General features: G+C 38.5%; 98 protein-coding genes, 1 pseudogene and 1 riboswitch. Of the genes and pseudogenes, 78 read left to right on the top strand and 21 right to left on the bottom strand.

Going from position 1 to position 111,434, the window contains the following annotated elements; genetic code table 11:
* Window positions 1-104: 104 nt before the first annotated feature.
* Both AC1DCY_RS08800 and AC1DCY_RS08795 read right to left on the bottom strand, forming a co-directional pair.
* Complete coding sequence (locus AC1DCY_RS08800; RefSeq protein WP_477349271.1) at window positions 105-416, bottom strand: hypothetical protein; 312 nt, start codon at window positions 414-416, stop codon at window positions 105-107.
* The gene (locus AC1DCY_RS08795) at window positions 328-579 is read right to left on the bottom strand and encodes a hypothetical protein (RefSeq protein WP_477349269.1); all 252 of its coding nucleotides are present in this window, start codon (window positions 577-579) and stop codon (window positions 328-330) included. Before AC1DCY_RS08795 ends, AC1DCY_RS08800 begins: the two co-directional genes overlap by 89 nt.
* A gap of 155 nt (window positions 580-734) precedes the next feature.
* Between AC1DCY_RS08795 and AC1DCY_RS08790 the strand changes: the two genes are divergently transcribed.
* Complete coding sequence (locus AC1DCY_RS08790) at window positions 735-2,096, top strand: HD domain-containing protein (RefSeq protein ID WP_477349267.1); 1,362 nt, start codon at window positions 735-737, stop codon at window positions 2,094-2,096.
* Window positions 2,097-2,602: 506 nt separating this feature from the next.
* Window positions 2,603-7,792 carry a collagen binding domain-containing protein gene (locus tag AC1DCY_RS08785; RefSeq protein WP_477349265.1) on the top strand — a complete coding sequence of 1,730 codons (5,190 nt, stop codon included), beginning with the start codon at window positions 2,603-2,605 and terminating at the stop codon, window positions 7,790-7,792.
* Window positions 7,793-7,842: 50 nt separating this feature from the next.
* On the opposite strand, the gene AC1DCY_RS08780 is transcribed toward AC1DCY_RS08785, so the two are convergent.
* Together AC1DCY_RS08780 and AC1DCY_RS08775 are read right to left on the bottom strand one after the other, a co-directional pair.
* Window positions 7,843-8,511, bottom strand: a complete 669-nt coding sequence (locus tag AC1DCY_RS08780; RefSeq protein WP_477349263.1) for a class A sortase — start codon at window positions 8,509-8,511, stop codon at window positions 7,843-7,845.
* Window positions 8,512-8,691: 180 nt separating this feature from the next.
* A complete protein-coding gene (locus AC1DCY_RS08775; protein WP_053484500.1) occupies window positions 8,692-8,877 on the bottom strand; it encodes a 2-hydroxymuconate tautomerase in 186 nt (61 codons plus the stop codon).
* Between the two features lie 342 nt (window positions 8,878-9,219).
* Between AC1DCY_RS08775 and AC1DCY_RS08770 the strand changes: the two genes are divergently transcribed.
* Window positions 9,220-9,735, top strand: a complete 516-nt coding sequence (locus AC1DCY_RS08770) for a YwhD family protein (RefSeq protein ID WP_477349260.1) — start codon at window positions 9,220-9,222, stop codon at window positions 9,733-9,735.
* Between the two features lie 345 nt (window positions 9,736-10,080).
* On the opposite strand, the gene AC1DCY_RS08765 is transcribed toward AC1DCY_RS08770, so the two are convergent.
* The gene (locus AC1DCY_RS08765; RefSeq protein ID WP_477349259.1) at window positions 10,081-12,135 is read right to left on the bottom strand and encodes a transglycosylase domain-containing protein; all 2,055 of its coding nucleotides are present in this window, start codon (window positions 12,133-12,135) and stop codon (window positions 10,081-10,083) included.
* Window positions 12,136-12,521: 386 nt separating this feature from the next.
* Between AC1DCY_RS08765 and speB the strand changes: the two genes are divergently transcribed.
* The gene (speB, locus tag AC1DCY_RS08760) at window positions 12,522-13,394 is read left to right on the top strand and encodes an agmatinase (protein WP_477349257.1); all 873 of its coding nucleotides are present in this window, start codon (window positions 12,522-12,524) and stop codon (window positions 13,392-13,394) included.
* 183 nt (window positions 13,395-13,577) lie between these two features.
* Here speB and AC1DCY_RS08755 read toward each other — a convergent pair whose 3' ends face one another.
* Entirely contained in the window at window positions 13,578-14,696 is a 1,119-nt protein-coding gene (locus AC1DCY_RS08755; protein WP_477349255.1) for a hypothetical protein, read from the bottom strand.
* 473 nt (window positions 14,697-15,169) lie between these two features.
* Entirely contained in the window at window positions 15,170-15,886 is a 717-nt protein-coding gene (locus AC1DCY_RS08750) for a 3-ketoacyl-ACP reductase (protein ID WP_477349253.1), read from the bottom strand.
* A gap of 164 nt (window positions 15,887-16,050) precedes the next feature.
* On the opposite strand from AC1DCY_RS08750, the gene AC1DCY_RS08745 reads away from it, so the two are divergent.
* The 4 genes from AC1DCY_RS08745 to AC1DCY_RS08730 all read left to right on the top strand — a co-directional run bounded on the left by AC1DCY_RS08745 (window position 16,051) and on the right by AC1DCY_RS08730 (window position 19,337).
* Window positions 16,051-16,434, top strand: a complete 384-nt coding sequence (locus tag AC1DCY_RS08745; RefSeq protein ID WP_477349251.1) for a winged helix-turn-helix transcriptional regulator — start codon at window positions 16,051-16,053, stop codon at window positions 16,432-16,434.
* A 562-nt stretch (window positions 16,435-16,996) separates the two neighbouring features.
* Entirely contained in the window at window positions 16,997-17,767 is a 771-nt protein-coding gene (locus AC1DCY_RS08740; protein ID WP_477349249.1) for a lysostaphin resistance A-like protein, read from the top strand.
* 245 nt (window positions 17,768-18,012) lie between these two features.
* On the top strand, window positions 18,013-18,582 hold the full coding sequence (locus AC1DCY_RS08735; protein WP_477349248.1) for a TetR/AcrR family transcriptional regulator: 570 nt from the start codon (window positions 18,013-18,015) through the stop codon (window positions 18,580-18,582).
* Window positions 18,579-19,337 carry a lysostaphin resistance A-like protein gene (locus AC1DCY_RS08730; RefSeq protein ID WP_477349246.1) on the top strand — a complete coding sequence of 253 codons (759 nt, stop codon included), beginning with the start codon at window positions 18,579-18,581 and terminating at the stop codon, window positions 19,335-19,337. Before AC1DCY_RS08735 ends, AC1DCY_RS08730 begins: the two co-directional genes overlap by 4 nt.
* A gap of 54 nt (window positions 19,338-19,391) precedes the next feature.
* On the opposite strand, the gene AC1DCY_RS08725 is transcribed toward AC1DCY_RS08730, so the two are convergent.
* Complete coding sequence (locus AC1DCY_RS08725; RefSeq protein ID WP_477349244.1) at window positions 19,392-20,330, bottom strand: threonine ammonia-lyase; 939 nt, start codon at window positions 20,328-20,330, stop codon at window positions 19,392-19,394.
* Between the two features lie 205 nt (window positions 20,331-20,535).
* On the opposite strand from AC1DCY_RS08725, the gene AC1DCY_RS08720 reads away from it, so the two are divergent.
* Complete coding sequence (locus AC1DCY_RS08720) at window positions 20,536-20,967, top strand: YwiB family protein (protein ID WP_477349243.1); 432 nt, start codon at window positions 20,536-20,538, stop codon at window positions 20,965-20,967.
* A complete protein-coding gene (gene argS / locus AC1DCY_RS08715) occupies window positions 20,967-22,634 on the top strand; it encodes an arginine--tRNA ligase (protein WP_477349241.1) in 1,668 nt (555 codons plus the stop codon). Before AC1DCY_RS08720 ends, argS begins: the two co-directional genes overlap by 1 nt.
* An 11-nt stretch (window positions 22,635-22,645) precedes the next feature.
* Here argS and AC1DCY_RS08710 read toward each other — a convergent pair whose 3' ends face one another.
* On the bottom strand, window positions 22,646-23,608 hold the full coding sequence (locus AC1DCY_RS08710) for a hypothetical protein (protein WP_477349240.1): 963 nt from the start codon (window positions 23,606-23,608) through the stop codon (window positions 22,646-22,648).
* Window positions 23,609-23,714: 106 nt separating this feature from the next.
* Between AC1DCY_RS08710 and AC1DCY_RS08705 the strand changes: the two genes are divergently transcribed.
* The 18 genes from AC1DCY_RS08705 to AC1DCY_RS08620 all read left to right on the top strand — a co-directional run bounded on the left by AC1DCY_RS08705 (window position 23,715) and on the right by AC1DCY_RS08620 (window position 47,026).
* A complete protein-coding gene (locus AC1DCY_RS08705) occupies window positions 23,715-24,104 on the top strand; it encodes a MerR family transcriptional regulator (RefSeq protein WP_477349238.1) in 390 nt (129 codons plus the stop codon).
* Window positions 24,097-25,599, top strand: a complete 1,503-nt coding sequence (locus AC1DCY_RS08700) for a class I adenylate-forming enzyme family protein (RefSeq protein WP_477349237.1) — start codon at window positions 24,097-24,099, stop codon at window positions 25,597-25,599. The genes AC1DCY_RS08705 and AC1DCY_RS08700 overlap by 8 nt, the downstream gene beginning before the upstream one ends.
* Window position 25,600: 1 nt before the next feature.
* The gene (locus tag AC1DCY_RS08695; protein ID WP_477349235.1) at window positions 25,601-27,268 is read left to right on the top strand and encodes an acyl-CoA dehydrogenase family protein; all 1,668 of its coding nucleotides are present in this window, start codon (window positions 25,601-25,603) and stop codon (window positions 27,266-27,268) included.
* Between the two features lie 86 nt (window positions 27,269-27,354).
* Window positions 27,355-27,537, top strand: a riboswitch (cobalamin riboswitch).
* A gap of 28 nt (window positions 27,538-27,565) precedes the next feature.
* Window positions 27,566-27,796 carry a hypothetical protein gene (locus AC1DCY_RS08690; RefSeq protein WP_477349233.1) on the top strand — a complete coding sequence of 77 codons (231 nt, stop codon included), beginning with the start codon at window positions 27,566-27,568 and terminating at the stop codon, window positions 27,794-27,796.
* Between the two features lie 133 nt (window positions 27,797-27,929).
* Window positions 27,930-28,895: an ABC transporter substrate-binding protein gene (locus AC1DCY_RS08685; RefSeq protein ID WP_477349231.1), complete on the top strand. Its 966-nt coding sequence runs from the start codon at window positions 27,930-27,932 to the stop codon at window positions 28,893-28,895.
* Window positions 28,892-29,893, top strand: coding sequence for a FecCD family ABC transporter permease (locus tag AC1DCY_RS08680; protein WP_477349230.1), 1,002 nt, complete (start codon window positions 28,892-28,894; stop codon window positions 29,891-29,893). The genes AC1DCY_RS08685 and AC1DCY_RS08680 overlap by 4 nt, the downstream gene beginning before the upstream one ends.
* Window positions 29,890-31,356: an adenosylcobinamide amidohydrolase gene (locus tag AC1DCY_RS08675; protein ID WP_477349228.1), complete on the top strand. Its 1,467-nt coding sequence runs from the start codon at window positions 29,890-29,892 to the stop codon at window positions 31,354-31,356. Before AC1DCY_RS08680 ends, AC1DCY_RS08675 begins: the two co-directional genes overlap by 4 nt.
* Before the next feature lie 5 nt (window positions 31,357-31,361).
* Entirely contained in the window at window positions 31,362-31,925 is a 564-nt protein-coding gene (locus AC1DCY_RS08670; protein WP_477349226.1) for a cob(I)yrinic acid a,c-diamide adenosyltransferase, read from the top strand.
* A 552-nt stretch (window positions 31,926-32,477) separates the two neighbouring features.
* Window positions 32,478-34,700 carry a heterodisulfide reductase-related iron-sulfur binding cluster gene (locus tag AC1DCY_RS08665; protein ID WP_477349224.1) on the top strand — a complete coding sequence of 741 codons (2,223 nt, stop codon included), beginning with the start codon at window positions 32,478-32,480 and terminating at the stop codon, window positions 34,698-34,700.
* Window positions 34,701-35,033: 333 nt separating this feature from the next.
* Window positions 35,034-36,239 (top strand): acetyl-CoA C-acetyltransferase, encoded by a 1,206-nt coding sequence (locus tag AC1DCY_RS08660; protein ID WP_477349222.1) that lies wholly within the window; start codon window positions 35,034-35,036, stop codon window positions 36,237-36,239.
* Complete coding sequence (locus AC1DCY_RS08655; protein WP_477349220.1) at window positions 36,239-37,090, top strand: 3-hydroxybutyryl-CoA dehydrogenase; 852 nt, start codon at window positions 36,239-36,241, stop codon at window positions 37,088-37,090. The genes AC1DCY_RS08660 and AC1DCY_RS08655 overlap by 1 nt, the downstream gene beginning before the upstream one ends.
* Before the next feature lie 69 nt (window positions 37,091-37,159).
* The gene (locus AC1DCY_RS08650) at window positions 37,160-38,296 is read left to right on the top strand and encodes an acyl-CoA dehydrogenase (RefSeq protein WP_477349218.1); all 1,137 of its coding nucleotides are present in this window, start codon (window positions 37,160-37,162) and stop codon (window positions 38,294-38,296) included.
* A gap of 227 nt (window positions 38,297-38,523) precedes the next feature.
* The gene (locus tag AC1DCY_RS08645; protein WP_477349216.1) at window positions 38,524-39,660 is read left to right on the top strand and encodes an acyl-CoA dehydrogenase; all 1,137 of its coding nucleotides are present in this window, start codon (window positions 38,524-38,526) and stop codon (window positions 39,658-39,660) included.
* Between the two features lie 3 nt (window positions 39,661-39,663).
* Window positions 39,664-40,296 carry a TetR/AcrR family transcriptional regulator gene (locus AC1DCY_RS08640; protein WP_477349214.1) on the top strand — a complete coding sequence of 211 codons (633 nt, stop codon included), beginning with the start codon at window positions 39,664-39,666 and terminating at the stop codon, window positions 40,294-40,296.
* 330 nt (window positions 40,297-40,626) lie between these two features.
* Window positions 40,627-43,875, top strand: a complete 3,249-nt coding sequence (icmF, locus tag AC1DCY_RS08635) for a fused isobutyryl-CoA mutase/GTPase IcmF (protein WP_477349276.1) — start codon at window positions 40,627-40,629, stop codon at window positions 43,873-43,875.
* A 149-nt stretch (window positions 43,876-44,024) separates the two neighbouring features.
* A complete protein-coding gene (locus tag AC1DCY_RS08630; RefSeq protein ID WP_460012803.1) occupies window positions 44,025-44,186 on the top strand; it encodes a hypothetical protein in 162 nt (53 codons plus the stop codon).
* 151 nt (window positions 44,187-44,337) lie between these two features.
* A complete protein-coding gene (rpoE, locus tag AC1DCY_RS08625; protein WP_477349212.1) occupies window positions 44,338-44,889 on the top strand; it encodes a DNA-directed RNA polymerase subunit delta in 552 nt (183 codons plus the stop codon).
* A 544-nt stretch (window positions 44,890-45,433) separates the two neighbouring features.
* Entirely contained in the window at window positions 45,434-47,026 is a 1,593-nt protein-coding gene (locus AC1DCY_RS08620) for a CTP synthase (protein WP_477349210.1), read from the top strand.
* Between the two features lie 40 nt (window positions 47,027-47,066).
* Here the strand turns inward: AC1DCY_RS08620 and AC1DCY_RS08615 are convergent, their stop codons facing one another.
* The gene (locus AC1DCY_RS08615) at window positions 47,067-47,597 is read right to left on the bottom strand and encodes a DUF2529 family protein (RefSeq protein ID WP_477349208.1); all 531 of its coding nucleotides are present in this window, start codon (window positions 47,595-47,597) and stop codon (window positions 47,067-47,069) included.
* Between the two features lie 155 nt (window positions 47,598-47,752).
* Between AC1DCY_RS08615 and AC1DCY_RS08610 the strand changes: the two genes are divergently transcribed.
* The 17 genes from AC1DCY_RS08610 (at window position 47,753) to AC1DCY_RS08530 (ending at window position 63,214) form a co-directional block, all read left to right on the top strand.
* Window positions 47,753-48,109: a response regulator gene (locus AC1DCY_RS08610; protein WP_477349206.1), complete on the top strand. Its 357-nt coding sequence runs from the start codon at window positions 47,753-47,755 to the stop codon at window positions 48,107-48,109.
* 715 nt (window positions 48,110-48,824) lie between these two features.
* Window positions 48,825-49,679 (top strand): class II fructose-bisphosphate aldolase, encoded by an 855-nt coding sequence (locus AC1DCY_RS08605; protein WP_477349204.1) that lies wholly within the window; start codon window positions 48,825-48,827, stop codon window positions 49,677-49,679.
* Window positions 49,680-49,963: 284 nt separating this feature from the next.
* Complete coding sequence (fsa, locus tag AC1DCY_RS08600) at window positions 49,964-50,614, top strand: fructose-6-phosphate aldolase (RefSeq protein WP_477349202.1); 651 nt, start codon at window positions 49,964-49,966, stop codon at window positions 50,612-50,614.
* A 63-nt stretch (window positions 50,615-50,677) separates the two neighbouring features.
* Window positions 50,678-51,964: a UDP-N-acetylglucosamine 1-carboxyvinyltransferase gene (locus AC1DCY_RS08595; protein WP_477349199.1), complete on the top strand. Its 1,287-nt coding sequence runs from the start codon at window positions 50,678-50,680 to the stop codon at window positions 51,962-51,964.
* Between the two features lie 95 nt (window positions 51,965-52,059).
* On the top strand, window positions 52,060-53,016 hold the full coding sequence (gene glpX, locus AC1DCY_RS08590) for a class II fructose-bisphosphatase (protein WP_053484461.1): 957 nt from the start codon (window positions 52,060-52,062) through the stop codon (window positions 53,014-53,016).
* A 279-nt stretch (window positions 53,017-53,295) separates the two neighbouring features.
* Entirely contained in the window at window positions 53,296-54,579 is a 1,284-nt protein-coding gene (rho, locus tag AC1DCY_RS08585) for a transcription termination factor Rho (protein ID WP_477349197.1), read from the top strand.
* A gap of 374 nt (window positions 54,580-54,953) precedes the next feature.
* Window positions 54,954-55,157 (top strand): 50S ribosomal protein L31, encoded by a 204-nt coding sequence (gene rpmE / locus AC1DCY_RS08580; protein WP_010857976.1) that lies wholly within the window; start codon window positions 54,954-54,956, stop codon window positions 55,155-55,157.
* A gap of 165 nt (window positions 55,158-55,322) precedes the next feature.
* The gene (locus AC1DCY_RS08575) at window positions 55,323-55,895 is read left to right on the top strand and encodes a thymidine kinase (protein ID WP_197139666.1); all 573 of its coding nucleotides are present in this window, start codon (window positions 55,323-55,325) and stop codon (window positions 55,893-55,895) included.
* A gap of 224 nt (window positions 55,896-56,119) precedes the next feature.
* Window positions 56,120-56,269 (top strand): hypothetical protein, encoded by a 150-nt coding sequence (locus AC1DCY_RS08570; RefSeq protein WP_477349194.1) that lies wholly within the window; start codon window positions 56,120-56,122, stop codon window positions 56,267-56,269.
* A gap of 22 nt (window positions 56,270-56,291) precedes the next feature.
* Window positions 56,292-57,368, top strand: coding sequence for a peptide chain release factor 1 (gene prfA / locus AC1DCY_RS08565; protein ID WP_477349192.1), 1,077 nt, complete (start codon window positions 56,292-56,294; stop codon window positions 57,366-57,368).
* Complete coding sequence (prmC, locus tag AC1DCY_RS08560) at window positions 57,355-58,215, top strand: peptide chain release factor N(5)-glutamine methyltransferase (RefSeq protein WP_477349191.1); 861 nt, start codon at window positions 57,355-57,357, stop codon at window positions 58,213-58,215. The genes prfA and prmC overlap by 14 nt, the downstream gene beginning before the upstream one ends.
* A gap of 44 nt (window positions 58,216-58,259) precedes the next feature.
* Window positions 58,260-58,859 (top strand): stage II sporulation protein R, encoded by a 600-nt coding sequence (locus AC1DCY_RS08555; RefSeq protein WP_477349190.1) that lies wholly within the window; start codon window positions 58,260-58,262, stop codon window positions 58,857-58,859.
* 101 nt (window positions 58,860-58,960) lie between these two features.
* Window positions 58,961-59,995, top strand: a complete 1,035-nt coding sequence (locus AC1DCY_RS08550) for an L-threonylcarbamoyladenylate synthase (RefSeq protein WP_477349189.1) — start codon at window positions 58,961-58,963, stop codon at window positions 59,993-59,995.
* 402 nt (window positions 59,996-60,397) lie between these two features.
* Window positions 60,398-60,895, top strand: coding sequence for a manganese efflux pump MntP (locus tag AC1DCY_RS08545; protein ID WP_477349188.1), 498 nt, complete (start codon window positions 60,398-60,400; stop codon window positions 60,893-60,895).
* A gap of 19 nt (window positions 60,896-60,914) precedes the next feature.
* Window positions 60,915-61,355, top strand: a complete 441-nt coding sequence (locus AC1DCY_RS08540) for a low molecular weight protein arginine phosphatase (RefSeq protein WP_477349186.1) — start codon at window positions 60,915-60,917, stop codon at window positions 61,353-61,355.
* 8 nt (window positions 61,356-61,363) lie between these two features.
* A complete protein-coding gene (locus tag AC1DCY_RS08535; RefSeq protein WP_477349185.1) occupies window positions 61,364-62,647 on the top strand; it encodes a methyl-accepting chemotaxis protein in 1,284 nt (427 codons plus the stop codon).
* Window positions 62,648-62,893: 246 nt separating this feature from the next.
* Window positions 62,894-63,214, top strand: a complete 321-nt coding sequence (locus AC1DCY_RS08530) for a hypothetical protein (protein WP_477349184.1) — start codon at window positions 62,894-62,896, stop codon at window positions 63,212-63,214.
* Window positions 63,215-63,342: 128 nt separating this feature from the next.
* On the opposite strand, the gene AC1DCY_RS08525 is transcribed toward AC1DCY_RS08530, so the two are convergent.
* Entirely contained in the window at window positions 63,343-63,816 is a 474-nt protein-coding gene (locus AC1DCY_RS08525; protein ID WP_477349183.1) for a hypothetical protein, read from the bottom strand.
* Window positions 63,817-64,137: 321 nt separating this feature from the next.
* Here AC1DCY_RS08525 and rpiB point away from each other — a divergent pair, with 321 nt between their 5' ends.
* The 29 genes from rpiB to AC1DCY_RS08380 all read left to right on the top strand — a co-directional run bounded on the left by rpiB (window position 64,138) and on the right by AC1DCY_RS08380 (window position 89,683).
* Complete coding sequence (rpiB, locus tag AC1DCY_RS08520; protein WP_477349181.1) at window positions 64,138-64,575, top strand: ribose 5-phosphate isomerase B; 438 nt, start codon at window positions 64,138-64,140, stop codon at window positions 64,573-64,575.
* A 105-nt stretch (window positions 64,576-64,680) separates the two neighbouring features.
* On the top strand, window positions 64,681-65,223 hold the full coding sequence (locus tag AC1DCY_RS08515) for a TIGR01440 family protein (RefSeq protein WP_477349179.1): 543 nt from the start codon (window positions 64,681-64,683) through the stop codon (window positions 65,221-65,223).
* 60 nt (window positions 65,224-65,283) lie between these two features.
* A complete protein-coding gene (gene glyA / locus AC1DCY_RS08510) occupies window positions 65,284-66,525 on the top strand; it encodes a serine hydroxymethyltransferase (protein ID WP_477349177.1) in 1,242 nt (413 codons plus the stop codon).
* 586 nt (window positions 66,526-67,111) lie between these two features.
* On the top strand, window positions 67,112-69,262 hold the full coding sequence (locus AC1DCY_RS08505; protein ID WP_477349175.1) for an EAL domain-containing protein: 2,151 nt from the start codon (window positions 67,112-67,114) through the stop codon (window positions 69,260-69,262).
* A 126-nt stretch (window positions 69,263-69,388) separates the two neighbouring features.
* Entirely contained in the window at window positions 69,389-70,018 is a 630-nt protein-coding gene (gene upp, locus AC1DCY_RS08500) for a uracil phosphoribosyltransferase (protein WP_197139680.1), read from the top strand.
* A gap of 252 nt (window positions 70,019-70,270) precedes the next feature.
* Window positions 70,271-71,392, top strand: coding sequence for a non-hydrolyzing UDP-N-acetylglucosamine 2-epimerase (gene wecB / locus AC1DCY_RS08495; protein ID WP_477349275.1), 1,122 nt, complete (start codon window positions 70,271-70,273; stop codon window positions 71,390-71,392).
* Window positions 71,393-71,910: 518 nt separating this feature from the next.
* On the top strand, window positions 71,911-72,282 hold the full coding sequence (locus AC1DCY_RS08490; RefSeq protein WP_053484445.1) for an ATP synthase subunit I: 372 nt from the start codon (window positions 71,911-71,913) through the stop codon (window positions 72,280-72,282).
* 36 nt (window positions 72,283-72,318) lie between these two features.
* Complete coding sequence (atpB, locus tag AC1DCY_RS08485) at window positions 72,319-73,041, top strand: F0F1 ATP synthase subunit A (protein ID WP_477349173.1); 723 nt, start codon at window positions 72,319-72,321, stop codon at window positions 73,039-73,041.
* A 66-nt stretch (window positions 73,042-73,107) separates the two neighbouring features.
* On the top strand, window positions 73,108-73,320 hold the full coding sequence (gene atpE / locus AC1DCY_RS08480; RefSeq protein ID WP_049668022.1) for a F0F1 ATP synthase subunit C: 213 nt from the start codon (window positions 73,108-73,110) through the stop codon (window positions 73,318-73,320).
* Between the two features lie 173 nt (window positions 73,321-73,493).
* Window positions 73,494-74,015, top strand: coding sequence for a F0F1 ATP synthase subunit B (atpF, locus tag AC1DCY_RS08475; RefSeq protein ID WP_400725758.1), 522 nt, complete (start codon window positions 73,494-73,496; stop codon window positions 74,013-74,015).
* Window positions 74,012-74,548, top strand: a complete 537-nt coding sequence (locus tag AC1DCY_RS08470; protein WP_477349171.1) for a F0F1 ATP synthase subunit delta — start codon at window positions 74,012-74,014, stop codon at window positions 74,546-74,548. Before atpF ends, AC1DCY_RS08470 begins: the two co-directional genes overlap by 4 nt.
* A gap of 28 nt (window positions 74,549-74,576) precedes the next feature.
* Window positions 74,577-76,085 (top strand): F0F1 ATP synthase subunit alpha, encoded by a 1,509-nt coding sequence (gene atpA, locus AC1DCY_RS08465; protein ID WP_477349170.1) that lies wholly within the window; start codon window positions 74,577-74,579, stop codon window positions 76,083-76,085.
* A gap of 47 nt (window positions 76,086-76,132) precedes the next feature.
* Window positions 76,133-76,990, top strand: a complete 858-nt coding sequence (gene atpG / locus AC1DCY_RS08460; protein ID WP_477349168.1) for an ATP synthase F1 subunit gamma — start codon at window positions 76,133-76,135, stop codon at window positions 76,988-76,990.
* Window positions 76,991-77,039: 49 nt separating this feature from the next.
* Window positions 77,040-78,455, top strand: a complete 1,416-nt coding sequence (gene atpD / locus AC1DCY_RS08455) for a F0F1 ATP synthase subunit beta (protein ID WP_079559414.1) — start codon at window positions 77,040-77,042, stop codon at window positions 78,453-78,455.
* Window positions 78,456-78,479: 24 nt separating this feature from the next.
* Window positions 78,480-78,887, top strand: a complete 408-nt coding sequence (locus AC1DCY_RS08450) for a F0F1 ATP synthase subunit epsilon (protein WP_268636088.1) — start codon at window positions 78,480-78,482, stop codon at window positions 78,885-78,887.
* Between the two features lie 96 nt (window positions 78,888-78,983).
* Window positions 78,984-79,223, top strand: coding sequence for a DUF1146 family protein (locus tag AC1DCY_RS08445; protein WP_049668029.1), 240 nt, complete (start codon window positions 78,984-78,986; stop codon window positions 79,221-79,223).
* A 777-nt stretch (window positions 79,224-80,000) separates the two neighbouring features.
* On the top strand, window positions 80,001-81,314 hold the full coding sequence (gene murA / locus AC1DCY_RS08440; RefSeq protein ID WP_477349165.1) for a UDP-N-acetylglucosamine 1-carboxyvinyltransferase: 1,314 nt from the start codon (window positions 80,001-80,003) through the stop codon (window positions 81,312-81,314).
* A 267-nt stretch (window positions 81,315-81,581) separates the two neighbouring features.
* Complete coding sequence (spoIID, locus tag AC1DCY_RS08435; RefSeq protein WP_477349164.1) at window positions 81,582-82,490, top strand: stage II sporulation protein D; 909 nt, start codon at window positions 81,582-81,584, stop codon at window positions 82,488-82,490.
* Between the two features lie 37 nt (window positions 82,491-82,527).
* A complete protein-coding gene (locus AC1DCY_RS08430; protein WP_477349163.1) occupies window positions 82,528-83,196 on the top strand; it encodes a peptidoglycan DD-metalloendopeptidase family protein in 669 nt (222 codons plus the stop codon).
* A 481-nt stretch (window positions 83,197-83,677) separates the two neighbouring features.
* Complete coding sequence (locus AC1DCY_RS08425) at window positions 83,678-83,938, top strand: sporulation transcriptional regulator SpoIIID (RefSeq protein ID WP_079559420.1); 261 nt, start codon at window positions 83,678-83,680, stop codon at window positions 83,936-83,938.
* Window positions 83,939-84,161: 223 nt separating this feature from the next.
* On the top strand, window positions 84,162-85,157 hold the full coding sequence (mreB, locus tag AC1DCY_RS08420) for a rod shape-determining protein MreB (protein ID WP_477349160.1): 996 nt from the start codon (window positions 84,162-84,164) through the stop codon (window positions 85,155-85,157).
* A 21-nt stretch (window positions 85,158-85,178) separates the two neighbouring features.
* On the top strand, window positions 85,179-86,012 hold the full coding sequence (locus tag AC1DCY_RS08415) for a flagellar hook-basal body protein (protein WP_477349158.1): 834 nt from the start codon (window positions 85,179-85,181) through the stop codon (window positions 86,010-86,012).
* A 24-nt stretch (window positions 86,013-86,036) separates the two neighbouring features.
* Entirely contained in the window at window positions 86,037-86,876 is an 840-nt protein-coding gene (locus AC1DCY_RS08410; protein ID WP_477349156.1) for a flagellar hook-basal body protein, read from the top strand.
* A 47-nt stretch (window positions 86,877-86,923) separates the two neighbouring features.
* Window positions 86,924-87,208: a DNA-directed RNA polymerase subunit beta gene (locus AC1DCY_RS08405; protein ID WP_477349154.1), complete on the top strand. Its 285-nt coding sequence runs from the start codon at window positions 86,924-86,926 to the stop codon at window positions 87,206-87,208.
* Between the two features lie 213 nt (window positions 87,209-87,421).
* On the top strand, window positions 87,422-87,865 hold the full coding sequence (gene fabZ / locus AC1DCY_RS08400) for a 3-hydroxyacyl-ACP dehydratase FabZ (RefSeq protein WP_323648661.1): 444 nt from the start codon (window positions 87,422-87,424) through the stop codon (window positions 87,863-87,865).
* Between the two features lie 193 nt (window positions 87,866-88,058).
* Window positions 88,059-88,442 carry a hypothetical protein gene (locus AC1DCY_RS08395; RefSeq protein WP_477349152.1) on the top strand — a complete coding sequence of 128 codons (384 nt, stop codon included), beginning with the start codon at window positions 88,059-88,061 and terminating at the stop codon, window positions 88,440-88,442.
* 107 nt (window positions 88,443-88,549) lie between these two features.
* Window positions 88,550-88,963, top strand: coding sequence for a hypothetical protein (locus tag AC1DCY_RS08390; protein WP_477349150.1), 414 nt, complete (start codon window positions 88,550-88,552; stop codon window positions 88,961-88,963).
* A 22-nt stretch (window positions 88,964-88,985) separates the two neighbouring features.
* Window positions 88,986-89,420 carry a hypothetical protein gene (locus AC1DCY_RS08385; RefSeq protein ID WP_477349279.1) on the top strand — a complete coding sequence of 145 codons (435 nt, stop codon included), beginning with the start codon at window positions 88,986-88,988 and terminating at the stop codon, window positions 89,418-89,420.
* Window positions 89,417-89,683 (top strand): hypothetical protein, encoded by a 267-nt coding sequence (locus AC1DCY_RS08380; protein WP_477349277.1) that lies wholly within the window; start codon window positions 89,417-89,419, stop codon window positions 89,681-89,683. Before AC1DCY_RS08385 ends, AC1DCY_RS08380 begins: the two co-directional genes overlap by 4 nt.
* A gap of 152 nt (window positions 89,684-89,835) precedes the next feature.
* Here the strand turns inward: AC1DCY_RS08380 and AC1DCY_RS08375 are convergent.
* The 3 genes and pseudogenes from AC1DCY_RS08375 to AC1DCY_RS08365 all read right to left on the bottom strand — a co-directional run.
* Window positions 89,836-90,222: pseudogene (locus AC1DCY_RS08375) on the bottom strand (nuclease-related domain-containing protein); the annotation flags it as partial.
* A 165-nt stretch (window positions 90,223-90,387) separates the two neighbouring features.
* Window positions 90,388-90,813 carry a YwpF family protein gene (locus AC1DCY_RS08370; RefSeq protein WP_477349148.1) on the bottom strand — a complete coding sequence of 142 codons (426 nt, stop codon included), beginning with the start codon at window positions 90,811-90,813 and terminating at the stop codon, window positions 90,388-90,390.
* Between the two features lie 205 nt (window positions 90,814-91,018).
* Window positions 91,019-91,300, bottom strand: a complete 282-nt coding sequence (locus tag AC1DCY_RS08365; protein WP_477349146.1) for a hypothetical protein — start codon at window positions 91,298-91,300, stop codon at window positions 91,019-91,021.
* 271 nt (window positions 91,301-91,571) lie between these two features.
* Here AC1DCY_RS08365 and AC1DCY_RS08360 point away from each other — a divergent pair, with 271 nt between their 5' ends.
* Window positions 91,572-91,994: a single-stranded DNA-binding protein gene (locus AC1DCY_RS08360; RefSeq protein WP_477349144.1), complete on the top strand. Its 423-nt coding sequence runs from the start codon at window positions 91,572-91,574 to the stop codon at window positions 91,992-91,994.
* Window positions 91,995-92,254: 260 nt separating this feature from the next.
* Here the strand turns inward: AC1DCY_RS08360 and AC1DCY_RS08355 are convergent, their stop codons facing one another.
* Complete coding sequence (locus AC1DCY_RS08355; protein ID WP_477349142.1) at window positions 92,255-95,017, bottom strand: DEAD/DEAH box helicase; 2,763 nt, start codon at window positions 95,015-95,017, stop codon at window positions 92,255-92,257.
* Window positions 95,014-96,588 (bottom strand): hypothetical protein, encoded by a 1,575-nt coding sequence (locus tag AC1DCY_RS08350; RefSeq protein ID WP_477349141.1) that lies wholly within the window; start codon window positions 96,586-96,588, stop codon window positions 95,014-95,016. The genes AC1DCY_RS08355 and AC1DCY_RS08350 overlap by 4 nt, the downstream gene beginning before the upstream one ends.
* A 199-nt stretch (window positions 96,589-96,787) precedes the next feature.
* Between AC1DCY_RS08350 and AC1DCY_RS08345 the strand changes: the two genes are divergently transcribed.
* Together AC1DCY_RS08345 and AC1DCY_RS08340 are read left to right on the top strand one after the other, a co-directional pair.
* A complete protein-coding gene (locus AC1DCY_RS08345; RefSeq protein ID WP_268636099.1) occupies window positions 96,788-97,261 on the top strand; it encodes a transcriptional regulator in 474 nt (157 codons plus the stop codon).
* 205 nt (window positions 97,262-97,466) lie between these two features.
* Window positions 97,467-98,300 carry a flagellin N-terminal helical domain-containing protein gene (locus AC1DCY_RS08340; RefSeq protein WP_477349273.1) on the top strand — a complete coding sequence of 278 codons (834 nt, stop codon included), beginning with the start codon at window positions 97,467-97,469 and terminating at the stop codon, window positions 98,298-98,300.
* Between the two features lie 122 nt (window positions 98,301-98,422).
* Here AC1DCY_RS08340 and csaB read toward each other — a convergent pair whose 3' ends face one another.
* From csaB to AC1DCY_RS08315, 5 genes are all read right to left on the bottom strand, one after another.
* A complete protein-coding gene (gene csaB / locus AC1DCY_RS08335) occupies window positions 98,423-99,505 on the bottom strand; it encodes a polysaccharide pyruvyl transferase CsaB (protein ID WP_477349139.1) in 1,083 nt (360 codons plus the stop codon).
* On the bottom strand, window positions 99,505-101,418 hold the full coding sequence (locus AC1DCY_RS08330; RefSeq protein ID WP_477349137.1) for a DUF5693 family protein: 1,914 nt from the start codon (window positions 101,416-101,418) through the stop codon (window positions 99,505-99,507). The genes csaB and AC1DCY_RS08330 overlap by 1 nt, the downstream gene beginning before the upstream one ends.
* A gap of 20 nt (window positions 101,419-101,438) precedes the next feature.
* Entirely contained in the window at window positions 101,439-102,995 is a 1,557-nt protein-coding gene (locus AC1DCY_RS08325) for a putative polysaccharide biosynthesis protein (RefSeq protein ID WP_477349136.1), read from the bottom strand.
* Window positions 102,992-103,714, bottom strand: coding sequence for a WecB/TagA/CpsF family glycosyltransferase (locus AC1DCY_RS08320; RefSeq protein ID WP_477349272.1), 723 nt, complete (start codon window positions 103,712-103,714; stop codon window positions 102,992-102,994). Before AC1DCY_RS08320 ends, AC1DCY_RS08325 begins: the two co-directional genes overlap by 4 nt.
* Before the next feature lie 527 nt (window positions 103,715-104,241).
* Window positions 104,242-106,113, bottom strand: coding sequence for an S-layer homology domain-containing protein (locus tag AC1DCY_RS08315; protein ID WP_477349134.1), 1,872 nt, complete (start codon window positions 106,111-106,113; stop codon window positions 104,242-104,244).
* Window positions 106,114-106,715: 602 nt separating this feature from the next.
* Between AC1DCY_RS08315 and AC1DCY_RS08310 the strand changes: the two genes are divergently transcribed.
* A complete protein-coding gene (locus AC1DCY_RS08310; RefSeq protein WP_477349132.1) occupies window positions 106,716-110,423 on the top strand; it encodes an S-layer homology domain-containing protein in 3,708 nt (1,235 codons plus the stop codon).
* Window positions 110,424-111,434 lie beyond the last annotated feature (1,011 nt).

The following is a 111,434-nucleotide window of genomic DNA, read 5'->3' as shown; positions in this document are numbered from 1 at the left end:
GCATATGGCTTTCGACGCTTCGATCACTTTCGAGCAAAAATCTTATTAAATTTAAAGTATAAAGATATCGGGGTTCATCTGGGTTAACGTGCTAAAAGATCACATCACCCCAACATTTGACTTAGAACCTTTATTTGTGCATTTTTAATATCGACGGATAGAATCATTGAAGTGACGGAAAGAAGAGTCAGAGCGACGGATAGAAGAGCCAGAGCGAAGGATAGATTCATTGAAGCGACGGATAGAATCCGTGGTGGCGGAAAGAAGCGTCGAAGCGACGAATAGACCCCGAGGTGACGGAAAGAAGCGCCAAAGCGACGGAAAGAATCATCGAAACGACGGAAAGAAGAGCCAGAGCGACGGAAAGAAGAGCCAGAGCGACGGATAGACCCAGAGGTGACGGAAAGAAGCGCCAAAGCGACGGATAGACCCCGAGGTGACGGAAAGAAGCGCCAAAGTGACGGAAAGAAGAGCCAGAGCGACGGAAAGAAGAACCGAAGCGACGGATAGACCCCGAGGTGACGGAAAGAAGAGCCAGAGCGACGGAAAGAAGAACCGAAGTGACGGAAAGACCCCCATGCGGCTCATCGGACGCCCCCAGGAAAGCCAGTTGGAACGGAAATCAACCCCACGTTACGGTGACAGAATTCGGAAATTAGGTCAATAGAATCCTAAATTAAGACGAGAATACAGCGAGTTAGGTTGATAGTCTCTATAATTAAAAGTAAATATGTATGCTAGTCCTATATTTATCGCATATAATAGAACAAAGAGGAAACGGGGGTGCTGTACAATTGACACATTATGCAAAAGCTAAATTACAAGAGGAAAAAGTATTCAAGGATCCTGTGCATCGCTATGTGCATGTACGGGATCAAGCAATTTGGGATCTAGTTGGCACGAAAGAATTTCAGCGATTACGTCGAATTCGCCAGCTCGGTACAACATTTTTAGTATTCCACGGAGCAGAGCATAGTCGCTTTAGTCACTCACTTGGCGTTTACGAAATTGTACGCCGTATAGTAGATGATATATTTGCAGGTCGTCCGGAATGGGATGAAGATGAACGCCTGCTTGTGCTTTGTGCAGCCCTATTACACGATTTAGGGCATGGGCCATTTTCACATGCCTTTGAAAATGTTTTTGAGCTTGATCATGAATTTTATACAAGACAAATTTTGCTCGGTGATACAGAAGTGAATGCCGTATTAAGAAAAGTATCGGCCGATTTCCCGGAGAAAGTATCACAGGTCATTGAAAAAACATATCCGAATAAGCAGGTCGTCAGTTTAATATCGAGTCAAATAGACGCTGATCGTATGGATTACCTACAGCGAGATGCTTATTTCACTGGCGTAAGCTATGGTCATTTTGATATGGAGCGTATCTTAAGAGTAATGCGTCCACGGAAAAATCAGGTCGTTATTAAGACGTCGGGCATGCATGCGGTAGAGGATTATATAATGAGCCGCTATCAAATGTACTTACAAATTTATTTCCACCCTGTATCTCGCAGCGCAGAGGTTGTTTTAAATAATATTTTAAAACGCGCTAAACAACTAAGCTTGGCAGGTTACAAATTTAAGCACGAGCCTACACATTTTTTAGCATTTTTCCGCAACTCTATTACGCTTGAGGACTATCTTGCATTAGATGAAAGTATTCTTTTTACATATTTTCAGCTTTGGATGCAAGAGGAAGATGCTATATTAAGTGACTTAAGCCGCCGTTTTGTTAATCGAAAGCTATTTCAATACATCGATTTAGACCCAGGTGTAGAGCTAGATAAATATCAAAAACTCCAAGAGCTCTTCAAGCAAGCTGATTTAAATCCAGAATATTATCTTGTCCACGATACGACAGCAGATTTACCGTATGACTTTTATCGACCAGGAGAGGAAGAAGTGCGTGTTCCTATTTTCTTAGAAATGAAAAATGGAGAACTCCGAGAGCTATCGCGTGAATCTATTATTGTTGATTCTATTTCTGGCCGCATGAAGCGAGATCATAAAGTCTATTTCCCACTAGATTTCTTAGAAGACAACAGTACCCACTCCGTTATTAAGAAGCAAATACTAACTTTGCTTCAAGGATAGGGGAAAAATTAAAAAAAATTTTTTGTATAAAAATGTGTATATATAATTATTAAATTAAATAGTAATCTAACATACCTATAGTAAAAAACAGTGAAAGTACTCTATTTGAGTTATTTTCGCTGTTTTTTGTCGTTGTATAAAGATGAAAAAAGTGGAAAATATATAGAATGTTTCAGAAATTTATGAATAGAAAGTCCGTGATTGTTTAGAAAATGTTTAGTATTATCGCTTATAATGAGTCGATAACCCTAATGTGGATAAGACCTATTATTAAAGGTGTCACTAAAGAATCATGGATATATTCGGATTGTACATAGCACATACATAAGTCATCATGAATACCTATTTGTGTTTACTTATTTGAATGTATTCAAATAGACGACAAGTGAATAGAAGGAAAGAGAGACCAAGCTATTGTTTGCGGCATGCTTTTCACATACGAAAGGATGCAACGTCGTCAGCAAACACCAACAGGTAACTCTCTGATCTTAGAAAAGGAGAGAAATATGAGGAAATTAAAAAAATTAAACATAGCAATGATCTTAATGCTACTTGTATTCCAAACAGTCCTATCGCCAATTTCGGTGTTAGCGATTGAAGACACTTCCCCAACACTGCCAGAGTCAGAGCAACAAGTAGCTAATAATCAAGAAATTGCAGATGGTGGAAAAGCTAGTGATAATACTAGTACCACAAACGAAGAAGGTAGCGCAGCTGATAAAGATCCAAGTACAGGAGGTAAAGATCCAAGTACAGAAGGTAAAGATCCAAGTACAGAAGGTAAAGATCCAAGTACAGAAGGTAAAGATCCAAGTACAGAAGGTAAAAATCCAAGTACAGTAGGTAAAAATCCAAGTACAGAAGATCTTAAGGGCGAGGGGGCTGATGCTGAAACAGTAGAAGATACACCTCAACAATCGAATGAACAAATAACACCTGGTCTACCTGTTGATAGAGAAGATCCTAATTTTAAAGAGACAATCGCTTTGAAAATTAATGGGAAAGAAGTCTCTGGAACATCGGTACAAGGAAAAGTTGGAGATAATGTAGAATTTAGAGTGGATTTAAGTTTAATCCCTGGCCACCAATATAGTGCAGGTTCTACTTTAACTTATACATTGCCGAGTCAGTTTGCAGGTCTAAGTGGAGACACTCCTTTATATTATAATGGTACGTTAATTGGTAACGTAGTGGTTTCAGGACAAACTGCTATACTTACATTCACAGATGCAATTCGTGATGAAACTAATGCAGGTACAATCGTAGAAGATGTATATTTTACTATTAAAGGTCAACTACAATCTGTAGGTGATGGTTGGTTACAAAATATTGAAGTGCCAGGATACCAGACGATTGAATTGAATTTTCAACCAGCTAATAGCGGCCAAGCAGTTTCTAAATCAGGTAAAGCAGACCGTGATGGTAAAAACAGTGAATTTATTACTTGGACAGTAGATGTCAATACGAACTTAGAAGTTAATAGTAATACTGGTAATACTACATTTACTGACAAATTAATTAATCAACATAGCTTTGAAGGCATTCCGACTGTAACAGAATTAAGTATTTCTCCAACGGGAGCTATAACAGTAGGTAAAGAATTAACACCAGCACCAACGACAACTATTAGCGATAATACAATGACAATTGACTTACCTAATAAGGAACATACAGGTTACCGTATTACTTATACAACAAAAGTTGGCGATCCGGGTAATGTTAAATATGCAGACTTTGGTAACGTTGCTACTTACAATGGAATATCAACAAAACCAATTTATGTAAATGTTGAATTTGGTACACCTTTAGAAAAGTCAAGTTCAGGTCCTAATATTGCTGATTTAACAACAGAATGGACGATTAAATACAACTTTAATAAGCGTAATATTCCAGCAAAACAGGCAATATTAACAGATACATGGGATAAGACACATATCTTAGCTGAAAAAGTGAACGTTTATGAAGAGAATGGCACGCTTGTTTCTAAAGAAAGATATAATTTAACTCTTAATGGAACAAACGGTTTCGAATTGTCATTTAATGACGATGTAACAGGAGCTTACGTTATTAAATACAAAACAAAGCCTGCAGATGATGTATATCCGACAACTGACATTACAGTAAAAAATACAGTTACTCGTGCGGATATTACTAATTATGAAGATCTAGAAAATGTTGCATATTCTTATTATGAAAAGAAAAATCTAATATTAGATAAATCTCCTGCGGGCATTGATTATCATAACAAAACAATATCGTGGCAGATTGTGGCGAACCAAGCAAAATATAAGTTGAAATCAGGTACAACATTTGAAGATACGTATAATGGTTCGTTTCTAAAATTAAAAGATGGTTTAACAGTCACTGTTGATGGTGTTGATATTACAAAATTTACCACTTTGGAGAAAACTAAAGTTGATGGTAAAGAAACAGGCTTTATTCTTACGTTGGATAAAGATGTTAGTGGTGTAATTGTAATTGAGTATACAACAGACTATGAAATTAAAAATATTGGTACAAATGAACGTGAATACACTAATACTGTGAAATTGAAAGACACTGGTATATTTACATCTGAGTCGTCTGATTCAGCAACGCAAGAAGTTAAAGTAGAACAAAAAGCAAATGGTAAGAAAGATGGTTATTACAACTATGAAACAAAAACATTCCATTGGGATGTTGAGCTAAACTTTAACTATAATAAATTCGAGAATGCTATATTTAAAGATACATTAGATCCATCTCAAGAAGTGACTAGTATTACAGTAACTGAAGGTAAATTAAATGCAGCAGGACAATTTGAACCAGTTACATCAAAAAAATACACTAATATATCACCTAACAAAAATGAAATTGTACTTGAGTTAGGACCGATTGAAGGACCTTATAAGGTGACGTATACATCAAAAGATGCTGATAACGTGTTTCCACATGGTTCAGATATTACAATTAGTAATAAAGCAGCATTGTATGAAAAAACAAGTACTAAACCTAACGCAGAATGGGAGAAAGATGTATCGGTTGCTCATACTAAGGACATCTTAGATAAAACAGGCAAACAAGTAGGTAATTCTCCGCAAGTTAACTGGAATTTCAAGTTTAACTATGCTCAGTCACAGTTAAATAACATCGTTATTACTGACACTGTAGATAAAGACAGCGAAGGTAATCCAAACCAATTGATTTTAAAAAATTCATTTAAAGTATATGAAATGAATTTTACAGATACTAATCCAACACCGACTCGTGGTAAAGAAATTAGTTTATCAGATGATAATTTTAATGTTGATATTGAAAAAGGTACGTTTACATTAAAATTACCTGATGGTGATAAAGCATATTATGTTACGTACTCTACAGTATTTATGGGAGCATCAGGTGAGAGTTTAAACAACACAGTAGATGTTGCTTATACTAGTACAGATGGTGATCATGGTAATGATGTGTTTAATAAAGACAACTTCACTTATGATGGTGGTGGTAAAGTTGGTAAAGTACCATTCGTCATTATCAAAACAGATGCAGCAACAGGTTTACCAATGGAAAAAGTTAAGTTTGACTTACAAGGACCATACACAGGAAACACCGTGTTAGCGTCAAAAACAACAGATGCAGACGGCTATTTAAACTACGGTTTAAAATTAGCTCCAAGTACTGCTGGTAAGAAATATAAAGTAATTGAAGAAACACAGCCAGGCTATGAACCATTAACAAAAGAGTTCGAACTTGATGCTAAAGAAATCGAAACTTCAGGTAAGTATGCTGGCTTCCAAGTGATTGAAATTGAAAACAAACCATTAAGTGGTTTAGCGTGTCCAAATTTTGAATTAACAATATACGATATTGACGGTAAATTGGTTAATGGAACAGTAACATTAGTAAGTAAAGTGACGGGTTTATCAGAAAATCATCCCGTTGAAAACGGTAAAGCTACTTTTACTCCGGAAAAAGTTAAAGCTGGTCAATACGATGTTTATGATTCAAAAGGTAATGAGTTAGGTAGCGTTACAGTAAAATACGATGGTAACTGTAAGGATGAACATGTAATTCAACCAGCACCTAAGTGCGAAAACTTCACAATCGTGGTTGAAGATACAGACGGAAATATCCGTACAAATATTAAAGAGTTAACATTAAAATCAGGTACTACAGAAGTAAAGGCATCAACTGACGCATCAGGTAAGTTTATTTTTGAATCAAACAAAATTAATCCTACTAATGGCGTGAAGCCAGGTGAGTATATGGTGTACGAAGGTAAACAATTCTTAGGAACAGTAAAATTAACGTATACAGAAGACTGTGGGCATGAATTTATTGTTAAACAATTACCAAAGTGCGAAGAGTTTAAATTAACTGTAAAAGATGTTGATGGTAATAATATTACGGACGATACTTCAATAATCGTTGTTAAAGATGCTGACAAAAATGAAATTATTAGCACAACAACTACGACAGGTATTATTAAATTAACTGATTTAGAACCAGGTATTTATACGGTTGAAGTAAATGGTAAAGAAATCGGTACTTTCGAAACAAATATCGAATGTGAAAAAACTGTTCAAATAGCACCGAGCTGTGACCTATTCACACTAACGGTGAAGGATGAAAATGGCAATCCACGCCCTAATGTTAGCAATATCACAATCAAAGATATAGCAACAGGAGCAATTATTGCTACAGACAAAACGACAAATGAATTAGGTCAAATTACTATTAACCCTAAAGAAATTCCTTCAGGTGATTATAGTGTGTATCAAGGTGATCTATTCATTGGTAATATAACTGTTAAATATTCAGAAAGTTGTAAAGCAGAAGTATCAGCAGCACCTGCTTGTCCTTCATTTACATTAACGGTACAAACTGAATTTGGAACGGCTAATATGAATGCGAAGATAACAATAAAAGATGCTAAAGGCAATATCGTTAAAGGTGAAGACAACAGTGAAGTTTTTACAACTAGTATTGATGGAACGGTTAAATTGCCAAGCAAAGCTATTAAACAAGGTACGTACTACGTATATGAAGGAAGTCGTTTAATTGGTTCATTTACTGTAAATGATAAATGCTCTGCAACAGTAAAACCTTCATCAACAAGTGGAGGAGGTGGCGGTGGCTGGACGCCTGATCCAGAAAAACCGGTTAATCCAGAAAAGCCAACGCCAGAACCGGAAAAACCAGTTGATCCAGAAAAGCCAAAGCCAGAACCGGAAAAACCAGTTGATCCAAACAAGCCAAAACCAGAACCAGAGAAACCGGTTGATCCAAACAAACCAAAACCAGAACCGGGGAAACCAATTAATCCAGAAAATCCAGGTAATCCAACAACAGATTCAAAAAATCCAACAAATCCTGGAAAACCTGAAACATCTAAACCATCTGTACAAGAAGTCATCGATCAAGGAAAAGAATTAAAGCCATACAATCCTTCTACGGCAAATAAAGACACTTTAGATGCATATAAGGATCTCCTCGATAAATACAACAAGTTATCTAAAGAGGAACAGGCAGAAGTAGCACAATCTCTTGATATTGACAAAATCAAAGCAGATGCTAAAGAAATGGAAGCACAGTTAAAGGCGCAAGGTAAATTGCCACAAACAAATGGAGCAAACCAAACAGCTCTTACACTAATTGGTGTAGCTCTTGTTCTAGGTGCATTATTCCTATTGCGTCGTCGCAATACAGAAGTGAAATAATTTTCAATAAGAAAACCCCAAGATAATAAAATCTTGGGGCTTTTCTTATACTAAAAAGTTTCTGATAGTTTTGCAGGTGCTTGGTCTAATGGATAGTGCTCGACAAATTCTGCTTGAACGGCAAGTCGTTTCGTACCCTCCTCAGCGCATGTCACGAGGGTTAAAACAGTTTTATCAGGGATGTCATCAATAACATAAACATCCGTTGCAGCGATGATTTCCTTGGTCGTTATTTTGTACTCATAAATATTCGTTAAATCCGTTAAATAAATCGTATCTCCTATGTTCGCTTTGTACAAGGGGCCAAATAAAATATCCTTTTCCTCAAAGTAATGACCTGCTAATGCGTAGTTGCCTTGTCCAAGTTTTTGATTAGGCTTCATTGTGCCAGCTCCAACGGCAAGAGAGGCATTACCAACGCCTTTGACGATAGGAAGTTTCATGCCAACACTAGGGACTGCAATACTACCAATGACAGGCATTTTATTTGCGGTTGTTTGGGCTTTTAAAACTTCAGCAATGGATAGAGATTGCACTGCTTCAAATTCAAAATCGGCATCCGCATTATTGTTTTTTTCAATATCCTCTGTACTATAATCAGTGGTATTTAGTTGTTTACTCAAATGCGCGATGATTGCATTTTGAATGGGATTAATAAAAATAAGTAAGAGGCCAACGATGAGCATACAAATGAGTAGTGATAGTTTAAATTTATTCATTTCATAGATCACATCCTAGTATTGAAATTCCGAGTTGCTGGAAGAAGGTCGTGTTCCGCCGCTAGAACCGAAAGCGCCGATAATAAGGCAATTACCGTATTCGAAACGTTGCAAAGCACTAGTGAGGCTATCATGCGTTAAAAATGGGTAGAGCTTTATGTGCTCTACCCGTTCTAATCTTTATTTATCGCTGAAGCGCACGCCTGCAACACCGTAATGGTTTTTAGACATTTCTTCGATGAAGACTGTTACATTTTCGGGTGGTGCATTAACTGTACGAGAAACGGCTTCTGTTACTTCTTTTACTAGTGCACGTTTTTGTTCCTCTGTACGACCTTCAAGCATTTTCACTGTTACGTATGGCATAATATTGCCTCCTTTATTGAATAATGTTGTATAGTTAGTTTATCTCCATTCAGTAGAAGACTTCAACCTCTGAAGGTGGTAAGATGGAAGCGAGCGTGATTCCTTTTCATTGGGTATCCAAACACCTACTGAATGAAGATAAAGCCTCCGGCGGATGTCACGGATTTTTTAAGGAATGAACTGTGCGGGCACAATTCAAAATCCGGACGCAATTACGCCAAGGCGAAATTGATAAGAAAGTATATACTTCTTTTTGCGCAATGCCAGTGTCGTGTTCATTACGGTGCTAATGCGCTTAACTATGCTTTACTTTTATAATAGCAGAACGGAGGTAGTTAAAGTATGGCAAATGAAGAAAAAGCAAAACAAAAAATGGGCTTTACTATTATTAAAAATGACCCAACAGACGGACATAAGGGATTTGGTATCGGTTCGCTTTCGCTTGAAAACGTATCGCCAGTCATTATCGATATAGAAGAGGGGACGGCATCAGTTGAAATTGGTGCTATGCATGCTCGTAGTGATGTAGAACGAGGTATTAAATTTACGACAGATCGTGCTGATTCAGAAGGTGGAAAACTGTATTGGTTGGTATGGGTGACAATAGACCATAAAGCGGATGGACCTTACTATGCAGGTGTAACTGCGTGTGAAATGGTAGTCAATCGGGAAAAACGCCGTGGCTATAAAGTTTTAGCTGATCATGTGAATAAAATGGATAAATCTATGAAGCGTCATATTATTGTAGAACATATGGATGCACCGTCCAAAAAGGTGTTAGCTTCTTTCTTAGAAGAGCTTAATCCGGATTTGTGGGCACGTAGCGAGGAGCAATTGCGTCAAGATTTATTTGTTTAATAGACCTATAATGATTGAACAATCTGTGACATTTTGCAATCGTTTCCGATATAAGGTTGAAAGTAGGTTTGAAACAAAGTAAACTTGATGCAGAGCTTACATTTTAGTAAGCTAGGACACTTGGTTCTGCGAATGTGATGAGCGCTATGCGGCATTTGAACAACCCAAGCCGAATGCCCCATGATTCTCATCTACTTCGCGAACCATAAATAAGAAAAGCTTTCTGTTCCCACGGACACGGCTCCGGGGAAGAGAAAGCTTTTCTTTTTTGTATATGTCTGTAACTTTGTCGAGAGCCTTCGTGGATTAAAACGTTTATAGCTAATAAAGGTTCCACATGATTAGTTAATTTTTAAAAATGGAGAATGGAAGCATGTTCCAGAAATTTCCCCACGTATCGGTATCGAGAATATCGAAGTTTGAACATTTTTCAGTTGGTACATCTTTTGCATCCATATAGATGAGGCGTTGTTTCGGGCAGGCATCTGTTGCTAACTTACCTGATTCAATATCGACGACCACACCTTTAACGTCTTTAGGCTTTGCAAAATCTTCGTTCTTTGTACCTTTATTGACGGCCTCCATAAAGTCGATCCAAATTTGCTTTGTAGATGCAGTATCTTCTCTTGCTGTTAGATTTTTTCCTTGGTCATAGCCGTTCCACACGCCAGCAGTTAGGCTAGGTGTAAATCCAATTAGCCACTGATCGCTATTTGTAGAGCCAGATTTGGCTGCATACGTATGCGTCATGCGGGAGCGAATGCTAATCCCTGTAGCGGGAGAATAATCACTAAAGACTGGATCGAAAATACCTGTCATCATTTCTGTTAAGATATACGTATTTTCTTTTGAGAGAACTGTCTCATCTTCTTTCTCAACTTCTTTATTTTCATAGATGATATCGCCATTAGCATTTTTAATAGAAACAATAGTAGTAGGCGTAGTTTTTTTACCTTGTGATGCTAAAATATTATAAGCATTCGTCATTTCATATAATGTTGTTTCAGTCGTGCCAAGCGCGATGGATAAATTGTCCTTAGTACCGATATTCACGTTGAAGCGATCAGCCATATTGTGAAATGCTTTAAATCCAATCTCCTCTAAAGTTTTCACAGCGTAAATATTATCAGAAATAGCAATGGCTTGTGCCATTGACATATCGTGATTTGCGAATTTGCCGTTAACATTTTTTGGTGAATATGTGGCCCGTCCTTTATCGTATGTGAAAGTTGTCTCACCTACATTTAAATATGTTAAAGGTGTATAACCATTCTCTAAAGCTGCTGCATATAAAATAGGTTTAATGGTTGAGCCTGGCTGACGTTTTGCCTGTGTAACTCGGTTAAATGAACTTGTAGCATAGTCACGACCTCCAACTAATGCTGTAACGGAGCCTGTTTTGGATTTCATACTAACAAAAGCAGTTTGAAGATCATCAGCAGGCATATGTTTGGCCACAGCTTCTTCTGCTGCTTTTTGGTGTTCTAGATTAAGAGTTGTCTGGATAGTCCAGCCACCTTCACTTATATCGAGATTTTTTGATTTCAAAATTTCACTAGCTTCTTGCCATGCTACGTCAAGGAAAAATGGTGCAACAGATTTTGTGGCTACCCAGCTATCACTCTTTAAGACAATCTTTTCACTTTCTGCACGTGTTTTTTCATCTTGCGTAATAGCACCTTGATCGGTCATCAGTTTTAAAATAACGTGTTGGCGATTAGTTGCCTTATCAAAATTGACAATAGGGGAGTAAATACTTGGCCCTTTTGGAACCCCAGTTAACATTGCTGCTTCTGCAAGTGTTAAATCTTTTGCAGACTTTCCGAAATAAAAACGACTTGCAGCTTCTACGCCGTACATACCATGGCCGTAGTAAACAGTATTTAAGTAACCTTCCAGTATTTCATCTTTATCATAAAAAACTTCTAATCTATAAGCATACAGTGCTTCATTTAATTTTCGTGTCCACGATTTCTCATGTGAAAGATATAGATTTCGAGCATATTGTTGTGTAATTGTACTTGCTCCTTGAACCTTACCTCCAGCCTTAAGATCCACTAATAATGCACCAGCGATACGAGAAAAATCCAAACCGCCATGCTTATAAAAATCTTTATCCTCAACAGCTACTACTGCTTGCTTTAAATAGGGGGACATCTCATCAAGACTAACCCAATAACGTCGTTCATTCGTAAAGTGATCCCCAATTTGGTTCTCATTTTCATCTAAGAAAATAGAGGCTTTAGGTACGGTTAAAGGCGGGGCACCAGCCACTTGAACATAGACGCGTAAAGCTATAAATGCTACTACAATTGCGGATGTAAAGGCGACAAAAAGGGTAAGTGCTTTACGTGTACGCTTTGAACGTTTTTGCTTACGTTGATAGCTTTTTCTCTTCATCCGACTTCACCTCGTTTTCTCACACTTGCGTATAGTATGTGTTTGAACATTCATATTTAATCGAAATTATTGGTAAAAACTATTGCACTTTATTCAAAAACATCTATACTTTTTTTGTACTGTTTGAAATGCTAGCGTTCGACAAAAGAATAGTACATTGTAGATTTTAATCGAATTCTGCTAGATGTTCCAATAAAGTATACGAGGATACAAGGATAGAGGTTTCATTACAATCCTGTAAGTCCTTAATAGAGTAATGATAAAAAGGTTCATCACTGAAAGTTTTGGATAATATTTTGCTAAAACGTATGCCATTTGGATAAGATTTATAGTGATGAAAATGAATTTAATAGGATTAATTTCTAAATAAAAGTGGAGGTCGAGTAATGAGATTTGATGAAGCTTATTCAGGAAATGTTTTTATAAAAAGTCATCCTACATATGAGGATGCTCAGGCGGTCATATATGGAATGCCAATGGACTGGACAGTGAGTTATCGTCCGGGCTCACGTTTTGGTCCACAGCGTATCCGTGAGGTATCTATTGGACTAGAAGAATATAGTCCATATTTAGACCGCGAGCTAGAAGAAGTGAAATATTTTGATGCGGGTGATATACCGTTACCATTCGGCAATGCACAGCGCTCATTAGATGAAATTGAAAAGTATATCGAGAAGCTTTTAGCAGATGGCAAGATTCCTGTAGGTATGGGTGGCGAACATTTAGTATCGTGGCCTGTTATGAAAGCTGTATATGCAAAATATGATGATCTAGCAATTATCCACTTCGATGCACATACAGACTTACGTGTAGAATATGAAGGGGAGCCACTTTCTCACTCAACTCCTATTCGTAAAATTGCTGAACATATCGGACCAAAAAATGTCTATTCATTTGGTATTCGTTCAGGTATGAAGGAAGAATTCGAATGGGCAAAGGAAAATGGCATGCACATTTCAAAATTTGAAGTGCTAGAGCCATTAAAAGAAGTATTACCGTCTTTAGCAGGACGTAATGTTTACGTTACGATTGATATAGATGTACTTGACCCAGCACATGCACCAGGTACAGGAACAGTTGATTGCGGAGGCATTACATCAAAAGAATTACTAGCGTCCATCCATGCGATTGCAGCAAGTAATGTCAATGTAGTGGGCTTTGACCTAGTTGAAGTAGCACCAATTTACGACACATCAGAAATGACAGCGAATACAGCTTCAAAGTTATTGAGAGAAATGATTTTGGGCTGGGTAAAATAAGCAATGAAGTAGGAGTGGGGTTTAGCTTTAAGCTAGCCCCATTTTTCTTTTATATTTTGACTAAATATAGATACCGTTTGTGCCTCCATCTTGAGCGTCTAGGACGGTTCTATAAGGAGAAAAAGAAAGGGGTTAATCCCTAAATCATTGTTTAATGACTTTTGGGATAACCCCGAAATATATTTATTTATGCTTTGAAATATAAACTTTACCGTTTATCGTTACTTTAGAAGCGGAGATTAGAGTTTCTTTATTTGCTTCAATATATGGATTTATAATTTTGTCGATAGCATCCCATTTTTCATTAGATTTTTCAGAGTCACCTTTTTTATCAAGAGCTGTTGCTTCTTCATAAAGCTTTTTTAATTGTTTTTGATCATTCGCCTTGATTTCGAAGTCAAAGTTAGACAAGTAATCTTCAAAGCTAAGTGGCTTAAAATAAGGATTAATCATTTCATCGAATTCACCCCATAGCTTTTCAGATAATTGATCATTATTATCTTTATCAGCTTTTTTAGCATCATTGTATAAAGTTTTTAGTTTTGGCATGGCTTCAGCCGGGATATCTAATTCCAAATCTGAGATGTATTCTTCAAATGTTAACGGTGGATTTAGAGCATCTAAGTAAGGTTGAAGAACCTTCTGGAATTCATCAAATTTTTCTTGTGCGTTTTCCTCTTTACCAGATTTCTCTAGTTTTATCCACTGTTGATAAATATCTTTCAATTGTTTTTGATCTTTTTCTTTAATAACTATATTTTTTTCACTAAATTCATACACTTCCATGAACTCTTCAAAGGATGCAGGTACCCAGCTAGCTAAAATATACGGCTTTGTGATTTTATCCATTTCAAGATTAACTTTTTCTTCTTCATCATATTTCTCTTCTTTTTCTAACTTTTTCGTTTGATTAAACAACTTTTCTAATTTTGCTAGGTCTTCCTTTGTTATTTCTTTAGGTAAGCTTTTTTTATATACGTCAAACGTATAGAAGTCTGAATAATCTTGTACTAAGCTACCTTCTACAGAGATTTCTTGATTTTCTACTAAGTTCATTTTTTCTAATTGCTTATCTGAAAATTTCTGAAGGTCGATATAATAGTTTTTGCCGTCTTTCCCTTTAATTGTGATGCTATCTCCGTAAACGCTTTTAATAGTTCCTTTAATTTGTTGCTCAGCTTTAACAGTTATTTCGTTTGTTGCTTTTGCTGTTGTTGCCTCAGCTTGATGTGGCGTGAAGACAGCCATTCCTATTGTTAGTGCTGATACAATCATCCAAGATTTTTTAATTGTTTTTTTCATAATTATTTCTCCTTTTATTTAAATGGTTAAATTACTAATTATTAGACGTCTTTCCAAATATAAAAAGTTAGTTAAAGTTGAAAAAAATTTAAAAATAGTTGGAAGGTATAGATTAATACTTAAAGTTTTCCTTTTGACTACTCGAACATTTGAGGGATGGCTGTTATATCGAAGGCGAAAAAAGAAGCTATACATTTAATGAATGATGAGGGTGCTGGAAGAAGGTGCTAGTAAAGTACTTCGATTTATTAAAAAGAAGAACCTTTATATGGTGTAGTAATCAGAATGGTAAAGTAAGTAGGGTCTTCGAAGTGAAGCGGGTGAGTGGGGTTAACTTTAATCTCTAACTACAGATACTAAATTCCTAGAGAAAGTAGCCATAACCTATATGGATCTCATTGGAGCATATTGTTAAAAAAGAAAGACGCCATCCCAAAAAATCGGATAGCGTCTTGATATTTCAAATTGTTCTATTAAGGGTTCGTTGACCAAAGTCCAGCATGTTTTAATACAACACGTGGATGAAGTTTTAGCTGTGCAACCATTAACTCTGCTAAATCTTCTGCTTGCATCACTTTTTCTGGATTGCCGTCAGTTAAGTTAAGCTCAACCGCCATGTCTGTAGCAACTGTACTTGGCGTTAATGTCGTAACACGAATGTTTTTCTTACGCACTTCAAGCATTAATGATTCGCTTAGTCCGATAACTGCAGCTTTTGAAGCCGAGTATGCACTTGTAATCGGTGCACCTTTTTGACCAGCTGTTGATGAGATATTAATGATGTCGCCTGTGTTGCGCTCTAACATTTCCGGTAATACAGCGCGTGTTGTGTAGTACACACCTTTTACGTTAACGTCGATAATATTTGTCCATTCCTCTGGCGTTAAGTCCATGAAGCTACCGAATTTTGAAATGCCGGCATTGTTTACTAAAATGTCGATAGCACCAAGCTCTCCGCGAATAGATTCAACGGCTGTAGTAATAGAGTCTAAATCCGCCACATTTGCCACGGCGATTGCTACCTTCACATCATACTGTTTAAGTTCCTCTGCTACTTGTTGTAAATTTTCAAGAGTACGTCCAACAAGACCAACGTGAATACCTTCTTGTGCAAAAGCTACTGCTGTTGCACGTCCGATTCCACGACCTGCTCCTGTAATTAACGCCACTTTTCCTGCGATTGTTTGCATGTTTTTCGCTCCTTTAGGTAAGATGTTTTATTTAGACGAAAAAATAGATTAAGATTTATCTTTAAGACTATCCTCATTTTACTACGGTTTTCTACATTGTGAAGAGTGCACTTTTTGGTGCGGAGGTTACTAAAAGTTACTTATATGAAAAGGGAGTTAGCTCTATGTCAGATAAATTAAGAGAAGAGATAAAAGAGAGAATATTAAATAACGATTATCATTGCGAAAAAGAACTCACCTTATCGATTATTAGTGGGAAATGGAAAGTAGTTATTTTGTGGCATTTAGGTGTAGAAGGGACGCACCGTTTCAGTGAGCTTCAAAGACTTTTTCCAAAAATATCACATAAGATATTAACAAATCAATTACGTGAACTGATGGAAGATGGGATTGTTCATCGAGAAGTGTTTCCAGAAGTTCCTCCAAAAGTCGAGTATTCCATGACAGAACTAGGGATGACGTTATTACCAATTGTTGAGATGATGTATGATTGGGGTAAAAAAAGAATTGATCAAATTAAACAAGAAAGCGATAACGAGGTCATTTAGGATGATTTAAAAAGTCGGTGCTGTTAGTGAAAGTTATATGCATTCTGCAGCGAAAGTGAACGTCAGTCGCAAATACAGCTTCATATGGGGCTAAAAGTGAGGGAGTAATGAGATCACTTTTAGCCCTACTTGCTTTTAAAATTTGGCTAACATAATCATTCCGGGGATACTTTTGTTCATCACAATAGCTATTGGGAAGTTCACGGACTTTCTTGGGAAAACAAGATCATTTACAAAGTGAGCTTTTTTATTTTTTTTTTGGAAACTTTTTGATTAGATTCACATATCTTATTGACATAGCCAGGAAAAAAATTTTGCATTATGGGTAACGGGTGTTACCTATTGAATGGAGGCAAATTTTTGACCAAAAGAGCGATTTACTGAGGAGATTTTATTGGATTGTGCTTTTGAAATGGTTAGGAATAATGACGTTGATAGAGTGAATGCAAGGGATTTAGCAAAAGAGTTAGGTTGCTCGACAAAGCTTAAGCTTGGAAGTTGAACGTATTTAAAAAGACAGTTTTGAAGGCCGTAAACAAAAATTATTGAATGGAGAAAATAAATGAAAAATTCACCTATTCTTTTATCATTATTATTTACTGTGCTTGCACTTGTTTTTCCTTCTATAGCTGGGGCAATTATAACAATCAAAAATATAAGTAGTTTAAGCTCCATATTTTTGATTCAATTTATCTCCACTGCAGCTGGTGTTCTAGTTATTCTTTGGATCATGAAAAAAAGTAAATTCTCTTTCCAAGATTTCGGATTCAGAAAGTTTAAAGCAGAGGCGTGGATGGCTGTTATCGTTGTTATTGAGCTGGTTCCATTCTTAAATGGTATTACAGATATTGATGGTTTTTCTGCGCAGTATGTATTTATTTTACTTCTATTTGTTATTGCAGTTGGTTTTTGTGAAGAGCTTATTTTCCGAGGTCTAATCTTCAAATATTTATCAGCAAAAGGGCTTAAAGTGGCTATTCTAGGTTCCTCAATTTTGTTTGGTATTGGACATCTTGCAAATTTAGCTTCCGGTCAGGATTTTTTAATGACATTACTACAAATTATTTTTGCATTCCTCTTTGGGCTAGTTTGTGCAGAAATTGTAGCAAAGACAAAAAGTATTATTTTACCGATTGTCTGGCATGCTACACACGATTTTATTGCTTTCATGACTGATAAAAGTGAGCCGAATGTCCTTGCGGTTTCTATTTATGTCTTTCAATGTTTATTGTTAATAGGTCTAGCAATTTATTTCTGGAAAGCTTTATTTACTAAGAAAGATAAGGCGGGAGCGGTTATCACAAACAAAGGGAAGCCTGAAAGTTACGTTTAAACACAAAAAAGTGGGGAAGCGTAATGAGCTCACTTTTAGTCCCGCTTGCTTTTAAAACTTGACTGACATAATCATTCCAAGGATACCTTTGTTTATCACAATAGCTATTGAAAAAGGGGGCTCATTTACAAAGTGAGCTTTTTTTATTTTTTTGGAATTTTTTTGAATACCTTATTGACATTAATAGGAAAATGCTGTTACATTATAGGTAACGAATGTTACCTATCGAAAGGAGGCAAATTTTTTTGGCACCAAAAGAGCGATTTACTGAGGGGATTTTATTGGATTGTGCTTTTGAAATGGTTAGGAAGAGTGGCATTGATAGTGTGAATGCAAGAGATTTAGCAAAAGAGTTAGGCTGTTCGACAAAGCCTATATTTCGATTATTCTCGAATATGGATGATTTGAAGTATGCAATATATGAAAGGGCTGGCAATCTATACAACGAAAGAATGTTTCAAGGCTTGCAAGAAAGTTCTTTTTTAGGGATGGGTTTGGCTTATATTAACTTTGCTCGCGAAGAAAAAAAGCTATTTGAGCTATTATTTCTATCCAATAAATATAAAATCTCCAGCTTTTCGGATTTATTAAATGACGTAGAAAACCAAGGGATTATAGCAATAATTTCAAAATTAACAGGATTAACACAAGCCTCCGCTAGATCTCTATTTATCAATACATGGTTAACTGCACATGGTATTGCAACAATGTGTGCGACGAATACTTGCGATTTAGATAGCTCGGAAATTGAAGATATTTTAAAAGACGTATTTGAAGGCGTTAAACAAAAATTATTGAATGGAGAAAATAAATGAAAATGAAAAATTCACCTATTCTTTTATCAATATTATTTACTGTGCTTGCACTTGTTTTTCCTGCTATAGCTGGGACAATTATAACAATCAAAAATATAAGTAGCTTAAGCTCTATATTCTTGATTCAATTTATCTCCACTGCAGGTGGTGTTCTAGTTACTCTTTGGATCATGAAAAAAAGTAAATTTTCTTTCCATGATTTTGGATTTAGAAGGTTTAAAGCTGGGGCATGGATGGCTGTAATCGTTTTTTCTGAGTTGATTGCATTCTTTAATGGTATTACAGATAAAGATGGTTTTTCTGCGCAGTATGTATTTATTTTGCTTCTATTTGTTATTGCAGTTGGTCTTTGCGAAGAGTTTATTTTCCGAGGCTTAATTTTCAAATATTTATCAGTTAAAGGGCTTAAAGTGGCTATTCTAGGCTCCTCAATTTTATTTGGTATTGGACATCTTGCAAATTTAGCTTCCGGTGCTGATTTATTAATGACATTACTACAAATAACTTATGCATTCCTCTTTGGGTTAGTTTGTGCAGAAATTGTTGCAAAGACAAAAAGTATTGTTTTTCCGATTGTTTGGCACGCTATGCACGATTTTATAGCTTTCTTGACTGATAGTGAGCCGAATGTCCTTTCTGTTTCTATTTATGTCTTTCATTGTATAGTGTTAATTGGTCTCGCAATTTATTTCTGGAGAGCTTTATTTCCTAAAAAGGCTGTTATGAATTTAAAAAATCCTGAGAGTTACGTTTAAACTCGACAAGCAAAAAAGCATCTACTCGTTAAATTTGAGTGGATGCATTTTTGTCTATTCTTCTAAAGCTTCTAATCCAACATTGCCTCCTGAAATAAGAAAGCACACTTTTTCGTTTTTACGAATAGGTAAAGCTCCTTGCAGGGCAGCGCCAATGCCGATAGAAGAGGAAGGTTCTGCGATTATTTTACCATCTGAGAGTAAGGTTTTCATCCCGCGTTGAATCATTACTTCATCTACACTTACAACCTCATCGACAAGCTGTTGAACAATTGGGAAGTTTCGTTCCCCAGGCTGTAAAGTTAGTAGAGCATCAGCTAAAGATTTTTGTTCCGCTAACAGCAATCTTTCGCCAGCTTCTAAGCTTTTGCTATAACGCGAAACGACAGCAGGCTCCACACCAATTATTTTGATATGAGGGGCCATAGATTTGACAGCAGTTGCAACGCCACTAATTAATCCACCACCACCAATAGGAACAACAATAGTATCGACATCAGGAAGCTGTGCTACTATTTCCAAACCTGCTGTTCCTTGTCCGGCCATAATATCGTAATCATCATAAGGGTGTATGTTGCAATAGCCATGATCACGACTGAGCTTTTCTGTCAGTACATGTCTTTCTGCCAGCTTACATTGTACAACTTCTGCACCTAAGGCACGTATGCCATCAACCTTAATGGTAGGAGCTGAATCTGGAAGAACAATTGTCGCCTTACTATTTAATAACTTGGCAGCATAGGCAACACCTTTGCCATGATTACCTGAGGATGCAGCGACTACGCCTTTTCGTAATTGTTCTACCGGCATGGAAAGCATTTTATTGAGAGCTCCTCGAAGCTTAAAGGAGTTTGTTTTTTGCATATTCTCGGCTTTTATATAGACGTGACATCCTAAAAGTTGATCGAGCCCATTTAAACGAATAATAGGTGTTTCATATAAATAAGATGAAATTCTTTGTTTAGCGGCATGAATTTGTTCAAGTGTTAACATATAGCAGCCCTCATTTCGATAAAATGATTGAATATTCCAACTAATTAATATAACTGTAGATTTATAGACTGTTTATGTCAATCATTTAATAATGAGCAAATTACTGCCACATCGGATAGAATACTCACTTCTACCTTGAAAAAATATAAGGATTCATCCTATAATAAAAAGGATATAGTAAAAACAATAAAAGGGAGCGTCCATAATGGCGAACGAAGCAAGATCGCAGGTGAACATTAAGCTCATTTCTAAGATTTGCCCGATTGAAGGGGAGTCTGAAGGTTATGAAATGTTGCTGACAGGGCAGCTACTTGAAAAAGCAGGAAGCATATATTTGAAATATGAAGAGGTGCAGGAGGATAAAACCATCCGCACAACTATGAAGCTAGGCAATGAACAGGCATTAATTATGCGTACTGGAGCAGTAAAAATGCGACTACCACTTAACATAATTGAACAACAAATGGGTCATTATGAAAGTGATTTCGGTTCAATGCCACTCGTCATAGACACGAAAGAAATGACGTTTACAAAGCAGGTAGTAAGCGGAGATTTCCATGTACAGTACGATTTACTAATGGGTGGGCAAACCGTTGGCAATTATACATTAGACATTACATTTACGGAGGTACAATGATGAACGCAGTAGAACAAGTACAACAAGCCATTAAAGTAGCGATTGCGCAGGCTGTTGAAAAAGCTGGCTTAGTCGAGGCTGGCACAGAGTTAAATATTCACCTTGAAACACCGAAGGATAAAGCAAATGGAGATTATGCAACAAATATTGCTATGCAATTAACGAAATTAGCAAAAAAACCACCTCGTGCGATTGCAGAAGCTATTTTAGAAAATCTTGACACAGCAGGTACAGATATTGAGAAAGTCGATATTGCTGGCCCTGGCTTCATGAATATTACTGTGCGTAAAGATTTCTTAGCAGGTGTAGTAAAAGCAGTGCTTGAGCAAGGTGCTGATTATGGTCGTTCTAATGCTGGTGCAGGAGAAAAAGTTCAAGTTGAATTCGTATCTGCGAATCCAACAGGTGATCTTCATTTAGGTCATGCGCGTGGAGCTTCTGTAGGGGATTCATTATGTAATGTGCTAGATATGGCAGGTTTCGAAGTATCTCGTGAGTACTACATTAACGATGCGGGTAACCAAATTAATAACTTAGCGTATTCACTTGAAGCGCGTTATAAGCAAGCTTTAGGAATGGATGCTGAGATGCCGGAGGATGGCTACCACGGTTCAGATATTATTGAAATCGCTGGTAAACTAGCAGGCGAGCATGGCGATACAATTTTATCTAAAACTGATGAAGAACGTTTTGCATTCTTCCGTCAACATGGTTTAGCGTTAGAATTAGACAAGTTAAAAACAGACCTTGCAAACTTCCGTGTAAACTTTAATGTGTGGTATTCAGAAACTTCACTATATGAAAACGGCAAAATCGAAGTAGCGTTAGATAAACTGAAAGCTAATGGTCATGTATTTAAAGAAGACGGTGCTACTTGGTTCCGTTCAACAACATTTGGTGACGATAAAGACCGCGTGTTAATTAAAAATGATGGCTCTTTCACATATCTGACTCCAGATATCGCCTACCATGAGGACAAAATTGTACGTGGCTTCGATAAATTAATTAACATTTGGGGAGCTGACCACCACGGCTATATCCCACGTATGAAGGCTGCTATTCAGGCGCTTGGCTACGACCGTGATACACTTGAAGTAGAAATCATCCAAATGGTTCAGCTTTATAAAAACGGTGAGAAATTCAAAATGTCTAAACGTACAGGGAACGCTGTTACAATGCGTGAGCTTGTAGAAGAAGTTGGCTTAGATGCAGTTCGTTATTTCTTCGTGAAAACTGCTGGCGATTCTCACATGGACTTTGACCTTGACCTTGCTGTATCTCAATCAAATGAAAACCCAGTGTATTATGCACAATATGCGCATGCACGTATTTCTTCAATTTTACGCTCAGCAAATGAGCAAGGCTTTGCTGCTACAACAGATCATTTAACTCTGTTAACTGCAGAAAAAGAAATTGATTTACTGAAAAAAGTGGGCGACTTCCCGAAAGTGGTAGCAGATGCTGCGAAGCACCGTACACCACACCGTATCGCCAACTATATTCAAGAAACAGCAGCTGCATTCCACAGCTTCTATAACGCTGAAAAAGTGTTAGATGCTTCAAATAAAGAGCTAACAGAAGCTCGTTTAGCCCTTATTACTGCTGTACGTACAACAATTGCCAACGCATTACGCTTAATCGGCGTATCTGCACCGGAAAAAATGTAATAATAGTCTTTCTAGCCCCCGGCACGACAATGTGCCGGGGGGTTTTTTGTGTTGAAATGGATTTGATAATTAGAGCTGAGCTGTTGAAGCGACGGAAAGAGCCGCGAGGTCAACGGGACGACCCGCCAGAGCGACGGAAAGAACCCTTGGAGCGACGGATAGTCCTGCCGAAGTGACGGAAAGAGCCCAAAGTGACGGAAAGAACCGCCAGAGCGACGGAAAGAATCATCGAAGCGACGGATAAAATCCGAAGTGACGGAAAGAACCGCCAGAGTGACGGAAAGAATTGTCGAAGCGACGGAAAGCCCCGCCAAAGTCGTGGATAGGGAGGTCAAAATGATGGATAGAACCGGCAAAGTCGTGGATAGAAAGGTCAAAATGATGGATAGAATCGTCAAAGTCGTGGATAGGGAGGTCAAAATGATGGATAGAACCGGCAAAGTCGTGGATAGAAAGGTCAAAATGATGGATAGAGTCATCAAAGTCGTGGATAGAAAGGTCAAAATGATGGATAGAGTCATCAAAGTCGTGGATAGAAAGGTCAAAATGATGGATAGAATCGTCAAAGTCGTGGATAGAAAGGCCAGAATGATGGATAGAATCGTCAAAGTCGTGGATAGAAAGGTCAAAATGATGGATAGAACAGGCAAAGTCGTGGATAGAAAGGTCAAAATGATGGATAGAACAGGCAAAGTCGTGGATAGAAAGGCCAAAGTGATGGATAGAACAGGCAAAATGACGGAAAGCCCTGCCAGAGTGACGGAAAGAATTGTCGAAGCGACGGAAAGCACCGCCAGAGCGACGGAAAGAATCGTCGAAGCGACGGAAAGAACCACCAGAGCGACGGAAAGCCCCGCCAAAGTCGTGGATAGAAAGGTCAAAATGACGGAAAGCCCCGCCAAAGTCGTGGATAGAAAGGTCAAAATGATGGATAGAGCCAGCAAACGGAAGAACAGCACCACCGTAATATTCAAATTCATCTACTTAAATCGATAATTTTCTCCAAAATTCAGAAATCTTGTTGAAGTTTACGTTAGCGTCAATGGTATACTGAATGAAAATCGGAAGGGGGAGATGATATTGAGGACGATTCAAGAAGTGGCTAAGCAGTTTAATGTTTCAACACGGACAATTCGATATTATGAGGAGCTAGGGCTGCTTAATCCTAATCGATCATCTACTAATCAGCGAACCTTTTCAAAAAAAGAATTAGCGAAGCTTAAGCTTATTTTCCGGGGGAAGCGTTACGGTTTTTCACTTGAGGAGATCAAGGAGATGGTGTTGCTGTTTGATTTTGATCGCACGGGCATTCAACAGTTGGAGCGTACGGTCGAATATGGGGAGCAAAAAATTCAAGAGATTGATAGCAAAATAGCAGAGCTTGCACAAATGAAGAGTGAATTACTGCAATTACAAGGCATATTTACAGAAAAATTAGCGACTTTAAAGGGAGAGATGGACGATGAATAGTTCGAATTTGTTAGCACGTAATGCGCGAAAGTACCCTATGAGTGAAGCTGTTGTTTGTCAGGGGAGACGATTGACTTATCGTGATTTAGATGAGCAAGTGACACGTCTTAGTCATGCTTTAGTAGAGCAGGGGGTACGGCAAGGCGATAAAGTGATTATTTTTATGCCTAATGTTGTAGAGTTTATTGTTAGCTATTTTGCTATTCAGCGCGTTGGAGCAATTGTCGTTCCAGTAAATGCGAAATTTACGTTGCAAGAGGTTGAGTATGTAGCACAGCATGCTGATGCTAAGGCTATTCTAGTACATGAGGCAATTTTTGCAGCAGTCGAAAATATCACGATAATTCCTTTGAAAATCAAAACTGGTCAAGAGCAGGCTGGTTGGCTAAACTATGAAACACTGATTCAACATGCAAGCATTCAAACAATTGATTGCCAGTTGAATGAAGATGATGTTTCAACGATTTTATATACCTCGGGTACAACAGGAAAACCAAAGGGTGTGTTGTTTAGCTATCGCAATATTTTAACTGTAGCGCAAATGATTGCAGTGGAAATGGAAGTGAAGCCAGAAAGCCGGATCCTTCTTATGATGCCGTTGACGCATTCAGCCCCATTACATTTATTTTTAATGGCAGGAGTACTTGTAGGCTCGACAAATGTGCTAACGCCAACATTTACACCTGATTTATTTATTGATTCAATTGAGCAGGAAAGAACAACGCATTTCTTTGGCGCACCGGTTGCTTATTTGTTAACTGCCCAACTGCCGAGGTTGCAAACAGCTGATTTATCATCGATGAAATGGTGGGCTTATGGTGGAGCGCCTTTATCACAAAGCGAAGTTCGCCATTTACAAAAAGCTTTCAGAACAGAAAATTTAACGTGTGTCTATGGCTTAACAGAGGCTGGTCCAAACGGTTCAATAATGTTTGGTGAAGAGCATGCAACGAAGGCGGGTAGCGTTGGTCGGCGTGCACCACTTGGAGCAGAGTTGCGTATTATTAACGACAATGGAGAGGATGTCCGTGTTGGTGAAGTAGGAGAAATTGTGATATGCGGTGAGGGCAATATGCTGGGCTATTACAAGGATGATAGTGCAACAAAGGCTGCATTTATAGATGGCTGGCTAAAAACAGGTGACTTAGCTCGCTTAGATGAAGACGGCTTTATTTGGATTGTCGATCGTAAAAAGGATGTTATTTTTTCAGGCGGTGTGAATATTTACCCGAAAGAAATTGAAGATAGTATGTTGAGCTATGAGGGGATATTTGAAGTGGCTGTAATCGGTGTGCCACATCCGGAGTGGGGAGAAACAGTGAAGGCTGTTTATGCCGCTAAAACGGAAATTGTTGTGGACGAACTTAAAGCTTATTTGGAGGAGCATCTTGCTAAATATAAAATTCCACGCATCTTTGAACGTGTGGAAGCGCTACCACGAAATGCATCGGGCAAAATACTAAAACAATCCTTGAAGGGACAAGAGGTGAGATAGCATGAAAGTTTTACAGCAGGAAGATATGAAAACAACAAACTTTTTTAAAGATAATGAGACACTTCATAAAGTTTTAGAAATGATGCTAGATAAAGAGTTTGCGGAATATGCCACACGTGAGTTAACAGATTTCGGTGAGCTTTGTGCTGGAGATATTGATGTGAGAGCCAAACATACGGATAGAGAGGGTGAACCTCGATTACAAAGGTATAATGCCTATGGTGAAGAAGTGTCAGAGATTTGGGTCAATGATGGCTATAAAAAAACAATTGAAGAGACGTACAATACTGGCATTGTCGGCTATGTGCATAAAGATATTCCACAATTAGGTAAAAAGGGTAATTATGTGTATAGCTTTGCTCAAGGCTATATACTATCACATGCTGAACCAGGCTTTTACTGTCCTGTTACTTTAACAATGGCAACGGCTTATTTACTTGATCATTATGCGAGTGATGAGGTGAAGGAGCGCTTTTTACCACATGTTTGTGCAACAGGAGATACAGAGCTATATGAGGGGGCTACATTTTTAACGGAGCGCCAAGGTGGCTCTGATGTTGGGGCGAATGTTGTGGAGGCCAGACAGGATGGCAAGCAGTATCGTTTATATGGGGAAAAATATTTTGCATCTAACGCTGGAATGTGTGGAGTAACCATGGTATTGGCGCGTATGAAAGGGGCTCAGGCAGGCTCAAAGGGCTTAACATTGTTCGCCGTTCCATGGCGAAATGAGGATGGCACAGTTAATAACCTGCGCATTCGGCGTTTAAAGGATAAACTTGGCGTTAGAGCAGTACCTTCTGGTGAGGTGGAATTTGATGGTGCACTAGCATATGTTGTCGGTGACCCGAATAAAGGGATTTACTATATGCTGGAGGCGCTTAATTTATCAAGAATTTGCAATGCGGTTGCTTCTATCGGCATTATGCGCCGCGGTTATTTAGAGGCGAAGCATTATGTGACAAATCGTCATGCCTTTGGTAAACCTTTAACGCAATATCCTATGATTCAGGATTCACTAGGGAAATTCGCTGCCAAGCTTCATGTAGAAGTTGCCGCAGTTTTTGATCTTATTCAGCTGTACGATAAAGTAACTAGTGGGCAGGGGAATAAAGAGGACATCATTTTGAATCGCTTGTATATTGCTATTATGAAAAAAGAAACGGCAGAGCAAGCTGTACATTATGCAAGTGAAGCCATTGAATTACATGGCGGAAACGGCTATATTGAAGATTTTGTTACACCTCGGTTATTACGAGATGCACAGGTACTTACTGTGTGGGAGGGGACTGCGAATATTTTAGCTTTAGAGCTCATTCGTTTAGTTGATAAGTTTCGTGTGCACGAAATGTTTGTTCGTGTCATGGAAGAACGTCTAGAAAAACTAGCTACCAGTCCATTAGTCGAAATTGTCGTGGAGCAATTAGCAACACTAGATTCAACTTTGCAAACATTTAGCCGTTTAGATGATGCAACAAAAACTTTTGAGGCAAAAAAGGTCGCAGAGAAAATGGCGCACTTATATGAAAGTGTTGTAGCAGTCGAATGGGCACAAAGATTCGGTGGCAAATATGAGAAGCTAGCAGATATTTATTTAGAGAACACATGGGCATTACGAGAAATGGGTGCACCAATGAAAACGGTACAGTATTTTTCAGATATCGTCTAATTTCTTTAAGTATGCCGGGCATAATTGATTTGTTTAGAAGTCGTCTCGAATGGAGGCGACTTCTTTCATTTTCATGTATAATACAATCAACTGAATATTATAAAGGTTCTTTACTTAAGTAAAGTGAAAAGGGAAATCGGTGTAATTCCGATGCGGTCCCGCCACTGTATGTGTGAGTTTTTTCAATCTGCGCCACTGAAAATTTCGGGAAGGCTTGAAAAAGCGTATGGAGCACGAGCCAGGAGACCTGCCTTTATAGAAAACACGTTGTAGCCTACGAGGATAGGATGGTGGATTTTGTATATGTATTTTTGTGCAAATTTGACCCCCTCATTGTTTTATGATGAGGGGTATTTGTTTTGGAAGATGAATGTCGATAAATTTGAAAACATGGGCGATAAATTCACAATGTTAGGTGATAAACTCAAAAAGTTAGGCGATAAATTCACAATGTTGGGTGATAAACTCAAAAAGTTGGGCGATAAATTCACAATGTTAGGTGATAAACTCAAAAACTTGGGGAGATAAACTCAACATGTTGGCTGGAAGTTCGCAATGCTGATGATAACCCCGAAATGTTAGGCGATAAAAAACTAAAATGTATCGATCAATCAGAAAAACAATCAAAACTATACGCGCAAATAGACTAAGGAGGATTCACATGAAGAAAATTTGGAAAATAGGGTTATCAGCATTTTTAGCTATTGGCTTACTTGCTGCATGTAATACAAAAGAGGCGACAAATGAAAAGCCGTCATCTTCTGAGCAACAAGAGACATCAAAAGTAGATCAAGCAACATTCCCAATGACGATAACGGATGCTACTGGCAAGGAAATTACGCTTGAAGCACCGCCTGAAAAAATTGTCTCACTCATTCCGAGTAACACAGAAATTTTATTTGGCCTTGGCTTAAATAATGAAATAGTTGGCGTGACAGATAATGATGATTATCCACCAGAGGCTACTAAAAAAGATAAGGTTGGCGGTATAGATTATAATATTGAACAAATTATTGCGTTAACGCCAGATATCGTTTTTGCACATGTATCGGGTATGAGTTATTCAAAAGGAGCAATTGAACAGCTTGAGGCTGCCGGTGTGAAAGTATTTGTTGTAGCGGATGCAAAAAACTTTAATGAAACTTACACAACGATTGAACAGCTTGGTCGTGCAACGGGGAAACTAGAAGAGGCTAAAAAAATAGTCGCAAATATGAAGGCAAAAGTTGAAGAAGTTGAAACAAAACTTAAGGGTGTTGAGCCAAAGAAAGTCTTTGTAGAATCGTCTGATGAGCCACAGGTTTATACAGCTGGTAAAGGTACATTTATGAATGAAATGCTAGAAATGATTCATGCTGAAAATGTAGCAGCAGATGTAAATGGCTGGTATCCAATTGAAGCTGAACAAATTATTGCGAAAAATCCAGATGTCATTGTTGTGGCATATAATTATGTACCGAATATTTTAACGAAAATTCCACAACGTCCAGGCTTTGAGACAATAACTGCCGTAAAAAATAAGGCTATTGTACAAGTGGATGAAAGTACGACAAGTCGTCAAGGTCCTCGGTTAGCAGATGGTTTTGAGGAATTAGCAAAGGCCGTTTACCCAGAGGCGTTTAAATGAGTAAAACAATTGCAGCCTATGTAACAGCAATTACGCTTTTAATCATTAGCATCTGGTGTGGTGTAGCGATAGGCTCAGTTCATATTCCATTAGAAGTATTGTGGAATAGGGCGGCTGATGAAACAGCTGCCAATATTTTATGGAAGATTCGTTTACCTCGAGTGATGCTAGCAGGGCTTGTAGGGGCATCACTTGCAATTGCAGGGGCAGCTTTTCAAGGCCTATTAAAAAATCCTTTGGCTGATCCTTATACGTTAGGTGTTTCCTCTGGTGCATCAGTGGGCGCAGTGATGACGATTTTCTTTAGTGTGTCAATACCTGTAATCGGTCATTTTACATTGCCAACCTTTAGTATGATAGGTGCCATATTAACGATGTTTGCTGTTATGGGCTTTGCTAGAATAGTAGACCGTTCACTAAAAATGGAAACTCTTATTTTAACAGGAGTTATATTTAGTTCATTTTTAGGTTCTTTGATTTCATTAATGATCGCATTATCTGGTGAGGAGCTACGCCAAGTGATTGGTTGGCTGCTCGGCTCAGTATCGATGCGTGGTTGGCCATACGTTCAGATGATTATCCCGTTTGTCATAATTGGCTCCATTATGCTTTGGACACAAAGACGTGAATTAAATGTTCTGTTATATGGTGAAGAACGCGCAAAGCATTTAGGTGTCAATGTTAAGCGCAGTAAATATATTATTTTAGTGGGTGGGTCCATGTTGACAGGAGCTGCGGTAGCTGTTTCTGGAACGATAGGCTTTGTTGGTTTAGTCGTGCCTCATATGACGAGAATGGTTTGGGGTTCCGATCACCGTCATTTATTGCCATTATCATTTTTTAATGGGGCAACTTTGCTGATTATTTGTGATTTAATAGCACGAACAATTATTATGCCAAGAGAGCTACCGATTGGTGTCATTACTGCATTTATTGGAGCGCCCGTTTTTTCTTATATTTTTTATAAGCAACGTAGAAGCAAGGGGGTACGGGCATGATTGTTGTTGAACATCTTTCCGGCGGCTATGAAGACGTACCTATCGTCCAAGATATAAGTTTTTCCGTTGAAAAAGGCAAAATATTAGGGATTTTAGGCCCGAATGGTAGCGGGAAATCCACACTGTTAAAAGTAATAAGTGGCATACTACCAGCAACCGCAGGCACTATATTAGTAGATGGTAAAAATATTAGCTCTTACAATGCGCGTGCATTAGCAAAAAAAATGGCGGTGCTACCACAATTACATGCAAATGCCTTTTCAAACAGTGTTCGAGAGGCAGTATCACTTGGACGTTATCCACATCAAACAGGCTTCTTTTCGAGCTGGACTGATCGTGATGAACAGGCAGTCCAACATGCGATGATGCAAACGGGTGTGAAACGCTATGAACAGACACCGATGGAATTTTTATCGGGCGGTGAACAGCAAAGAGTTTTTGTTGCCCAAGCGCTTGCACAAACAGCGGAAATATTGCTGTTAGATGAACCAACGAACCATCTAGATATTGCCCATCAACGTCAAATTTTAGATATGGTGCGAAAGGAAGCAATTGAAAGTGGTTTGACCGTTATTATGGTACTGCATGATATGAATTTAGCCTCCCTCTATTGTGATGAATTATTACTTATGGAGGAAGGTCGGATGCGGGCATTGGGGGCGCCACACGAAGTATTAATCGCTTCGCAAATCGAAGAGGTCTATCATGCCCGAGTTGCAACTTATGCACATCCAGAAATTCCAAAGCCACAAATTACAATGATGCCAGCATCAGTTGAACATCAGCAGCGTGCAGTCATTACAAAAGAAAATTTCGCTGTTACAGAACGTTATATTAAGCTTCAATCAGAGTTTCCTTTAAAAACAGTGTCCTCAGCTGTCCATAATCCTGGTATCGGTTGGTATGATTGTCTATTAAATCGTTCTGTACCAATAGATTATGTCATTAGTGATGTAAAGAAAGAGGTCGCTGAATTTTTGCTAAAAGAGCATTTTTCATCTACAGGTACAGTCGTCATGTTAACAGCTGTCCCAACAAATCTTGTAGCTATTAATGAATTTAAAGCTTCCTTTGGCAGCGTCCTTGTAGCTGTTACGGCTGGAGTTGGCAATGCTGTTGATGTGTCTCGTACACATGAAAGACAAGATGAACCACATATTGGTACTATAAATACGTGGGTTATTGTTAATGGTTGTTTATCAGAAGAAGCATTCTTCCAAGCAATGATGACGGCTACCGAGGCGAAAACAAAGGCATTGCAATCGGAAAATATTCGTGATGAACTTAGTGGTACAATTGCGACAAGTACTGCTACAGATAGTTTATTAATTGCAGCTACACAAAAAGGGGAAGAAATGCTGTACGGAGGTCCCATTACTGATGTAGGTAAGATTATCGGTAAAGGTGTTTTTGAAACAACTGTGCAGGCCATAAAAAATTATAAAAATAACTTTAGGAGATGAGAGAAATGAAACTTTACACGAAAACAGGGGATACAGGGAAAACAAGTCTTATCGGTGGACGCGTTGATAAAGATAGCTTACGCGTTGAAACATATGGGGCCATCGATGAATTAAATTCTTTTATTGGTAAGGCTGTCAGTGAACTAGATCGTGAGCTATTCAAAGATGTTCTGATTGATTTAGAAACGATTCAGCATGAGCTTTTCGATGCAGGCGGAGACCTCGCTAACGTTATGAAGGAGCGTCATTATAAGCTGACAGAGCAGCCAATTGAAGTGTTAGAAACACGAATTGATGCATTGTCAGATGAAGCTCCTCCGTTACAGCGCTTTATTTTACCAGGTGGTGCACCAGCAGCTGCAACCTTACACATTGCTCGCACAGTAGCACGACGAGCAGAGCGTCAAATGGTAACGCTTATGAAGGAAATCGAAGACGTACCGACGATTGTACAAAAATATTTAAACCGTCTATCTGACTATTTATTTGCAGCAGCACGGGTTGTAAATCATCGATTGAATGTCGCGGATGTTGAATATATTCGAAGCGGCAATGTCTTTAAAAAATAGTCTATAATTTTTCGTCATTTAGTAAATGTTTATTTTAGCTAAAGAAATGCAGCAGCAACAAATGTTTTTTATAGAGAATTAATTTATGGACAGATGGCGCATTTTTTCAAAAATTACGGATGATATTTGATATAGGTTGATTGGAGTGGAGGTTGTGCGACTCCTAGGAGATCAGCGTCACAGATGAGACCCTGGAGCGAGCATCGCGAGTGAAGCGGCTCATCGGACGCCCCCAGGAAGCTCTGCTCTGCGCGAAAGCGAAGCGTCAGCGGCAAAGCGCCCAACCGGAACGGAAATCAACCCCACGTTATGGTGAGAATTAGTATTATAAAGAATGTAAAAAATAGTCACTTTGAAAAATTCAGGGTGGCTTTTTTTCTTGTAAAATGTAAGAATATAAAATTATCAGAAATATTTCCGTTTTATGTTGACTGAATGCTCACTCATTTATTAGAATAGGAATATAATGATAGAATGACGTACATTTACGTATGAGCTAGCAAATTTATCACAAAGAGAGAAACTTACGACAAATTAAAGGGGGGACCAACCATGAGTCCATTAGTAATTGCAAACATTGTTCTAACAGTCGTGGTTGTGCTTTATGCAGTAGGATTGTTCTTCTATCTGTTAAAAACACGCTATAAATTTGTGCAATTGGGGAAAAAGGTTGAGTTTGATGAAAGTGTTAAAGAACGAGTTGGTTATCTTATGGTCAATGTACTTGGCCAAAACAAGCTATTAAAAGATCCAAAGAGTGGTTTAATTCACGTCATGTTCTTCTATGGGTTTTTGATGGTGCAGCTAGGTGCCATTGATTTAATTTGGAAGGGGTTAGCACCTGGATCACATTTACCGCTTGGCGTTTTTTACAGTGTGTTTACATTCTTCCAAGAGCTTGTGGTATTAATGATTTTAGTGGCGGTAGTGTGGGCATTTTACCGACGCTATGTAGAAAAGCTAGTACGTCTAAAACGTGGCTGGAAAAATGGTCTTGTCTTAATTTTCATTGGCGGGTTAATGGTATCCACATTACTTGCAAATGGTATGGGAATAATTTGGCATGGTGAAGAACTAACTTATACAGAGCCAGTTGCTTCTGGCATTGCAGCTATTTTTAGCTTCTTACCAGCATCAGCAGCGGCTGTTGTTTTCTACGTAATGTGGTGGGTACACTTATTAACTCTTTTAACATTCTTAGTGTATGTACCACAATCGAAGCACTTCCACTTGATTGTAAGCCCGATTAATGTGTACATGAACCGTTTAGATCGTACAGGTACTTTAACACCAATCGACTTTGAAGCATTAGAAAATGCTGAAGATGAAGAGGATATTCCAGCCATTGGTGTTGGACGAATTCAAGACTTTACACAAAAACAAATGTTAGATTTATATTCTTGTGTAGAGTGTGGACGCTGTACAAATATGTGTCCAGCATCAGGAACAGGGAAAATGCTATCACCGATGGATTTAATCGTGAAGCTTCGTGATCATTTAACATTTACAGGTGCTGTTGTGACAAAGCAAAAGCCATGGGTTCCTTATCAATTCTTTGCTAAGACAAAGGGGAATCAGCTAGCGATGGCAGCTGGTGCTGAGGGGGCAGTCATTGAAGATATCTACAACCCTTCTTTAATTGGCGATGTTATTACAGAATCAGAGATTTGGGCATGTACAACTTGCCGTAACTGTGAAGATCAATGTCCTGTTATGAACGAGCATGTCGATAAAATTATTGATTTACGTCGTTACTTAACAATGACTGAAGGAAAAGTAAACCCTGATGCACAACGCGCGATGACAAATATCGAGCGTCAAGGCAATCCTTGGGGCTTAAACCGTAAAGAAAAAGAAAATTGGCGTGACATAGATCCAACAATTCATATTCCAACAGTGAAAGAGCTGAAAAAATCAGGCGAAGAAATGGAATATTTATTCTGGGTCGGTTCAATGGGTGCATTTGATAACCGTTCGCAAAAAATTGCATTAGCTTTCTGTCGTTTATTAAACGAGGCGGGCGTGAAGTTTGCGATTTTAGGAAATAAAGAGAAAAACTCAGGGGATACTCCTCGTCGTTTAGGAAACGAATTCTTATTCCAAGAGCTGGCAACAGCAAATATCGATGAATTTGAGAAAAACGACGTGAAGAAAATCGTTACGATTGACCCGCACGCTTATAATATCTTTAAAAATGAATATCAAGACTTTGGCTGGAAGGGCGAGGTCTACCACCATACTGAACTATTGAATCAATTGATTGATGAAAATCGTCTAGCGTTAAATTACGAAGTTCATGAAACGATTGTTTTCCACGATTCTTGTTATTTAGGTCGTTATAACGATGTTTATGATGCACCACGCGAGATATTACGTGGCATCCCAGGTGTTAAGCTTGTGGAAATGGAGCGTAATCGTGAAACGGCAATGTGCTGTGGTGCAGGTGGCGGTTTAATGTGGATGGAAGAGCATGTCGGCAACCGTATTAACGTAGCACGAACAGAACAAGCTTTAGCAACGGATGCATCTGTTATCTCTTCTGGATGTCCTTACTGCTTAACAATGCTTGAGGATGGAACAAAGGCAAAAGAGGTTGAGGATTCAATCGGTACATTCGATGTTGCAGAACTATTAGAGCGTTCTGTATTTGGTGAAAAAGTGAAAGCTGTCGAAGAATCTGTTGAAGAAGCAGCAGATGTAATGGTTGAAGAAGTGGTAGCTTCAGTGGACAGTGTCGAACAAGACAAGAATACAGAAGTTAACGCAGAAAAATGATGGTTATTGCAGAAATATTTTTGTTATCTGAAAAATATAAATTGCACAATAAATAATTGTTTTGTAGAATAAGATTAAATGGAGATGGGAGTTGATCTAACTTCTTTTAGCGGGTATCCAAACACCCGCTGAAAGAAGTTGAAGCCTCCGGCGGATGTCACGGAATCGAAAAGGAGTGCTTTGTGCTTGCACAAAGCCGATTCCAGACGCAATTATGCCGAGGTATAATTGATACTAACTCCCATTTTTCATCGCAAGAGGTCGAGCGAGCGTTCAGTCAACGCAGATGCTCTAATACTTCTTCTAGAACGTAAAACAAAAGGGGTGTTTTACTTGAATAGAGCTGTAATTTTAGCAGGAGCAAGAACTGCATTTGGTAAGTTTGGAGGTTCACTATCAGCATTAAGTGCAAGTGACTTAGGGGCAATCGCCATAAAAGGGGCACTTGAGAAAGCGAATATTTCACCTGATGAAGTGGATGAAGTAATTTTAGGCTCCGTTTTACAAGGGGGACAGGGCCAAATTCCTTCAAGGCAGGCTGCAATCAAAGCAAATTTACCAATAGCGGTAAAAACAGAAACGATTAACAAAGTTTGTGCGTCAGGGATGCGTGCAGTAACACTAGCAGATCAGCTAATTCGATTAGGGGACGAAGAAGTAATTATCGCTGGTGGTATGGAGTCCATGTCCAATGCACCGTATTATCTACAAAATGGTCGAACTGGCTTACGCATGGGCGACTCAACAATGGTGGATGGCATGCTATATGATGGTTTAACATGTGCCTTTAATAAGGCAAGGCCGCATATGGGAAGCTACGGTAATACAACGGCCAAAGAATATTCGTTAAGCCGTGAAGAGCAGGATGCTTGGTCTGTTCGCAGTCATGAACGTGCACTTGCAGCAATTGAAAAAGGTTACTTTGCTGAAGAAATCGTGCCTGTGGAAATTCCGCAACGTAAGGGAGAACCACTTCAAGTCGATACAGACGAGGCACCAAGAGCTGGTACATCAATGGAGGTACTTGCAAAACTCAAACCAGCCTTTGACAAGGATGGAACAATTACAGCAGGTAATGCACCTGGCGTTAACGATGGTGCATGTGCCCTAGTAGTAATGAGTGAGGAACGTGCAACTCGAGAAGGCAGAGAACCACTTGCGGTTATTATCGGTCGTGAAGAGATCGCTATTGAGCCAGAGAACTTCCCGCAAACACCAGGGCTTGTCATTAACAAATTACTGAAAAAGACGGGTAAATCATTAGCTGACATTGATTTGATCGAAATCAATGAAGCATTTGCAGCAGTAGCTCTTGTCAGCAAGCAATTGGCGGATTTAGATGCTGAAAAGGTCAATGTTAACGGTGGTGCAGTTGCACTAGGTCATCCAATCGGAGCATCTGGAGCACGCATTATTTTAACACTTGCTCATGAATTAAAGCGCCGTGGCGGTGGTATCGGAATTGCTGCTATCTGCTCAGGTGGAGGGCAAGGCGATGCGATTATGATTGAAGTACCGAAAACAGGGGGACATGAATGATGGGAATTCAAAAAGTAATGGTCATTGGTGCTGGGCAAATGGGCTCCGGCATTGCACAAGTTTGTGCACAAGCTGGTTATGACGTCAAACTGAACGACATGAAGCAAGAATTCTTCGAACGTGGTTTAGGAGTCATTACGAAAAACCTAACACGTGATGTCGAAAAGGGGCGTAAAACTGAGGATGAGAAGGCGGCCATTCTAGGTCGTATTAATATGTCACTAGATTTACAGGATGCTAGTGACGTAGATATTATCATCGAGGCAGCAGTGGAAAATATGGAAATAAAGCAATCCATCTTTAAGCAAATTGATCAGATTGCACCGGCACATGCCATTTTAGCTACGAATACATCATCTTTACCAATTACGGAAATTGCAGCTGTAACAAATCGTCCAGAGCAAGTAATTGGTATGCACTTTATGAATCCGGTACCTGTTATGAAGCTAGTAGAAATTATTAGAGGGTTAGCTACAAGTGATGAAGTCTACAAAGCAGTTGATGACATGACAGTAAAATTATCGAAAACGCCAGTGGAAGTAAATGACTTCCCAGGTTTTATTTCGAATCGTATTTTATTGCCAATGATTAATGAAGCGATCTACGCACTGTATGAGGGTGTAGCATCGAAAGAAGCTATTGATGATGTGATGAAGCTCGGAATGAATCATCCGATGGGGCCATTAACATTAGCAGACTTTATTGGTCTTGATACATGTCTATCCATCATGGAGATTTTACATGAGGGCTTAGGTGATAGTAAATATAGACCTTGTCCATTGCTTCGTAAATATGTGGCAGCAGGATGGCTAGGTAAAAAATCTGGAAGAGGCTTTTACGTTTATGAATAATCCTATGGGGATGGGATGAATTAAACGAAGTGTAATGCTACGGGACAACATACAGGGGTGACATAATAGATGCATTTACAATTTACAGATGAACAAATAATGATGCGTGATATGGTTCGTAATTTCGCTCAGGATAAAATCGAACCGTGGGTAGAACGTATGGAGGCAGGAGAGTTTCCACGTGAGCTTCTTGCCCAAATGGGAGAATTAGGTTTAATGGGGATCACGACGCCTGAGGAATTAGGCGGCTCAGCGATGGATTTTACATCGTACATAATTGCTATCAATGAACTATCGAAGGTTAGCGCGGTAATGGGAGTTATTTTATCAGTGCATACTTCGGTTGGAACAAATCCCATTATTTATTTCGGCAATGATGAACAGAAGAAACGTTATGTTCCAAAGCTTGCTGCAGGTGAATATTTAGGGGCATTTTGTTTAACAGAGCCTAGCGCTGGTTCTGATGCTGGCTCTTTACAATCCAAAGCGGTGCGAGATGGAGATGAATATGTCATCAACGGCTCCAAAGTGTTTATTACAAACGGTGGAGAAGCGGATGTTTATATTGTCTTTGCCTCAACGAATTCTACTGAAAAAACACGTGGTATTTCAGCATTTATTGTTGAAAAAGGAACACCGGGTTTAATCATAGGTAAAGATGAACATAAAATGGGCTTACACGGCTCACGTACAGTTCAACTAACATTCGACAACTGTCGCATTCCAGCCACAAACCTTCTTGGGGAGGAAGGGGAAGGCTTTAAAATTGCAATGGCCAACTTAGATGTTGGACGTATTGGAATCGCAGCACAAGCTCTAGGCATTGCTGAAGCGGCACTAGAGGCAGCTACTGCCTATGCAAAAGAACGTGTTCAATTTGGAAAGCCTATTGCAGCGCAACAAGGAGTTGGCTTCAAGCTTGCTGATATGGCGACTGCTGTAGAAGCAGCAAAATTATTAGTCTATCGGGCAGCGGATTTACGCACAAAAGGGTTACCGTGTGGAGCTGAGGCCTCGATGGCGAAACTTTTTGCTTCTCGTACGGCAGTGCAAGCAGCGATAGACGCTATACAAATTTTTGGTGGCTATGGCTATACAGAAGACTATCCAGTAGAGCGTTATTTCCGAGATGCAAAAGTGACAGAAATATACGAGGGTACAAGTGAAATTCAAAAGCTAGTCATTAGTAAACATTTACTTAAATAAAGTCTGATGTTATGTTGCAATGTTGATTTTTCAAGGATGATGTTGATTGCTCGAGGAAATCGTTCGGGTTATCTGAAGAAATGATCAGTTCGAGCAATAAAACGCTCGGGTACCTCGAAGAACTGCTCAAGTAACCAAGAGATTTGCTTAGTTTCCGAAGTAATAATCGAAAATTGAAATCAACAATATAGCACTAACAAAGTCTAACAAAAAAGGGGAAATGGACAATGAACTTTCAATTATCAGAAGAGCATGAGCAATTACGCGAAATGATTCGTGATTTTGCTATTAATGAAGTAGCACCAACAGCAGCTGAACGTGACGAGAACGAAGAGTTTGATCGTGCAATTTTCGATAAAATGGCGGAACTAGGCTTAACAGGTATTCCATGGCCAGAAGAATACGGTGGTGCAGGCTTTGATTATCTTGCATATGTCATTGCTGTAGAGGAATTATCACGTGTATGTGCTTCAACAGGGGTAACTTTATCAGCACATACTTCGCTTGCTGGTTGGCCGATCTATAAATTCGGTAATGAAGAACAAAAACAAAAATATCTTCGTCCAATGGCAGAAGGTAAACATATCGGTGCATATGGCTTAACAGAGCCAGGATCAGGATCTGATGCTGGTGGCATGAGAACATATGCAAAACTTGATGGCGATGATTATATTTTAAACGGCTCGAAAATTTTCATTACCAATGGTGGAGTAGCAGATACATATGTTGTATTTGCAGTAACAGATCCAGAGGCTAAGCATGGCACAACTGCTTTTATCGTTGAAGCTGGCTTTGAAGGTTTCTCGGTAGGGAAGAAGGAGAAAAAACTAGGAATTCGTTCATCTCCTACAACTGAAATTATTTTTGATAACTGTCGTGTTCCGAAAGAAAACATGCTTGGAGCTGAGGGAGAAGGCTTCAAAATTGCGATGACAACACTTGATGGAGGACGTAATGGTATTGCGGCACAAGCTGTAGGGATTGCACAAGGCGCATTGGATGCAGCGGTTGAATACGGTAAAGAACGTGTGCAATTTGGCAAACCGATTACTGCCAACCAAGGTGTATCCTTTAAACTAGCGGATATGGCAACTCAAATTGAAGCATCTCGACTGCTTACATACCAAGCAGCTTGGTTGGAATCAAATGGTCTACCTTATGGTAAGGCATCTGCAATGGCAAAATTAATGGCTGGCGATACTGCGATGAATGTAACGACTGAGGCGGTCCAAGTCTTTGGTGGATATGGATATACGAAAGATTATCCAGTTGAGCGCTTCATGCGTGATGCGAAAATCACACAAATTTATGAAGGTACACAAGAGATTCAACGACTTGTTATCTCTCGTATGTTGACAAAATAACGTATGACAGAAAGAGATAAAAGACCCCAAGTACAGTCAACGGTAAAAGATGAAAATCTCATCGCCATTCGTCGAGAACAAATGATAGAGGGAGCCATTAAATTATTTAAAGAAAAAGGTTTTCATCGTGCTACCACGAGAGAAATCGCAAAAGCTGCAGGCTTTAGTATCGGAACATTATATGAGTATATTCGTACTAAGGAAGACGTCCTTTACCTTGTATGTGATAGCATTTATCACCATGCGATGGAGCGACTTTCAAGTTATGAGATTAAGGCAGGAACTATAGAAGAGTTACAGGCAATGATTCGAGAGTATTTCTTGCAAATTGATAGTATGGTTGATGAGCTGACAATCATGTATCAGGAAACTAAATCATTGTCAAAAGAAGCACAGCGCTATGTATTTAGTAAAGAGTTTGAAATGGTTGGTACTTTTGAGCGATTACTACAACGCTGTGTGCAGTCGGGTGAAATAACGATGACGGATAAACAAATTCATTTGGCAGCAAATAACTTAGTCGTTTCTGGACAAAGCTGGGCATTCCGTAAATGGGCGCTCCATCGTCAGCACTCTATTGACGAATTTATTGAAATGCAAATAACATTGTTTATTTCAGGCATAAAGGGGTTCTAATAAGTTCCGTAAAGGGGTTGTCGGTAATTGCATAGAGCGACATTGCAATTACCGACTTTTTTTTTGTATGAAAAGACTCATCTCATAAAGTTTGGGATGATATTTGTTTGATTGAAGTGGAGACTGGGCGACTCCTTGGGGATCAGCGTCACAGATGAGACCCTGGAGCGAGCGGCGCGAGTGAAGCGGCTCATCGGACACCCCCAGGAAGCTCTGCTCTGCGCGAAAGCGAAGCGTCAGCGGCAAAGCGCCCAGTCGGAACGGAAATCAACCACACGTTATGATGATGAGTCGATAAAGAACATTAAGGGGAGAAAGTGGGGATTTCATATGACAAAGGTAGAAGTATATCGTCCAAAAAATCACGTACGTTTTGTAACAGCATCGAGTCTTTTTGATGGACATGATGCTTCGGTTAACATTATGCGACGTATTTTACAATCAAGCGGTGTAGAAGTAATCCATTTAGGACATAACCGCTCCGTGGAAGAAGTCGTAAATGCTGCGATTCAAGAGGATGCACAAGGCATTGCAGTATCTTCTTATCAAGGCGGACATATGGAATACTTTAAATATATGTATGATTTGCTGCGTGAAAAAGGAGCGCCACATATTAAAATTTATGGTGGCGGCGGTGGTGTTATTTTACCACGTGAAATAAAAGAGCTACATGCTTATGGGATTGCAGGGATTTTCTCGCCTGAGGATGGTCGTGTCTTAGGATTACAAGGGATGATTAATGAGAAAATTAAAGGAACTGATTTCCCAACGGCTACAGGTAGCTATCAAGAAAAGTTGGATGCCATAACGACAGAAACACCAGAAATTTTAGCAAATTTAATAACTGCTGCTGAGTCGAATGATGATGAAGAAACGAAAAAGATGCTAGAAGAAGCTCGCAAACGCTCAAAAGGGACACCTGTATTAGGTATTACAGGAACAGGTGGTGCGGGTAAATCTTCCTTAACGGATGAATTAATTCGTCGTTTCCTAAAGGAGTTTCCGGATAAACGCGTAGCTATTCTTTCTGTCGATCCGACGAAGCAAAAAACAGGTGGCGCTTTACTTGGTGACCGAATTCGTATGAATGCGATTTTCAATAATCGAGTATATATGCGTAGTTTAGCAACCCGTGGATCTCGTACAGAGCTTACTGCTTCTATTGGGGACGTGCTAGATGTAGTGCGTGTAGCGGACTATGATTTAATCATTGTAGAAACAAGTGGTATTGGTCAAGGTGATGCGGAAATTACAAAATACACTGATCTATCCATGTACGTGATGACAAGTGAGTTTGGTGCTCCAACACAACTTGAAAAAATTGACATGATTGATTTTGCGGATGTAATCGCCATCAATAAATTTGAACGCAAAGGCTCTGAGGATGCGTTACGTCAAGTGCAGAAGCAATATCAACGTTCACGAGAACTGTGGGATGAATCACTTGATAATATGCCTGTGTACGGTACGATTGCCAGTCAATTTAATGATAAAGGAACGAATGCTTTATTTGCTGTATTAGTAAATATCATTAATACGAAGACGGGAAGTAATTGGGAAACAGGCTATGAGCAATTTTCGAAAACTCAAAAGCAAGATGTTATCATTCCAAACGATCGTCGTTATTATTTACGAGAACTGACAGATACTGTGCGTGGCTATCATAAAAAATCAGAGCAGCAGGTGGAATTTGCTCGTCGTCTATTCCAATTAGAGGGAGCTATTGTAGCGGTTAAGGAAAAAGCGCCAAATGATGCACTTATCGCATCTCTCACTTCTTTAGCGGAAGGTGTTAGAGATGAATTAACGGCTGAGTCTAAACGTATATTAGACAATTGGCATGCTTTAAAAGAAGCGTATGCAGGAGACGAATTTGTCACGAAAGTTCGTGATAAAGAAATTCGAACAATTTTAAAGACAACAAGCCTTTCTGGTACAAAAATTCCTAAAGTTGCTTTGCCGAAATTCGTAGATTATGGTGAAATTTTACGCTGGGTTTATAGAGAAAATGTACCTGGTGAATTCCCATATACAGCGGGGGTATTCCAATTTAAACGTGAAGGGGAAGATCCGAAGCGACAATTCGCTGGTGAAGGAACGCCTGAACGTACGAATAAACGATTCCATTATTTATCGAAGGATGATGATGCAAAACGTTTATCAACAGCATTTGATTCGGTAACGTTATACGGTGAGGATCCAGATTACCGACCAGATATTTATGGGAAAGTTGGAGAATCGGGTGTATCTATTTGTACGCTAGAGGATATGAAGAAGCTTTATGCAGGCTTTGATTTATGTGCACCATCAACTTCAGTATCGATGACAATTAACGGTCCAGCACCGGTTATTTTGGCGATGTTCATGAATACGGCTATTGATCAGCAAGTGAAACTACGTGAGGAAGAACTTGGTAGACCTTTAACAGTTGAAGAATTTACGGAGACACGAGAGAAAACATTACAGGTTGTACGTGGAACTGTGCAAGCAGATATTTTAAAAGAAGACCAAGGGCAAAATACATGTATTTTCTCAACAGAGTTTGCGTTACGAATGATGGGAGATATTCAGCAATACTTTATCGATCATAAAGTTCGTAATTATTACTCAGTATCTATTTCTGGTTACCATATTGCCGAAGCTGGTGCGAACCCAATATCACAATTGGCCTTCACATTAGCAAATGGCTTCACGTATGTGGAATATTATTTAAGTCGAGGAATGAATATTGACGACTTTGCGCCAAATCTATCATTCTTCTTCTCTAACGGACTTGATCCAGAGTACACAGTTATTGGACGTGTAGCCCGTCGTATTTGGGCAGTTGTCATGCGTGATAAGTACGGCGCCAATGAACGAGCACAAAAATTAAAATATCATATCCAAACATCTGGACGCAGTTTGCATGCACAGGAGATTGATTTTAATGATATCCGCACAACGTTACAGGCGTTAATGGCATTACAGGATAACTGTAATTCATTGCATACAAATGCATATGACGAGGCAATCACAACGCCTACGGAAGAATCTGTACGTCGTGCAATGGCTATTCAAATGATTATTACGAAGGAACATGGCTTAGCGAAAAACGAAAATCCATTACAAGGAGCATTTATCGTAGAAGAGTTAACAGATCTTGTAGAAGAGGCGGTACTAGAAGAATTTGATCGTATCAATGATCGTGGTGGCGTGCTAGGTGCAATGGAAACACAATATCAACGTGGTAAGATTCAAGAGGAATCCATGTACTACGAGATGCTAAAGCATTCAGGTGAGTTACCAATCATTGGTGTGAACACATACTTAAATCCGAATCCACCTTCAGAAGATGAAATTAACAATATGGAAATTGCGCGTGCATCGACGGAAGAAAAAGAGACGCAAATTCATAATTTACAAGTCTTCTGGAAGCAACATGAAGGTGAGAACGAAGCGGCCCTTGCTCGTTTACAACAAGTAGCTGTAAACAATGGTAATATTTTCGCGGAGCTTATGGAAACCGTAAAGGTTGCTAGCTTAGGGCAGATCACAAATGCTTTATATGAGGTTGGCGGACAATATCGTCGTAATATGTAATTTGTAAACATGTAAATTTTCTTGTTGTATAACATTTATTCTATTTTGTGCAAAATGTTTGTGAAGTTTTAAGTGTCTAGTCTTAGGATTAGGCACTTCTTTTTATTTCCGTTATAATAGAAATGTAAAAAAAGGGGAGGCGCAGTAGAATGATGAAATCAGCTATTAACTACATCATTATCCTAGCTTTGGTGGTAGGAGTTATTTTCCTGTATGATAAGCAATTTGGCGCTGTTCCTTTACTAATATTATCTGTCTATTTGTTTTACTTAGGGATAAAAAAAATGCGTGATATAAAAAACAGTAATTGAAGCTAGCAAAGAGGATAAAACTTTGTATATAATGGGTATTATGCTTATGATATGGAAAGTTACTTTTGTGCGGCCTTTTTTGCTGCGCTCCGATAATAAAGCTATATGAATTTTAAAACGTCCATTGTGATGAGGGAAAGGAAGTGCACGAATGAATTTTCGTGAAATGACAAAAGAACAATTAACGGAAGAGTCGTTAATTAACTTAGCGTATGCAATTTTAACTGAAAAACGTGCCTCAGTGTCTTATAATGACTTATTAACAATTATTCAAGAGCTTGTGGGTTATAGTGATGAAGAAATGAAAGCTCGCCTACTACAATTTTACACAGATTTAAATGTAGATGGCCGCTTCTTATTTAATCAGGAAACTGGCTGGGGCTTACGTGAATGGTATAAAGTTGAACAGATTGAGGAAGAAACAGCACCTTCTGTTAAAACTCATAAGAAAAAATCTAAAGCTGCCGCTGAAGATGAAGATGATTTAGAGGAAGATCTAGAGGAAGAAGATATTGACTTCGATGAAGATTATGAAGAATTCGTTGAAGATGAAGATGAAGATGAAGAAGATGTAGATGAAGAAGAGGATGAAAAAGAAGATATCGATTTTGATGAAGAAGATATCGAGGACATCGATGAAGAAATCGATGAGGAATTTATTGATGAGGAAGAAGATGAATTTGAAGAAGAGGAAGAAGTTTAACTTATTTCAGCAAACATCGATTATGCCGAGGTATAATCGATGATAATTACTCTTTGAAATTTTCTTTCTTTTATCCTTATAGTAAAAAATCTTGACTTCTATCACGGTTACGTTTAATCTTTTACTTGGGCTCCTTAATTAAAGGAGAAAGACCGTGTATGTAATACGCTTCCCCTGCAAACCTATGCAGGAGGAGCGTTTTTTTATTTTTTTTAACTATATTCAGTCAAGTTCTCCCATGTTTATAGCTACGGAATGAATATAAATGCTCTAAATTATTCATGATGTATAATAATCGGTGACTGAGTATATGTTAGATGAATTTTTTTAAATGAAAGTAGAAAAGAGATAGAAACGATTACAGCTTCGAATCGACTACAATTTTTTGTAGGCATTCTCGGCTTTTCTTATTTTAAGGATAAGAAATATCAATTTTCTTAGGCCGTAGAGACATTTGCACCAATGCTCAAGATTACTTAGCTTAGGACGTGAATGCACTTTTCTTACTAGTAATTTCTAGAACAACATAAGGAGGAATTTTTTCATGACGAAGTATATTTTTGTAACAGGTGGGGTTGTGTCATCACTTGGAAAAGGGATTGTAGCAGCATCTCTAGGTCGTTTATTAAAAAATCGTGGATTAGAAGTAACGATTCAAAAATTTGACCCATATATCAATATTGACCCAGGTACAATGAGTCCTTATCAACATGGTGAGGTTTTCGTAACAGATGATGGCGCAGAAGCTGACTTAGACTTAGGTCACTACGAACGTTTCATTGATATTAACCTAGGAAAACATTCTACAGTAACATCAGGGCGTGTTTATCAGTCTGTATTACAAAAAGAACGCCGCGGTGATTACAACGGTGGAACAGTACAAGTAATTCCTCATATTACAAATGAGATCAAAGATCGTATTCAACGAGCTGGTCGCGAAACAAATGCAGACGTAGTTATTACAGAAGTAGGCGGAACAGTTGGGGATATTGAGTCATTGCCATTCCTTGAAGCAATTCGCCAAATGAAAACGAATTTAGGTCATAACAATGTGATGTATGTTCACTGTACGCTTATTCCTTATATTAAAGCTGCGGGTGAGCTAAAAACAAAACCAACTCAGCATTCTGTAAAAGAATTACGTTCTTTAGGTATTCAACCAAATATTATCGTTGTACGTACAGAGCAAGAAGTGCCTCAGGATATGAAAGAAAAATTAGCTTTATTCTGTGATGTTCAGCCACATGAAATTATTGAATCTCGCGATGCAGAGCATTTATATGAAGTACCTCTAAACCTTCATGCACAAGATATTGATGATATTGTACTTGATCATTTTGGCATTGAAGCACCAGAGGCGGATATGGAAGAATGGCGCGAGCTTGTAGCAAAAGTGAAGAGCTTACCAAATAAACGAAAAGTAGCATTAGTAGGTAAATATGTAGAACTACAAGATGCTTATATTTCTGTTGTAGAGGCATTAAAGCATGCAGGCTATGCATTTAATTCTGATATTGAGATTGACTGGATCAATGCAGAACATGTAGATGCTGACAATGTTGCTTCACTTTTAAAAGGTGCTGACGCTATTTTAGTTCCAGGTGGCTTCGGTGATCGTGGAGTTGAAGGTAAAATTTTAGCGACACAATATGCTCGTGAAAATAATGTACCATTCTTAGGTATTTGCCTAGGTATGCAACTTGCAACAGTGGAATTTGCTCGTAACGTACTTGGTTTACAAGGCGCACATTCTACAGAACTTGATCCAAAAACGGAATATCCTATTATTGATTTCCTACCAGATCAAAACGACACTGTAGACATTGGCGGTACATTACGTTTAGGTTTATATCCATGTAAATTAAAAGAAGGCTCAAAGGCAGGCCAAGCCTATGGTCAAGAGTTAGTTTATGAGCGCCACCGCCATCGTTATGAATTTAACAATGAATATCGTGAAGCGATGGAAGCTGAAGGTCTTGTCTTCTCAGGTACAAGTCCTGACGGTAAATTAGTGGAAATTATCGAGTTACCAGAAAATAATTTCTTCGTAGCATGTCAATTCCACCCTGAGCTAGTATCACGTCCAAACCGTCCACAACCATTGTTCCGTGATTTTATCGGAGCAACATTCAAATAATGAAAAAAGAGTTGTCTCAAGTGCTGAGACAACTCTTCTTTTATAACTCTTCGTCATCAAGAACAAGCATTTCATCATAAGCCATTTTTACTGCTTCATAAACAAAAAGGGCAGCAATAGCATGCGGTACAACTATGCGTTTGCCTAAATCGTTCGGTAATAAACCACCACGCATGCGTGTTGAAATATACGTATACACTAAATCTGCTAATGGGTTTTCGGAATTAGCAACTTCGCTTGCAACTGCTGCAAATGGAACAAACTGATTATTTAACTGCTGTGCTAAGGCTAATGCATCCTCATCGTGTGCACTACGTGTAAAAATGCATACACGATCAGCTTCCGTGATAACTGTATCTTTTGTCCAAGGGACTAACTTAGTAAAACGTTCCACAGCTTGACATGCATTTAATTCGACAACTTGCATTTCACCAAAGCAGGCGAAATAGACATTGCCTTCACCAATACCCGCTTGTGCAAGTAATCGTGCTGTTTCTTCAATAGCTTCCTCTTCATTTTGTGTTATTCTTTGTAATAATCCACTTAATTGTGTTGTTAGAATTTTTGACATGATCCCACCTCAATCAATATTATAGGTATGAAAAGAGCATAAAGCAAAAGCAGATAATTTATAATACTAGAAGGTATTAAGAGGTTAAAGGAGAATAATACATAATATAGGAAGTTTTGTGTAAGGATAATAACTCAGAAAGGGCGGAATGAAATGTGAAACGATTACTAATTGTCGACGATCAACCAGGAATTCGTTTACTTTTAAATGAAGTGTTGAAAAAGGAAGGTTATGTTACATATTTAGCTGCAAATGGCATGGAAGCTCTGAAATATGCTGAAGAGGAAATGGATTGTGTCCTATTAGACATGAAAATTCCAGGGATGGATGGCATAGAAATTTTACAGCGCTTAAAAGAGAAGTGGCCACAACTCCCAGTATTTATGATGACTGCATATGGTGAATTGGACGTCGTACAGCAGGCGTTAGATTTAGGCGCAATTCGATACTTTACTAAGCCTTTCGATATTTTCGAAGTGCGTGATGAAGTTAATAAAACATTAAATGTTTAGATGAACAGGCAGTGGTCAACACCGCCTGTTTTTCATGGCTGTTACAAAATTTGTAGTATTTTTCTACCGTTTCATATTCACTTACTTCCAAATTATATGGCTCATCACCATACGTGAAGTTGATTCCGTCCGACTAGGCGTGTCCGATGAGCCGATGAACACTGCGGTTGAGCACTGTCGCTTCGCTTTCGTGCAGAAAAGAAAACGCTGCCGCTGCGTTACACTTCGCTTTCGCGTAACCTTCGTTCCGTTGCACTGCACTACGGTTGACACTGCCGCTGCGTTGCACTCCGCTTTCGTGCAGAAAAGAAAACGCTGTCGCTGCGTTACACTCCGCTTTCGCGTAACCTTCGTTCCGTTGCACTGCACTACGGTTGACACTGCCGCTCCGTTTCACTTCGCTTTCGTGTAGAAAATAAAAGCCCCTGCTTTTCAGGGGCTGAAACCTTCGTTCCGTTGCACTACACTACGGTTGGCACTGCCGCTGCGTTGCACTCCGCTTTAGTGCAGAAAAGAAAACGCTGCCGCTGCGTTACACTTCGCTTTCGCGTAACCTTCGTTCCGTTGCACTGCACTACGGTTGACACTGCCGCTCCGTTTCACTTCGCTTTCGTGTAGAAAATAAAAGCCCCTGCTTTTCAGGGGCTTTTATTTTTGCTATGATTAAATAGCATATCTATGTAGAAAGAATAGTCCTAAGAGGAGGATTTTTAGTATGGCATTAGTATCTATGAAAGAGATGTTAATTAAAGCAAAAGCAGAAGGTTATGCGGTTGGTCAGTTCAACATCAACAACCTTGAGTGGACTCAAGCAATTTTACAAGCAGCAGAAGAAGAAAAATCTCCAGTTATTCTAGGCGTTTCTGAAGGCGCAGGTAAATATATGGGCGGATTTATCTCTGTTGTACACATGGTAAAAGGTTTAATGGAGTCTTATGGCACTACAGTACCTGTAGCTATTCATCTTGACCATGGTTCAAGCTTTGAAAAATGTAAAGAAGCAATTGATGCAGGATTTACTTCCGTTATGATTGATGCATCTCATCATCCGTTCGAGGAAAATGTTGCGACTACTTCAAAAGTAGTTGAGTACGCTCATGCGAAAGGTGTTTCTGTTGAAGCTGAGCTTGGTACAGTAGGTGGTGACGAGGATGGCGTAATCGGTGGTATTATGTACGCTGATCCAGAGGAATGCCGTAAAATGGTTGAGCTAACAGATATCGATTGCTTAGCACCAGCGCTTGGCTCTGTACATGGTCCTTACAAAGGAGAACCAAATTTAGGATTTAAAGAAATGGAAGAAATCTCTAAATTAGCAGAACTACCATTAGTATTACATGGTGGTACAGGAATTCCAACAAAAGATATCCAACGCTCAATTTCATTAGGTACAGCAAAAATTAACGTCAATACTGAAAATCAAATTGCTGCTACAAAAGTAATCCGTGAAGTTCTTGATAATGATAAAGTTGTTTATGACCCTCGTAAATTCCTTGCTCCAGCACGTGAAGCGATTAAAACAACAGTTATCGGGAAAATTCGTGAATTTGGTAGTGCGCAAAAAGCATAATTTTTGTATCTAAATGCTACAAAATCACAGATGAATACACATAATAAGAGAAGTGTTGATGCTTTTGTCGACCTTCTCTTGTTTTTGAAATAAAAAATTTTTGGCAAAAATTCAAATATAGAGCTCATACCAAAAGTTGGGGATAGCATTTGTGTTAAAACGTATGTAATGTATAATAGTTGATTTCCACACTAAATGAACGGCCCTAGTAAGGCGCTCATTCGGAACGGAAATTAACCCTATGGTATGGTAATGAGACAAAACAGTGATCAGGAGTGAATATTATGAAATTTTTCATTGATACAGCAAACTTTGAAGAGATTAAAGAAGCACACGCATGGGGTATTTTATCAGGTGTTACTACAAACCCATCGTTAGTTGCTAAAGAAGAGAACGTTTCTTTCCATGATCGACTTCGTGAAATCACAGAGCTTGTAGATGGCTCAGTGAGTGGGGAAGTAATTGCTTTAGATGCAGAAGGTATGATTAAAGAGGGCTTAGAATTGGCTGCCATTGCTCCGAATATTACAGTTAAATTGCCAATGACTCCAGCTGGTTTAGAGGCATGTCGCTTCTTTGCAGATAAAGGTATTAAAACGAACGTAACATTAATTTTCAGTGCCAACCAAGCATTAATGGCTGCTCGTGCGGGTGCTACATATGTATCACCATTTATCGGCCGTCTAGATGATATGGGTCAAAACGGTGTAGAACTAATTGAAACGATTGCAGATATTTTCACAATTCATAATATCGATACGCAAATTATCGCTGCATCTATTCGTCATCCACAGCATGTAACAGCAGCAGCACTTGCTGGTGCACATATTGCAACTACTCCTTATAAAGTATTAAAGCAACTTTTCCATCATCCATTAACGGAAAAAGGAATTGAAGGATTTTTAGCGGATTGGAATAAGAGAAAAGGCAAATAATAAGATTATATAGTGAGCCAATTTCAGAAAAAATTACTTTCCAATCATGAGGGAGAACGCAAAATGGATGTTTACAAAATTACAGGCGAAAATCGTCTAGAGGGTACAATAAAAGTTAGTGGTGCAAAAAATAGTGCAGTCGCCTTAATTCCAGCATCAATTTTGGCGAACTCTCCAGTGACAATTGGAGGGATACCAGAAATTTCTGATGCATGGACGTTAAAGGCATTATTAGAGGAAATCGGTGGAGAAGTTTCATTTGAGGATGGCGTAATGACAATTGATCCAACAGATATGATTGCATTACCATTACCAAACGGTAACGTGAAAAAGCTTCGTGCTTCTTATTACTTAATGGGAGCAATGCTTGGACGCTTTAAAAAAGCTGTGATTGGTTTGCCTGGAGGCTGCTTCTTAGGGCCGCGTCCTATTGACCAACATATAAAAGGCTTTGAGGCATTAGGTGCGAAAATCACTAATGAGCATGGAGCAATTTATTTACGTGCTGATGAATTAATTGGCGCAAAAATATATTTAGACGTTGCCAGTGTTGGAGCAACAATTAATATTATGTTAGCTGCTGTCCTCGCGAAGGGACGTACGGTTATTGAAAATGCAGCAAAAGAACCGGAAATTATTGATGTAGCAACTCTTCTTACTAACATGGGAGCTAATATTAAAGGTGCGGGTACAAGTGTTATCCGTATTGAAGGCGTAGAGGAACTTCATGGTACAGAACATACGATTATTCCAGATCGCATTGAAGCTGCTACGTTTATGATTATGGCTGCCGCTTTAGGTGAAGGCATTACAATCGATAATGTTATTCCATTGCATTTAGAGGCGATTACTGCAAAGCTTCGTGAAATGGGAGTAAAAATTGAAATCGGTGAAGAAAGTATTTTTGTGCCAAAAACGGACCTCTCCACATTACAAGCCGTTGATGTGAAAACGTTAGTGTATCCTGGGTTCCCAACAGATATTCAGCAGCCACTTGCTGTTTTAATGTCTCAAGCATTTGGTTCCTCAAAGGTAACAGATACAATCTATACAGCTCGATTTAAGCATATTGATGAACTTCGTCGTATGAATGCCAATGCACGCGTAGAAGGAAATACAGCTATGATTACAGGTCCTAGTAAATTACAAGGTTCAACTGTAACAGCTACAGATCTTCGTGCTGGTGCCGCATTAGTATTAGCAGGCCTTTTAGCTGAAGGCGAAACGGAAATTCATGATATTTATCATATTGAGCGTGGTTATAGCTCACTTATTGAGAAATTACGTGATTTAGGCGCTGATATTCGACGTGAAACAATAATGGCCCGCGTAGCAGAGGCAAAGGAATAATGAGAGCTAAAAGTTTTGAACTAACTATGTTACAATAGAGGTAATTTGAATGTTTCGGCGAAGAAATATGCCGATAACGGGAGGCAAATAAAACAATGGAACGTAGTTTATCGATGGAAGTAGTACGAGTAACAGAGGCAGCAGCAATCGCATCCGGGAAATGGATGGGTCGCGGTTTGAAAATTGAGGCAGATGATGCAGCGACGACAGCGATGCGTGTAATGTTCGATACAATTCCAATGCATGCTACAGTAGTGATTGGTGAAGGCGAAATGGATGAAGCACCAATGCTTTATATTGGTGAAGAGCTTGGCCTACGTAATGGAGGTCCTCAAGTAGATATCGCAGTTGACCCATTAGAAGGTACAAATATTGTAGCGAAGGGTACAAATGGTGCAATGACAGTTCTTGCTATTGCAGATAAAGGTAATCTGTTAAACGCACCTGATATGTACATGGAAAAAATTGCAGTAGGACCAGAAGCAGCAGGTAAGGTAGATATTAACGCTTCTGTTACTTATAATTTATTACAGGTAGCAAAAGCTAAAAATAAAGATATTTCAGACGTAGTAGCTACACTTTTAGATCGACCACGTCACCAAGCAATAGTTGATGAAATCCGAGAAGCTGGGGCACGTATTAAATTTATTCAAGACGGCGACGTTGGAGCAGCTATCAATACTGCTTTTGATGAAACTGGCATTGATATTATGTTTGGTACAGGTGGTGCACCAGAGGGTGTAATTTCAGCTGTTGCATTAAAATGTCTAGGTGGAGACTTCCAAGCGAAGCTAGTGCCAGAAGATGAGGAACAGTTAGAACGTTGCAAAAAAATGGGTGTAGACGTAGATAAAGTTCTTCATTTAGATGACCTAGTTAAAGGTGACGATGCTATTTTTGCAGCGACTGCTGTAACAGATTGCGAGCTTTTAAAAGGTGTTCAGTATAAAGGAGCCTATGCATTAACACATTCAGTTGTTATGCGAGCTAAATCTGGAACTGTACGTTTTGTAGAAGGTCGTCACGCTCTTGATAAAAAACCTAGCTATTAATAAAAATTTCTTCTAAAATATACCTAGTGCATCTTTTTGCGCTAGGTACCTTCTTCTAAATTTTTCAACCATCCCATAGTTTTATAAGGCCATATTATGCTTCATTGTTTTGCATAGTTAATTCAAGTACCTATCGCTCTGATTCAAACTGCTTAATTTCTGACTTACGCATGAAAACGCTGACAGGTACGAATAGATTACAGAGCCTATCGTAAAAAAAACTTCTTTAATAACCCCAAAAACAGCAATTATATTTTGAAAAAGACTGGAGTTGTGCATATGTCTGCATTGACAATCGCTCAATTAGAAAACATGACGTTAAAAGAGCTTTACGCCCTTGCACGCCAATACAAAATTTCATATTATAGCAAGCTAACGAAAAAAGAATTAATATTTGCTATTTTGAAAACACGTTCGGAGCAAGAGGGCTATTTCTTTATGGAAGGTGTACTAGAAATTGTTTCGCAAGAGGGCTTTGGCTTCCTTCGACCAATTAACTATTCTCCAAGTAAAGAAGATATTTATATTTCTGCTTCTCAAATTCGTCGATTTGACCTACGAAATGGGGACAAGGTATCTGGTAAAGTACGTCCACCTAAAGAAAACGAACGCTATTATGGACTACTACAGGTGGATGCTGTTAACGGCGAAGACCCAGAAGTAGCAAAGGAACGTGTGCATTTTCCTGCATTAACGCCTTTATATCCTGACCGACAAATTAAGCTTGAAACAACTCAACGTAATTTATCGACTCGTATTATGGATTTAGTGGCACCTGTAGGCTTTGGGCAACGTGGATTAATCGTTGCACCACCAAAGGCAGGGAAAACTTCATTATTAAAAGAAATCGCGAATTCTATTACAACAAATTATCCGGAGGCGGAGTTAATTGTCTTACTTATTGACGAACGCCCTGAGGAAGTAACTGATATTGAACGTTCAGTGAATGCGGATGTAGTGAGCTCGACTTTCGATGAGGTTCCAGAAAATCATGTGAAAGTTGCAGAAATTGTGTTAGAACGTGCACGCCGCTTAGTTGAGCATAAGCGTGATGTTATTATTTTAATGGACTCTATTACACGATTAGCACGAGCTTATAACTTAGTTATTCCTCCGAGCGGTCGTACGCTTTCAGGTGGTATTGATCCGGCTGCCTTCCATAGACCAAAACGATTCTTCGGTTCTGCCCGTAATATTGAAGAAGGCGGTAGCTTAACAATTTTAGCGACAGCTTTAGTGGATACAGGATCTCGTATGGATGAGGTTATTTATGAGGAATTTAAAGGAACAGGTAATTTAGAGCTTCATCTTGATCGCCAATTAGCAGAGCGTCGTATTTTCCCTGCGCTTGATATCCGCCGTTCAGGTACACGTAAGGAAGAGCTTCTTCTTGAGCCTGAGCAACTTGAAAAACTGTGGGCAATTCGTAAAACATTCTCGGACGCACCTGATTTTGCGGAGCGTTTCATGAAAAAATTACGTACGACAAAATCAAATGAAGAATTCTTTGAAAAATTAAATGAAGATATGAAAAAAGCTACTAAAGGTAAGGGCTTAATTTAAATATGAATCACCGTTGACTATAACAAGTTGATGGTGATTTTTAAATACTGGTATAACATCACCAAAAGTTAATAATAATACTTGTTATATATAAGTTGATAGAGGGAAGCGGGCTACTTCTTGGGGATCAGCGACTCATCGGACGCCATCAGGAAAGAGCCCGGCCGGAACAGTAATCATTATAGTGATACGCCTTAAAATAAATTAAAAATAACTAATTGTTACATTAAAAACCATTGTCAAATGTATATTGTATATGTTAATATTGCAAGGTATGTAACGTGTACATATGTAGCCGACATATTCGGGCTATGTAAGGTACAGTTCGATAATACTCTGTTCCAGATGGTTCAGGGCGAGAGGAGAAAACGAATATGAAACAAGGAATTCATCCAGATTACAAAGAAGCAACAGTAACTTGCTCTTGTGGTAACACTTTCAAAACTGGTTCAGTAAAAGAAAACATCGTTGTCGAGTTCTGCAACGACTGTCACCCATTCTATACTGGCCGTCAAAAATTCGCGTCTGCTGATGGTCGCGTGGATCGTTTCAACAAAAAATACGGTCTTAAAAACTAATGTTAGTTTAATACCTGCCAAGCATGTGCTTGGCAGGTATTTTTTTCAGTATAATCAATTATGCCTCGGCATAAAATTGGAGACTTCTGTAGCTGAAAGAAGTTAAATACGTTGATGCGAGTCTTTCCAGTATCCAGATCGACATGAAGAAAGGGAGAAGACAAAATGGCACAGCTATATTTTAAACACGGTGCAATGAATAGTGGTAAATCCATAGAAATTCTAAAAGTTGCGCATAACTATGAAGAACAACAAAAACCTGTAATGATGTTTACACCAGGCATAGATACGCGAGATGAAGTAGGCTTTATCTCAAGTCGAGTAGGCTTACGTCAACAAGCCATTCCTGTTAATGATGATACAAATATTTTTGAGCTAGTAAAAAACAATGCTGTAAAACCATATTGTGTACTTGTTGATGAAGTGCAATTTCTAAAAAAAGAGCATGTTTTGCAGTTAGCATATATTGTAGATGAGTTAGATATTCCGGTCATGGGCTTCGGTCTAAAAAACGATTTTCAAAATGAGTTATTTGAAGGCAGTCAGTACATGCTTACATATGCAGATAAAATTGAGGAAATGAAAACGATTTGCTGGTTCTGTCATAAAAAAGCGACAATGAATTTGCGTGTTGATGAAAGTAGAAAGCCTGTTTATACAGGTGATCAAATTCAAATTGGCGGGAATGATTCCTACTATCCGGTTTGCCGAAAGTGTCACGCGCATCCACCGCTATAATGTAAACTGATTCAGTTGTTTGAACTAAGAAAAAGTAGCATACATGCGGAAATTTCCTTATACTAAGTAGTGGAAATGAAAAATGTTCAAAAATATTCTTACGCGCTTAGCGTAATTCTAATTTAGAGTTTCTCTTTTTCAGTAAGAGCAAACTTCATAAAAAGGTTCATCATCAAAAGTTATGGATGATTTTTGTTAAAACGTCCACTATGTAAATAAGTTGATTGGAGTGGAGGCTGGGCGACTCCTCGGGGATTAGCGTCACAGATGAGACCCTGCAGCGAGCAAAGCGAGTGAAGCGGCTCATCGGACGCCCCCGGGAAAGCGCCCAGCCGGAACGGAAATCAACCACACGTTTTGGTGATGATCCATAAAAACTAAATAGAGGTGAAATCCATGTTCGATCGATTACAAGCAGTGGAGGATCGTTACGAAAGGTTAACAGAGCTTTTAAGTGACCCCGATATTGTGAATGATAGTAAAAAATTACGTGAATATTCCAAGGAACAATCAGATATCCAGGAAACTGTAGATGCTTATCGTGAATATAAAAGTGTAAAAGAGCAATTAGCTGAAACACGAGATATGCTAGATAGTGAAAAAGATCCTGATATGCACGAGATGGTGAAAGAAGAATTCAACCTACTAAAAGAACAGCAAGAAGAGTTAGAAGAACGTTTACGCATTCTATTAATTCCGAAAGATCCTAATGATAATAAAAACGTTATTATGGAGATTCGTGGAGCAGCTGGTGGAGACGAGGCGAATATTTTCGCGGGAGATTTGTACCGTATGTACTCTCGTTATGCTGAGACACAAGGCTGGAAAATTGACATAATGGAAGCGACGCCAAATGCAATGGGCGGCTATAAAGAAGTTATTTTTATGATTAACGGTCAAGGTGCATATTCAAAATTCAAATTTGAAAATGGTGCGCACCGTGTACAACGTGTACCTGCAACAGAATCTCAAGGGCGTATTCATACATCGACAGCGACAGTAGCTTGCTTACCTGAAGTTGAAGAGGTAGATGTTGAAATCCATGAAAAAGATATCCGAGTGGATACATTTGCATCTTCTGGTGCAGGTGGACAATCGGTAAATACAACGATGTCAGCTGTCCGTATGACTCACTTACCGACAGGTGTTGTTGTATCGATGCAGGATGAACGATCACAAATTAAAAACCGTGAAAAGGCAATGAAAATTCTGCGTGCTCGTGTTGCTGATATGTATTTGCGAGAAGCACAAAAAGAAATAGATGCCACACGTAAATCAGCTGTAGGTTCAGGCGATCGCTCTGAACGTATTCGCACATACAATTATCCACAAAACCGTGTAACAGACCACCGTATTGGTTTAACGATTCAAAAACTAGATCAAATCGTCGAAGGTAGACTAGGCGAAATCATTGATGCGCTTATTTTAGAGGAGCAAGCATCAAAGTTAGAGCGATTAAATGATGACCTATAATAATGTAATGGAGGCCCTTCAATGGGCTTCTTCTTTTTTAGTGGATAATGGTCGTGAGGAAACGGCAGCACGTATTGTTATGCAGCATATACTTGGCACTAGCTATTCAGAAGTAATGTTACACCTTCAAGACGTATTAACAGCTGAACAAAAAGAAAAATTTCAAGAACTCATCGAAGAGCATGCGAGTGGACGACCTGTACAGTACTGCCTAGGTAGTGAAGAATTTTATGGCCGTTCATTTATTGTCGATGAGTCAGTGCTTATTCCTAGACCTGAGACCGAGGAATTAGTGCTTGGAACAATTAATCGTATGAACACAATATTTAATGATCAAGCAGTGAAGCTTGCAGACATCGGAACTGGTAGTGGTGCAATTGCTATTTCTATGAAGCTAGAGTGTCCAGAGCTAACGGTCGTAGCCACTGATTTATCCGAAGCTGCTTTAACTACAGCACAAAACAATGCACAAAGATTAGCGGCGGATATTGATTTTCGACTAGGGGATTTAACGAAGCCTCTGGCAGGTGAGAAATTTGATATCGTTTTATCGAATCCACCGTATATTGCTTTAGATGAGGCGAAAGAGATGTCAAGTACCGTGCTAGAGCATGAACCGCATAGTGCGCTTTTTGCAGAAGAAGACGGACTTATTTTATATAGAAAGTTGGCTGAGCAGCTTCCGCCTCTTATGAATAAACCAGCGCTCATTGGTCTTGAAATCGGTTATACACAAGGGGAGCAGGTCGCTCAATTCTTTAAAAATAGTTTTCCACAGGCTACAATTTCGATAGAAAAAGATATAAATGGTAAGCCTCGAATGATTTTTTGTGAAATTCATGTATAAAGTATCTACTTCTTGCCAACAATGTTGAGCAAGGAGGGATTTTTATGTTAAACGAATACAAGATTATTAGATTACCTAAACGAAATATCTTACTAGCTTTTGCAAGATTAGTATTTATAGCGATTGCTTTACAGTTATGTGTTTTATATATTCCATCATTAGTAGGTTTTGCGAAAGAGTCTATCAATCATGAGCAAGAAAATGATTTTCGTATACGCGTTATTGCTAATAGCAATACGACACAGGATCAGCATGAAAAGGAGCAGCTTGTTAAAAATCTAAAGCCCTATTTTGAGCAAGTGGTAGCTAGTGCTGGAGCTAAAACTGTGGATAACGAGCAAATACTTTCGTTAAAACAAGAAATTGAAGCAGAAATAAAAGAAAATTATCCACAACTGGATACACAAGTTGTACTTGGGGATAACTTATTTCCACCAAAGAGAAAAGACGCTGTACTTTATCCACAAAATTTGTATCATTCGATTGTCGTGAAAATCGGTGATGCACGTGGTGATAACTGGTGGTGTAGCGTATTCCCATCAATTTGTGAGCCTGCTAAAGAAGAAGCGAAAGAAGAAGTAAAAGAAGAGAAGGAACACGTTACATTTTTTATATGGGAATGGATTAAAGGTTTTTTTGAATGAATTGTTCACAAATTCAGACAACTTATGCACAATTTTTAATAAGTTATAAACATTATGTGGATAATTCAGTAAAAACGAATAATTGAAGGAAGGTTTTAATTATGGAAACTGTTTGCAAGATTGTGGACAGTAATGAGAATAGTCAGACAAATTATACACAGGCTGTGGATATCTTAAATGCAGGTGAGGTCGTGGCATTTCCAACAGAAACGGTTTATGGCCTAGGAGCTGTTGCAACAAATGACACGGCAGTCAAAAAGATATTTGAAGCAAAAGGTCGTCCTTCAGACAATCCGTTAATTGTCCACATTGGCACGAAAGAGGAAGTTGAACTTTATATAGAGCATATTTCTGAAGTAGCCAAAAAATGCATGGATTTATTTTGGCCAGGTCCACTGACACTTGTAATGCCTGCAAAGCCAAACGTACTGGCGGACAGTGTGACAGCTGGTCTATCGACTGTCGGCATTCGTATGCCAGATCATCCAGTTGCGCTCGCCTTACTTCAACAATTAAAAAAGCCGCTTGCTGCGCCGAGTGCTAATCGTAGTGGGAAGCCAAGTCCTACAGAAGCAATACATGTTCAGGATGATTTGGGAGGGTACATACCTTATATTTTAAATGGAGGTTCTACTGGAATTGGACTCGAATCCACAGTATTAGATGTTACACACGAACCTCCAGTAATTTTACGTCCGGGCGGAATTACGAAGGAAATGTTAGAGGCTAAGATTGGTCAAGTACTTCAACCTTCAAAAATAGAGCAGAAATTAGAGGCTACTCCAAAAGCCCCTGGTATGAAATATACACACTATGCTCCTAACGCCCCTGTGTTATTAATTGAATGTGATTTGGAGAAAGTCCGTGAAGCTGTACAGCAATTACAAAAACAAGAGCATAAAGTAGCGTTACTTGCACCAGCTAGCTTTGTTGATAGCAAGGCTGATTTTTATTTCTCAGTAGGAGAAGCCGGTAGTAAAGAAGAAATGGGTGCAGCATTATATCATGCCCTAAGAGCATGCGATAAAACAACAGCTACAATTATCTTAGCGACTACTACATCGATTGATGGGGTAGGGGCAGCAATTATGAATCGTCTTGAGAAAGCATCTGGAGGAAAATGGTATACTCGTTAATAAAATACCTACAAAAATAGTATGCTAGAAGTAACTTCTGGCATGCTATTTTTGTATTCAAGATAAAGTGAAACTTTAATATCATCCCCACTGATTATTAGTCTTCACCAATCGGGCTTTTACGGGCAGTGAATCTCTCTGGAAGTGAGGGGGAGTCTTGTACCTGACGCTTTGCTTTCGGTACAGAATAATTACTGCCCGTTAAAGCGGGATAAAAATCTGCTTAGACTTTTATACTTGATCTATAGCTGTAGAAAGCCTAGCAAGTTTTTACTATAAATGAAGGTGATTGTTTATTGTTGTAGTGACTTTTAACACTTAGTTGTAAGGAAAATGTATTATGATAATACTGTATTTTCGAGCATAAAATGATAAAATATTAGAGAGCGAAGGAGTGCTTTCTTGCAGGGAATTCTTGCAGGTATAATAACGTCTGTAGATGTGATTGGCTTATATGTATTAATGCCAAATGTTAGATATCGATTTTTTTTATCAGTTTGGACAGCTGCTTTGCACATGCTTTTCCCGTTATTAGGTTTTGAATTAGGACACTTTTTAGTGCATTTACTCTTAGAGTGGGGACAATGGATTTCAAGTATTTTATTATTTTGCATGGGCTTGTATTTACTATTATTTTCGCGAAAAGATGAAAAGGCTACAATTTCACCAATACTTTTAGCTGTGACTGCAAGCCTAGACGCCTTTTCAGTAAGTGTTTCTTTTGGTATGCTACACTTAGAGGAAGCAGTATTTATTATAAGTGCAGGTGTTAGTGCACTTATTTGTTCTTATGGGTCATTAGTCATTGCCAGTAGAAGTCAAGTCTTGCTCGGGAATAAACTTCAAATAATTACAGGTGTTTTTTTAATCATTATGAGTGTACTAGCTATCCGGCAATAGAAATAGGAGGGTGATAAGTATGAAAATACTATTTGTTTGCACCGGGAATACTTGTCGCAGTCCAATGGCAGAGGTTATTTTAAGACATAAACAAATTGCCAATGTTGAAGTCCGTTCAGCGGGCATTTATGCCATGCCAAATGCGGAAATGTCTGCACATGCACAACAAGTATTATATGAAGCAAATATGACGCATCAGCATTTATCAACACAATTATCAATAACTGAAATGGAGTGGGCTGATTTAATTTTAACAATGACAACAGCTCACAAAGATACAATTATCGCTAATTATCCAAATGCAGGACAAAAAGTCTTTACTTTAAAAGAGTATGCAAGCGAAGGTAGCGGAGGAAATGTTGTAGATCCTTATGGTGGTAGTAAAGAAATATATAAAGAAACATTTGCAGAATTAACGGAATTGGTAGAACGATTAGTAAAAAAAATTGAAGAGAATTGAGGGTCGCTATGAAAAAACAGTTTGGTTTACGACTAAAACTAGTATTATTTGTTAGTATTCTTGCACTAATCACTTACAGTATCAGTTTTATATTTATCGAATATTTACAACCTACCTTTTTCCCAGAGATCAATCGTAAACTGTTTGAAATTTTTACTTATGTATCAGGGATTGTATGGTCAGGCATTTTGGCAGCAGTTTTCAGTGTAATCTTAATTAAACCTTTACAGCAGCTCGAAAATTCAGCTTCCCGAGTAGCAGAAGGGAAAATTGGACAGGATGTAGAAATGCCGAAAACAAGTGATGAAATTCGTTCTGTTGCAGAGGCATTCCAACAAATGGTGTTAAACTTAAGAGGAATGGTGGAAAGTATAGATAATAACTTCCAGCAAACCAATCAATCAATTATCCAACTATCTGATGAAGCAGCCGTTGCAACAAAAAAAGCAGAGAATATTGCTTCTACAGTAAAGCATATTTCTTCTGGTGCAGAGACATCTGCAACGGCAGTCCAAGATACAGCTGAAGCAATTGAAGATGTACGAGCTCTCGCGACAGAAGTTAATAGTAGAGCAGAGGCATCGGCAACGCAATCCAAAGAGATTTTACATAATTTAACGACAACAACAAAAGCTATCGAAACGTTAGTAAATAGTATTCAGCAAATCGCAGCTGGCAATACTGAGGCATTAGAAAGCATTCGTCTATTAGAAGACAATGCTGGACAGGTAGAGCGCATCATTAGCTTAGTTGGCGATATTGCAGCACAAACAAACTTACTAGCTTTAAACGCGTCGATTGAAGCAGCGCGTGCTGGCGAACATGGCAAAGGTTTTGCTGTTGTAGCTGAAGAAGTTCGTAGTTTAGCTGATGAAAGTGCAAAAGCGGTACAGGGCATTACTTCCCTTATTCAATCCATGCAACAAAACGTTGAAATTGTTGTAAAACAAATGAATCAGCAGGTGACATTTGCGACAAAAGAAGCTGCACGTGTATCAGAAACTACGACAGCAGTAGAAGGAATGTCTTCAAGCGTACATGAAATGGCGACAGCGATTGTAGAAATCTCTACACTAATTGAACAGCAAATGCATAATATTGAAACAACGGCTCGTCAATCTCAAGAAGTTGCAGCCATAGCTCAAGAAACGTCAGCAGGTGCACAGGAAGTTCGCAGTGCAGCAGAAGAACAAGCATACGCAATTGAGCAAGTAGAAAAACTAGCAGAAGGCTTAAAGAAACAATCAGAAGAGCTGCATAAAATGATTCAACAATTTGATAGACAAGCATAAATATGATTTTAGACTGTAGCAAACTCGGGTGGGTATCGAGTTTGCTACAGTTTTTTTATGTCGTATTAAGACTTGTGGAATGGTGCCTGTAGAGATGAAAGTGGCGAGATGGAAGAGCTGAAGTGAAAGAAGCCTACAAAGCGGCGGATAGAAGGGGAGCAGTGACGGATAAAACTGCCGGAGCGACGGATAGAGAGAGGAAAGCGACGGAAAGAAAAGCCAAAGTGAAGGATAGCCCGCAAAGCGATGGATGGAAAGTCGAAAGTGAAGGATAGAAACGTCGAAGCTGCGGATAGAAACGTTAAAGTTGCGGATAGAAAGTCAAAAATCGTGGATAGAAACGTTAAAGTTGCGGATAGAAAGTCGAAAATCGTGGATAGAAACGTCAAAGCTGCGGATAGAAAGTCGAAAATCATGGATAGAAACGTTAAAGCTGCGGATAGAAAGTCGAAAATCGTGGATAGAATCGTCAAAGTCGTGGATAGAAAGAGGAAAGTGAGGGAAAGAAAAGCCGAAGCGAAGGATAGTCCACTAAGCGAGGGGAGAAATAGCATCAACGACGGATAGAACTGACAGAGCGACGGATATAGAGAGGAAAGCGACGGAAAGAAAAGCCGAGATGAAGGATAACCCGTAAAGCGATGGATAAGAAAAGTAGCGACTACGGAAAGAAGAGCAGGAGTGACGGATAGCCCTCAGAGCGACGGAAAGAGGAGCGCCAACGACGGAAAGAACTGCTGAAGCGACGGATGAAGAGAAAAAACCGACGGAAAGAAGAGCCGAAGTGAAGGATAGCCCGCCAAGCGACGGAAAGAAGTGCGGCAACGACGGAAAGAACTGCTGAAGCGACGGATGAAGAGAAGAAACCGACGGAAAGAAGAGCCGAAGTGAAGGATAGCCCGCCAAGCGACGGAAAGAAGTGCGGCAACGACGGAAAGAACTGCTGAAGCGACGGATGAAGAGAAGAAACCGACGGAAAGAAGAGCAGAAGTGACGGATAGTCCGCAGAGCGATGGAAAGAAGTGCGGCAACGACGGAAAGAACTGCCGAAGCGACGGATAGCCCGCCAAGCGACGGAAAATAAGTGCAGCAACGACGGCAAGAAGAGCTACATCGACGGATAGGACATCAACAAAGAAAGCTTCACATCCATTACGCCACACTCGCATTTTACATAGAATTCCTCTATAGTTCCAACTACTGGTAATACATAGAAAAAATATTGATATAGCATGTCCACTGTAATTGCAAAGGTAAAAAAACTTTAGAAGATAGAATATTACGACAAGAGACCATTATCCGAATTTATCAACATGATATTCACAATATCCACAGGTAAATGAGTTTAAAAGTGAATGATTTTGTTCGTGCTTACAAGAAACGTTCGTCTTTTAGGAGAAATCAGCATAAAAATGCAAGAAAAATCATGTTATTCTTGAGATAGAAGTGGTACACTAGTGTTGACTATAATTTCGAAATGAGGGAACCCAGTGAGAATAGCAATTTCTTCTGATCACGGAGGCAATAACTTACGTCGTGAGATTATGCAGCTGTTAGATGAGCTAAATATTAGCTACGAAGATTTTGGTCCACAATCTGCGGATTCAGTAGACTATCCTGATTATGCAAAACCAGTAACTGAAGGTGTTGCTAGCGGGGAATTTGATAAAGGTATTTTAATTTGTGGTACAGGAATTGGTATGTCCATTGCTGCAAATAAAATTAAGGGGATTCGTTGTGCTTTAGTACATGATTTATTTAGCGCAAAAGCAACGCGTTGCCACAATGATTCAAATATTTTAGCAATGGGTGAGCGTGTTATTGGGCCAGGCCTTGCACGTGAAATCGCTAAAGTATGGCTTGAAACAGATTTTGAAGGTGGTCGTCATACGCGACGCATTGAAAAAATCACTGAGCTTGAGCAATAAGAAAAGCAATTAAGTTTATTAACATATGTCCTAAGCAGAAAGCTTCGTCAAAGAGTGCTTTTTAGCTGTTGGACATAAATATTAGAAATAAAGGGGCTGAGCATAGTGGTTGTACAACAAATACGAACACATTTAACTCAGTTACTCAGTGAATTTGAAGAGCAGGTAATCCTACGACCAAATACTATTTTTGTTGTAGGTTGCTCGACATCTGAAGTGATTGGTCAGAAAATTGGCACAGCAGGCGCGCTTGAAATTGGAGAAGCGATTTTTGAGCCGTTGCAGGCATTTGCAAAGAAACATCAACTACATCTAGCGTTCCAAGGCTGTGAGCATATTAATCGTGCTATTACAATGGAAGCAACAACAGCAGATCAATTTGGTTATGAACCAGTAACAGTTGTACCAGTTCGTACAGCAGGCGGTTCGATGTCTGCTTATGCATTCACGCAATTTACAAATCCAGTTGTTGTGGAATCTGTGCAAGCAAATGCAGGGATTGACATTGGTCAAACACTTATAGGTATGCATTTAAAGGCAGTAGCTGTTCCAGTTCGTACTTCTGTGCGAATGGTAGGAGAAGCGGTTGTAACAATTGCAACAACACGTCCAAAGCTGATTGGCGGAGAGCGTGCTGTATATAAATAAAATTACCTCTGGAATCAGTGGTATACAAATAACGATTATACTTAGGAGGCTTTTTCAAACATGGCATACGAAAAATTAGCAGTACAAGACAAAGCAGTATTAGACGGAATTCTTGCGGAAAAAAAACGTCAACAAGCAAATATCGAGTTAATTGCATCAGAAAACTTTGTAACTGAAGCAGTAATGGAAGCACAAGGTTCTGTTCTAACAAATAAATATGCTGAAGGTTATCCAGGTAAACGCTACTATGGCGGCTGTGAACACGTAGATGTGGTGGAAGATATCGCACGTGATCGTGTGAAAGAAATCTTTGGAGCAGAGTATGCAAACGTACAACCACACTCTGGTGCACAAGCAAACATGGCTGTATACCACACGATTTTAGAACCAAATGATACTGTACTTGGGATGAATCTATCTCATGGCGGTCACTTAACACATGGATCTCCTGTAAACTTCTCAGGGATTCTATATAACTTTGTTGAATATGGCGTAACAAAAGATACTCAAGTAATCGATTATGAAGATGTACGCCAAAAAGCGTTAGAGCATAAGCCAAAATTAATTGTTGCAGGTGCATCTGCATACCCACGAGAAATCGATTTCGCTAAATTCCGTGAAATCGCTGATGAAGTAGGAGCATATTTCATGGTGGATATGGCACATATCGCTGGTCTTGTGGCTGCTGGTGAGCACCAATCACCGGTACCATATGCTGATTTTGTGACATCTACAACACATAAAACATTACGTGGCCCACGTGGTGGTCTAATCCTTGCTTCGAAAGAATGGGAGCAAAAGCTTAATAAATCTGTATTCCCAGGTATCCAAGGTGGACCATTAATGCACGTAATCGCTGCAAAAGCTGTTGCATTCGGTGAAGCATTACAGCCAGAATTCAAAGAGTATGCAAAACAAATTAAAGCTAATGCTAAAGCTTTAGCAGAAGTATTAATTGCAGAAGGTGTTGAAATTGTATCTGGTGGTACGGATAACCACTTGCTACTTCTTAATGTGAAATCTCTTGGCCTAACAGGAAAAGTAGCAGAGCACGCACTTGATGAAGTAGGCATTACAACAAATAAAAATACAATTCCTTACGATACAGAATCACCATTCGTAACTTCTGGTATCCGCATTGGTACACCGGCAGTAACATCTCGTGGCTTCAATGAAGAGGACATGAAAGAAGTTGGTGCAATTATTGCTACTGTTCTTAAAAATCCAGAAGATGAAGCAGTTAAAACTGAAGCGAAAGCTCGCGTAAAAGCATTAACTGACAAACATCCATTATACGTATAATCTAACTTCTTTCAGCATTCAACTCCCACCTCTATAGGTGGTGAGATGTTACTTTTTAGCGGATATCCAAACATCCGCTGAAAGAAGTTAAAGCCTCCGGCGGATGTCATTGAATCGGAAAGGAGTTCTTAGAGGATGTTAGCCTAAAATCATCGCATCCATGCGATAACGGCTAACTGACCTGCATCGTGCAGGCCTAAGCACAAAGCCGATTCCGGACGCAATTATGCCGAGGCATAATTGATTAAATATAGCTGTGGTTAAAGTGAACTCTATCACTTTAACCACAGCTTTTTTTATTGGTTGATCACAGATGAGGCTTAGCAGCTCATCGGACACCCCTCAGGAAAGCCCCTGGTAGAACGAAAAGCAACCATACATTTTAGCGATGGGCTATTTTTGTTTATATGGAAATAAAATACTCCTATTTTTGAATTTATTTACATAAACTTAGTAGAAAAGGATATATTATATAATAGAGAGAGACAGATAATGTCCAGAATTATTTTCATAAAAGTGACAATTTATTGAATGTTTATGTACAATATAAAGAAAGATTGATAGCGATAAAGGGAGGGGGAGCTGGATGGTTACTAAAACAATGATCATAGAACATGAAATGTTATTAAATACAATTCGTAGGTTAGGTGATAAATCTAAAGAAAGTTATGTAATTTTTGATACAACAAAAAATCATTGCGTAGTAGAATGTAATGATTCTTTTTGTACGCTTACAAATACTACACGTTCGCAAATAATAAATAACGATTATTTTTCATTGATGTTAAACGAGCAACAGACAACTATTGAGATGATTAAAGATAAAATACATAACGGAGTCATGGTACAAGCAAAATTGCATCATAGTTGCTTCGATAAACCTCCTTTTTGGGCAGAGATACAAGCACTCCCATTTCAAAATAAAAAAAATGAAACAGTATTTGTACTAGTAGTTGTGAAAGATGTTACTTACTATCATAACGAAGAATTTTTGATGTACCTTGAGAAAACTATGTACGAAGCGATTGAAAAGGACTATTCCTTTGATAAAAAGATGAGTGTTATTTGCAGTAGTCTAGATGAATTTTTTATGCCGAAAATATCAAGTATGGTACTTGTCAAAACAGAGGCAGATCAATTACGAATTTTTAAAGGGAATGGCAAAATAAAAGATTTGCCGGAGCGTTGTGAAAACAAAGAATTTTTTAAGAGAGTTATGCAAGGTGAGACATCCATTCTAGTTAAGAGTTTGGATGAAATTGATATTCCTATTGAACATAAAATGTTCGCCAATTTATCTGAAATGCCATTTGGATGGTTTATGCCAATATACAATCAACAACAGCAAGCAATTGGATTGTTTGTGATATTTTCAAAGCAATATTCTAATGACCAAAAGTTTTTTGAAAGCATGTTCCGAAAAATTGGTGCTCTTGTTGCATTGGCATATTCATATGAAAGAATACAAAAAAAGATATGGGACTTAGCCTATATCGATATTACAACGGGGCTACCTAATCGACATGGTTTTTTAAACAAGGTAGAAAAAGAGTACGGTCAAAATGGCAATATCAAAATCTTAAAGCCAAGCGAATTCCATCAAATTGTCGAGCTATATGGTCGTGAAGCAGGAGATGAACTTTTAAGACAAATTGCTAAACGGCTAAATGAAGAGAAGGATGATCATAACGAATATATTGCTAGATTTACAAGCACTAGTTTAATCATTGCAAATGCGACACCCGATGAAGATTTCTTCTATTATAAGAGGCGTATAAAAGAGATTATTCGTCAGCCCTTTATTGTGGGTGGAAAGCAAATTTATATTACACTGAAAACTGGAATTGCTTTATATAACAATGACATAAAAATTGATGATGCGATTCGCTTTGCGGATAATGCTGTATCGTTTGCGGCCAATAAACCAGGTACTCATATGGAAATATTTACACAAGAAAGAAATGATGTGCTCGAGCAGCAAATGACAGTGTTAAACCATTTGGCACAAGCAATAAAAAATAAAGAAATCTCGGTGAATTTACAGCCAAAGGTTGATTTACGGACAGGTGAAATTCAAAGTATTGAAGCGCTTGCCCGCTGGATTTCTCCAAAACTCGGTTTCGTGTCACCAGCAATTTTTATTCCAGTGGCAGAAAGTGCAGGAAAGGTACGAGAAATCGATAATCAAATATTAGAGATTGTTCTTTCCTGGTTAGCAGAGCGCAAAAGATTAGGGAAAAAATTAGTGAAGGTAGCAGTAAATATTTCGCCTGATCATTTTTACTATGCTAATTTTGTACAGGATACACTGGAGCTCGTTCGGAAATACGATGTTGATCCGAGATATATCATTTTAGAAGTAACGGAAAATATTGGCCTAGTTGATTTTCAGACTGCTTTTTCTATTATCCAGGAATTGAAAGAGTACGGCTTTAAAACTTCGGTGGACGATTTTGGAACAGGTTTTTCATCACTAAGTTATTTACAAAGACTACCGTTTACTGAATTGAAAATAGATCGAAGCTTTATTAATGATATAAATGATGCAGCTACACTTGCTATTGTCCGATCCATTATCCAATTAGCATTAAACTTAGGAATGACTTCAGTCGCAGAAGGTATTGAAAATAAAGAGCAGGTTGAAATTTTACGTGCACTCGGCTGTACAGTAGGACAAGGTTATTTCTATTACAAGCCGATGACAATAGAACAGTTAGATGCAATACTCGATAAATAATCGCTATTATATGTAGCAAACATTCTTGAAAAGGAGTTGTCCCAAATTTATTTTTGAGACGACTCCTTTTTTCTGTTATACTAGGTGAGATAAAAATGAAATCCGAACGGTTAGGAGAGAATCCCTTTGAGCAAAGTATACGTATTTGATCATCCACTAATCCAACACAAGTTAACTTATATTCGTGATAAGAATACAGGAACAAAAGAATTTCGTGAGCTAGTAGACGAAGTAGCAACATTAATGGCATTCGAAATTACACGTGATATGCCAGTAGAGGAAATTGAAATTGAGACACCTGTCACAGTTGCTAAAACAAAAGTACTTTCTGGTAAGAAACTTGCGATTGTACCGATTTTACGTGCAGGTATTGGCATGGTAGATGGCGTATTAAATCTAATTCCAGCTGCTAAAGTTGGACATATCGGTCTTTATCGTGATCCAGAAACGTTAAAACCTGTAGAATACTATGCAAAACTTCCTGCAGATGTAGAAGAACGTGATTTCATCATTGTAGACCCAATGCTTGCAACTGGTGGATCAGCAGTGGAAGCGATCAACTCACTGAAAAAACGTGGTGCGAAAAGCATTAAATTTATGTGCTTAATCGCTGCGCCAGAGGGTGTAAAAGAAATTCAAGAACATCATCCAGATGTAGATATTTATATTGCTGCACTTGATGAAAAACTAAATGACCATGGCTACATTGTCCCTGGTTTAGGTGATGCAGGCGACCGCCTATTCGGTACGAAATAATACTGAACAGTTTTCAACAGTAATAATAAGGTTCACCGCCGAAATTTTTGGTGATGAGTCAATCATAAACAGTTGAATGAATTTAGTATGTAATTTTTAGGAAACTTATAACTTTTGGGAGCGTCCTTCAATGTTGAAGGACGTTTCATAGTATGTTAGGTGAATTACTTCCCGACTCTTGCTTTATATGATGCCGATCAATGGGAGTAAACATTTTTCATACAAATAAAACAAAGGACGGTGCAAATGGTTTTGACAAAAAAGTGGAAAGTAATGACGATTTTCGGTACGAGACCAGAGGCTATTAAAATGGCTCCACTTGTATTGGAGTTACAAAAGTATCCTGAGCAAATAGAATCGATTGTGACGGTAACAGCACAACATCGCCAAATGCTCGATCAAGTTTTAGAAACATTTAAAATTACACCAGACTATGATTTAAATATTATGAAGGATCGTCAAACATTAATTGACGTGACGACTAATGCCTTACAAGGCTTAGACAAAGTCATGAAAGAAGCAAAACCGGATATTGTTTTAGTACATGGCGATACAGCAACAACATTCATTGCAAGTCTAGCTGCATTTTATAACCAGATTGCTATCGGACATGTGGAAGCAGGTCTTCGAACTTGGAATAAGTATTCACCGTACCCAGAGGAAATGAATCGCCAGTTAACAGGTGTTATGGCTGATCTTCATTTTGCACCGACGGAAGTCTCTAAGAAAAACCTTTTAGATGAAAATAAAAATCCTGATACTATTTTTGTCACTGGTAACACAGCTATCGATGCATTAGCTACAACAGTAAGTGAACATTACACACACCCTGTGTTAGAAAAAATAGGTTCAGATCGTATGATTTTATTGACAGCGCATCGTCGTGAAAATCTAGGCGAACCTATGCGTCATATGTTTAGAGCGATTACAAGAATTCTAGAAGAGCATGAGGATGTACAAGTTGTTTACCCAGTCCATATGAATCCAGCTGTACGAGAAATAGCTAATGAAATTTTAGGAGATCATAAGCGTGTACATTTAATTGAACCTCTTGAGGTCTTCGATTTCCATAACTTTGCGGCTAATTCTTATATGATTTTAACTGATTCTGGTGGCGTCCAAGAAGAAGCCCCATCACTAGGTAAACCAGTTTTGGTACTTAGAGATACAACAGAGCGACCAGAAGGTATTGCTGCTGGGACTCTAAAGCTAGCAGGAACGGAAGAAGAAACAATCTACTCTCTAGCTAAGCAATTAATAGAAGATAAAAATGTCTATGAAGCAATGGCAAAAGCATCAAATCCTTATGGTGATGGACATGCTTCTGAACGTATTGTGAAAGCTCTTTTAGCGTTTTTACAAAAAAGCAAGTAATATCCCTTTTCGAAATTGAAAAATGAGTCTAATGTACTAATCACGATAGGCAAGCTAATTTACGAGCAAAAATGTGTCGTAAATTAGCTTTTTTTTGCACAAACGTGAACTTTGATTTTGAAGCTATGAATTTTCATACACAAATTTGTCAACAATTTGACAAGAGTATAGTGACTGTGAAGTTTTTCTCCTTTACTAATTGACTTCAAATATCTCCTATTGTATGCTTACAAAGGGTAATAATGATAAGGGTTTCAAATCGTAAATAGAGGTTGAAACACTTGTTATATCAAGTTTCTACTAAATTGACAGTTCAAACTATAAACTGTCGATTTGCAACGTTTTGTGCGTTTCGGGGTGTAAGATATTTTTTGGGATTTACACCTGTAATTTCAAAAAGACGCTCTCCCGTTACTATTCCGCTGTGAGTAGTGTTTTTCACTGCTCTTTTCTGATTTCACATAGTGGTCAGCAAACGTTTCTTTACTCGAAAAAATGATTCAGGAGATTACAAACCAATGCTAGATTTGCATCACATTATTGCTGTGCAGAAGAGAGCGTTATTTTTTTTGCTCGCACTCTGTGCATTAGGCTGGGGATTTACACCCTATCAAACGGTTTTTGCGGGCATCGCAATCGGTGCATTCTTTGGTACGTATAATTTTTGGATTTTAGTTCGCCGTATGGACAAGTTTGATCGATCCATTAGTGAAGGGAAGAAAGTAGGCTCACTTGGTACAGCGCTTCGCTTTGCATCAGGTGTAGCGGCAGTCGCTTTAGCCATTTCGTTGCCAAACTATTTTCACTTAATTAGCACGGTCATAGGGCTAATGATTCCGTACGTTTTTCTCTTTGTCGAGAGAATTGTGTCACATGTAAGGAACCGCTAATGTGCTTTAAATTAGAAAGAGAGGTGAAAAATAACAATGAATCATGAAGCTCCATTACAAGTAGTTGATTTTGGGTTGTTTAAGCTAACGTTCAACCTTTCAACTGTAATGATGTTACTAGTTGCGGCCTTAGTCGTTTTCTTAATCGCTTTTATTTCAACTAGAAGCCTAAAGTTAAAACCTACAGGTATGCAAAACTTTATGGAATGGATTATGGATTTCGTAAAGAACATCATAAAAAGCAACATGGACTGGAAAACTGGCGGACGATTCCACATATTAGGTATCACACTTATTATGTTTATCGCTGTATCTAACTTATTAGGTCTTCCATTCTCTATCGTCTATAACGGCGAACTTTGGTGGAAATCTCCTACAGCTGACCCAACTGTTACAATGACGCTTGCAGCAATGATTTTAGCCTTAACACATTTCTATGGTATTAAAATGAAGGGGACAGGCCATTATGTTGGTACATTCTTCAAACCAATGTCATTCATGTTCCCGCTAAAAATCGTTGAAGAATTTGCGAACACTTTAACATTAGGTCTTCGTCTTTACGGTAACATTTATGCAGGTGAGATTCTACTTGGCTTAATCGCAGGTTTAGCATCATCAGGTGCTGTTGGATTCATCGGAGCAATTGTTCCAATGATGGCATGGCAAGGTTTCTCTATTTTCATCGGCTTTATCCAAGCCTTTATCTTCACAATGTTAACAATGGTATACATGGCTCATAAAGTGAGCGATGACCATTAATATAAAGCATATATCTTATGCTTGAACCAAAAAAAAAACAAACAATTCCAAGGAGGAAATTTTCAAATGGGTTTATTAGCAGCAGCAATCGCAATCGGTCTAGGTGCACTTGGTGCAGGTATCGGTAACGGTCTTATCGTTTCAAAAACAGTAGAAGGTATCGCTCGCCAACCAGAAGCTCGTGGCGTTCTTCAAACTACAATGTTCATCGGGGTAGCATTAGTTGAAGCCCTACCAATCATCGCAGTAGTAATCGCATTCATCGTAATGAACAAATAATTCAGTTGTATACTGAATTCTAGTGGCGAAGCAGGAATCTCCAGATGAAACTTCGCCATTCATTTTGGAACTGATAAAAGCTATGTGTAAATATAGCTTTTTAAAATAGGTAGTTTTTTTATTAATTAAATTATTATGTTGAAGTTAAAGCTCTTGAAGGGAGTGAAACAATCGTGTTTTTAGATTATCTTGTACTAGGCAGCGCTGAGCCAGGTTTCAATGGTGGCGATATCGCCGCAACATTAGTTATCTTCTTAGTGTTAATGCTTTTACTTAAAAAGTTCGCTTGGGGTCCACTTATGGGCATCATGCAGCAACGTGAAGAATTAGTAGCTAGTGAAATCGAAGCAGCTGAAAAAGCCCGCAAAGATTCTCATCAATATTTAGAAGAACAAAAGAGCCTTCTTAAAGAAGCTCGTACGGAAGCACAATCGATTGTTGAAGGCGCTAAGAAGCAAGGCGAAACGCAAAAAGAAGAAATTCTTACTGCAGCTCGCAATGAAGCAAACCGCTTAAAAGAATCGGCTTTACGTGAAATTGAGTCTGAAAAAGAAAAAGCTATTGCAGCTGTACGTGATGAAGTCGTTTCATTATCTGTACTTGCAGCATCTAAAGTCCTTAGCAAAGAGATTTCTGAGGCAGACAACCGTGCTCTAATTGAAGAGACGATTGCGAAGGCAGGGGAAGCTCGATGAGTAATTCAACTGTAGCAAAACGTTACGCACAAGCGCTTTTTGAATTAGCGCAACAAAAAAACATTCTTGCTGAAGTTGGAGCAGACTTAAATGAGCTAACAACAGTAGTTAAAGAATCTCCTGATTTTTTAACACTTTTAAATGCTCCTAAGTTCTCTATCGAACGTAAGAAACAAATGGTAGCAGAAATCTTTGCAAGTGCAACTCCTGAGGTTTTACACACAGTTCAACTACTTGTTGAGAAAAAGCGTGTAAACGAAGTGAAGCTTATTGCTAACGCATATGCTGAGCTTGCTGCACAGGCACAAGGTACTGCAGATGCAACAGTATTCTCTACTCGTGCACTTTCTACTGAAGAAAGCGCTAAAATTTCAGCAACATTTGCGAAACTTGTAGGGAAACAATCATTAAACATTACAAACGAAATTGATCCATCACTTCTTGGTGGTATTCGTGTTCAAATCGGTAATCATATTTATGATAGCTCAGTAGCGAACAAGCTTGAGCGCCTAAAACGTGAATTAATCGGTTAATAATTTAGAAATGTGAGAGGTGACATACATGGGCATCAAGGCTGAAGAAATCAGCAGTCTGATTAAACAACAGATTGAGAATTATGAATCTGAACTTAAAGTAAGCGAAGTTGGTACAGTTATCCGTATTGGTGACGGTATCGCTCTTGCTCATGGCCTCGACAACGCCATGGCTGGAGAACTTCTTGAGTTCTCTAACGGTGTTATGGGTATGGCTCAAAACCTAGAAGAAGGTAACGTTGGTATCGTAATCTTAGGTCCATACGCTGACATCAAAGAAGGCGATGAAGTTCGTCGTACAGGTCGTATCATGGAAGTACCAGTTGGTGAAGAACTAATTGGTCGTGTTGTAAACCCACTTGGTCAACCAGTGGATGGACAAGGTCCAATCAACACAACAAAATCTCGTCCAATCGAAAGCCCAGCTTTCGGTGTAATGGCTCGTAAATCAGTACACGAACCACTACAAACTGGTATCAAAGCGATTGACGCTTTAGTACCAATCGGTCGTGGTCAACGTGAGTTGATCATCGGTGACCGTCAAGTAGGTAAAACATCTGTCGCAATCGATACAATCTTAAACCAAACTGGTGAAAATATGATTTGTATCTATGTTGCTATCGGTCAAAAAGAATCAACTGTACGTGGTGTAGTTGAAACGTTACGTAAGCACGGTGCATTAGATTATACAATCGTTGTAACTGCTGCTGCATCTCAACCAGCTCCATTACTATACTTAGCACCATTTGCTGGTGTTTCTATGGCAGAAGAATTCATGTTACAAGGTAAGCACGTTTTAATCGTGTATGATGATCTTTCTAAACAAGCATCAGCTTACCGTGAACTTTCACTTCTTCTACGCCGTCCTCCAGGTCGTGAAGCATACCCTGGTGACGTTTTCTACTTACACAGCCGCCTACTTGAACGCGCTGCGAAGTTAAACGAAACATACCAAAATGGTTCTATTACAGCTCTTCCATTCGTTGAGACACAAGCTGGGGATATCTCTGCATACATCCCAACTAACGTAATCTCAATCACTGATGGACAAATTTTCTTACAATCTGACTTATTCAACTCAGGTGTACGTCCAGCGATTAACGCCGGTCTTTCTGTATCACGTGTAGGTGGATCTGCTCAAATTAAAGCGATGAAAAAAGTTGCGGGTACACTACGTCTTGACTTAGCTGCATTCCGTGAACTTGAATCATTTGCTCAATTTGGTTCTGATTTAGATAAAATCACACTGGCTAAACTTGAGCGTGGTAAACGTACGGTTGAAGTTCTTAAACAAGACCTAAACAAACCACTTAAAGTTGAAAAGCAAGTTGCTATCCTTTATGCATTAACTAAAGGTCACTTAGATGATATTCCAGTACAAGATATCGTTCGCTTTGAAGGTGAATTCTTAAGCTGGTTAGAAACAAACCACACAAACGTTTTAGATCACGTTCGTACTACAAAAGAACTTGCTCCTGATGCTGATTACRTAGCAGCTTTAACTGAGTTCAAAAAAACTTTCGCTAAATCAGAATAAGTTCGAGCTAGTCACTTGATTAAAAAACAAAAGGTGGTGAAATACCAGTGGTAAACTTACGCGAAATAAAAGGTCGTATTAATTCTACAAAGAGTACGAAACAAATTACGAAAGCGATGCAGATGGTTTCTTCTTCCAAGTTACGTCGTGCAGAGCAAAACGCTAAAGCGTACGTTCCTTACATGGAAAAAATCCAGGACGTAGTAGGCGCGATCGCTTCAGGGACAAAAGACAGTGGACATCCAATGTTAACTGCTCGTCCTGTTAAGAAAACAGCTTACTTAGTCATTGGTTCTGACCGTGGTCTTGCAGGTGCTTACAACTCAAGTATCTTACGTCAAGTTCAACGTACAATTGACGAGCGTCATAAATCAAAAGACGAATACGTTATTTTAGCGGTAGGTCGAGTTGTTCGTGACTACTTTGTGAAACGTGATCATAATGTAGTCAGCGATGTTGTCGGTCTTCCGGACCAACCATCATTTGCTGATATTAAAGAAATCGCTCGTAAAGCTGTTGGTATGTTCATTGACGGTACGTATGATGAACTTTATATGTACTACAATCACTTTGTCAGCGCTATTGCTAACGAAGTGACAGAGAAAAAACTTCTTCCATTAACAGATCTTGCACCTGCTAGCAGTAATGCTTCTTACGAATTTGAGCCATCTGGTGAAGCAATTCTTGAAGTGTTACTTCCACAATACGCGGAAAGCTTAGTTTACGGCGCATTATTAGATGGAAAAGCAAGTGAACATGCTTCTCGTATGACGGCTATGAAAAATGCAACTGATAACGCATCTGATCTTATTTCAGACCTTTCATTGCAATATAACCGTGCGCGTCAAGCGGCGATTACACAAGAAATTACAGAAATCGTTGGTGGAGCTGCAGCCTTAGAATAGGCCCAGCTTCCCAATGTCGTATAAGAATACGATAGGAGGATACACAGTAATGAATAAAGGACATGTTATTCAAGTAATGGGTCCAGTTGTTGACGTAAAATTTAACAATGGCCAATTACCAGCAATCTATAACTCACTAACAGTTAAGATTGAACGTCCTAATGAAGAACCAACAATTCTTGCATTAGAAGTTGCTCTTCATTTAGGTGATGATTCTGTTCGTACAATTGCAATGTCATCTACTGATGGCTTACAACGTGGAGCAGAAGTAACAGACTCAGGAAAAGCTATCTCAGTACCAGTTGGTGAAGTTACTTTAGGTCGTGTATTCAACGTACTTGGAGAAGTAATCGACTTAGGTGAAGAGATTCCAGCTGATGTTCGTCGTGATTCAATTCACCGCGAAGCACCATCTTTCGATGAACTTTCAACTACAGTTGAAATTCTTGAAACAGGTATCAAAGTAGTAGACTTATTAGCACCATATATCAAAGGTGGTAAAATCGGTCTATTCGGTGGTGCCGGTGTAGGTAAAACTGTATTAATCCAAGAATTAATCAACAACATCGCACAAGAGCACTCAGGTATCTCTGTATTCGCTGGTGTAGGTGAGCGTACTCGTGAAGGGAACGACTTATTCTTCGAGATGAGCGATTCAGGCGTTATCAAGCAAACAGCGATGGTATTCGGTCAAATGAACGAACCACCAGGTGCACGTATGCGTGTAGCTTTAACTGGTCTTACAATGGCAGAATACTTCCGTGATGAGCAAGGTGCTGACGTACTTTTATTCATCGACAATATCTTCCGTTTCACACAAGCAGGTTCTGAGGTTTCTGCCCTATTAGGTCGTATGCCTTCTGCGGTAGGTTACCAACCAACACTTGCAACTGAAATGGGTAAATTACAAGAACGTATCACATCTACTAACAAAGGTTCTGTAACTTCTATTCAAGCGATCTATGTACCAGCCGATGACTATACTGACCCGGCTCCAGCTACAACTTTCGCCCACTTAGATGCAACTACTAACCTTGAGCGTAAATTATCAGAAATGGGTATCTACCCTGCGGTTGACCCATTAGCTTCGACTTCTCGTGCTTTATCACCAGAAATCGTAGGCGCTGAGCACTACGCAATCGCTACTGGTGTACAACGTACAATCCAACGTTACCGTGAATTACAAGATATCATTGCTATCTTAGGTATGGATGAATTATCTGATGAAGATAAACAAACAGTAGAACGTGCTCGTCGTATTCAATTCTTCTTATCTCAAAACTTCCACGTTGCGGAACAATTTACTGGTCAAAAAGGTTCTTATGTACCTGTTAAAGAAACTGTTCGCTCATTCAAGGAAATCCTTGATGGCAAATGGGATCACCTACCAGAAGATGCTTTCCGTCTAGTTGGTTCTATTGATGAAGTAGTTGAAAAAGCGAAAAGCATGGGCGTAGAGGTTTAATACTAGGGACGAGGAGGAAAAAATATGAAGACAGTTCTAGTCAATATTGTCACTCCCGACGGCCCGGTATACGATTCTGAAGTATCAATGGTAATCGCTAAAACAACTTCAGGTGAAATCGGTGTTCTTGCAGGCCATATTCCTATGGTTGCTCCACTTGCAATTGGTGCAGTGAAGCTTAAAAAAGAAAACGGTTCAACTGAACTAGTTGCCTTAAGCGGCGGTTTCATTGAAGTTCGCCCTGAAAAAATCTCAATTTTAGCTCCGTCTGCTGAAATTGCTGAAAGCATCGATGTTAAACGTGCTAAAGAAGCCGTTAAACGTGCTGAAGGTCGTCTTCAAGGTAAACAAGATAACATTGATTTCAAACGTGCTGACCTAGCATTAAAACGTGCGTTGAATCGTATCAACGTTCATGAGGGTAATATCTAATTCAAATTTTAACGGGCAGATTCAACATCTGTCCGTTTTTTAACATTATGCTACCGTTTGAGAGTATCGCTGAGGAATTAATATGGAGGAACCAACATGGAAATATATCAGGCAATAGGGCAGGAAGCTTTAATAGGGATTTTATCGCATTTATTTTTTATCGCTATTACTTTTTATGCGCTACAAGCATTTATGCTAGAAAAAATCTTTAAAAAGAATAAAGTTTTTCAAATCCAATTAATTTATATTTTATTAAGTATTGCGATAGGATCAGCCGTTTCTAATTTCTTTCTGCAAATTTCAAACTGGTCAGGGAAGCTTCCGTATTTATTTTAATAGCCCCTTTTTACTATCTTTATGTTAGTAATTGAATCTACATGTTTCACAGGGCTTTATAACATAATTTATGTGGTCCTTTGAAATATGTAAAATAAGTTTAAATACTTTCAGCAGATGTTTTCGTAGCGAAAGCAAAGCGTCAGCTACAGATGTTTTCGTAGCGAAAGTGAAACGGCAGCTACAAGTGTTTTCGTAGCGAAAGCAAAGCGTCAGCTACAAGTGTTTTCGTAGCGAAAGTGAAACGGCAGCTACAAGTGTTTTCGTAGCGAAAGTGAAACGGCAGCTACAGATGTTTTCGTAGCGAAAGCAAAGCGTCAGCTACAAACGTTTTCGTAGCGAAAGTGAAACGGCAGCTACAAATGTTTTCGTAGCGAAAGTGAAACGGCAGCTACAAGTGTTTTCGTACCGAAAGCGTAGCGACAGGTACAGTAGTCTCCCATCTCATAAGGTGGTGAGAAGAATTCGGGCACAAATTATGCCTCGAAATAATTGATATAAATCCATTAGATTTGGTTTTTGTTCACAAATCCTTGGGTATATATTAGAAATTTACGCTTTTCTTCCGTGTTATTGGTCATTCACAAAAAAAAAAATCACGCGTACAATAAATAAATAGCAAAATATTAATAAATGACGTAAAATAGTGATTTGGATGCTTGAACGAGCGTAAGAAAAGTTGTACTATAGAGTTGTTTGTTTACTGATTATGACATTATATTTCTTTTTAAAATAAAATTTTGATAGTTTAATAGATTGAATTCGGAGGGACATAGGGTGGAAAAAATAATAGTGACTGGCGGCCAAAAGCTACAAGGGAAAGTGCGCGTAGAGGGCGCAAAAAATGCGGTGTTACCAATCCTAGCAGCGGCTTTACTTGCTTCTAAAGGAGAAAATGTAATTAAAGAAGTCCCTAACTTAGCAGATGTCTTTACTATAAATGAAGTACTTAAAAGTCTAAATGCGGCAGTTACATATATACCTGAGGATAATACAGTATATATAGATACAACTAAAGAACTTTCTAGTGAAGCTCAATTTGAATTTGTTAGTAAAATGCGTGCATCGATTTTAGTGATGGGTTCTTTGCTTGCTCGAAATGGTTATGCTCGTGTTGCTTTACCAGGGGGCTGTGCAATTGGTTCCCGTCCAATTGAGTTACATTTAAAGGGCTTTGAAGCTATGGGAGCAAAAATCTCTTTTGGCCATGGATATGTAGAGGCGAAGGCAGAAGGACGTTTAAAAGGCGCAAATGTGTATTTGGATTTCCCAAGTGTTGGGGCAACTGAAAATATTATGACAGCTGCAGCCTTAGCGCAAGGTACAACTGTAATTGAAAATGCTGCAAAAGAGCCTGAAATTGTAGATCTTGCAAACTTCATTAATAGTATGGGTGGTCGTGTCATCGGTGCAGGTACGAATACGATTCGTATCGAAGGAGTCGATACATTATATGGAACAGAACATCATATTATTCCTGACCGTATTGAAGCTGGCACATTTATGGTTGCAGCAGCAATTACAAAAGGTGATGTAACGATTGAAAATGCTGTTCCTGAGCATATGACTGCATTAATTGCAAAAATGCGTGAAATGGGTGTAGAAATCACTGAGCTAGATGAAGGAATCCGTGTACGTGCTCCTAAAACATTAAAAGCCGTTGATATTAAAACTATGCCACATCCAGGCTTCCCGACAGATATGCAATCTCAAATGATGGCCTTAATGTTAACTGCTGAAGGTACGAGTATTATTACGGAAACGGTTTTTGAAAATCGTTTTATGCATGTTGAGGAGTTCCGTCGCATGAATGCCGGTGCTAAAATAGAAGGACGTTCTGTGTTTATCGAAGGGCCAGTAAATATTCAGGGTGCTGAAGTAATGGCGACTGATTTACGAGCTGCGGCTGCACTAATTTTAGCAGGTCTTGTATCTGAAGGTATGACTCGAGTGACAAAGCTTCACCATTTAGATCGCGGTTATGTCGATTTCCATGGCAAGCTGGCTGCACTTGGCGCACAAATTGAACGTGTACCAGTTGAGGAAGTTATCATTAAAGAGAAAACAACTGTTGAATTACCAACAAACTAAATAGATTTATAAACCCTTTGCTTACGAGCAGAGGGTTTTTTCTTTATAGTTTAATCCAAACTGGCGATAGTGACGCTGCAATAGGGTGATTCATTAGTGAACATTAGATGGAAAAAGGACTAAAACCGTCTCATCAGTGACAGTGTATCTGCGGAAATCAACCTCACGTTATGGTGATAAGCAATTTTTAGAGCTCTCTATCGATCACATATTTTGAAGAGTTTCAGCATATTATTCCTTATGAAAAAATGGATAATGAGTATAGGCATGATTTGTTTGATTGGAGCATTATATATGCTTCCTGTGGCATTTGGTGAGAGACTTAAGGCTGAGGATTCGCCTGTAACAACAGAGCAAGCTTGTGAAATATTCATAGAAGTGGAGGGACAACAGGAGAAAATCCCTTTAGAAACGTATGTAACTGGTGTGGTAGCTGCAGAAATGCCTGTGTCATTTAATAAAGAAGCTTTAAAGGCGCAAGCTATTGCAGCAAGGACATACGCGTTGAAATCGACAAATTACGGTAAAATAGCTATCGCTCCTACTGTTGCTAGACAAGTTTTTTACAATAAAGAGCAAAGAAAAGAGAATTGGACTAGCAATTTCCCGGGGAATGAAAAGAAAATTGTCGAGGCTATAAATGAAACGAAAGGACAAGTTCTTCTATATAATAATGAATTAATTACGGCAATGTTTCATTCTACGAGTAATGGGAAAACAGAAAGTGCCTACGATTTTAGTGGCAATGAGGTACCTTATTTACAAAGTGTTGCGAGTAATTCGGATCTAACATCACCAAAGTTTTCAGCGATGAAAGAATGGACATTAGCTGAATGGAATGCACTGTGGCCTGTTAAATGGCAGGCAAGTGACTTCAACCGTGTACAGTTTTTTTTTAATGATTCAGGACGTGTTGAGCGCATGCAGTTAGGTAAGAATGTATGGTCAGGACGAGAAGTACGAACACTTTTAGAAATACCATCAACAGATTTTAAAATTGCATATAATTCTGCTGCTGGAAAAGTGCAAGTGAGTACGAAAGGATATGGGCATGGGGTAGGAATGAGCCAATATGGAGCAGAGGCTATGGCAAGTGATGGGAAAACTGCTGACGAAATTTTACACTATTATTATCAAGATATTGAAATAAAAAAGATAGATGCATGTTTAAAATAACTTCTAGTTGTTCACACTGCAACTAGAGGTGATGAAAATGAGAGAGGATAAAAATAGTAAAACTTCTCAAAGTCAACAAGATGAAAAAGTTCAATTACAGAAGAAACCGTGGTTTTGGCCAGTTGTTTACGCTGGTGGGGCTCTAATGCTAGCAGGTTTGCTGCTTGGTTACAATAGTCTCGTATCAAAAGTAGAAGAGGCTCCGTCAACAAATGTAGCAGAAGTAGATTCAGGTCCTGTAGTTGAAACAAATGCAAAAACAGAAACAATGAAGTACCCATTCAAGGAAGCGAATCTAAGTAAAATTCAAGTTTCACAAGAGTTTTATGAAGTAGAGGCTAATGCTGAGTCACGTGAAAAAGCACTAATGGTATTTAATCAAACATTTACGACATCTTCCGGTATTACTCTTTCTATGAATGGTGAAGAATTTGAAGTACTTGCTGCTCTAAGTGGTAAAGTAAAACAAGTAAAACTTGATGCATTTACAGGCAATAAAATTGTTATTGAGCATGCAGATGGTAAAGAAACGCATTATAGCTCTGTAAAAGACATTGCTGTCAAGGAAGGCGATGAGGTAACACAAGGTCAAGTACTTGGAAAAGCGACTGACAATGAGTGGAACCAAAGCGCTGGCGTAAACTTGCATTTTGAAGTACTAGAAAACGGGAAATATATTAATCCGAAAAAATTACTAGCATTTTAATTTATTTCAGTAGAAGCCTCTCACCTCTATAGGTGGGAGGCTTCTGCTGGTTTAAGTCACTTTTCAGTGGGTATCCAAACAACTGCTGAAATAGAGGAACTAATGCTAAGAACTTCACATGTTGCCGCTACCGCTTCGCTTTCGCACAGAAAAACAATTGTCCCTGTCGCTTCGCTTTCGCGCAGAAAAACAATTGTTGTCGCTGCCGCTTCGCTTTCGCACAGAAAACATTTGTCGGTTTAAAGCCTCCGGAGGCAATTATGCCGAAGCATAAAGATGATAGGAAAACCCGTAGATTTCAAATATAGTAAATGAAAATATACATTGAGAGAAACTAATACTAAAAAATGCATAAAAAATCGGTATTTTATCGTGAAAATGTAAAACGTGTTCTGAACAGCTTTGTCCTCACATAAGGTGAAGAAATACGCAGACGTGCATCTGATGCCATTTGTGAAATTGTGTGGAAAGGACGAAGAACGTGCACGAGCACATTCGGAAGCGCTGCATACGCCTCGGTGAATTATTGATTGAGACGCGTGAAACTGTGCGTGTCCTCGCGAAAATGACAGGTTATTCTAAAAGTACGGTGCACAAAGATTTAACAGAGCGACTACCAACAATTCATGAAGGATTAGCTGAGCAAGTGAAGGAAATACTCGCCTACCATAAGGCCGTACGTCATATTCGTGGAGGAGAGGCAACGAAAAACAAGTGGAAAGAAAGAGCGAGTCATGAATGATTCGTTCTTTTTTTTGATGCAAAGGACAAGCTAGAATATGAACCATAAAAAAAGTGCTGAAACGATTTCTTCTTTTCAATAAGTGTTCATATAATTGAAAGAATGACAGTTCCATTAACTAAAATTAGGTGTAATTACCAATCGTATATGATAAAATATTCTAGATAAACAGATAAAAATGAACGTTATGTAGTTGGAAATGGCGGGAAGGAGAAATTATAAAATGTTTTCGAAAGATATTGGCATTGACTTAGGGACTGCGAACGTATTAATACACGTTAAAGGTAAAGGCATCGTCTTAAATGAACCATCTGTTGTGGCGATTGATAAAAAAACAAATAAAGTATTAGCGGTGGGGGAAGAGGCTCGCCAAATGGTAGGGCGTACACCGGGTAATATTATTGCAATTCGTCCACTACGAGATGGTGTCATTGCAGATTTTGACGTTACAGAAGCGATGCTAAAACATTTCATCAACAAATTAAACGTCAAAGGATTTTTAGCTAAGCCACGTATTTTAATTTGCTGTCCAACAAACATTACTAGTGTTGAACAAAAAGCTATCCGAGAAGCTGCAGAAAAATCAGGTGGAAAAAAAGTATACTTAGAAGAAGAACCAAAAGTTGCAGCTATTGGAGCGGGCATGGATATATTCCAACCTAGCGGCAATATGGTAGTCGATATTGGCGGCGGAACAACAGATATTGCAGTCCTATCGATGGGTGATATTGTAACGAGCGAGTCCATCAAGGTAGCAGGAGACATTTTTGATAATGATATTTTACAATATATTAAAAAAGAATATAAATTGCTAATTGGTGAACGTACTGCAGAAGCCATAAAAATTACAATCGGTACAGTCTTTAAAGGTAGCCGAAATGATTCGATGGACATTCGTGGTCGAGACATGGTAACAGGTTTACCACGTACTATAACGATTCACTCCGAGGAGATTGAACGTGCATTACATGAATCGGTTGCTATGATTGTTCAATCTGCAAAAAATGTTTTAGAAAAAACACCACCAGAGCTATCAGCTGATATTATTGATCGTGGGGTCATTATTACTGGCGGTGGTGCATTACTACACGGTATGGATCAGCTATTAATCGAAGAGCTAAAGGTACCTGTGTTCATTGCAGAGCAACCTATGGATTGTGTAGCAATTGGTACAGGCATTATGCTAGAAAATATTGATCGAGTACCTGCATCCCTATAAAAATATAATGAGGTGATTCCTTTGTTCAAAGGGTTTTATACAGTTGCAACTGGTATGATTGCACAGCAAAGACGAACAGAATTACTAACCAATAATTTATCAAATGCGAATACACCTGGATTTAAAGCAGACCAATCAACAATTCGCTCTTTTCCCGACATGCTCATGTCAAGTGTAGGAAAAACAAATGCATCTGCTAAGGAGCAAGCAGGCTCTCAATATATGAGTCAAGTTGGCGCATTAAATACAGGGATTTATATGCAAGAGACATTACCAAATTACATACAAGGCCAAATCTATAGCACTGATTTCACGACAGATATGGCTTTGATCGATGGAAACTTACCGCAAAATGAAGATGGTACTTCTGGATCTATTTTCTTCCGTTTAGCACATCCAGATGGTGGCGAAGCATATACACGCAACGGGAATTTTACTTTAGATGGTCAAGGCTATTTAGTAAATCCACAGGGACTGTATGTGCTATCAGACAGAGGACAACGCATCCAGCTACCGAATGATGATTTCCGCCTAGATGAGAATGGGGCAATATATGTTAATAATCAGCAAGTAGCTCGTGTTGGAGTATCATTTTCAGCAAATCCGAACATGCTAAGTAAGCAGGATAATGGTTTAATTCGAACTGAAAACGGTGAGAACTTACCGACAGCTTACGGTGCCAATGGCGTAGCCTTTACACTGCGTCAAAATTATCTAGAGGGCTCAAACGTAGACTCTAGTCGTACAATGACTGATTTAATGACAGCATATCGCGCTTTCGAAGCTAACCAAAAAGTGTTACAGGCTTATGATCGCAGCATGGAAAAGGCTGCCAATGAAATCGGAAAAGTATAATAGGCGAACTGGAGGCGTTTGAACATGCTACGTACCATGATGACTGCAACAAACACAATGGGGCAATTACAAAATAGACTAGATACAATTAGTAATAACATTGCCAATAGCAATACACAGGGCTTTAAATCAAAAGAGGCTACATTTAATGAATTGCTTTATCAGCAATATAACAATGACAAGCAAGATCGTGCTGCTCGACAATCACCTGTTGGCATCCGATATGGTTCAGGCGCAATGCTTGGACAAATCCAATCTAATCACAAGCAAGGCTCTCTACAAACAACAAATCGAGACCTTGATTTAGCTTTTACAAAACCAAAACAATATTTCAATATTTTAATGCCAGATGGTGAAAATGGCGCAAAAACAGTGTATACTCGTCAAGGTGACTTTTATTTATCACCATTAAATAATGGAACAGTAATGGTTGTAACTGCAGATGGATATCCATTGGCAAATGAAAATGGACAAGCTATTACATTACCGGATAATGTAAAAAGTTTTGCGATCCGTGATGGGGGCGTATTAGAAGCGTTATATCCAAATGGAGAGATTAGACGTACTAATGTAGGGGTGACAGAGTTCCAAAAGCCACAGCTTATGGAGGACATTTCTGGATCCTACGTTGGATTGCCGAATAACCTGGCTCAGCTAGGATATAATCAAGCTGATGTTGTCACTGAATTACGAGGAGCAAATCGTCAGCAAATTGGTATGCAGAGCGGTTCGCTAGAAATGTCGAATGTAGATCTTTCAAAGGAAATGACGGATTTAATTCAGACGCAGCGTTCTTATCAATTCAATGCAAGAGCTGTAACTTTAGCAGACCAAATGCTTGGGCTCATTAATGGTATTCGATAGTAAATCCGATATTACTGTTTAGTAAGTAATGAAGAGGAGTACAATCTATGACAAACGATTCAAGTCGAGGTTCTATGCAAACAAAAGAAACCGATACGCCACCAGAAGAGAAGGAACAAGGCTCAAATGGAGAGCAACGAGAGGTTCGATGGGTGCAAATACGGCTGATTCCGATTTGGCTACGCGTTGTACTTATTATCATCTTAGTTGTTATTGCCGCAGTTGTAGGTGCAATGTTTGGCTATAGTGTAATTGGACAAGGTAAAGCCATGGACGTTTTCAAACCAGAAACATGGCAGCATATATTTGATATTATGAATGGTAAAGAATAATTTTATTCTTTACCATGCTTTGTGTTTACATAAAATATCTTCATTCAGTAGGTGTTGGACATCCACTGAATAAAAATATAGCCTCCGGCGGATGTCACAGATTTTGAATTATGCGTGCACAATTCAAAATCCGGTCGCATTGTTTATCTGCGCGAAAGCAAAGCGGCAGCGGCAATTACGCCAAGGCGAAATTGATATTAAGGGGGAAAAGAAATGTTAACAGCAGAACAAATTCAAGCAATTTTACCGCATCGTTATCCTTTTTTATTCGTTGATCGTATCGTTGAATTAGAAGAAGGTAAGCGTGCAGTTGGTTTAAAAAATGTCTCTATGAACGAGGACTTTTTTAATGGGCATTTTCCTGGCTATCCAGTAATGCCTGGGGTTTTAATTGTAGAGGCGCTAGCTCAAGTCGGTGGTGTAGCATTATTAAACGCAGATGAATTCAAAGGTCGTCTAGCTTTCTTGACGGGTATTGATAATTGCCGTTTCAAGCGCCAAGTAGTGCCGGGAGATCAACTTCGATTAGAGGTAGAGTTCGTGAAACTACGTGGAGTAATGGGTAAAGGCCACGGTGTGGCAACAGTCGATGGAGAACTAGTGTGTGAAGCGGATATTCTATTTGCCATTGGACCTGCACAACCAAAACAAGTGTAATTTGCAATTATAGGCTAAAAGATTTAAAATAATTATATCGAATATTGTCTTATACTGCTAATCTTTTAATAGTTTATCTATAGGTAGTGCAGTTAAAGAAATCACGATGTTTTATAAAAATACAAATGGCGTTATATGTGATTGTGAATTAATACATGTAGTTTTGTTTTTAAAACGTAGGAGGATTATATAGATGTATAAGGAATTGTCTTCAGGTGTTAAAATTAGCATTACGCGTTCGATTTCAACATCTTTTGAATCATACTTAGCAGGTATTGATTGGAAAGAGGAGCGTTTTTCTATGGAAGACTTCATTGCTAGCTGGCAAACTTATTTTAAAGAAAATGCCGCATGGATCGAAAAAATCCCAGCAGATGTTTTGATGAGTACTGAATTCCATGAAGAGATGGCGCAGAAAATCGATGAAGTAATTGCAAAAATTTTAAATGAAGAACCAACAGCTAAACAATTTGAAACAATCGAGGCCTTACAAAAAGAGTTAGGTACAAATTATAGTTATGACTGTAAAGCAGAAGCAGCATACATTGAACAATTGTTAAAAGAAAAACAAAAATAGTTTGTACAAAAATCGGATAGTTCCCTCCTTTCCCGGGCAATCTATGTAGGATCACAAATACACACATTGTATTTGTTGACATAGAACCGAGAAAGGAGGTTTTTTCTATGTGGAGAATGTCATTTTTGGCAATTATTCTTGCTGCTTTATTCCTTGGAGGTTGTAACTGGGGTAACAAAGCTGTTGAAACAAGACCAGTGGAGAACGTTAAACACGACGTTAACCGAGGTGTTGAGAAAGTAGAAGATGTTGTAGAGCCGACTAGAAGAAATGACGTTTACAATCGTGACGTAAATGGTGTTAACCGTAACACTGTTCTTCCTGAAGCTGCAGCACCAGGTACAACTACACCAGGTACAACAACTACACCAAGAACTACAACACCAGGTACAACGACAGTACCAGGAACTACGACGCCAGGAACAAATGCTGATTTAAATGGTACAAATGGCTATAACAACGTACCAAATGCAAACGGCGTTGTTAAAGAAAAGGTCGTCGAAGAGAAAGTAACGCGATAATATAAAAAAGAGTGTTTCCAATATGGAAGCACTCTTTTTTCAATTCGTGAGGGGGAAATGCACGAGCTGGAAGAGAAGTGAATACTCGCGGGAGAGGAAGGAATACTCGCGGGAGAGGAGTGAATACTCGCGGGAGGGGAAGGAATACTCGCGGGAGAGGAAGGAATACTCGCGGAAGAGGAGTGAATACTCGCGGAAGAGGAGTGAATACTCGCGGAAGAGGAAGGAATACTCGCGGAAGAGGAAGGAATACTCGCGGAAGAGGAAGGAATACTCGAGAGAGAGAAAGGAATACTCGCGGAAGAGGAAGGAATACTCGCGGAAGAGGAAGGAATACTCGCGGAAGAGGAAGGAATACTCGCGGAAGAGGAAGGAATACTCGCGGAAGAGGAAGGAATACTCGCGGAAGAGAAAGGAATACCCGGGGATAGAAGGAATACTCGCGGAAGATAAGTGAATACTCGCGGAAGAGGAGTGAATACTCGCGGAAGAGAAGTGAATACTCGCGGAAGAGAAGGAAATACTCGCGGAAGAGAAGTGAATACTCGCGAAGAGAAAGGAATACCCGCGGCGATAAGTGAATACTCGCGGAAGAGAAGCAAATACTCGCTGGAGAGAAGGAATACTCGCCATTTCGGACAAAGCACGCCTTGGCGAAATCGTGATGAATCAATAGCAACCGGAATTTTCGATGGCTGTTGTCTACTAAGAAGTAGTTGAGCAATTTGAGTTAGCTGTTCATCGCTTAAAATGGTTTGTGTATATTTTTTAAAAAGGGAATGAAGATGTTTTTGAAGTCCTGAAACATGGAAAATTGGAATTGTATTTGGATGACTTGCAATGATAGCAGAGGGGTTAGCGATGATAACCGCACCCTCAATGGGGAGAGAATAGTTTTGGTAAATAACTTTAAGAAATTGCATATGCCGTTGGGTCTGTGTAATTGCATTGGGAAATCCTTCGACAGTTCCATCTGGTTTCGTTCGAATACATTGATGAGTAATATCGTCAAAATCAAGACGTCCGTTAATATTTTTTATTTCAACAACTAGCATAAAATTACTGCAAATGAAAAGCGTATCGAGTTGATGTGAATGCTGAGCTGAATTCATCAGAATTAAATTATGTAACACTAAAAAAGTATAGGGACATACTAATTCAAGCCATTCACGGTCAACTCTCCTTTCACCAGCAAAGCCAGCATCAAATCTTCGGAATTGCTCATTATAATAGCTAAAATCAGGATCCTCTTCGAACAAACGCCTTTTTAAAGCCTCAAGCCACAATAATTTTACAGGCTTTTCCCTAATAGCAATATTCAAGTGTAGTTACCTCCTATAATTTTCACATCGTATTTTACCTTAAAATCTCTATCTGTCCAATAAAAAAATAACGATGCAAATTTTTGCATCGTTAAATCGAGTTCAATCATTTTTGAGTTTTGGTCGTTCTTTCATACCGTGTGAGAAGCGGTCCAATAGCTTATCTAACGTAACTCCCTCAGCTAGTAATTCGGCTAGTAATTGCTCGGCATATTTCGAGCGTTTTGTCTTTAGCATCCCTTTTAAAAGAACAGAGATGTGCTCGCCAATCTCTTGAACTGTATGTACGACAACCTGAAAAGGAGCGGGCTCATTATCTGGAAATGAAATAACTGCACGTACATTAAAGACAGTAGCATTCGCTAAAAGTTCATCAAAAGTTGAACGATATTGCCGGTCCATAAACAGTTCGAGAATCCAAGATTGATGGCTGTTTTCCTGGTTAATGATAATACCATCGACTAAAGGGAAAGGTTGCATGCCGTCTTTTGTGACAAGGTCAAAGGAAAGCATCTTAAATGTTTTCATTATGTAGTATCCTCCTAAGTCGGTCATCCTTTTTAGTATAACATATTCAATTAGCCCTGTTTAACTTCATTCAGCAAGTGTTTTAGTAGCGAAAGCAAAGCGCCAGGTACAGAAGTTTCTCACCGCTATAAGTGGTGAGATAAATGCCGTTTTAAGTCATTTTTCAACAGGTGTCCAAGCATTCGCTGAAATAGAGAAACTCAGTCTAAGAACGCCACGTCCTGTGGCTACGACCGAGTGACCAACATCTTGTTGTTGCTGTCGCTTCGCATCGCTTTCGCTTTCGCTTTGCTTTCGCTTCGCTTTCGCTTCGCTTTCGCTTTCGCTTCGCTTTCGCTTCGCTTTCGCTTCGCTTCGCTTTCGCTTCGCTTTCGCTTCGCTTTCGCTTCGCTTTCGCTTCGCTTTCGCTTCGCTTTCGCTTCGCTTTCGCTTCGCTTTCGCTTCGCTTTCGCTTCGCTTTCGCTTCGCTTACGCACAGACAAAACATGTTGCTATCGCTTCGCTTCGCACAGACAAAACATGTCGCTGTCGCTGCGATAAATCTGCAAAAACAGCGAAATTGTATATTTCAACAATTAGCATTTGCTATTACAGCGAAAAGCATTCGGCCCAAAAAAATTTAAAATAAATGAAAAGTAAAAGCCTCAATATACCAAATTTATGATTGAAAACTAAGGGAAATGATAGAAATCGACTTTTGCCAACGGTGGATTAATTTTTGTAAGATGAGAGCAATCAAACGCAAAGGAGGTGAATCAATGAACCAAGTCGGACTGGTCGGAAGGTTAACAAAGGATCCAGTGTTACGACACTTATCTGGAAATCGTGTGCAAGCACATTTTACTCTAGCCATTAATCGCAATTACAAAAACAGTCGTGGGGAAGTGGAGGCTGACTTTATTCTCTGTACAGTATGGGGAAGGCTTGCAGAGCATATCGTCAAATATTGCGGAAAAGGCTCATTAATTGGGGTGAACGGTCGTATTCAATCAAGATCGTTTTTAAATGAAGAAAGCACAAAGGTTTTTATAACAGAAATAGTCGTAGAAGATGTCCGATTTTATCGGCTTAAGCCAAGGGATAGCGATGGGGCAATTGTGCCTCCAAAGCCACCAGATGAGCAGGAAGGCTTAAAGGATTTTGTGCTACCTAAGGCAGAAGTACAATTGCCGGTAATATAGCAGCTCTTATTGTTACATACGGGGCAAGGGACAAGTTGTCTGATCCGCCATTTTCCTTCTATTACTTGCGCCGTAATCAATTTAGAAAGGAATGATGTCTACATTTCATAACGAAGTTCATTGCTGAAGACCGCACAGCAATGAGCATTTATAACACAACTAAATATAAATATGAAGTAAGTAGGGGAAGAAGTAACAGTAATATCCACTGAAATAAAAGAGCGCCAAGAACATTGTGCTCTTGGCGCATTTACTCATTTTTAAAAATCGAGCGTCATTAAATCACGAAGTTCGTCATCTTCTAACTCAGTTAACCACTGGCTTGATTGAATTAGTTCTTCTGATAATGCAGATTTTTGGGCTAGCATTTTATCGATTTTCTCTTCGATAGTACCAATTGTAACAAACTTATGCACTTGCACAAATTGTGTTTGGCCAATTCGATATGCACGGTCAGTCGCTTGATTTTCAACGGCAGGATTCCACCAGCGATCTGCGTGTAATACATGATTTGCCGCTGTTAAATTGAGCCCTGTTCCACCCGCTTTTAAGGAAAGGATAAATATTGGGAAATCTCCTGCCTGAAAAGTCTCTACTAAGCGGTCACGCTGCTGCTTAGGCATTGCACCTGTTAAGAACGGTGCATCAATATTATATAGTTCACTAAAACAATGCTGTAGTAATTGCCCCATTCCAATATATTGTGTGAAAATGAGGCACTGCTCGCCGTTGTCCACGATTTCTGTAGCCATTTGCACAAGACGTTCTAATTTCGTAGAACGAGTGAGCATTGATTCGGCATCCTCGAAAGGTTCTTTTAAATATAAGGCAGGATGATTACATAATTGCTTTAACTTACTGAGCATCTTTAAGACGCGTCCCTTTTTCTGAAAGCCTGTTAATTGGTCCAGCTGATCGAGTGTCTCTAATATATATCCTTCGTATAGAGATGCTTGCTCAGTTGTTAATGGACAGTACTCATGAGACTCTTGTTTATCTGGTAAGTTAAGCTGTAAGTGTGGATCACGCTTTGTACGACGAAGCAAAAATGGTTGAATTTTTGCACGTAGCTTCTGTTTATGTGACTCAGACTCATCTCGTTCTATCGGTAAAATAAATTCTTCATTAAAGCGACCGAAGCTACCTAAATAGCCTTTATGGATAAAGTCAAAAATTGCCCATAGCTCTGATAAACGGTTTTCCACTGGTGTACCCGTTAAAGCAATATGATGCGTACCTTGTAATTTACGAATAGCCCTAGATTGTAGCGTTTGCATATTTTTAATATTTTGAGCTTCATCTAGTACAACTGTTGCCCATTCTACTTCCTGTAAAAACTCAGCATCCTGTGATACCGTGCCATAGGTAGATAAAATCACATGTGGTTTTTCTCTTCCTACAAGCTGTTTAAAAGCATCTTCTTTTGCTCGATTTGCCTGATAATGCGTATGCACACTCAAGGAAGGAGCAAAACGAGCGATTTCCTTTTGCCAGTTGCCTAGTACTGACGTAGGGCAAATAATGATGGATGGCTTTGTATCCCCAGTTGTTTCATAAAGATGAAGCAAATAAGAAATAAGCTGAACTGTTTTACCAAGACCCATATCATCGGCAAGACACGCACCAAAACTTTGTTCACGCATGAAGACAAGCCATTCAAAGCCCTCGTGCTGATAAGGACGTAATTCTGCCTGCAAAGATGTAGGAACCGGTACAGTAGGAAGTCCTTTTTTCTCAGAAAGCTGTTCCATATAGGATTTAAGCGATTTTTGCAGTTCAAATGCAAAAATCGGGTCATCGCGCATTGCATCATCAGCATCTTCTTCTTCGAGAGGTAAGGATAAATCCTCTGGTAGCTCACGGAATAGCAATTCACGAACGGTCCAGCTTTCATCTTCGGCTTGCTGCATTAATGCACGCATTTCTTGCATCCAGTTTGCATCGACTCTAAACCATTCTGTACCAATACGAATGAATTCACGTTTCTCCTCTACAAGCTTTTTAAATTGCTCAGGTGAAATGGACTGTCCATTCATAGAAAACTGCCATTTGAACGTTAAAATATCATCTAGTCCAGCAACTTTCTTTGTCGCTACATTGCCAGTACTTACACGAACACGCATTTTTGATTGTTTTAAATCTTTAAGCCAAGCAGGTAATACAACGTCAAAGCCGAGTGCTTGTAATCTTGCTAAATCCTCACGTAAAAATGTTCGAATTTGTAAATCGTCAAGCATAATACGGATGAAAATATCGTTACGTACATCTTCAATAGAAAGAAGATCTACAATTTGTCCTTGTTGTTGTTCAATAGCTTCAGCATACATTTGCCATTTTACCGGTAGAGCGTCAGCGATTGGAAGTGACTGCTTTCGCATAGCAGGTGTCCAGTAGTTTTTGGCTGTAGCCGTGCTAAGTACTGTTTCTAAAAGCCAAACATCTGAATCTTCCTCAGGCTCACCTAAGCGTAGGGAGACAGTAACAGCACCTGCCTGTCGTTCTTGCTCCAATGGCCAACCACCACGCAAGAAAAATGGCATTAGCTTTGGTAAATCAGACAGTACAAGACCTGCTTGAGCTAGTTTTTGCTGCACTGCCGTTTCTAATAAAGCTGTATCTTCACCTTCTATAGGGAATGTTAGTGCTGAAAAATCATCTGCAATTACTGCGTGTGACCAGAGCGAGGGCTCCTGCCAATACGTTTGTAGAGCAGACGCTTTTTCTAGCCACACCTGACTTTCTGCGTTCGCACCTTGCCATGCAATAAAAGGATGGAGATAGCGCTGTGAAAAAATATCAAGGAGCTCAGAGGTTGAAACGTCAATCGTACGTTCTGAACGATTGGTTAATAAACCATAGACATTCGCTTCATAGTTAAAAAATAATGAAGAAATGAGTGAGTCTGCTTCCATTGCTGCACCATCAGCAGTAATTCCCTGTAACGTAAAATATCCTTCCTGTGCTGCCTGAATACGAAGCTGTAGTTTTTTTGAAAACGGGGAAGGAGCATTTATAGTCATCATACTAAGTTTCCTTTCTCAATTTCTTCCTGTAATGCACGAAGTCGTTTATACTCTGCACGAATTGTTTGCATATATGTTTCAAAATAAGCAGTTTTACCAGCACGCTTTGCTGCACTGCGCATACTTTTCCAAATTCGTACAGCCTGCTTATAGTTCATACGTGATTTTTGTGTAATTTCAGTCATGGCATATAGATGATATAAGGGCAATACTGTTGCAGGTGCAACCTGAAGCACATCTTTCAATCCACACATTTCTAAATAAGAAAGGGAGGAGAGATTTAACTGATGGAGGGCTGCCCATTCACGATAACGTCCTTTTTTAATAAGAAAGAACGAAAACGGTTGAAGCCCATAAACACCAAATGCACTATATAATGTAGCTTCCTGTTCTTCCGTAAGCGGTATGTCTTCGTATAATAGCTGAAATTGTCTTACATATTGAGCACGTTTTACAACTGGCACTGTTTGCTGCAAAAAGACTTCGGTAAATGGTAGCATCGCACGTAAAATAATTGATTGTGCCTGTGATTCACCAGCACGTTTTGCAAAAGTAGCCAGCTCAAATAGGTCCTGCATATGTTGTTCATCAATATGTGCAATGCTTTCCTGTATTAAACTTTCTTTTTGTAGTAGCACATAAAATAGCAATTTTAATGACTCCAAGGAAATTTCAGGTGAAGGATTCTCAAGGTTATTTATAAGTGCTAATTCCTGGACACGACGCGGCTTTTCATAAAAAAGTACTGCCCAAAGTAACATATATATTTGTAGTCGATCAGCAAATAATCCTTGTCGTTCCAATAAAAGCTCCCGAACTAATTCCTGAATCGCATCATAAAATGGATCAGTGGCAAAAAGTCGTGATCGACCCGTTAGCTCTGTCAGTATACTTTCGAATGATTGAACACTTTGATCAATAAAATATTTCATATAAGGAGAATCCAACGAATGTCCTTTTGTCTCATTTAAATGACGCCATATTGTATTAAAGATCGATAGCTCTATAAAAAGCTTATAAAGTGGCTGCCACTCACGCTCGAATGGCATATGCCGTTGAAGTCGCTCCATTGCATCTGTCCGTATAGCAGAGAGGCCATACCCTTCTAGAATACGCCCAGGTGGTAATAAACGTTTCATTACTTCATTGACCATCAATTGCCAGCTTTCTGGACTTCGTTCATCTGCTAATGATTTTAATTGCACTGATTTTTGAGCGCGCCAAGCACTTGACCAATTTTGCACCGAATCAAAATACTGATAAAGAGCAAGCAATGTGCCAACCTGATGTCTACACCATTTCAGCTGTGGACAGTTACAGCGTAGCTCCTCTTTGGCAAAATCAATTTCTACAGTAGCAGGTCTGACATCCTGTACGCTTGCATATAATGTAGAACTTGCTCCATTAAAACGTTCAAAGACAACGGATTTATTCCGTACCGAAAAAACGGCACGACGCACTAGCTCTTCGTCTTCAGAAGAGGAAGGATGTAACGCCTGTTCAGCTTCCTGTAATTTGGCAAGGATAAATTCTTGATGTTCCTTAGCTAATTGGGCAATAGACAATGCCATAACCTCACTCCTTTCAAAATATATAGCTAGTGGGCATGTGTAAGTATGAATGAAAAAAGACTGTCCTTCCATTATACGATTAAAATGCGTACATGATAAGCTGAATGATTTGAAATAAAAAAATCAAGGAGAAGATAGTTAACAAGATAATTAATTTGTGTTAAAATCTGAATAATCAGATAAATAGGGAGGGATAAGGATGATGCAAGTTCAATATATGAAGCCATTTTACACAAAAATCACGGGAGACAAACTACGTCTCGTGTTTGCTTATCAATATTTCTCTATTTTAAAAGAGAATGAGATTTTCCATTTCATTCCTATCGAAGGTAAAGAGATGATTATTAACTTGAATACACAGCAAATTGAAAATATATCTGAGGTATTTGTTTTCCAGAAAGGGAATCGTTTTATTCGACTGCCATTATATCAATTATTATTAATTACAAACGTTCATGAACATCTAGCACCGATTCTTGAAAGCGCTACTCCAAAGCCTCAGTTACCACTTGTATCTTCAGTGACTGTTGGCGAAGTAGATCAGCTCATTACAGAATTGGAGCAAAAAAACATTGATTATTTAATCGACCAGGCATTACTAGATCATAATAAAGATCTCTTTTTTGAACTACTACAACAAAAGAACCATCAACTCGGAGGTTTCGAAAATTGAATACAAGGTATTGCAATTAAGCACCTACTTTTCATATGTGAAAAGCGGGTGCTTTTATATATTGCTCGTTCTAAAGTCTAGGTTATGAAAATAAATTAATGATTATTGCTGTATAGAACCTACTAAATTAGAATACATTACCAAAAACAGTTTAAATAAATTTAACATAGACCGATATACATAACAATAGGGGGGTGGTGAAATGATGCTTGGAAATTGGTCAGCAACGGGGATGTCCATTTTAAATAATATGAATAAACATTACGGTGCAATGAGCAAGGCAATGCTTCGAATTTCTTCAGGCTACCGCATTAATAGTGCAGCGGATGATCCAGCGGGACTTGCGATTTCCGAGAAAATGCGTGCGCAAATTCGCGGTTTGAACATGGGTGCGAAGAATATCCAGGACGGTATTTCACTTGTTCAAACAGCTGAGGGAGCACTAAATGAAGTACATGATATGATTCAGCGCATGCGTGAGCTCGCAGTCCAGGCGAGCAATGATACTTTAACAGATAGTGATCGGGAGAAACTCGATTTGGAATATCAGGAATTAAAAAAAGAAATTCAACGCATCTCGAAGGATACTGAGTTTAATACAAAAACATTGCTAAATGGGGATTATGCTACAAATGGTATTAAAATTCAGGCAGGTGCCAATGCAGGTCAAAGCATCGAGCTGTTTATTGGCGATATGGGTGCTGGAGCACTTGGCCTGGACGATAAGACATCCATCGCAACTCGCGAAGATGCCAACAAAGCGATTTCCACAATGGACGATGCTTTAAAGCGTGTATCAACTGAGCGCTCAAGACTAGGTGCCTACCAAAATCGCCTAGAGCATGCTTATAACGCGAACGTAAACACGGCAGAAAACTTACAAGATGCTGAATCTCGCATTCGTGATGCCGATATCGCCAAAGAAATGATGAATATGGTGAAGGCCCAAATTCTAATGCAAGCAAGTCAATATGTTCTTGCCATGCATATGCAGCAGGCACAATCCATTTTAAATTTATTAGACCCACAAAAAAAATGATGAATTTCAATTTTTATTGAAATTCATCATTTTTATTTAAACTTCTTTCAGCTGGCGTTCAAACACCAACTGAAAGAAGTTAAAGCCTCCGGACGCAATTATGCCGAGGCATAATTGATTAACTATTTCTTTGTGAAAGTCTCTAATGCTAATTTTGCTGTCGTCTCTGCTGCATCTTGAAACGCTTGGACTTTGTGACGCATATTTTCTTGGACGGTCGTTAATTGTTCAATGACTTTTATAGATTGTTCAAACAATAAAGTCCCGTTCCAATCATCCACTTCAACATGTCCAATTATTGGTTGATCTACAATTTCAGCAAATGCATCGATTTTCGGATCATAAGAAATCGCAATAAATGGGGTAGAGTAGATGGCTGAGAAAATTAATGAATGTAATCTCATACCAATTAGCAATTTAGACTGACCAATCACCGCAATTTTTTCTTCGATCGATAAATCAGCAGGGGCGATCATACTCTTTTCCTGCATAAGTGCTGCTACTTCTTGTGAAGACTTTGCATCATGCTCACCATGCATCGGCAAGAAGACAATCTGTTCACCATGACGTACTAATCGATCGAGACTGTCCGCTATTTTTTGCTTGTAATCTACTGTTGATGGCCAGTCACGAACACTTATAGCAATATAAGACTTTGCTGATAAAGACTCATCTGCTAGCCAGTTAGTATGGAAGGTGCTACCGTTAAGGCCGATAACTGGATCCGGCACTATTAAAGCTTCGTTTTTGACACCAATCTCTGTTAAAAGAGACTGTGAGGCTTTATCTCTTACCGTTATTTTTTCTACCTTATTAAAAGCTTTGCGGACAATCCATTTACTTAAAGGATGATTGATTGGACCCATACCTTGGGCGTAAACAAATACAGGTTTTTTTAACCATTTTGCTATTTGAATAACGCCCGCATAGTAAGGAATCGTCTTCATTCCTGTTTGGTCTTGCATGAGGCTACCGCCACCACTAATGAGTCCATCTGCTGTTTTTAGTACTTGTCTGATTTCGTTCATTTTCCAACGATTCACGGCCTTAACACCGTATGTTTTTTCAGTGGCCGCTGGATTATTCGATAATACGGTAATGTCTATATCGCTTTGACATTTTCTTAAAGCTTGGATAATGGAAAGCAGAATCGCATCATCGCCAACATTATCGAATCCGTAGTAGCCAGACAATACAACATGCATTACGACCACCTCGCGATTGCTTTAGAAATAAAACGGTAACCTATCTTGAAAATTAAGATAAACACTAGTCCTACGACAAAACCAAGTGAAACGCTATAAAGTGTACGTAATGCCGACACAGCAACAGGGATGTGTAAATGTGTAAAGGTATTAACGATAGACAAGAATCCAATAACGCCTGGTACTAGAAGGATACTGCCCCATTTACGATTAATGCCCATTACATATAACCCTAAAACAAAGAATGGGAAACCAATTAAAAATTCCTTAGTTCTTGGTCGAACATATAGTATATTCTCAAGCCATTGTCTAAATGCCAATTCTGCATTACTAACAGAACCAGAATTACCAGTTCGACTGATATAGAATAATCCTATTCCTGCAACGACAATTAGCAGTAAAACATGCCAATATTTTAAATCTCTATTTAATAATGTAACGGTATTTGAAAGTGTTTTCTTTAGATCTTTATCAACTAGACGGTTGAGTTCTAGCATCACAAATAATAATACGCCTGCGATTGGAACAACATAAACAAGCTTAACGCCTTTAAATGCTTCAAAGCCTGTCATAAATGCATTGCCGTTTAATAACCCAATGACAATAACGATACCAATGACGCTAATACCTACTGCTTTCAGATATTGTAGTAATATCGAAGCGATATGAGTAGAGCCCTTAGCTGCTTTAATAACTGCATACGTTGGGGCCATAACTGCAATAATTAACGCGAATGCTTGTAAGAAAATAGTACTTTTCAGAAGGAAGTATGCAATGGCTAGAGCACTCATAAATACAACTGCTGTTATACGAAGAGGCATCCATTTCACTAGTTCTGAGATAAGGTAAGTAAATACGATACCTGCTAATAAGACAAGTGCCGTTACCCATGTTGGTACTGCAACAACATCAAACAGTTCTGGAGTGCCAGACTTGAAATGATTTGGCATCTGTTTTTGAACATCCGTTAAATAATTAACTGTTTCCTTCAAATTTTTCTCAGCATTACCTTTTGTTTTAATATGATAGAAGATAGATCGAATATTTCGCTCTTTCACTGCGCGTGTTGTACGATCAATGCTTGCATTAAGGGTTAACTTTGTCTCTCTGTTTACGTTGATGCTGTGCAAGCGAATCATATTATAATCTGTATTTTTGGCAATCTTGTCTTCACCCTTAAGGGGATTACTTTCAATTGTGTAGAAATAATAGCCTGCATTACTTAGCTTTTCAATCATTGCATTACCTGAATTCTGTCCAAATCCGATTACCTCAGTCCCAGAACCAAGTAAACGGCCTGCAGAGGTATCTTTTAATTCAAGCAATTGTTTAACGATATTTTCGTTGGCCACTTTATTGTCTGCGTTTTCTACTTTAAAGATGAGGGACAGATCGTGCTTGTTGATCATATCCATTGCAAGTTTATCGTAGCCAATTGGTGTTTTTAAATCATAACGATGGTTTGAATTCGGAAGAAAATAGAAAGACTCATCTCCTATTTGTACTTCTTCTGGCTGAATGCTGTCCTTAATGAGCTGTTGATAGCTTGCATTTTCAGGAATACTAATATAGTATCCACTCTTATTGACATCAACAGCACCTTTATAAGGTGTGAAACGTAGTTGTGCCGCTAATTCATTTTGATCGTAAATGGAAATCAGGCTTTGATGTTCCATTTCCTTCAATGTTAAAGGCTCAAGGCTAACTGTTGTAAGCCCCGCATCTTTTAAAGTGGAAAGGATTTTATCCATTGTTAAATCGCTTTCCTTATTTACTATTTGAATTTCATCATATGGAATAACCATTTCATAGGAATCATTCGATTTCTCAGCACTCCATCTCATCATGATTCCAGGTGAAGATATGATGAGCAAGAGGACCACGATTCCCCAAAGCCATTTCTGTTTCGACATAAATTTTCTACCTCTCTTATTTATGAAAACCTTTTTCCGATAATCGGGATTTTCTTTAAATCTTGTTTATTAATGGCTTTCATTAGCCATAATAATAGGAAATAAATAACACATCCAATTACAATTGCGACAGCTAGATAACCTGTTGCCCACATTCTTGACCACTTCTCAATATCAAACCATAGTGTAGGTAATCCGACTGTAGCTCCCATTAGAAGAGAAGATAGGATGATTTTGATGGTATCTTTCCCAAATACAGTGAAGCGAATTGCACGATAAATAAAAATAGAATTTACAATAAATAAAACAAAATAAACAAATAATGTTGCATATGCAGCCCCATCTAATCCGAAGGCTTGGATAAAGAAGATGTTTGAAAATATCTTTAGTACAACACCACTAATAATGATGATGGCTCCTGTTTTTGCAGCATTCATCCCTTGTAAAATCCCTGTACCAAGTAGTGTCAAAGATGTAAATACAGAGCTAAGGTTAATAATCGCTAACATTAAGCTTCCCTCTAAGTCTGTGAAAAGAGCAAGGTTTAAAGGTAAGGTTAATGCTAGTAACCCTAAAGCAGCTGGCCAAGAAATAAGATGTGTAATACGGTGTGTTTGCTCAATAATCCCACGCGTTTCATCTAATTTACGTTCTGCTATTTTTGTCGTAATAAGTGGAACGAGCGGTAATATGATAGAGGAAGCAAAAACAGTTGTAATTTGAACAAGCGTTAATCCTCGACCATAAATCCCATAAAGGAAACTAATTTCACTTGAGTCAGCTCCAGCACTTCTTAAGCCATACGTTACTGTAAAGGAGTCAACAAAGTTAAATAGTGCCATTGTGACAGAACCGATGGCAATCGGAATCGATATTTTTAAAATTGTCTTACCCCAGGATGAGAAATCGTTAACTGTATATTTCTCCTTGCTGGTCACTTTTACAGATGAGCGGAAATATTTCAAGCGTAAATAGAAGAGGGATACAACAGCCCCAATTACAGAGCCTGCCATAACACCCCCAGCGACTATATCATTGGAATAATCCATAGCAACTAGGAAATAGGCAACAATTAAAATTAGAGCAACACGCACTAACTGTTCAATTACCTGAGAGATCGCAGTCGGACGCATATCTCCATAGCCTTGGAAAAATCCTCGATAGACAGCCATATAAGGAGCAACGAGCAATGTAAGAGCAACAACAATTAACGCAATTTCTGTCGACGGGCCCCCTAAAGCATTTGCGATTTCAGTTGAAAAGCCATAAATGATTGCAAAACATAAGACGCCAAAGCATAGCGCTAGGATGCTTGCCGTGACATAAATTTTCTTCACTTTATCTGTGTCTTTTTTTGCATTGGCCTCCGCAATAAGCTTCGAAATGGCAATAGGAATTCCAGCAACCGATAAATAGAGTGCCACCATATAGACTGGATACACTAAACTGAATATACCAAGTACCTCATCGCCGGCTATATTTTGTAGTGGTATTCGGAAAAGACTACCAATGACTTTAGAAAGCAACGTGGCAATTGTTAGGACAAGTGTGCTTTTGACAAATGTTGACTGACTCATTTTGGTGCTCCCTGACCTTTAAATTTTAATGCGAAAACTTTTAAAGCAAATCGAGGAAGGACAAGCATTCTTCCAAAACGACTTGGCTGACGAAGTAGTCGGTAGAGCCATTCGAGATTTAATTTTTGCCAGATCATTGGAGCACGTTTGACTGTTCCTGCAATTACATCAAAAGAACCACCAACACCTATAAATACACCTTTGCTAAATTGATCCAGATTTTCAGTAATCCATTTTTCTTGTCTTGGCACACCTAATGCAACAAATACAAGGTCAGGCTTTAATGCAGCGATTTCATTCGCAATATCATTCTTGTTCCAATCAAAAAATCCATCATGATAGCCTACTATGTCAACGTTTGGATATGTTTGATTGATATTTTGTACAGTCTTTTCGAGCGTTTCATTTTGCGCGCCTAACAGAAAGATTTTAAAGCGCTTTGTATTGCCCACTTCCAAAAGTCGTACCATCGTGTCGTAACCAGTGACACGCTCAGGAAGCGGATCACCAAGTATTTGCGCAGCTTTCACAACGCCAATACCATCTGCACAGATATAAGTAGCTTTCTTCAGATAATTCATGACAGTAGGATTTTCATTGGCCTGCATCACGACTTCAGGATTTGCTGTAATGACGAATGTTTTTTCTTCATGTTCAATACGATTGACGAGTATATCAACAAACTCTTGCTGATTACTATGTAAAAAGGGTACGCCCATAATCGTTACATGCTTCATATAGTGTTCAAACCTTTCTTTATTTCCTTTTTCACTTCTTTCAGCGGGTGTTTGGACACCCTCTGAAAGAAGTGAAAGCCTCCGGCGGATGTCACGGAATCGGAAAGGAGTTCTTTGTGCAGGCACAAAGTCGATTCCGGACGCAATTATGCCGATGCATAATTGATCTGCAATCTATAATACCACAAAAGCAATATTGACAGGAAATTTTCGGTGATGGTTTGACATTGCCATCAGGACAATGATATTGGGTGAATTGTGAAGAAGAAGGGGAGTGGAAACGCAAATTGCATTTTCAATTTTACAGTGATCAATTTATTACCGTTACCTACCAAAATACGGTAAAAAGAATAAAGTGATATGAGAACAAAAGCCTGAAAAATTGAGTTTCTTCTATTATATATAGCATATAGGGGAATAAGCGTATCAACATGGGGAAATTTGAGTTTTTCGTGGACATAAAGAAAGAGTGCGAATTAAAATGATTCGCACTCTCCTATTTTAAAAATCTATTTTGAATCAAGGGATTCATTATTTACAATATAATCACCAAAAACCCATCCAGTTTTGCCATTAAAGATAACCTTATACCAGTTACCATTTTTCACAAATTCACCTTTGTCATCTACAACACCGATGATAAAGCTCTTTGGTTTTACAGTACCTAAAATGGATGATGTAGTAGAAGGCTCACTTCTTACGTTAAGCGTGATGTTCATATCGACAATCTGCAATCCATTTTTCAGATTTACATAATCTTTAAATAGCCAACCCTCTTGTCCATTCACCTTAACTTTGTACCAACCGCCATTTTCACCGAGCACAGTGAACGATGTATCCTTTGGTAATTTCGTGATGATGGAAGAAGCATCCGCTGTATTCGGATAAGTTCTCATATTTAGATCGTCAACCGTAGCCTGTCCAGTTGCCCCAGCTAAAGCTGTATCTACCGCATATTGCTTTGCAGGAGTAGGCAATGAAGTAGGGGAAGTCTGTTTTTGATAGACAGGTACGTCAAATACTAAGTTAGTCGTTGTATTAGCACCAGTTAATTCATACATATCATAAATCTTTTGCGCTTGGAGCACTGCCCACATGACATGAGTTGCATACTGATGGACTGTTGGGTTATCAGGATTCCAACGCATTTTATACAATGTGTCCTGCCCTTTACTAATATATTGATCTTTCACAAATTGTGCCCCACCAATAATAGCATCATTGATTGTGAACCATCCATTTGTATACGCACGTTCAGCACCATATTTATTGGCATTTGCATCAATGGCCCCAATGCCATATACATTGTAAGTTTTCTTAATAGCGGTCAGGCTATCTCGATTTTCAGTCGTTACCATTACGGCTTTACCGTCCTTATCGAGACCAACTTCAATACCATTTGCTAATGCTGAAGCTCCATTGCCTGTTTCATGCAATGCATGTGATAACAAATAGATGGCATTCACATTATGATCAACACCTGCCTGAATAAAGGCGTCTGCTGTACCAGTTAAGCTTCCTTTATTATAGAGAGCTTTTTCGTTGATCACTTTTGCATTTAGATTAGTAACAGCCGTCGATAATTTTAAAAATTGATAATAGGACGGACTATCCTGCATAAAACTTTTAGGGTGTACATAGTATGACACTAGTGCCTCGCTAGCTGTGAAAACGCCAGCACCATCTACTTTTGGATTATTCTTTGCCTGTTTATCCACCACTGCCGTGAAGTCCTGTGAGTAGTTGGTAGTGGTATATTGCTTGCCACCAACTTCAGGTGTATCTAAATGTATCAATCTATAGAGGACAGTAGCTGACTCTGCACGTGTTGCTTGGGCAAGTGGCGCAAATGTATTGTTCGGCTTACCAACAATCAGCCCTAACGACACGACTTCTTGTACATCGGCATAGGCCCATTTAGCGATACTAGCATTGTCATTAAACTTAAGAGGGGAAGCGGTCGTCTTAATGTTTTGGTAATCGAGAGCTCTTTTTAGCATGGAAGCCATTTGCTGACGATCAATGTTAGCCTTTGGATTAAACTTTCCTTTATCATCGCCTTTGACTAATTGATAGTAGCTGGCTTGCTTTATGACATCGTAATACCAATCTCCTTCACGTACATCCGAGAAGTTAGGTTTCGTAGATACTTCCGGTAAGTCAAGTGCTCTTACTAGAAATGCGGTGAATTCAGCACGAGTGACAGAATCATTCGGACGATAATTACCTGAATCATCACCTTTCATTAAATCGTGGGTAATAAGATAGTTCATTTCATAGTAGGCCCAGTGCTTAGATATATCTTTTGCTGCTACATTTGTAGGTGCTAAATATAACATTGCAATAAGCATGGCCCCGAAAATAGAGAATTTACTTTTCATTCTTTATGCTCCTTTCAATAGTTGATAAGTTCCTATCAAACTATCAAAAGTTTAGCATAAAAATAGGCAATCTATTGTTACAACATGGGAACAGATTCGTTTTTACAGTAATAATAATGAAGGAAAAAACATTCCTGCTTTGGAAATCACGTTATATATTTCTGTTTCTTTACAATTGTGACTAATCATTTACGGAAGTCTTTAAAATTTGACAATTTCGTATCTATTCCAGAAAATGCTTGGATAATGCTGAGAGTCAGGTATAATAGGAAATGGTTCTATATGTTACCAACCTGAATAAGGTAAAAATATTGGGGTATAGTGGATACCATAATATACCCGGTAAAAAAACCTTCTATATCTAAATTTATGTCATAATGCTTGAATTTAGAGAAAGATAGTGTTATATTATTGTGGAAAGTGAATAAATTGACTAGAATGGTATTCTAATACTCTTTTTCTAGTGAATTTTACTAAAAAATTTGCTTGTAGGTTTTTTTATTATTCAAGGAAGCTATAATACATACATTTAGGTTAAGCAGTACTATAGTTTTCGTTAGGATAATACCAATTTTAAGGAAATGTTAGGGAGGAATACAATAATGGCAAAGCAAAACAAAGGCCGTAAGTTTTTCGCGGCATCAGCAACAGCTGCACTTGTAGCATCAGCAATCGTTCCTGTAGCATCAGCTGCAACATCAACAATCAAGGACTTCGACAAAGTAGCACCTTACGCTAAAGAAGCAGTTCAAGCTCTAGTTGACGCTGGAGTAATCACAGGGGATGAAAAAGGAAACTTCAACCCAACTAACACAATTACTCGTGCAGAAGCAGCTAAAATCTTCGCAGGCGCGTTAGAATTAGAAGCAGAAGGTTCTGTAGATTTCAAAGACGTTAAAAAAGACGCTTGGTACTATGATGCTATCGCAGCAACTGTAGAATACGGAATTTTTGAAGGTGTAAGTGCAACTGAATTCGCACCAAACAAACAATTAACTCGTTCAGAAGCAGCTAAAATTCTTGTAGAAGCTTTCGAATTAGAAGGTGAAGCAGATCTTAAAGATTTCGCTGACGCTTCAACTGTTAAACCATGGGCTAAATCTTACCTAGAAATCGCTGTTTCAAACGGCATTATCAAAGGTACTGAAGTAAATGGTAAAACAAACCTAAACCCAAATGCTTCAATCACTCGTCAAGAATTCGCAGTAGTATTCTCTCGTGCTCTTGAGCTTGCAGATGAAACTGTAAAAGTTGACAAAGTTGAAGTAGTTGACGCTAAAACTTTAAACGTAACTTTATCAGATGGTACTAAAGAAACTGTTACTTTAGAAAAAGCTTTAGAGCCTAACAAAGAAACTGAAGTTACTTTCAAAATCAAAGATGTAGAATACAAAGCAAAAGTTACTTACGTTGTAACTACAGCTACTGCTGTTAAATCTGTATCTGCAACTAACCTTAAAGAAGTAGTAGTTGAATTCGACGGTACTGTTGATAAAGAAACAGCTGAAGAAGCTTCAAACTACACTTTAAAATCAGGTAAAGCAGTTAAATCTGTTAAGTTATCTGATGACAAGAAAACAGCAACTGTTACAGTTGTAGGAACTCTTGCAAATAACAAAGCTGATGCAATTAGCATTTCAAATGTAAAAGCTGGCGATAAAGTAATCAATGTGAAAAACGTTGAATTTACAGCAGTTGATAACAAATTACCAGAAGTTACAGCAGTTAAATCTTTAGGAACAAAATCAGTGAAGCTTGAATTCAGTGAGCCAGTTAAAGGTTTACAACAATCTAACTTTACTTTAGATGGTAAAGCTTTCTTCGGTAAAATTACTATGGGTGCTAACGATCGTTCTGTTATCTTAACTCCATTCAGTTCAACTGCTCTTTCAGTTGGTGATCATAAAATAACTGCTACTGGTGTTAAAGATTATGCTGATTTCGTTTCATTAACTTCAACTCACGACTTCAAAGTTGTAGAAGATAAAGAAGCTCCAACAGTAACTGAAGCAACTGCAACTTTAGAATCTGTTACTTTAACATTCTCTGAAGATGTTGATGCTGAAACAATCAAAGCTTCTAACGTTTATTGGAAGTCTGGAGATTCTAAGAAAGAAGCTCATGAATTTGAAGCAATTGCTGATAACAAATACAAATTCTTCTTTAAAGAAGATAAAACTCTTCCAACAGGTAAAGTAGACATTCATGTAGAAGGCGTTAAAGACTTCTCTGATAACCAAATTGCAAAAGATACAAAAGTTACTGTAACTCCTGAGATTGATCAAACTCGCCCAGAAGTGAAAAAAGTAACTGTAACAGATGCACGCGTTATTAAAGTAACATTCTCTAAAGCAATGAACGAAGATAGTGTTAAAGAAGTGAAAAACTATACTGTATTAAATAAAGACGGTAAAGTTGTTTCAGTTCAAAATGCAAAATTAGACCCGAATGATTCTAAAACTGTAATCATCAACTTATATGCAGATCTTTCTACAGGTGAAAATAAACTTACAATTAAAAACCTTAAAGATGCTACTAAGCTTCAAAACACAATGCTTGATTACAGTGATAAAATTGTAAGAGGCGACAAAGACGCTCCTGAATTTGACTCAACTGTTGTTAATACAAAAGAACGCCGTGTAGTTCTTACATTCAACAAGAAAATGAATGTTGATACTTTAGTTGATTATTCAAATTATCTTGTGAAAGTTGACGGTAAATTACAAACTTTATCATCAGATTTAGCTGATATTTCAGTAATGCAAGATGGTACTACTGTAGTTATTACATTCGCAGAAACACTTGATGGAAAAACTGTTGATTTAGTAAATGCTGGTTCAGGTAAAGCTAATGTATCAGAATTACAAGTACTTGGAGTAAAAGATGTTGCAGGTAACTTATTAAAAGAATTTGCAGATACTACAGTTTCTGGAAAAAATATCATTAAATTAGATAAATCAACTGCTTTATCTTTAGCTGATATCAACAACAAAGATTATCCTGGAATGAAAGCTGAGTTAGTTGATAAAAATACAGTTAAAGTTAAATTAAACGCAGGTGTTAAATCTGCTTCTGCAGGAGCATTCTCTTACGAAATTGCCGGTGTAGAACAAGTTAAGGATGTAGAAATTGACGGTACTTCAACTGTAAAAGTTAAGTTCAAAGATGGTGTTCTTGGAACTTCTGCTGCTGATTTAAATTTAAAAGTTGATTTTGCTAAACTTGTAACACTTGCTGGAAACACTCCAGAAGGTACTGATTACATTACTGTAAATTCTACAAAAACTAACTTATTAGATTCTGTAAAACCAGAAATTACTGATAAAGGTGTTTACGCTGTAGAAGGTAACAAAATTACAATCACATATTCAGAAACACTTCAATTGAATGCAGATCCTAAAACACACCAAGATATGATCGATGGTGATTTCCTAATTACACGTGCAAGTGACAATAAAGAATTAGATCCTATTGGTCAATACGATGTTGCTGTAAACGGAAATAAACTTGAAATTACACTTACAGATGCTCGTAAAGTAGACACATATTATAAAGTATCTGTGAAAGAATCAGCTAAATATGTAGTTGATAAATCAGTTGCTAAAAATACACTTACAAAATCAACTGGTGACTCTGCATTAGCTAAAGCTACTGCTAATGCTAATGTTACTGGTACACAAAAAAACACAGCTCAAGGTGTTGCTCCAACTGAAGCAAAAACAGCTGTAGCAGGTGTTGATACAGTAACATTTACTAATGCATTTCTTGCAGGTGAAAAAGTAACAATTGATGGTATTGATTTACCTCTTGTTACTGGTGGAACTCCTGTTGCCACTGCAACAGAAGTTGCTGCACTAGTTGCTTCTAATGCTACTTTAAATGCAAAGTATACAGTAGCTGATGATTTAGCTGGAAAATTAACTTTCACTGAAAAAGTAGGTAAAGAAGATGCAGCAGTATTAACTGCTACAACTGATTCTGTAGCTGGTAAAACAGTTGCAGCATCAACAACTGTTGGAGCTCCTGCAGTTCAAGCAACTACTGGAACAAAGCAAGTTGAAACATTAACTGTTGGACCTGCAAATTATGCTGGAGATATTAAAGTAACATTTACTGCTAATGGTAAAGATGTTGTTAAAACTGTAAAGGTTGCTGCTGATGATACTGCAGCTGTAGTTGCATCTAAAATCAAAGATGCATTTGCAACTGATCTTGCAGGTTGGGCTGTAACTAATACAGGCGCTGATGTTGTATTTACAGCTGATACAGCTGCAGCTAATACAACTGTTACAGTAACAGTTGGTAACTAATTTTTAGTTATTTGATTTCTCAATTCTATTAAATAGAATATGAATTTAAAAAAGTCCTGTAGAGAGTAATCTTTACAGGACTTTTTTCTTTTACTAGAATAATTAAGTACCATGGATCCCCAATTCCTAGTCTTTGAACATACTATATACTGACTTGTAGATAAATGAATTCAAGCCCCATTTCTATGGCAGAGAGGGGGCTTTTTCTAGTATAAGAAGTTAATGTGGAATAGGATTGAATGGAAATAATAAGCGAAAAAATTTTGAGATTCGACATATGTAGTTCGTCTATTTAAATTAGAGGCTTTAGTTTTCAATGTAGAGTTTATAGAAATGAAAACCCATTTCAATAATTCTCGTCTATTTCATCAACAAATTCAATTACTTGTTAATCTTCAAATTTTTCCACAATCTCATCTTCCACTATTGAAATTGAAGAACACCGCCTCTTAAAGATTAGACCTATTTTTATTTTATCTCATGAGAATGCTTTTAAAATTGTTCCATCAATAGCTCAGTTTTGTAATGCTAAAAAGTCTTAAGTTGCCTTTTCTAATAGAAGTTTTTAAATTTTGTTTTGTATTTTAAGCATAAATATAGATATGCCTATAGATTATATTTCAAGTGAACATTTAAACTTTTCCTTTTATATAACTATCCCATTTTAATTTATAGGTTTAAAAAATATAAATTTGGTAAATAACTATACTAATTTATTAACCTGAAAGGAGTTAAAAGACTAAAAGTGACACAGAAATACTGGGAAAGCACTCGAGAAGATATCCCGATATTAACAAGAAAAGTTATAAATGAATATTTATTGAGTTTAAAGTTGACTAATAAAGCAGAAGTATAAATGCTAATTTAAATATGTACATTCCTGCTTGAATAACGATGTACAAAAATGCTCTTTCATTTCATACTAATACCGAGGTGTTAGTATGCATATTCAACTAGAGATTGAGACTAGAGATTGAGACAGAATTTAAAATTAATAGTCTTTCAGATTTA

The organism is Lysinibacillus sp. 10T31 (genome assembly GCF_056394365.1).
This window is presented reverse-complemented; position numbering and strand designations above follow the sequence as displayed.

Excerpts from the sequence above, each read along its gene's own strand:
- AC1DCY_RS08535 (WP_477349185.1), top strand. The coding sequence starts at position 61,364 with ATGAAAAAACAGTTTGGTTTACGACTAAAACTAGTATTATTTGTTAGT.
- AC1DCY_RS08685 (WP_477349231.1), top strand. The coding sequence starts at position 27,930 with ATGAAGAAAATTTGGAAAATAGGGTTATCAGCATTTTTAGCTATTGGC.
- AC1DCY_RS08530 (WP_477349184.1), top strand. The coding sequence starts at position 62,894 with ATGGATGGAAAGTCGAAAGTGAAGGATAGAAACGTCGAAGCTGCGGAT.
- AC1DCY_RS08330 (WP_477349137.1), bottom strand. The coding sequence starts at position 101,418 with ATGTCGAAACAGAAATGGCTTTGGGGAATCGTGGTCCTCTTGCTCATC.
- AC1DCY_RS08670 (WP_477349226.1), top strand. The coding sequence starts at position 31,362 with ATGAAACTTTACACGAAAACAGGGGATACAGGGAAAACAAGTCTTATC.
- AC1DCY_RS08365 (WP_477349146.1), bottom strand. The coding sequence starts at position 91,300 with ATGTTTTGTCTGTGCGTAAGCGAAGCGAAAGCGAAGCGAAAGCGAAGC.
- fabZ (WP_323648661.1), top strand. The coding sequence starts at position 87,422 with ATGTTAACAGCAGAACAAATTCAAGCAATTTTACCGCATCGTTATCCT.
- glpX (WP_053484461.1), top strand. The coding sequence starts at position 52,060 with ATGGAACGTAGTTTATCGATGGAAGTAGTACGAGTAACAGAGGCAGCA.
- AC1DCY_RS08615 (WP_477349208.1), bottom strand. The coding sequence starts at position 47,597 with ATGTCAAAAATTCTAACAACACAATTAAGTGGATTATTACAAAGAATA.
- AC1DCY_RS08370 (WP_477349148.1), bottom strand. The coding sequence starts at position 90,813 with ATGAAAACATTTAAGATGCTTTCCTTTGACCTTGTCACAAAAGACGGC.
- AC1DCY_RS08445 (WP_049668029.1), top strand. The coding sequence starts at position 78,984 with ATGGAAATATATCAGGCAATAGGGCAGGAAGCTTTAATAGGGATTTTA.
- AC1DCY_RS08765 (WP_477349259.1), bottom strand. The coding sequence starts at position 12,135 with ATGAAGAGAAAAAGCTATCAACGTAAGCAAAAACGTTCAAAGCGTACA.
- AC1DCY_RS08490 (WP_053484445.1), top strand. The coding sequence starts at position 71,911 with ATGCTAGATTTGCATCACATTATTGCTGTGCAGAAGAGAGCGTTATTT.
- AC1DCY_RS08725 (WP_477349244.1), bottom strand. The coding sequence starts at position 20,330 with ATGTTAACACTTGAACAAATTCATGCCGCTAAACAAAGAATTTCATCT.
- AC1DCY_RS08395 (WP_477349152.1), top strand. The coding sequence starts at position 88,059 with ATGTATAAGGAATTGTCTTCAGGTGTTAAAATTAGCATTACGCGTTCG.
- AC1DCY_RS08645 (WP_477349216.1), top strand. The coding sequence starts at position 38,524 with ATGAACTTTCAATTATCAGAAGAGCATGAGCAATTACGCGAAATGATT.
- AC1DCY_RS08665 (WP_477349224.1), top strand. The coding sequence starts at position 32,478 with ATGAGTCCATTAGTAATTGCAAACATTGTTCTAACAGTCGTGGTTGTG.
- fsa (WP_477349202.1), top strand. The coding sequence starts at position 49,964 with ATGAAATTTTTCATTGATACAGCAAACTTTGAAGAGATTAAAGAAGCA.
- AC1DCY_RS08620 (WP_477349210.1), top strand. The coding sequence starts at position 45,434 with ATGACGAAGTATATTTTTGTAACAGGTGGGGTTGTGTCATCACTTGGA.
- AC1DCY_RS08630 (WP_460012803.1), top strand. The coding sequence starts at position 44,025 with ATGATGAAATCAGCTATTAACTACATCATTATCCTAGCTTTGGTGGTA.
- AC1DCY_RS08655 (WP_477349220.1), top strand. The coding sequence starts at position 36,239 with ATGGGAATTCAAAAAGTAATGGTCATTGGTGCTGGGCAAATGGGCTCC.
- AC1DCY_RS08360 (WP_477349144.1), top strand. The coding sequence starts at position 91,572 with ATGAACCAAGTCGGACTGGTCGGAAGGTTAACAAAGGATCCAGTGTTA.
- AC1DCY_RS08675 (WP_477349228.1), top strand. The coding sequence starts at position 29,890 with ATGATTGTTGTTGAACATCTTTCCGGCGGCTATGAAGACGTACCTATC.
- prfA (WP_477349192.1), top strand. The coding sequence starts at position 56,292 with ATGTTCGATCGATTACAAGCAGTGGAGGATCGTTACGAAAGGTTAACA.
- AC1DCY_RS08505 (WP_477349175.1), top strand. The coding sequence starts at position 67,112 with ATGGTTACTAAAACAATGATCATAGAACATGAAATGTTATTAAATACA.
- AC1DCY_RS08750 (WP_477349253.1), bottom strand. The coding sequence starts at position 15,886 with ATGCAAACAATCGCAGGAAAAGTGGCGTTAATTACAGGAGCAGGTCGT.
- AC1DCY_RS08540 (WP_477349186.1), top strand. The coding sequence starts at position 60,915 with ATGAAAATACTATTTGTTTGCACCGGGAATACTTGTCGCAGTCCAATG.
- AC1DCY_RS08700 (WP_477349237.1), top strand. The coding sequence starts at position 24,097 with ATGAATAGTTCGAATTTGTTAGCACGTAATGCGCGAAAGTACCCTATG.
- AC1DCY_RS08745 (WP_477349251.1), top strand. The coding sequence starts at position 16,051 with ATGTCAGATAAATTAAGAGAAGAGATAAAAGAGAGAATATTAAATAAC.
- AC1DCY_RS08790 (WP_477349267.1), top strand. The coding sequence starts at position 735 with ATGCTAGTCCTATATTTATCGCATATAATAGAACAAAGAGGAAACGGG.
- AC1DCY_RS08695 (WP_477349235.1), top strand. The coding sequence starts at position 25,601 with ATGAAAGTTTTACAGCAGGAAGATATGAAAACAACAAACTTTTTTAAA.
- atpE (WP_049668022.1), top strand. The coding sequence starts at position 73,108 with ATGGGTTTATTAGCAGCAGCAATCGCAATCGGTCTAGGTGCACTTGGT.
- AC1DCY_RS08310 (WP_477349132.1), top strand. The coding sequence starts at position 106,716 with ATGGCAAAGCAAAACAAAGGCCGTAAGTTTTTCGCGGCATCAGCAACA.
- AC1DCY_RS08785 (WP_477349265.1), top strand. The coding sequence starts at position 2,603 with ATGAGGAAATTAAAAAAATTAAACATAGCAATGATCTTAATGCTACTT.
- AC1DCY_RS08650 (WP_477349218.1), top strand. The coding sequence starts at position 37,160 with ATGCATTTACAATTTACAGATGAACAAATAATGATGCGTGATATGGTT.
- AC1DCY_RS08320 (WP_477349272.1), bottom strand. The coding sequence starts at position 103,714 with ATGGGCGTACCCTTTTTACATAGTAATCAGCAAGAGTTTGTTGATATA.
- AC1DCY_RS08525 (WP_477349183.1), bottom strand. The coding sequence starts at position 63,816 with ATGCGAGTGTGGCGTAATGGATGTGAAGCTTTCTTTGTTGATGTCCTA.
- AC1DCY_RS08605 (WP_477349204.1), top strand. The coding sequence starts at position 48,825 with ATGGCATTAGTATCTATGAAAGAGATGTTAATTAAAGCAAAAGCAGAA.
- AC1DCY_RS08740 (WP_477349249.1), top strand. The coding sequence starts at position 16,997 with ATGAAAAATTCACCTATTCTTTTATCATTATTATTTACTGTGCTTGCA.
- AC1DCY_RS08595 (WP_477349199.1), top strand. The coding sequence starts at position 50,678 with ATGGATGTTTACAAAATTACAGGCGAAAATCGTCTAGAGGGTACAATA.
- atpB (WP_477349173.1), top strand. The coding sequence starts at position 72,319 with ATGAATCATGAAGCTCCATTACAAGTAGTTGATTTTGGGTTGTTTAAG.
- AC1DCY_RS08450 (WP_268636088.1), top strand. The coding sequence starts at position 78,480 with ATGAAGACAGTTCTAGTCAATATTGTCACTCCCGACGGCCCGGTATAC.
- mreB (WP_477349160.1), top strand. The coding sequence starts at position 84,162 with ATGTTTTCGAAAGATATTGGCATTGACTTAGGGACTGCGAACGTATTA.
- AC1DCY_RS08770 (WP_477349260.1), top strand. The coding sequence starts at position 9,220 with ATGGCAAATGAAGAAAAAGCAAAACAAAAAATGGGCTTTACTATTATT.
- csaB (WP_477349139.1), bottom strand. The coding sequence starts at position 99,505 with ATGCATGTTGTATTGTCTGGCTACTACGGATTCGATAATGTTGGCGAT.
- AC1DCY_RS08345 (WP_268636099.1), top strand. The coding sequence starts at position 96,788 with ATGATGCAAGTTCAATATATGAAGCCATTTTACACAAAAATCACGGGA.
- AC1DCY_RS08405 (WP_477349154.1), top strand. The coding sequence starts at position 86,924 with ATGACAAACGATTCAAGTCGAGGTTCTATGCAAACAAAAGAAACCGAT.
- AC1DCY_RS08550 (WP_477349189.1), top strand. The coding sequence starts at position 58,961 with ATGGAAACTGTTTGCAAGATTGTGGACAGTAATGAGAATAGTCAGACA.
- AC1DCY_RS08640 (WP_477349214.1), top strand. The coding sequence starts at position 39,664 with ATGACAGAAAGAGATAAAAGACCCCAAGTACAGTCAACGGTAAAAGAT.
- AC1DCY_RS08315 (WP_477349134.1), bottom strand. The coding sequence starts at position 106,113 with ATGAAAAGTAAATTCTCTATTTTCGGGGCCATGCTTATTGCAATGTTA.
- argS (WP_477349241.1), top strand. The coding sequence starts at position 20,967 with ATGAACGCAGTAGAACAAGTACAACAAGCCATTAAAGTAGCGATTGCG.
- AC1DCY_RS08775 (WP_053484500.1), bottom strand. The coding sequence starts at position 8,877 with ATGCCATACGTAACAGTGAAAATGCTTGAAGGTCGTACAGAGGAACAA.
- AC1DCY_RS08780 (WP_477349263.1), bottom strand. The coding sequence starts at position 8,511 with ATGAATAAATTTAAACTATCACTACTCATTTGTATGCTCATCGTTGGC.
- AC1DCY_RS08430 (WP_477349163.1), top strand. The coding sequence starts at position 82,528 with ATGAGAGAGGATAAAAATAGTAAAACTTCTCAAAGTCAACAAGATGAA.
- spoIID (WP_477349164.1), top strand. The coding sequence starts at position 81,582 with ATGATTTGTTTGATTGGAGCATTATATATGCTTCCTGTGGCATTTGGT.
- prmC (WP_477349191.1), top strand. The coding sequence starts at position 57,355 with ATGATGACCTATAATAATGTAATGGAGGCCCTTCAATGGGCTTCTTCT.
- icmF (WP_477349276.1), top strand. The coding sequence starts at position 40,627 with ATGACAAAGGTAGAAGTATATCGTCCAAAAAATCACGTACGTTTTGTA.
- AC1DCY_RS08795 (WP_477349269.1), bottom strand. The coding sequence starts at position 579 with ATGGGGGTCTTTCCGTCACTTCGGTTCTTCTTTCCGTCGCTCTGGCTC.
- AC1DCY_RS08575 (WP_197139666.1), top strand. The coding sequence starts at position 55,323 with ATGGCACAGCTATATTTTAAACACGGTGCAATGAATAGTGGTAAATCC.
- AC1DCY_RS08720 (WP_477349243.1), top strand. The coding sequence starts at position 20,536 with ATGGCGAACGAAGCAAGATCGCAGGTGAACATTAAGCTCATTTCTAAG.
- atpD (WP_079559414.1), top strand. The coding sequence starts at position 77,040 with ATGAATAAAGGACATGTTATTCAAGTAATGGGTCCAGTTGTTGACGTA.
- AC1DCY_RS08390 (WP_477349150.1), top strand. The coding sequence starts at position 88,550 with ATGTGGAGAATGTCATTTTTGGCAATTATTCTTGCTGCTTTATTCCTT.
- rpoE (WP_477349212.1), top strand. The coding sequence starts at position 44,338 with ATGAATTTTCGTGAAATGACAAAAGAACAATTAACGGAAGAGTCGTTA.
- glyA (WP_477349177.1), top strand. The coding sequence starts at position 65,284 with ATGGCATACGAAAAATTAGCAGTACAAGACAAAGCAGTATTAGACGGA.
- AC1DCY_RS08410 (WP_477349156.1), top strand. The coding sequence starts at position 86,037 with ATGCTACGTACCATGATGACTGCAACAAACACAATGGGGCAATTACAA.
- AC1DCY_RS08355 (WP_477349142.1), bottom strand. The coding sequence starts at position 95,017 with ATGATGACTATAAATGCTCCTTCCCCGTTTTCAAAAAAACTACAGCTT.
- speB (WP_477349257.1), top strand. The coding sequence starts at position 12,522 with ATGAGATTTGATGAAGCTTATTCAGGAAATGTTTTTATAAAAAGTCAT.
- AC1DCY_RS08470 (WP_477349171.1), top strand. The coding sequence starts at position 74,012 with ATGAGTAATTCAACTGTAGCAAAACGTTACGCACAAGCGCTTTTTGAA.
- AC1DCY_RS08730 (WP_477349246.1), top strand. The coding sequence starts at position 18,579 with ATGAAAATGAAAAATTCACCTATTCTTTTATCAATATTATTTACTGTG.
- AC1DCY_RS08340 (WP_477349273.1), top strand. The coding sequence starts at position 97,467 with ATGCTTGGAAATTGGTCAGCAACGGGGATGTCCATTTTAAATAATATG.
- AC1DCY_RS08755 (WP_477349255.1), bottom strand. The coding sequence starts at position 14,696 with ATGAAAAAAACAATTAAAAAATCTTGGATGATTGTATCAGCACTAACA.
- AC1DCY_RS08680 (WP_477349230.1), top strand. The coding sequence starts at position 28,892 with ATGAGTAAAACAATTGCAGCCTATGTAACAGCAATTACGCTTTTAATC.
- AC1DCY_RS08385 (WP_477349279.1), top strand. The coding sequence starts at position 88,986 with ATGGAAGCACTCTTTTTTCAATTCGTGAGGGGGAAATGCACGAGCTGG.
- rpmE (WP_010857976.1), top strand. The coding sequence starts at position 54,954 with ATGAAACAAGGAATTCATCCAGATTACAAAGAAGCAACAGTAACTTGC.
- rho (WP_477349197.1), top strand. The coding sequence starts at position 53,296 with ATGTCTGCATTGACAATCGCTCAATTAGAAAACATGACGTTAAAAGAG.
- AC1DCY_RS08350 (WP_477349141.1), bottom strand. The coding sequence starts at position 96,588 with ATGGCATTGTCTATTGCCCAATTAGCTAAGGAACATCAAGAATTTATC.
- AC1DCY_RS08555 (WP_477349190.1), top strand. The coding sequence starts at position 58,260 with ATGTTAAACGAATACAAGATTATTAGATTACCTAAACGAAATATCTTA.
- AC1DCY_RS08325 (WP_477349136.1), bottom strand. The coding sequence starts at position 102,995 with ATGAGTCAGTCAACATTTGTCAAAAGCACACTTGTCCTAACAATTGCC.